Origin of the sequence: Pandoraea horticolens (genome assembly GCF_902459555.1) — a bacterium.
Taxonomy (GTDB): domain Bacteria; phylum Pseudomonadota; class Gammaproteobacteria; order Burkholderiales; family Burkholderiaceae; genus Pandoraea; species Pandoraea horticolens.
Genome location: NZ_CABPSM010000002.1, coordinates 1 through 108,148, shown reverse-complemented (window position 1 = coordinate 108,148; position 108,148 = coordinate 1). Strand labels below are relative to the sequence as shown.

General features: G+C 60.9%; 132 protein-coding genes, 2 tRNA genes and 1 other RNA gene (1 of these 135 cut by a window edge). 61 read left to right on the top strand and 74 right to left on the bottom strand.

Translation table 11 applies throughout. From position 1 onward, the window contains the following. From ubiG to PHO31112_RS04290, 5 genes are all read left to right on the top strand, one after another. Positions 1-32 carry the 3' end of a bifunctional 2-polyprenyl-6-hydroxyphenol methylase/3-demethylubiquinol 3-O-methyltransferase UbiG gene (ubiG, locus tag PHO31112_RS04310; RefSeq protein ID WP_150619387.1) on the top strand. Its footprint begins 667 nt before the window's first position, so the window shows 32 of its 699 coding nt (coding positions 668-699); the start codon falls outside the window, past its left edge; the stop codon is at positions 30-32. A 1-nt stretch (position 33) separates the two neighbouring features. Continuing rightward, the gene (locus PHO31112_RS04305) at positions 34-759 is read left to right on the top strand and encodes an HAD-IA family hydrolase (protein ID WP_150619386.1); all 726 of its coding nucleotides are present in this window, start codon (positions 34-36) and stop codon (positions 757-759) included. Between the two features lie 117 nt (positions 760-876). Beyond that, entirely contained in the window at positions 877-4,860 is a 3,984-nt protein-coding gene (locus PHO31112_RS04300) for a DUF748 domain-containing protein (protein ID WP_150619385.1), read from the top strand. A gap of 29 nt (positions 4,861-4,889) precedes the next feature. Then, positions 4,890-5,248: a transfer-messenger RNA gene (gene ssrA / locus PHO31112_RS04295) on the top strand. A 414-nt stretch (positions 5,249-5,662) separates the two neighbouring features. Continuing rightward, the gene (locus PHO31112_RS04290; protein WP_150619384.1) at positions 5,663-7,036 is read left to right on the top strand and encodes a hypothetical protein; all 1,374 of its coding nucleotides are present in this window, start codon (positions 5,663-5,665) and stop codon (positions 7,034-7,036) included. A 283-nt stretch (positions 7,037-7,319) separates the two neighbouring features. On the opposite strand, the gene PHO31112_RS04285 is transcribed toward PHO31112_RS04290, so the two are convergent. After that, a complete protein-coding gene (locus PHO31112_RS04285) occupies positions 7,320-8,390 on the bottom strand; it encodes a linear amide C-N hydrolase (RefSeq protein WP_174995561.1) in 1,071 nt (356 codons plus the stop codon). A 130-nt stretch (positions 8,391-8,520) separates the two neighbouring features. Continuing rightward, positions 8,521-9,120 carry a LysE family translocator gene (locus PHO31112_RS04280; protein ID WP_150619382.1) on the bottom strand — a complete coding sequence of 200 codons (600 nt, stop codon included), beginning with the start codon at positions 9,118-9,120 and terminating at the stop codon, positions 8,521-8,523. Positions 9,121-9,416: 296 nt separating this feature from the next. Here PHO31112_RS04280 and PHO31112_RS04275 point away from each other — a divergent pair, with 296 nt between their 5' ends. Next, positions 9,417-10,310, top strand: coding sequence for a LysR substrate-binding domain-containing protein (locus PHO31112_RS04275; RefSeq protein ID WP_150619381.1), 894 nt, complete (start codon positions 9,417-9,419; stop codon positions 10,308-10,310). Between the two features lie 83 nt (positions 10,311-10,393). Next, positions 10,394-11,668 (top strand): MFS transporter, encoded by a 1,275-nt coding sequence (locus tag PHO31112_RS04270; protein ID WP_246177742.1) that lies wholly within the window; start codon positions 10,394-10,396, stop codon positions 11,666-11,668. Between the two features lie 20 nt (positions 11,669-11,688). Here the strand turns inward: PHO31112_RS04270 and PHO31112_RS04265 are convergent, their stop codons facing one another. From PHO31112_RS04265 to PHO31112_RS04240, 6 genes are all read right to left on the bottom strand, one after another. Further along, positions 11,689-11,982, bottom strand: coding sequence for a hypothetical protein (locus PHO31112_RS04265; protein ID WP_150619380.1), 294 nt, complete (start codon positions 11,980-11,982; stop codon positions 11,689-11,691). Beyond that, positions 11,954-13,336 carry a c-type cytochrome gene (locus PHO31112_RS04260; RefSeq protein WP_174995559.1) on the bottom strand — a complete coding sequence of 461 codons (1,383 nt, stop codon included), beginning with the start codon at positions 13,334-13,336 and terminating at the stop codon, positions 11,954-11,956. Before PHO31112_RS04260 ends, PHO31112_RS04265 begins: the two co-directional genes overlap by 29 nt. Positions 13,337-13,365: 29 nt before the next feature. Then, positions 13,366-15,141, bottom strand: a complete 1,776-nt coding sequence (locus PHO31112_RS04255; protein ID WP_010806861.1) for a GMC family oxidoreductase — start codon at positions 15,139-15,141, stop codon at positions 13,366-13,368. Positions 15,142-15,144: 3 nt separating this feature from the next. After that, positions 15,145-15,867: a gluconate 2-dehydrogenase subunit 3 family protein gene (locus PHO31112_RS04250; protein ID WP_150619379.1), complete on the bottom strand. Its 723-nt coding sequence runs from the start codon at positions 15,865-15,867 to the stop codon at positions 15,145-15,147. A gap of 356 nt (positions 15,868-16,223) precedes the next feature. Continuing rightward, positions 16,224-17,780, bottom strand: coding sequence for a hypothetical protein (locus PHO31112_RS04245; RefSeq protein WP_150619378.1), 1,557 nt, complete (start codon positions 17,778-17,780; stop codon positions 16,224-16,226). A 130-nt stretch (positions 17,781-17,910) separates the two neighbouring features. After that, complete coding sequence (locus tag PHO31112_RS04240; protein ID WP_150619377.1) at positions 17,911-18,825, bottom strand: helix-turn-helix domain-containing protein; 915 nt, start codon at positions 18,823-18,825, stop codon at positions 17,911-17,913. 343 nt (positions 18,826-19,168) lie between these two features. Between PHO31112_RS04240 and PHO31112_RS04235 the strand changes: the two genes are divergently transcribed. The 6 genes from PHO31112_RS04235 to PHO31112_RS04210 all read left to right on the top strand — a co-directional run bounded on the left by PHO31112_RS04235 (position 19,169) and on the right by PHO31112_RS04210 (position 25,396). Beyond that, entirely contained in the window at positions 19,169-20,221 is a 1,053-nt protein-coding gene (locus tag PHO31112_RS04235; RefSeq protein ID WP_010806857.1) for a porin, read from the top strand. A 168-nt stretch (positions 20,222-20,389) separates the two neighbouring features. Next, complete coding sequence (locus PHO31112_RS04230; RefSeq protein WP_246177738.1) at positions 20,390-20,716, top strand: hypothetical protein; 327 nt, start codon at positions 20,390-20,392, stop codon at positions 20,714-20,716. A gap of 132 nt (positions 20,717-20,848) precedes the next feature. Continuing rightward, positions 20,849-22,111 carry an MFS transporter gene (locus PHO31112_RS04225; RefSeq protein WP_150619376.1) on the top strand — a complete coding sequence of 421 codons (1,263 nt, stop codon included), beginning with the start codon at positions 20,849-20,851 and terminating at the stop codon, positions 22,109-22,111. Between the two features lie 77 nt (positions 22,112-22,188). Continuing rightward, entirely contained in the window at positions 22,189-23,121 is a 933-nt protein-coding gene (locus tag PHO31112_RS04220; protein ID WP_150619375.1) for a dihydroorotate dehydrogenase electron transfer subunit, read from the top strand. Further along, positions 23,114-24,064 (top strand): dihydroorotate dehydrogenase, encoded by a 951-nt coding sequence (locus tag PHO31112_RS04215; RefSeq protein WP_150619374.1) that lies wholly within the window; start codon positions 23,114-23,116, stop codon positions 24,062-24,064. The genes PHO31112_RS04220 and PHO31112_RS04215 overlap by 8 nt, the downstream gene beginning before the upstream one ends. 60 nt (positions 24,065-24,124) lie before the next feature. Further along, positions 24,125-25,396 (top strand): hydantoinase/carbamoylase family amidase, encoded by a 1,272-nt coding sequence (locus PHO31112_RS04210; protein ID WP_150619373.1) that lies wholly within the window; start codon positions 24,125-24,127, stop codon positions 25,394-25,396. A 111-nt stretch (positions 25,397-25,507) separates the two neighbouring features. Here the strand turns inward: PHO31112_RS04210 and PHO31112_RS04205 are convergent, their stop codons facing one another. The 10 genes from PHO31112_RS04205 to PHO31112_RS04170 all read right to left on the bottom strand — a co-directional run bounded on the left by PHO31112_RS04205 (position 25,508) and on the right by PHO31112_RS04170 (position 34,168). Continuing rightward, positions 25,508-26,968 carry a M20 family metallopeptidase gene (locus tag PHO31112_RS04205; protein ID WP_150619372.1) on the bottom strand — a complete coding sequence of 487 codons (1,461 nt, stop codon included), beginning with the start codon at positions 26,966-26,968 and terminating at the stop codon, positions 25,508-25,510. Positions 26,969-27,223: 255 nt separating this feature from the next. Beyond that, on the bottom strand, positions 27,224-27,541 hold the full coding sequence (locus PHO31112_RS04200; RefSeq protein ID WP_150619371.1) for a hypothetical protein: 318 nt from the start codon (positions 27,539-27,541) through the stop codon (positions 27,224-27,226). Between the two features lie 38 nt (positions 27,542-27,579). After that, positions 27,580-27,747, bottom strand: coding sequence for a hypothetical protein (locus tag PHO31112_RS27085; RefSeq protein ID WP_158453307.1), 168 nt, complete (start codon positions 27,745-27,747; stop codon positions 27,580-27,582). A gap of 1,225 nt (positions 27,748-28,972) precedes the next feature. Then, complete coding sequence (locus PHO31112_RS04195) at positions 28,973-29,254, bottom strand: hypothetical protein (protein WP_150619370.1); 282 nt, start codon at positions 29,252-29,254, stop codon at positions 28,973-28,975. Positions 29,255-29,351: 97 nt separating this feature from the next. Continuing rightward, on the bottom strand, positions 29,352-30,284 hold the full coding sequence (locus PHO31112_RS04190; protein WP_246177736.1) for a DNA/RNA non-specific endonuclease: 933 nt from the start codon (positions 30,282-30,284) through the stop codon (positions 29,352-29,354). A gap of 51 nt (positions 30,285-30,335) precedes the next feature. After that, positions 30,336-30,494 (bottom strand): hypothetical protein, encoded by a 159-nt coding sequence (locus PHO31112_RS27080; RefSeq protein ID WP_174995537.1) that lies wholly within the window; start codon positions 30,492-30,494, stop codon positions 30,336-30,338. A gap of 126 nt (positions 30,495-30,620) precedes the next feature. Beyond that, a complete protein-coding gene (locus tag PHO31112_RS04185; protein WP_150619369.1) occupies positions 30,621-31,265 on the bottom strand; it encodes an FMN-binding negative transcriptional regulator in 645 nt (214 codons plus the stop codon). Between the two features lie 170 nt (positions 31,266-31,435). Further along, entirely contained in the window at positions 31,436-31,945 is a 510-nt protein-coding gene (locus PHO31112_RS04180; RefSeq protein ID WP_150619368.1) for a YjjA family protein, read from the bottom strand. Positions 31,946-32,041: 96 nt separating this feature from the next. Beyond that, positions 32,042-33,664, bottom strand: a complete 1,623-nt coding sequence (locus PHO31112_RS04175) for a restriction endonuclease (protein ID WP_150619367.1) — start codon at positions 33,662-33,664, stop codon at positions 32,042-32,044. Positions 33,665-33,772: 108 nt separating this feature from the next. Beyond that, on the bottom strand, positions 33,773-34,168 hold the full coding sequence (locus PHO31112_RS04170; protein ID WP_150619366.1) for a GFA family protein: 396 nt from the start codon (positions 34,166-34,168) through the stop codon (positions 33,773-33,775). Positions 34,169-34,530: 362 nt separating this feature from the next. Here PHO31112_RS04170 and PHO31112_RS04165 point away from each other — a divergent pair, with 362 nt between their 5' ends. The 5 genes from PHO31112_RS04165 (at position 34,531) to PHO31112_RS04145 (ending at position 38,264) form a co-directional block, all read left to right on the top strand. Next, a complete protein-coding gene (locus PHO31112_RS04165; protein ID WP_174995535.1) occupies positions 34,531-35,238 on the top strand; it encodes a phosphatase PAP2 family protein in 708 nt (235 codons plus the stop codon). Positions 35,239-35,442: 204 nt separating this feature from the next. After that, positions 35,443-36,195, top strand: coding sequence for a sulfite exporter TauE/SafE family protein (locus tag PHO31112_RS04160; protein ID WP_150619364.1), 753 nt, complete (start codon positions 35,443-35,445; stop codon positions 36,193-36,195). A 125-nt stretch (positions 36,196-36,320) separates the two neighbouring features. Continuing rightward, entirely contained in the window at positions 36,321-36,983 is a 663-nt protein-coding gene (locus PHO31112_RS04155) for a phosphoribosyltransferase (RefSeq protein ID WP_150619363.1), read from the top strand. 152 nt (positions 36,984-37,135) lie between these two features. Further along, positions 37,136-37,666 carry a glycine cleavage system transcriptional repressor gene (locus PHO31112_RS04150; RefSeq protein ID WP_150619362.1) on the top strand — a complete coding sequence of 177 codons (531 nt, stop codon included), beginning with the start codon at positions 37,136-37,138 and terminating at the stop codon, positions 37,664-37,666. Beyond that, positions 37,635-38,264, top strand: coding sequence for an SRPBCC family protein (locus PHO31112_RS04145; protein ID WP_150619361.1), 630 nt, complete (start codon positions 37,635-37,637; stop codon positions 38,262-38,264). The genes PHO31112_RS04150 and PHO31112_RS04145 overlap by 32 nt, the downstream gene beginning before the upstream one ends. A gap of 63 nt (positions 38,265-38,327) precedes the next feature. Here the strand turns inward: PHO31112_RS04145 and PHO31112_RS04140 are convergent, their stop codons facing one another. Both PHO31112_RS04140 and PHO31112_RS04135 read right to left on the bottom strand, forming a co-directional pair. After that, a complete protein-coding gene (locus tag PHO31112_RS04140) occupies positions 38,328-39,086 on the bottom strand; it encodes an IclR family transcriptional regulator (protein WP_150619360.1) in 759 nt (252 codons plus the stop codon). A gap of 304 nt (positions 39,087-39,390) precedes the next feature. Further along, positions 39,391-40,302: an NAD(P)-dependent oxidoreductase gene (locus PHO31112_RS04135; RefSeq protein ID WP_150619359.1), complete on the bottom strand. Its 912-nt coding sequence runs from the start codon at positions 40,300-40,302 to the stop codon at positions 39,391-39,393. Positions 40,303-40,592: 290 nt separating this feature from the next. Here PHO31112_RS04135 and ybgC point away from each other — a divergent pair, with 290 nt between their 5' ends. From ybgC to PHO31112_RS04090, 9 genes are all read left to right on the top strand, one after another. Then, positions 40,593-41,075 (top strand): tol-pal system-associated acyl-CoA thioesterase, encoded by a 483-nt coding sequence (ybgC, locus tag PHO31112_RS04130; protein ID WP_174995533.1) that lies wholly within the window; start codon positions 40,593-40,595, stop codon positions 41,073-41,075. Between the two features lie 39 nt (positions 41,076-41,114). Next, positions 41,115-41,789 (top strand): protein TolQ, encoded by a 675-nt coding sequence (gene tolQ, locus PHO31112_RS04125; RefSeq protein ID WP_150586409.1) that lies wholly within the window; start codon positions 41,115-41,117, stop codon positions 41,787-41,789. Between the two features lie 21 nt (positions 41,790-41,810). Further along, positions 41,811-42,245 carry a protein TolR gene (gene tolR, locus PHO31112_RS04120; protein WP_023873635.1) on the top strand — a complete coding sequence of 145 codons (435 nt, stop codon included), beginning with the start codon at positions 41,811-41,813 and terminating at the stop codon, positions 42,243-42,245. Next, entirely contained in the window at positions 42,242-43,267 is a 1,026-nt protein-coding gene (gene tolA / locus PHO31112_RS04115) for a cell envelope integrity protein TolA (protein ID WP_150619357.1), read from the top strand. The genes tolR and tolA overlap by 4 nt, the downstream gene beginning before the upstream one ends. Positions 43,268-43,369: 102 nt before the next feature. Next, positions 43,370-44,662, top strand: a complete 1,293-nt coding sequence (gene tolB, locus PHO31112_RS04110; protein ID WP_150619356.1) for a Tol-Pal system beta propeller repeat protein TolB — start codon at positions 43,370-43,372, stop codon at positions 44,660-44,662. A 30-nt stretch (positions 44,663-44,692) separates the two neighbouring features. Continuing rightward, positions 44,693-45,193: an OmpA family protein gene (locus PHO31112_RS04105; protein ID WP_150619355.1), complete on the top strand. Its 501-nt coding sequence runs from the start codon at positions 44,693-44,695 to the stop codon at positions 45,191-45,193. 10 nt (positions 45,194-45,203) lie between these two features. Next, entirely contained in the window at positions 45,204-45,947 is a 744-nt protein-coding gene (gene ybgF / locus PHO31112_RS04100) for a tol-pal system protein YbgF (protein WP_425495156.1), read from the top strand. Positions 45,948-46,277: 330 nt separating this feature from the next. Further along, positions 46,278-47,393, top strand: coding sequence for a YeeE/YedE family protein (locus PHO31112_RS04095; RefSeq protein ID WP_150619354.1), 1,116 nt, complete (start codon positions 46,278-46,280; stop codon positions 47,391-47,393). Between the two features lie 106 nt (positions 47,394-47,499). Next, a tRNA-Lys gene (locus tag PHO31112_RS04090) sits at positions 47,500-47,575 on the top strand. 84 nt (positions 47,576-47,659) lie between these two features. On the opposite strand, the gene PHO31112_RS04085 is transcribed toward PHO31112_RS04090, so the two are convergent. Beyond that, positions 47,660-48,286 (bottom strand): SOS response-associated peptidase, encoded by a 627-nt coding sequence (locus PHO31112_RS04085; protein WP_150619353.1) that lies wholly within the window; start codon positions 48,284-48,286, stop codon positions 47,660-47,662. Positions 48,287-48,402: 116 nt separating this feature from the next. On the opposite strand from PHO31112_RS04085, the gene PHO31112_RS04080 reads away from it, so the two are divergent. The 3 genes from PHO31112_RS04080 to PHO31112_RS04070 all read left to right on the top strand — a co-directional run bounded on the left by PHO31112_RS04080 (position 48,403) and on the right by PHO31112_RS04070 (position 49,302). Beyond that, complete coding sequence (locus PHO31112_RS04080; RefSeq protein ID WP_150619352.1) at positions 48,403-48,663, top strand: hypothetical protein; 261 nt, start codon at positions 48,403-48,405, stop codon at positions 48,661-48,663. 68 nt (positions 48,664-48,731) lie between these two features. Next, on the top strand, positions 48,732-48,989 hold the full coding sequence (locus PHO31112_RS04075) for a hypothetical protein (RefSeq protein WP_150619351.1): 258 nt from the start codon (positions 48,732-48,734) through the stop codon (positions 48,987-48,989). 13 nt (positions 48,990-49,002) lie between these two features. Continuing rightward, on the top strand, positions 49,003-49,302 hold the full coding sequence (locus PHO31112_RS04070) for a hypothetical protein (protein ID WP_150619350.1): 300 nt from the start codon (positions 49,003-49,005) through the stop codon (positions 49,300-49,302). Between the two features lie 114 nt (positions 49,303-49,416). Here the strand turns inward: PHO31112_RS04070 and PHO31112_RS04065 are convergent, their stop codons facing one another. From PHO31112_RS04065 to PHO31112_RS04000, 14 genes are all read right to left on the bottom strand, one after another. Then, positions 49,417-49,779: a DUF1353 domain-containing protein gene (locus tag PHO31112_RS04065; RefSeq protein ID WP_150619349.1), complete on the bottom strand. Its 363-nt coding sequence runs from the start codon at positions 49,777-49,779 to the stop codon at positions 49,417-49,419. Next, positions 49,776-50,201 (bottom strand): hypothetical protein, encoded by a 426-nt coding sequence (locus PHO31112_RS04060; protein WP_150619348.1) that lies wholly within the window; start codon positions 50,199-50,201, stop codon positions 49,776-49,778. The genes PHO31112_RS04065 and PHO31112_RS04060 overlap by 4 nt, the downstream gene beginning before the upstream one ends. A gap of 10 nt (positions 50,202-50,211) precedes the next feature. Then, positions 50,212-50,526, bottom strand: a complete 315-nt coding sequence (locus tag PHO31112_RS04055; RefSeq protein WP_150619347.1) for a hypothetical protein — start codon at positions 50,524-50,526, stop codon at positions 50,212-50,214. Further along, on the bottom strand, positions 50,523-50,819 hold the full coding sequence (locus tag PHO31112_RS04050) for a hypothetical protein (RefSeq protein ID WP_010808785.1): 297 nt from the start codon (positions 50,817-50,819) through the stop codon (positions 50,523-50,525). The genes PHO31112_RS04055 and PHO31112_RS04050 overlap by 4 nt, the downstream gene beginning before the upstream one ends. After that, positions 50,816-51,328 (bottom strand): hypothetical protein, encoded by a 513-nt coding sequence (locus PHO31112_RS04045; RefSeq protein ID WP_150619346.1) that lies wholly within the window; start codon positions 51,326-51,328, stop codon positions 50,816-50,818. Before PHO31112_RS04045 ends, PHO31112_RS04050 begins: the two co-directional genes overlap by 4 nt. Positions 51,329-51,332: 4 nt before the next feature. Beyond that, the gene (locus PHO31112_RS04040) at positions 51,333-51,629 is read right to left on the bottom strand and encodes a phage holin family protein (RefSeq protein ID WP_150619345.1); all 297 of its coding nucleotides are present in this window, start codon (positions 51,627-51,629) and stop codon (positions 51,333-51,335) included. Between the two features lie 14 nt (positions 51,630-51,643). After that, positions 51,644-52,174, bottom strand: a complete 531-nt coding sequence (locus PHO31112_RS04035) for a glycoside hydrolase family 24 protein (protein ID WP_150619344.1) — start codon at positions 52,172-52,174, stop codon at positions 51,644-51,646. Between the two features lie 72 nt (positions 52,175-52,246). Next, complete coding sequence (locus PHO31112_RS04030; RefSeq protein WP_150619343.1) at positions 52,247-54,268, bottom strand: acyltransferase family protein; 2,022 nt, start codon at positions 54,266-54,268, stop codon at positions 52,247-52,249. A 382-nt stretch (positions 54,269-54,650) separates the two neighbouring features. Then, entirely contained in the window at positions 54,651-55,985 is a 1,335-nt protein-coding gene (locus PHO31112_RS04025) for a hypothetical protein (protein WP_150619342.1), read from the bottom strand. Positions 55,986-55,995: 10 nt separating this feature from the next. Continuing rightward, positions 55,996-56,592 carry a YmfQ family protein gene (locus tag PHO31112_RS04020; protein WP_150619341.1) on the bottom strand — a complete coding sequence of 199 codons (597 nt, stop codon included), beginning with the start codon at positions 56,590-56,592 and terminating at the stop codon, positions 55,996-55,998. 8 nt (positions 56,593-56,600) lie between these two features. After that, the gene (locus PHO31112_RS04015) at positions 56,601-57,713 is read right to left on the bottom strand and encodes a baseplate J/gp47 family protein (RefSeq protein WP_150619340.1); all 1,113 of its coding nucleotides are present in this window, start codon (positions 57,711-57,713) and stop codon (positions 56,601-56,603) included. Then, entirely contained in the window at positions 57,713-58,156 is a 444-nt protein-coding gene (locus tag PHO31112_RS04010) for a phage GP46 family protein (RefSeq protein WP_150619339.1), read from the bottom strand. The genes PHO31112_RS04015 and PHO31112_RS04010 overlap by 1 nt, the downstream gene beginning before the upstream one ends. A gap of 57 nt (positions 58,157-58,213) precedes the next feature. Continuing rightward, entirely contained in the window at positions 58,214-58,843 is a 630-nt protein-coding gene (locus PHO31112_RS04005) for a phage baseplate assembly protein V (protein WP_150619338.1), read from the bottom strand. Beyond that, positions 58,840-59,931 (bottom strand): phage baseplate assembly protein, encoded by a 1,092-nt coding sequence (locus PHO31112_RS04000; RefSeq protein ID WP_150619337.1) that lies wholly within the window; start codon positions 59,929-59,931, stop codon positions 58,840-58,842. Before PHO31112_RS04000 ends, PHO31112_RS04005 begins: the two co-directional genes overlap by 4 nt. A gap of 17 nt (positions 59,932-59,948) precedes the next feature. Here PHO31112_RS04000 and PHO31112_RS03995 point away from each other — a divergent pair, with 17 nt between their 5' ends. Continuing rightward, positions 59,949-60,452: a hypothetical protein gene (locus PHO31112_RS03995; RefSeq protein WP_150619336.1), complete on the top strand. Its 504-nt coding sequence runs from the start codon at positions 59,949-59,951 to the stop codon at positions 60,450-60,452. A gap of 53 nt (positions 60,453-60,505) precedes the next feature. Here PHO31112_RS03995 and PHO31112_RS03990 read toward each other — a convergent pair whose 3' ends face one another. From PHO31112_RS03990 to PHO31112_RS03935, 11 genes are all read right to left on the bottom strand, one after another. Continuing rightward, the gene (locus PHO31112_RS03990; protein WP_150619755.1) at positions 60,506-61,891 is read right to left on the bottom strand and encodes a DNA circularization protein; all 1,386 of its coding nucleotides are present in this window, start codon (positions 61,889-61,891) and stop codon (positions 60,506-60,508) included. A gap of 86 nt (positions 61,892-61,977) precedes the next feature. Continuing rightward, positions 61,978-63,915: a phage tail tape measure protein gene (locus PHO31112_RS03985; RefSeq protein WP_150619335.1), complete on the bottom strand. Its 1,938-nt coding sequence runs from the start codon at positions 63,913-63,915 to the stop codon at positions 61,978-61,980. A gap of 163 nt (positions 63,916-64,078) precedes the next feature. Next, positions 64,079-64,381 (bottom strand): phage tail assembly protein, encoded by a 303-nt coding sequence (locus PHO31112_RS03975; RefSeq protein ID WP_150619334.1) that lies wholly within the window; start codon positions 64,379-64,381, stop codon positions 64,079-64,081. 3 nt (positions 64,382-64,384) lie between these two features. After that, the gene (locus tag PHO31112_RS03970) at positions 64,385-64,759 is read right to left on the bottom strand and encodes a phage tail tube protein (protein WP_010804693.1); all 375 of its coding nucleotides are present in this window, start codon (positions 64,757-64,759) and stop codon (positions 64,385-64,387) included. A gap of 54 nt (positions 64,760-64,813) precedes the next feature. Then, on the bottom strand, positions 64,814-66,307 hold the full coding sequence (locus PHO31112_RS03965; RefSeq protein ID WP_150619333.1) for a phage tail sheath subtilisin-like domain-containing protein: 1,494 nt from the start codon (positions 66,305-66,307) through the stop codon (positions 64,814-64,816). Between the two features lie 62 nt (positions 66,308-66,369). Continuing rightward, a complete protein-coding gene (locus PHO31112_RS03960) occupies positions 66,370-66,558 on the bottom strand; it encodes a DUF2635 domain-containing protein (protein WP_150619332.1) in 189 nt (62 codons plus the stop codon). 9 nt (positions 66,559-66,567) lie between these two features. Further along, entirely contained in the window at positions 66,568-67,131 is a 564-nt protein-coding gene (locus PHO31112_RS03955; RefSeq protein WP_010804690.1) for a hypothetical protein, read from the bottom strand. Next, on the bottom strand, positions 67,128-67,460 hold the full coding sequence (locus PHO31112_RS03950) for a head-tail joining protein (RefSeq protein WP_150619331.1): 333 nt from the start codon (positions 67,458-67,460) through the stop codon (positions 67,128-67,130). The genes PHO31112_RS03955 and PHO31112_RS03950 overlap by 4 nt, the downstream gene beginning before the upstream one ends. Then, entirely contained in the window at positions 67,460-68,524 is a 1,065-nt protein-coding gene (locus tag PHO31112_RS03945) for a major capsid protein (protein WP_150619330.1), read from the bottom strand. Before PHO31112_RS03945 ends, PHO31112_RS03950 begins: the two co-directional genes overlap by 1 nt. Before the next feature lie 95 nt (positions 68,525-68,619). After that, entirely contained in the window at positions 68,620-69,549 is a 930-nt protein-coding gene (locus tag PHO31112_RS03940; protein ID WP_150619329.1) for a head decoration protein, read from the bottom strand. A gap of 32 nt (positions 69,550-69,581) precedes the next feature. Beyond that, the gene (locus PHO31112_RS03935; protein WP_150619328.1) at positions 69,582-69,830 is read right to left on the bottom strand and encodes a hypothetical protein; all 249 of its coding nucleotides are present in this window, start codon (positions 69,828-69,830) and stop codon (positions 69,582-69,584) included. An 18-nt stretch (positions 69,831-69,848) separates the two neighbouring features. On the opposite strand from PHO31112_RS03935, the gene PHO31112_RS03930 reads away from it, so the two are divergent. Continuing rightward, the gene (locus PHO31112_RS03930) at positions 69,849-70,247 is read left to right on the top strand and encodes a hypothetical protein (RefSeq protein ID WP_150619327.1); all 399 of its coding nucleotides are present in this window, start codon (positions 69,849-69,851) and stop codon (positions 70,245-70,247) included. 21 nt (positions 70,248-70,268) lie between these two features. Here the strand turns inward: PHO31112_RS03930 and PHO31112_RS03925 are convergent, their stop codons facing one another. From PHO31112_RS03925 to PHO31112_RS03845, 18 genes are all read right to left on the bottom strand, one after another. Beyond that, positions 70,269-71,135 carry a S49 family peptidase gene (locus PHO31112_RS03925; protein WP_150619326.1) on the bottom strand — a complete coding sequence of 289 codons (867 nt, stop codon included), beginning with the start codon at positions 71,133-71,135 and terminating at the stop codon, positions 70,269-70,271. Beyond that, positions 71,132-72,814 (bottom strand): phage portal protein, encoded by a 1,683-nt coding sequence (locus PHO31112_RS03920; RefSeq protein ID WP_150619325.1) that lies wholly within the window; start codon positions 72,812-72,814, stop codon positions 71,132-71,134. The genes PHO31112_RS03925 and PHO31112_RS03920 overlap by 4 nt, the downstream gene beginning before the upstream one ends. Beyond that, entirely contained in the window at positions 72,815-73,060 is a 246-nt protein-coding gene (gene gpW / locus PHO31112_RS03915; RefSeq protein WP_150619324.1) for a gpW family head-tail joining protein, read from the bottom strand. A 7-nt stretch (positions 73,061-73,067) separates the two neighbouring features. Continuing rightward, positions 73,068-75,221, bottom strand: a complete 2,154-nt coding sequence (locus PHO31112_RS03910) for a phage terminase large subunit family protein (protein ID WP_246177734.1) — start codon at positions 75,219-75,221, stop codon at positions 73,068-73,070. Then, positions 75,157-75,750 (bottom strand): hypothetical protein, encoded by a 594-nt coding sequence (locus tag PHO31112_RS03905; RefSeq protein WP_150619323.1) that lies wholly within the window; start codon positions 75,748-75,750, stop codon positions 75,157-75,159. The genes PHO31112_RS03910 and PHO31112_RS03905 overlap by 65 nt, the downstream gene beginning before the upstream one ends. A 135-nt stretch (positions 75,751-75,885) precedes the next feature. Continuing rightward, a complete protein-coding gene (locus tag PHO31112_RS03900) occupies positions 75,886-76,467 on the bottom strand; it encodes a phage tail protein (RefSeq protein WP_150619322.1) in 582 nt (193 codons plus the stop codon). Positions 76,468-76,474: 7 nt separating this feature from the next. Then, entirely contained in the window at positions 76,475-76,750 is a 276-nt protein-coding gene (locus tag PHO31112_RS27385; protein WP_150619321.1) for a hypothetical protein, read from the bottom strand. 272 nt (positions 76,751-77,022) lie between these two features. Continuing rightward, the gene (locus PHO31112_RS03890) at positions 77,023-77,496 is read right to left on the bottom strand and encodes a sigma-70 RNA polymerase sigma factor region 4 domain-containing protein (protein WP_150619320.1); all 474 of its coding nucleotides are present in this window, start codon (positions 77,494-77,496) and stop codon (positions 77,023-77,025) included. A gap of 67 nt (positions 77,497-77,563) precedes the next feature. Then, positions 77,564-77,986: a nuclease domain-containing protein gene (locus PHO31112_RS03885; RefSeq protein ID WP_246177732.1), complete on the bottom strand. Its 423-nt coding sequence runs from the start codon at positions 77,984-77,986 to the stop codon at positions 77,564-77,566. Further along, the gene (locus PHO31112_RS03880) at positions 77,986-78,204 is read right to left on the bottom strand and encodes a hypothetical protein (RefSeq protein WP_150619319.1); all 219 of its coding nucleotides are present in this window, start codon (positions 78,202-78,204) and stop codon (positions 77,986-77,988) included. The genes PHO31112_RS03885 and PHO31112_RS03880 overlap by 1 nt, the downstream gene beginning before the upstream one ends. A 95-nt stretch (positions 78,205-78,299) precedes the next feature. Then, positions 78,300-78,782 carry a DUF1064 domain-containing protein gene (locus PHO31112_RS03875; RefSeq protein ID WP_246177730.1) on the bottom strand — a complete coding sequence of 161 codons (483 nt, stop codon included), beginning with the start codon at positions 78,780-78,782 and terminating at the stop codon, positions 78,300-78,302. 175 nt (positions 78,783-78,957) lie between these two features. Beyond that, a complete protein-coding gene (dnaB, locus tag PHO31112_RS03870; RefSeq protein ID WP_150619750.1) occupies positions 78,958-80,331 on the bottom strand; it encodes a replicative DNA helicase in 1,374 nt (457 codons plus the stop codon). Continuing rightward, entirely contained in the window at positions 80,328-81,371 is a 1,044-nt protein-coding gene (locus PHO31112_RS03865) for a replication protein (protein ID WP_150619318.1), read from the bottom strand. Before PHO31112_RS03865 ends, dnaB begins: the two co-directional genes overlap by 4 nt. Positions 81,372-81,373: 2 nt before the next feature. Beyond that, positions 81,374-81,646 (bottom strand): helix-turn-helix domain-containing protein, encoded by a 273-nt coding sequence (locus PHO31112_RS03860; RefSeq protein WP_150619317.1) that lies wholly within the window; start codon positions 81,644-81,646, stop codon positions 81,374-81,376. Then, complete coding sequence (locus tag PHO31112_RS27070; protein ID WP_174995529.1) at positions 81,643-81,792, bottom strand: hypothetical protein; 150 nt, start codon at positions 81,790-81,792, stop codon at positions 81,643-81,645. Before PHO31112_RS27070 ends, PHO31112_RS03860 begins: the two co-directional genes overlap by 4 nt. 9 nt (positions 81,793-81,801) lie before the next feature. After that, positions 81,802-81,990, bottom strand: a complete 189-nt coding sequence (locus tag PHO31112_RS03855; protein WP_150619316.1) for a hypothetical protein — start codon at positions 81,988-81,990, stop codon at positions 81,802-81,804. Between the two features lie 83 nt (positions 81,991-82,073). Beyond that, entirely contained in the window at positions 82,074-82,265 is a 192-nt protein-coding gene (locus PHO31112_RS03850) for a hypothetical protein (protein WP_150619315.1), read from the bottom strand. Further along, complete coding sequence (locus PHO31112_RS03845; RefSeq protein ID WP_150619314.1) at positions 82,262-82,657, bottom strand: XRE family transcriptional regulator; 396 nt, start codon at positions 82,655-82,657, stop codon at positions 82,262-82,264. The genes PHO31112_RS03850 and PHO31112_RS03845 overlap by 4 nt, the downstream gene beginning before the upstream one ends. 170 nt (positions 82,658-82,827) lie before the next feature. Here PHO31112_RS03845 and PHO31112_RS03840 point away from each other — a divergent pair, with 170 nt between their 5' ends. After that, complete coding sequence (locus PHO31112_RS03840; protein ID WP_150619313.1) at positions 82,828-83,091, top strand: hypothetical protein; 264 nt, start codon at positions 82,828-82,830, stop codon at positions 83,089-83,091. A 108-nt stretch (positions 83,092-83,199) separates the two neighbouring features. Here PHO31112_RS03840 and PHO31112_RS27490 read toward each other — a convergent pair whose 3' ends face one another. Continuing rightward, positions 83,200-83,583: a hypothetical protein gene (locus PHO31112_RS27490; protein ID WP_246177728.1), complete on the bottom strand. Its 384-nt coding sequence runs from the start codon at positions 83,581-83,583 to the stop codon at positions 83,200-83,202. Between PHO31112_RS27490 and PHO31112_RS03830 the strand changes: the two genes are divergently transcribed. Both PHO31112_RS03830 and PHO31112_RS27485 read left to right on the top strand, forming a co-directional pair. Beyond that, positions 83,578-84,255 (top strand): LexA family protein, encoded by a 678-nt coding sequence (locus PHO31112_RS03830; protein ID WP_174995527.1) that lies wholly within the window; start codon positions 83,578-83,580, stop codon positions 84,253-84,255. The two genes, PHO31112_RS27490 and PHO31112_RS03830, sit on opposite strands and share 6 nt — an antisense overlap. An 8-nt stretch (positions 84,256-84,263) precedes the next feature. Continuing rightward, positions 84,264-85,238, top strand: coding sequence for a LexA family protein (locus PHO31112_RS27485; protein WP_246177726.1), 975 nt, complete (start codon positions 84,264-84,266; stop codon positions 85,236-85,238). A 524-nt stretch (positions 85,239-85,762) separates the two neighbouring features. Here the strand turns inward: PHO31112_RS27485 and PHO31112_RS03820 are convergent. Continuing rightward, positions 85,763-85,945: a hypothetical protein gene (locus tag PHO31112_RS03820; protein ID WP_150619311.1), complete on the bottom strand. Its 183-nt coding sequence runs from the start codon at positions 85,943-85,945 to the stop codon at positions 85,763-85,765. Positions 85,946-86,161: 216 nt separating this feature from the next. Then, positions 86,162-86,551 (bottom strand): surface-adhesin E family protein, encoded by a 390-nt coding sequence (locus PHO31112_RS03815; protein WP_150619310.1) that lies wholly within the window; start codon positions 86,549-86,551, stop codon positions 86,162-86,164. Positions 86,552-86,600: 49 nt separating this feature from the next. Here PHO31112_RS03815 and PHO31112_RS03810 point away from each other — a divergent pair. The 23 genes from PHO31112_RS03810 to PHO31112_RS03705 all read left to right on the top strand — a co-directional run bounded on the left by PHO31112_RS03810 (position 86,601) and on the right by PHO31112_RS03705 (position 98,213). After that, a tRNA-Gly gene (locus PHO31112_RS03810) sits at positions 86,601-86,674 on the top strand. A 49-nt stretch (positions 86,675-86,723) separates the two neighbouring features. Next, positions 86,724-87,005, top strand: coding sequence for a hypothetical protein (locus PHO31112_RS03805; protein WP_150619309.1), 282 nt, complete (start codon positions 86,724-86,726; stop codon positions 87,003-87,005). 121 nt (positions 87,006-87,126) lie between these two features. Next, positions 87,127-87,375 carry a hypothetical protein gene (locus PHO31112_RS03800; RefSeq protein ID WP_150619308.1) on the top strand — a complete coding sequence of 83 codons (249 nt, stop codon included), beginning with the start codon at positions 87,127-87,129 and terminating at the stop codon, positions 87,373-87,375. Positions 87,376-87,509: 134 nt separating this feature from the next. Next, the gene (locus PHO31112_RS27885) at positions 87,510-87,644 is read left to right on the top strand and encodes a hypothetical protein (RefSeq protein WP_281355079.1); all 135 of its coding nucleotides are present in this window, start codon (positions 87,510-87,512) and stop codon (positions 87,642-87,644) included. After that, on the top strand, positions 87,641-87,865 hold the full coding sequence (locus PHO31112_RS03795) for a hypothetical protein (protein ID WP_150619307.1): 225 nt from the start codon (positions 87,641-87,643) through the stop codon (positions 87,863-87,865). The genes PHO31112_RS27885 and PHO31112_RS03795 overlap by 4 nt, the downstream gene beginning before the upstream one ends. 34 nt (positions 87,866-87,899) lie before the next feature. Next, positions 87,900-88,811 (top strand): recombination-associated protein RdgC, encoded by a 912-nt coding sequence (locus tag PHO31112_RS03790; protein ID WP_150619306.1) that lies wholly within the window; start codon positions 87,900-87,902, stop codon positions 88,809-88,811. 5 nt (positions 88,812-88,816) lie between these two features. Beyond that, positions 88,817-89,812: a hypothetical protein gene (locus PHO31112_RS03785; protein WP_174995525.1), complete on the top strand. Its 996-nt coding sequence runs from the start codon at positions 88,817-88,819 to the stop codon at positions 89,810-89,812. Next, the gene (locus PHO31112_RS03780) at positions 89,781-90,320 is read left to right on the top strand and encodes a hypothetical protein (RefSeq protein ID WP_150619305.1); all 540 of its coding nucleotides are present in this window, start codon (positions 89,781-89,783) and stop codon (positions 90,318-90,320) included. Before PHO31112_RS03785 ends, PHO31112_RS03780 begins: the two co-directional genes overlap by 32 nt. Positions 90,321-90,414: 94 nt before the next feature. Continuing rightward, the gene (locus PHO31112_RS03775; protein ID WP_150619304.1) at positions 90,415-90,855 is read left to right on the top strand and encodes a hypothetical protein; all 441 of its coding nucleotides are present in this window, start codon (positions 90,415-90,417) and stop codon (positions 90,853-90,855) included. A gap of 41 nt (positions 90,856-90,896) precedes the next feature. After that, positions 90,897-91,376, top strand: coding sequence for an Lcl C-terminal domain-containing protein (locus tag PHO31112_RS03770; RefSeq protein ID WP_150619303.1), 480 nt, complete (start codon positions 90,897-90,899; stop codon positions 91,374-91,376). Positions 91,377-91,417: 41 nt separating this feature from the next. Then, positions 91,418-91,882 (top strand): DUF1566 domain-containing protein, encoded by a 465-nt coding sequence (locus PHO31112_RS03765; RefSeq protein WP_150619302.1) that lies wholly within the window; start codon positions 91,418-91,420, stop codon positions 91,880-91,882. A 37-nt stretch (positions 91,883-91,919) separates the two neighbouring features. Further along, positions 91,920-92,282 (top strand): four helix bundle protein, encoded by a 363-nt coding sequence (locus PHO31112_RS03760; RefSeq protein ID WP_425495155.1) that lies wholly within the window; start codon positions 91,920-91,922, stop codon positions 92,280-92,282. A 269-nt stretch (positions 92,283-92,551) separates the two neighbouring features. Beyond that, positions 92,552-93,634 carry an RNA-directed DNA polymerase gene (locus PHO31112_RS03755; RefSeq protein ID WP_150619300.1) on the top strand — a complete coding sequence of 361 codons (1,083 nt, stop codon included), beginning with the start codon at positions 92,552-92,554 and terminating at the stop codon, positions 93,632-93,634. Beyond that, positions 93,631-94,014, top strand: coding sequence for a beta-sandwich lipoprotein (locus PHO31112_RS03750; RefSeq protein ID WP_150619299.1), 384 nt, complete (start codon positions 93,631-93,633; stop codon positions 94,012-94,014). Before PHO31112_RS03755 ends, PHO31112_RS03750 begins: the two co-directional genes overlap by 4 nt. After that, positions 94,011-94,379, top strand: coding sequence for a hypothetical protein (locus PHO31112_RS03745; RefSeq protein ID WP_150619298.1), 369 nt, complete (start codon positions 94,011-94,013; stop codon positions 94,377-94,379). The genes PHO31112_RS03750 and PHO31112_RS03745 overlap by 4 nt, the downstream gene beginning before the upstream one ends. After that, on the top strand, positions 94,376-94,666 hold the full coding sequence (locus tag PHO31112_RS03740) for a hypothetical protein (RefSeq protein ID WP_150619297.1): 291 nt from the start codon (positions 94,376-94,378) through the stop codon (positions 94,664-94,666). Before PHO31112_RS03745 ends, PHO31112_RS03740 begins: the two co-directional genes overlap by 4 nt. Beyond that, positions 94,659-95,387: a hypothetical protein gene (locus PHO31112_RS03735; RefSeq protein WP_150619296.1), complete on the top strand. Its 729-nt coding sequence runs from the start codon at positions 94,659-94,661 to the stop codon at positions 95,385-95,387. The genes PHO31112_RS03740 and PHO31112_RS03735 overlap by 8 nt, the downstream gene beginning before the upstream one ends. Then, positions 95,387-96,181, top strand: coding sequence for a hypothetical protein (locus PHO31112_RS03730; RefSeq protein ID WP_150619295.1), 795 nt, complete (start codon positions 95,387-95,389; stop codon positions 96,179-96,181). Before PHO31112_RS03735 ends, PHO31112_RS03730 begins: the two co-directional genes overlap by 1 nt. Then, entirely contained in the window at positions 96,178-96,393 is a 216-nt protein-coding gene (locus PHO31112_RS03725) for a hypothetical protein (RefSeq protein ID WP_150619294.1), read from the top strand. Before PHO31112_RS03730 ends, PHO31112_RS03725 begins: the two co-directional genes overlap by 4 nt. Then, a complete protein-coding gene (locus PHO31112_RS03720) occupies positions 96,390-96,773 on the top strand; it encodes a hypothetical protein (protein WP_150619293.1) in 384 nt (127 codons plus the stop codon). The genes PHO31112_RS03725 and PHO31112_RS03720 overlap by 4 nt, the downstream gene beginning before the upstream one ends. Next, on the top strand, positions 96,770-97,492 hold the full coding sequence (locus PHO31112_RS03715) for an ASCH domain-containing protein (protein WP_150619292.1): 723 nt from the start codon (positions 96,770-96,772) through the stop codon (positions 97,490-97,492). Before PHO31112_RS03720 ends, PHO31112_RS03715 begins: the two co-directional genes overlap by 4 nt. Next, positions 97,489-97,728 (top strand): hypothetical protein, encoded by a 240-nt coding sequence (locus tag PHO31112_RS03710; RefSeq protein WP_150619291.1) that lies wholly within the window; start codon positions 97,489-97,491, stop codon positions 97,726-97,728. The genes PHO31112_RS03715 and PHO31112_RS03710 overlap by 4 nt, the downstream gene beginning before the upstream one ends. 35 nt (positions 97,729-97,763) lie before the next feature. After that, entirely contained in the window at positions 97,764-98,213 is a 450-nt protein-coding gene (locus PHO31112_RS03705; protein ID WP_217427013.1) for a class I SAM-dependent methyltransferase, read from the top strand. A gap of 2 nt (positions 98,214-98,215) precedes the next feature. Here the strand turns inward: PHO31112_RS03705 and PHO31112_RS03700 are convergent, their stop codons facing one another. Then, positions 98,216-98,503 (bottom strand): hypothetical protein, encoded by a 288-nt coding sequence (locus tag PHO31112_RS03700; RefSeq protein ID WP_150619289.1) that lies wholly within the window; start codon positions 98,501-98,503, stop codon positions 98,216-98,218. Between the two features lie 38 nt (positions 98,504-98,541). Between PHO31112_RS03700 and PHO31112_RS03695 the strand changes: the two genes are divergently transcribed. Continuing rightward, entirely contained in the window at positions 98,542-99,954 is a 1,413-nt protein-coding gene (locus tag PHO31112_RS03695) for a DNA cytosine methyltransferase (protein WP_150619288.1), read from the top strand. A gap of 593 nt (positions 99,955-100,547) precedes the next feature. Continuing rightward, positions 100,548-101,537, top strand: coding sequence for a tyrosine-type recombinase/integrase (locus PHO31112_RS03690; protein ID WP_150619287.1), 990 nt, complete (start codon positions 100,548-100,550; stop codon positions 101,535-101,537). A 246-nt stretch (positions 101,538-101,783) separates the two neighbouring features. On the opposite strand, the gene PHO31112_RS03685 is transcribed toward PHO31112_RS03690, so the two are convergent. The 5 genes from PHO31112_RS03685 to PHO31112_RS03665 form a co-directional block, all read right to left on the bottom strand. Then, positions 101,784-102,068 (bottom strand): tyrosine-type recombinase/integrase, encoded by a 285-nt coding sequence (locus PHO31112_RS03685; protein WP_425495154.1) that lies wholly within the window; start codon positions 102,066-102,068, stop codon positions 101,784-101,786. 284 nt (positions 102,069-102,352) lie between these two features. After that, positions 102,353-102,661 (bottom strand): hypothetical protein, encoded by a 309-nt coding sequence (locus tag PHO31112_RS03680; RefSeq protein WP_150619285.1) that lies wholly within the window; start codon positions 102,659-102,661, stop codon positions 102,353-102,355. A 243-nt stretch (positions 102,662-102,904) separates the two neighbouring features. After that, positions 102,905-103,255: a type II toxin-antitoxin system ChpB family toxin gene (locus PHO31112_RS03675; RefSeq protein ID WP_150619284.1), complete on the bottom strand. Its 351-nt coding sequence runs from the start codon at positions 103,253-103,255 to the stop codon at positions 102,905-102,907. Next, a complete protein-coding gene (locus PHO31112_RS03670) occupies positions 103,249-103,500 on the bottom strand; it encodes an AbrB/MazE/SpoVT family DNA-binding domain-containing protein (RefSeq protein ID WP_150619283.1) in 252 nt (83 codons plus the stop codon). Before PHO31112_RS03670 ends, PHO31112_RS03675 begins: the two co-directional genes overlap by 7 nt. Positions 103,501-104,232: 732 nt before the next feature. After that, positions 104,233-104,655 carry a hypothetical protein gene (locus PHO31112_RS03665; RefSeq protein WP_150619282.1) on the bottom strand — a complete coding sequence of 141 codons (423 nt, stop codon included), beginning with the start codon at positions 104,653-104,655 and terminating at the stop codon, positions 104,233-104,235. 1,116 nt (positions 104,656-105,771) lie between these two features. Here PHO31112_RS03665 and PHO31112_RS03660 point away from each other — a divergent pair. Beyond that, a complete protein-coding gene (locus PHO31112_RS03660; RefSeq protein ID WP_150619281.1) occupies positions 105,772-106,518 on the top strand; it encodes a hypothetical protein in 747 nt (248 codons plus the stop codon). A 572-nt stretch (positions 106,519-107,090) separates the two neighbouring features. Here the strand turns inward: PHO31112_RS03660 and PHO31112_RS27065 are convergent. Continuing rightward, positions 107,091-108,148 (bottom strand): hypothetical protein (locus PHO31112_RS27065; protein WP_174995523.1); only part of this gene is annotated, 1,058 nt, incomplete at its 5' end.

The following is a 108,148-nucleotide window of genomic DNA, read 5'->3' as shown; positions in this document are numbered from 1 at the left end:
ATTACATGATCGCGTGCACGCGCGATGCCTGATATGTTCGAGCCCCCCTCCCGAGTGCCCACCGACTCCCCCGGTACTGCGCTGCGTCTGCTCAACGGCAACGTGCGCGCGGTTCTGTTCGATCTGGACGGCACGCTGGCCGACACGGCGCCCGATCTCGTTGCAGCGGTCAACAAGGTGCGCACCGACCGTGGCCTGCCACCGGGCGCCTACGAGACATTGCGTTTGCAGGCCTCGCACGGCGCTCGCGGGCTGATCGGCAGCGCGTTCGGCGTTGGCCCCGACGACGCCGCGTTCCCTTCGCTGCGCGATGCGTTTCTCGCCAATTACGAAGCTGCCTTGTGCGTAGAGAGCCAACTTTTCGATGGGATTCCCGCGCTGCTTGCCGCCTTGGCTGAGCGCGCCGTCCTGTGGGGCATCGTCACCAACAAGGCCGCGCGTCTGACGAATCCGCTCGTCCGGCTGCTCGGACTCGCCGACGGTGCCGCGTGCGTGGTGTCTGGTGACACAACACCGCATAGCAAGCCACACCCTGCCCCGTTGCTGTATGCGGCCGAGCGCATCGGTGTCGCACCGGCTCAGATTGTGTATGTCGGCGACGACCTGCGCGACATTCAGGCGGGCAAAGCGGCGGGGATGGCCACCGTCGCAGCCGCTTACGGCTATTGCGGCGACTCGCTGGCGCCTGCCCAATGGCAGGCCGACGCCGTCGTCGAACGCGCGGGTGCGATCGCCCCGCTGGTGATGCCGCCGGCCTGAACGGCCGCGTCATTACCTGCCGGGACAGGGCCGCCGCAGTAGCGGCCGGTCCCGGGTCTGTCCCGCCGCGCAACAGTGGCGCGGCGCGTGCTTCACTGGCGACTTACGGGAGACCGCATGGCCGAGCAAGCGAACGATCGCAAACCCTCTTCTGAATCATCCGCAGGCGGCGCCCGCCTGCAACAAGGCCTTGTGCACGCACGCACGCTTGGACGCAACCCTGACGTGCGCCGGCGTGCGCGCAAGACCGGCCTGTGGGCTGCCGGCGTCATCGCCGTGTTCGGTGTGGTTGGCTATTTCACGGTGCCGGCCGTCCTCAAGCATTACGCCGTCGACAAGCTCTCGACCTATCTGGAACGGCCGGTGAGCGTGGGTGATGTCAGCTTCAATCCCTACACGCTGCGCCTCGATCTGCATCAGGTGCATATCGGCGACAAGACACCGGGGCAGCCGTTCGTGGATGTCGGCATGTTGCGTGTGAACGCCTCGTGGGGGTCGCTGTTCCGCTTCGCGCCGATCGTCGACGAGCTTTACGTCGACACACCGGTCGTCAACGTCGTGCGCACCGCGCCGCAACGCTTCAACTTCTCGGACATCGTCGATCGTGCGACGTCCGGGCCGCCCTCGCCCGAGCCGTCCAAACCCGCGCGCTTTGCGCTGAGCAACGTCCAGATCAAGAACGGCACGATCCGCTTCGACGATACCGTGCAGAACGAGAAGCACGTCATCGACAATTTGCAAGTCGGTGTGCCGTTCATCGCGAATCTGCCGGCCGACACCAATATCTTCGTGCAGCCTCTGCTGCAAGCGTCCGTCGACGGCTCGCCGCTGCATATTTCGGGACAGACCAAGCCGTTCGCCAATTCGATGGAATCGACGGTCGATATCAAGCTCGACCGGCTCGACGTGCCGAAGTACCTCGGTTATTCGCCGGTCAGCGTACCCGCTCAGATCAAGAGCGGCGCCGTCAGCACCGATCTCACGCTGCGCTTTGCGCGTGACAAGGATGGCAATCACGTTCTGCTCACGGGCACGGTAGGCCTCTCCGACGCCAAGGTCGTCGAGCCGGACGGCTCGCCGCTCATCGCGGTCAAACAGGTTGATGTGAAGCTGGGCAAGGTGGAACCGCTCAACAACGTCTATCACTTCGACAGCGTTCGGATCGACGGCCTCGATCAGCAGGTCACGATGGAAAAAGGCGGGTCGATCAACGTCGAGAAAGCGTTGCTGCCACAGCGGACTGTCATCAAAGCGGTAGGCAGGGCGGTCAATCAGGCTGCGGCGTCTCCGAAGGGCAGCGAGGCGGCCAAGAGCGCACCGCAGGTTCCGGCTCAGGAGACCGCACGACCCGCAACGCCTGCCTCGGCAGCCGAAGCCGCGCAAACGAAAGCGCAGGCCGCCGCTCAGCCCGCACCGCTCGATTTGCTCATCGGCGACATCTCGCTCGTGGACAGCAAGCTGCGCTTCACCAATGAACGTGGGGCAAAGCCGGCCAGCGTGTCGCTGGAGAACATCCGGATCGACGTGAAGCAATTCTCGACGCTCGGCAAGGACCCCGCGACGTATGACGCCTCGCTCGGCATCCAGAGCGGCGGCTCGGTCAAGGCGCACGGCCAGTTCAGTCTGAATGCGTACAACGCGAGCGGTGAATTCGACGCGCAGTCGATCGCCCTCGCACCGTTGCTGCCCTTGGCGCAAGGCGCGCTCGCCGGAAATCTGAAGAGCGGCACGGTTGGCGCACAGGCCAAGTTCAATGCGGCCTTTGCTCCCGACAAGCAGCCGAACGTACAGATCTCGCCGGCCACGGCCAAGCTGGAGAAGGTCGAGTGGCTCACCGGCCAAAAGGGCGATGCACCGCTCAAGCTCGCCAAAGCGGAAGCGAAACTCTCGCGCTTCGATCTGGGCGCGCGGCAAGCCGTCGTCGACGAGGTGACCGTCACCGGACTGGACGTGTCGGCACGACGCGAAAAGGACGGCAAGATCAACCTGCTCGCGCTGACCGGGGACGGTCAACCGAAGGCCACCGCTGGTAACAGCCAGGGCGCGAACGCGCGTGTCGGCACGGAGCGCGGCCGCCGGACGGCCGCCGGCGCCTCGGGGTCGCAGGCGAGCGCCGGTGGTTGGCAGTGGAAGGTCGGGAAGGTGGCGCTCGAGAACGCGAGCATCGGGTTCGAAGACCGCGACGTCAAAGGCCGTCCGATCAATGCGAAATTCGCGCCGCTGAACGTGAAGGTGCAAGGCGCATCGCAGGACATGAGCAAACCATTGCAACTCGAAGTCAACGGCACGCTCAACAAGAAGGGTTCGCTGAACGCCTCCGGCAACATCACACCGCAGCCGCTCTCAGGCGATCTCCAGATCAAGACGCAGCAACTCGATCTGGCAGCGTTCGACTCCTATATGAGCGATCAACTGAACGCGAGCATTGCCAGCGCCCTGCTCTCCAGCAACGGACGCGCCACCTTCGCCATGAAGGGTGACACTCCGCAGGCAACGTATCGCGGCGATGCAACGCTCGGCAACGTCCGCTTGCTCGACAAGTTGACGGCGGACGACTTCATGCGCTGGAACGCGTTGTCGGTGCAGCAGATCAATCTGGCGGTAGGCAGCGGTAAGCCCAACGTGCAGTTGGGCAGCATTGCGTTGTCGCGCTTCTACGCGCGTTTGATCATCAACGCCAATGGGCGCCTGAACCTGGCCGACGTGGTCGGCAACAAAGAGACCGCGCCTCGTTCGCTCACGCGCGCCAACGAAGGCGTTCCGCTGGGCGGCACGTCGGCCAAGCCGCCTCTCGATGCGGCCGCTTCCTCGGTGGAAGCGGGGCAACCGACGGAACCCGAGAGGAAGGAGCAGAAGCCGGGCGAGACAACGGTGCGGCGCGGGCCCGGCTACGGTGCCGGCAAGGCGCTGCCTGCGGATGTCCGCATAGGACGTATCACGCTGCAAGGCGGGAACATCAACTTCACCGACAACTTCGTCAAGCCGAACTACACGGCCAACCTGACGGATATTGGCGGGCACATCGGCGCGTTCGGCACCGCGACGACCGAACCTGCAGAGGTGGTGCTGCAAGGCAAGGTCAATCGCAATGCACCGATCGCCATCAACGGCAAGATCAATCCGCTTGCGCCGATCGCGTTCGTGGATCTGGGGGCCAAGGCCGACGGCATCGAACTGACCAATCTCACGCCGTATTCCACGAAGTACGCGGGCTACCCCATCGAAAAGGGCAAGCTCACGGTCGACGTGCACTATTTGCTCGATCAGGCGAAGCTCACGGCGAACAACCACATCTTCATTGACCAACTGACGTTCGGTGATCGGGTGGAAAGTCCGACGGCCACGAATTTGCCGGTGCGGCTGGCGGTTTCGCTGCTGAAGAATTCGCGAGGCGAAATCGACGTGGACATCCCGATTTCCGGCTCGCTCGACGATCCGCAGTTCAGCCTTGGCGGCGTGATTTTCCGGGCGTTCGTGAACCTGATCGTCAAGGCGGTGACGGCGCCGTTCAGTTTGCTGGCGTCGGCATTTGGCGGCGGCGATCAGGAATTGGGGTACGTTGAGTTCGCGCCGGGCAGCGCACGTTTGACACCGGACGAGGAGAAGCGACTCGAGACGCTAGTGAAGGCGCTGACGGATCGTACCGCGCTCAAACTGGATATCGTGGGCCGTGTCGATCCGGCGAAGGACACCGACGGTCTGCGCAGCGTGGCGGTGGAGCGCGCGATCAAGGCACAGAAGGTCAAGTCGATGGTCGGCAAGGGCGAGAGTATCGACGTCGAAAGCGTGACGGTGAGCCCGGAGGAGCGCAGCAAGTATTTGACGGCAGCGTACAAGGCGGCCGACTTTGCCAAGCCGCGCAACATGATCGGGTTTGCCAAATCGTTACCGGACGACGAGATGGAAAAGCTGCTGGAGACGAACGTCAAGGTGAACGACGACGATCTGCGGGCGTTGGCGGAACGGCGGGCACAGCGGGTGAGGTCGTGGCTGGACGGCAAGATTGCGTCGGACCGCATGTTTGTGGTGGCGCCGAAGCTCAATGCCGACGGCATCAAGGATAAGGGAGCGACCACGCGGGTGGACTTCGCACTGAAGTGAGCCATTTGTGTCATAATTGGCCCACCACTGGGGCCGACATGGTTTCGACGTGGGTAGCGAAGCGAATCAGGGCATACCGAGGACCCGTCACCTCGTTAATCAATGGGAAATTAAGTAACCGCTAACAACGACCGTTACGAACTGGCTGCCTAAGGGCGCCTGCCTCGCACTAGCTCGCTGATGGGCTAGGGTAGCAATACCACGCGAGGTTATTTACATCAGCTAATCTCCGGTGGTGCCATGGCGCCGGGGCCGAAAATCAAGTGGATCGCTGTTGCGTAGCGTGTTCGTCCGCGACAAAACGGTTAAATCAAATGACTGAACTAAGTATGTAGAACTGATCGTAGAGTGCTTGCGGACGCGGGTTCGATCCCCGCCGGCTCCACCACCATTCTGACCGTCGACGACAACGAAAGACGGTCAAACCCCTAGTAAAAACGGGCCTTCGGGCCCGTTTTTCATTTCTGCTTCCTTATCGTTGGTTGTCGTTGGTTGTCGGAGAAATGGCACGTAAACGGCACGCGGCGTTCACATGGAAGCAAAGAACCTAAGGCCTCCAGAAGGCTGAGGGGGCGTCAGCCCATGACGGAGGGAACCTTTTTACGGCCCCCTCAAGTTTGCATTCGAGGTGGGGCGCTTCATCATTGAAATGATCGCCATTTCTTTTCCCGATCTGCTAGGCGCCGGAGTGCCGAGGCAGCGACTATCAAGATTTTCCTGGTCTTGTCGATAAAGAAACGAATGAGCGACCGGCATGCAAAGGCATGGTCCGGTGCCCCTTCCTTTTCTCGCCAACGCACCAATGAGACTTAACATCGCAACTGCTGTTCTGGTTCTCTCACTTTCCTCCGGCGTGTCATTCGGCAACGACAGTCCGGCGCAATCCAAATTGTCGACAGAGTCCGGAAAAACGCTCTCATCCAACAAGCTATCTTCCGCCCAGCCCAAGATATCGACGGAGATGGTTCGCCAGATCATTCGAAACAAGAATATCGATCCGGACAGCCCTCAGGGACTGAGGCTGGCAACGTTCCTAGTGCGATTTTTCAACGACCCGCAGGCGCTCGCGGGCAAGACCGGCTTGAGTGGGCCAACCATTGCGCCCGAAGCCCGGCTGCGCATCCTTCGACTTATGTCCAAAGTCATGTCCTTCGGGCAAGAAGCGTGCGGCCTGAGCAGGCGCACGCCTGACGTGGCCGAGTTGACCAGAACGCTGTCCCCGGAGGAATTCAATGCGAACATCGCGCTCGTCGAAGCCATGACACTGAATGTCCCGACGTCACCGGATGAACACTATCCGCTCGCTGACAGAGTGAGCGCGAATGCCACCGTGAACGAGGCGGCACTGGACGCGGTTGGCAGGTCCAATCTCGAGAAGATGCCGACACAAGCCCAGTTGTGCAGCGCCATGACCGAAGTCTTCGCCAAACTCGACAAGATGCCCGAGCCGGAACAGCGACGCCTGACGTTCGAAATCTTCCAGTTGCTTCAAGGAAGACCTGGAGCACCCGAACTGGTGATGGCCGATCCGGAGGCATACCTGAATCTGGTGTTCGACGAGCGGCAATTGTCGCCGCGAATTCTCAGCCGCCTGCCCAAAGACGGCAGCCGGCCTCTGCCCTTCAAGCGAATTGTGATCGAAGGGGCATGGGTCAGCGAAATCGAAGGGGAATCCGGTCCCGTTCGCGAGACCTTTGTTAACCGGAGAAACAACGGCGTGGTCGCCGAATGGCTCGAATCCTCTGGCGAGCAAGCCGACAACGCCAGCATCACCTTCGCACTGACCTACGGCATCGAAAACCTGAGAGGTCAGACCATTCTGAAAGGCGGCGCCTATCGTCTGGCCAACCTGCGCACGCCGCCGCTGGATCTCACGAATATTTCGGCAATTCCGGGTAAGACGTTCCGGTATGCCCTTTCCGAACCGGAATTGAACAGCGACTACCTGCCGGAACACCAGTGCGAAATCGTCGGCAGTCATCCTGCCTCGGAGATTTCCTCGTCGCTGGAAGGCAATGCCATCGAACTGCTGTGCGTAGTCCCAAGGCGCAACAAAGGCCTCCCAGCCACCAACCGGAGCGTCTTGCTTCAGCACTACGGAATCGCCCTTAACCTGGGCTGGACGGTTGACGACAAATCAGGAAAGTACGTCATCACCAAAGCAGCCGTCGAATAGCCCACACGGATCCGGCATGGACATCTTCTGCCCGCTCACGTGCGCCTCCGTCCCGCCACGACTATATTGACGCCAGTCGAAAAGGCAGACTTGGTGTGGTCCAGCCAAGTCCTTGCGCTCGCAGAAGCGCTGTCCATGCCTCGCGCAGGAGTCCCGCGACGAACCTCGACGCCATTGCGGCGGCGTCCGTTCGTCCGCGTGGTTCTCAAGACATCGAACGACTCTGCATCAGGCGCGTCGCCCAGGCGGGCCCTTCCCCGGCATCCTCCTTCTCCCGCAAACTCTACTGCGCCTTGCCCGTATTCAGCCCCAGAAACGGAAACGGCGGCGAGACCTTGAACTCGCCCGACACCTCGCCGTTGAACGTATTGCGTTGATCCTTACCAAGATCGAGCCGTTTCACCGGTGCCCCTGCCGCAAAATCCACCTTCTTCAGGTCCACCCAGAACGTATTCGGCGTGAGCGCCGACTCGAAGAAATAGAGCATGCGCTTGTGATCGACCACCGTGCGCCAGCGCGTCGACGAGATATTCGGCTCGCCCGGCGTCGTGATCCCGTACGGCACCGACGCATTGCGAATCACGCTGAACACGCTCGCCAGCGCCTCGACCGGGTCTTCATTCTTCGGAATCGCATTGATGTAGAACGACGCCCGCGCAAAGCGATCCGACGAACGATTCGTCCCCGGCAGGAACGTCGTGCCCCCGATCTGTTTCCAGTACGTGTTCAGTGCGAGTTGCTCGTCGAACGTCGGCGAATTCGTCATCACCTGATACTGACGGCCGTGGTGAATCACCTGCCGGCCATTGATGTACTCGACGATGGCGCTGTCACCCGATTTGTCCGACATCGACAGGTGCAGGGTCGCGAGCCGGTTCTCCCCCGGCACGTTGTCCGTCACGATCGTGAACGGCTCCTTCTCGAGCGCGGTCACCGCTTCGGCAACGGTCGCAAAGTTGTCCAGGACGTATTGCGCCCAGGCCGCGATCGTCAACCCCGGTTTCGCGCCCCCGTCTAACTTCGGATATTGCGACTCCACCAGCCAAAGCAACTGCGCAGACAACCCCTTCTCGTTGACACCGTCCGTCGTCGATACGTCATAACCCGTGGCGACCACACTGCCGTATTTTGCCGTCCAGCGAAGAGAATTCGGCCCCGATTCTCCCGAGCGCGCAATGCCCCGCGGCAACACGTAGAGATTGGTGGCGACGTCGAGCTTCCAGTCCATCGAACGCGCCGTGACGACATCGTCGTTTGCGCCGAGATAGACCACCCGGGTGCAGGCCAACGACGAGAGTGGAGAAAAAGCGAGTGTCGCGGCAGCGACGAGACAAGGCAGTGTCTTGACGAACATGCGGGGCATAGCGATACCTCACGTCGGGAGGAAGAGAGTCGTAAAAACCGTCAGTATAACGATGGAATCTCCTCGCCCCTGCGCAGCACTTCCCCACACTTCCCTGCACGTCGTCAGACGCTTCGCGTCATCACTCGACCAGAATCGGATACAGCGACGCCACCAGCAATGCCGCGGCAAAACCGTTAAAGAGCCGTACCGAGCGCGCATCGGTGAGCACCCGTCGCATCGCAACGCCGAATCCCGCCCACAAACCAATGCACGGCGCACAGAGCACGCCATAGATCAGTGCGAGCACCATCACGTCGGGCACATGCGACGCATTAGGAAGATAGGTGCTGATCGCGCCCACAGCCATCACCCACGCCTTCGGATTCACCCACTGGAACGCTGCCGCGCCAAGAAACCCCATGGGACGCTCGCGCTCACGACGCTCACCGTCAATCGGCCCCGAGCGCGCCAAATGCCACGCAAGCCACAGCAAATAAGCCGCCCCGGCGTACTTCAGCACCGTGTGAATCACGGGGAAGCGTACGAAGATCGAATGCAGGCCCGTGCCCGTCAGAAACACCATCAGGGCGAAACCGAAGGCAATGCCGGCCAGATGCGGCAAGGTGCGCGCGAAGCCGTAGTTCAGCCCCGAAGCGAGGATCATCATGTTGTTCGGGCCCGGCGTCACCAGCGTGATGACAGCGAAAGCACAGAAGGCCAGCAATTGTTCAGTCGTCATGTTCGAAAGTCAGAAGCCCCCACGCCAGCGCTGCCTCATGCAGTCGCCTTGGAACTCGCGGAGCCACAGGATAGGCACGCACGCTGCCTGAATCCCGGTACAGTTCGCCAAATCCGGACAGGCCTGTACCGGCCGCCAACCGTGACAGTCGCCCCCCCGCCGCCCCGCCCCCCGGTCCCAGCGACGCACCACCGCCACACAACGCCCGGCGTCGTGCGAAAATCGACGCCATCCGAACGAAGCCATCGATACCGGCGCGCCTGCCCCCGCTCACCGACCGCTCGACACCTCACCCGATGCCGCCCCGCTTGCCACCGCTATCCGCCCTGCGCCTGTTCGAAGCCGCCGGGCGTCACCAGAGCTTCAAACGCGCCGCCGCCGAACTGCATCTCACGCCGAGCGCCGTCAGCCACGGCATCGTGGGGCTGGAGCAGACGCTTGGCGTCGCCCTGTTTACCCGCTCGCCGCAAGGCCTCTCGCTCACTCCGGAAGGCGTCGACTATCTCGCCTACGTGACCGAAGCCTTCTCGCTGCTGCTCACCGGCACGCGACGTCTGCCCACGCCGGACGCCTCGCGCGCCATCGCCATTACCTGCGCCCCAACTCTCGCCTCGCGCTGGCTCCTGCCGCGCCTGGACACGTTCTTGCAACGTATGCCGAACATCGACATCACAATGGACACGTCTCAGCGACAGGTGGGCTTCCCGGCCGACGGCTTCGACTTCGCCATCCGCCTGTCGCGCGCACCGGTCGCGAGCGACGCCTGGCACCGGCTGTTCGGCGAACGATTCGTTCCCGTCTGTAGTCCCGAGTATCGTGCGAGCCATGCCGATGGCAACGGCAAGCTCGACCTGCGCGCCGTCACACGAATTCACGTGACCAGCGCCAGTGAAGACTGGCAAGGCTGGATCGAAGGCGCAGGCATCGATGACTTCGACGCCCAGGGCGGGCTGAGTTTCGACAACATTCAAATGGCCTTCGACGCGGCGATGACCGGCCTTGGGGTGGTCATCGGACGCCGCCCGCTGGTCGACGGCTATCTCGCGAGCGGTGCCCTCGTGCCGGCGCACGACATCACCACGCCAGCACAGGGGGCCTACTGGCTGATCTGCGCGCACGACATCGAACCGCACCCCGAGTGCGTGGCGTTCCGCGACTGGGTCATCGAACAGGCTCACCCCTTCGGGTGAATAAAATTCACTCGCCGTAACGCACAACTCCTTTGCCAGCGGGGCATTTCGTTGCGAGACTTCCGTGAGGAGGACTCACCATCATGCAAGAACCCATGGCTTCGGCAGTGCCCTCGCTGCAAAACCGCATCACCCTGATCATCATTGCCGGGGCACTCGTCCTGAGTGCCGCAATGGGCACCCGGCAGACGTTCGGTCTGTTCATCAATCCGTTCTCGTACGATCGCGGCGTGCCCGTCACCCTCGTGGCCTTCGCCATCGCGCTGCACAACCTCGTATGGGGATTCGCACAGCCGTTTGCCGGTGCGATGGCCGACCGTCACGGCCCGGCCCCCGCCGTCGCTTTCGGCGCGTTTGCGTTCGCCGGGGGGCTGGCCATGGCGGCACTGGCGCCCTCCGGAATGTGGCTTGTCATCGGTCTCGGCGTGCTGGTCGGACTCGGCATCAGTTGCACGACGTTCGGTGTGGTGCTGCCCGCCGTCAGCCGCGCCGTCACGCCGGAGAAGCGCACGATGGCGATGGGGCTCGTGAGCGCCGGCGGCTCGCTCGGACAGGTCGCGCTGGTGCCTATCGCACAAGGCCTGCGTCAGACTTACGGCGTGTCGACGTCGCTCTTCGCCCTCGCGCTGATCCTGTGCTGTGCCGCCCCGCTCGGCCTCTTCATGACGTTGCGCCGGCGCGGCAATGCGGCCGGCAAGGCCGCCGCCCCCACTTCAGGCAACGACGGCGAACACGTCTCGCTACGCGAAGTGCTCCGTCAGGCGCGCAGCCATCGCGGCTATCAGTTGCTGACGCTCGGCTTCTTCACCTGCGGCTTTCAACTGGCGTTCATCGCCACCCACCTGCCCGGCTATCTGCTGATGTGTCACATGCCCGTCGGCCTGGGCGCCACCGCGCTGGCGCTGATCGGTCTGTTCAATATGGTGGGAAGCTGGGCTTGCGGCTGGCTTGGCGGACGGTATCGTCAGCATCACGTCCTTGGCTGGCTGTACTTGATTCGCGGGGCGGCCATCGCACTCTTCTTCCTGCTGCCGAAATCCGACACGAGCGTGGTGATCTTCGCCGCCGTCATGGGGTTGACGTGGCTCGGCACCGTGCCGCTCACCAGCGGTCTGGTGGCGAAAGTCTTCGGCACACAGCATCTGGGAACGCTCTTCGGCCTGTGCTTCATGAGCCATCAGGTCGGCTCGTTTCTCGGTGCGTGGCTGGGTGGCTACGTACTCGACGTTACTGGCTCCTACAACCTGATCTGGGCCGCGACGGCGATTCTGGGTGCCGTGGCGGCAGCCCTGCACTTCCCGATCAATGACGAGCGCGCAGCGCCGCCGGTCCGGCAGCCGCGGCCCGCCAGTGCATGAGTGTCTGGGGGCCTGCCAAGTTATAGACGGTGCGCGTTCGCCAGACGGAAGATCTTCGTCCAGCGTTGCGCCAGCGACCGGCCGGGCATCGGCACGCGCCAATTCGCCTGCACGTTGTGGGCGAGTTCCAACACGAGCCACCAACGCCCGCCCTCGCTGACCGGATGCGCCGACAGATCGCGGACATTGAAAAGCCCCGCCGGCAGAACTGCCCGGCGGGGCTTCGTTTCACCACAGGCGAAGCGCTCGCGCCGGTCGGCCCGGTCGCGCGCAACGCCACGGCGGTTAGCGCAGCGGCTGCGGGGCCGCGCCAACGGCCTTGCGCACCTTGGCCACCTGTGCACTTGTCACCGCCGGCGCCTTGTTGCCCCAGCTCGAGCGCACGAACGTCAACACGTCGGCCACATCCTGATCGGTCAGACGATCGTCGAAGCCCGGCATCGCGTAATGCGTCGGCGCCGCCTTCGTCCACGGCATTTCCGCGCCGCGCAACACGATATGGATGAGCGAGGTCGGATCTGCCGTGTTCACCGTCGAGCTGAGCGCAAGCGTCGGGAACGTTTGCGTGTAGCCCTTGCCCGTGCTGCGGTGGCATGCCGCACAGTTGTCGAGGAACGTGAGCGCACCGTTGCTCTTGTCGGAGCCCGTACGCAACGCCTTGGCCACGGTGTCGTCGTAGGCGAGCGCCTTGGCGTTCGGATCGACCGGCTTCAGTGTCTTCAAGTACTTGGCGACGTCGGTGAGATCGTCGTCGTTCATGTACTGGGTGCTGTGTTGCACCACGTCCGACATACCGCCGAAGGCTGCAGAATGATCGTTACGCCCGCCCTTCAGGAACGCCGTGATATCGCCTTCGCTCCAGTTGCCCAGACCGTCGGTGACATCGCCGCGCAAGTTCTTCGCGAGGAAGTTGTCGACCACGCCGCCCGAGAGGAACGCCGTGCTATCGTCCGTCAGCGCCTTCTCCTGCAAGGCGACGCCGCGCGGCGTGTGGCATGCGCTGCAATGGCCCAGCCCTTCGACCAGATAGCGACCGCGCGAGATCGGGTCGTTATCGGTCGACGCAACGTCGGCCACGACCGCCGGCGCGAACATCTTGCGCCAGATCGACAACGGCCAGCGCATCGACATCGGCCACGGAATGTCGGTCGACTTGTTCGCTTGCGCAACCGGCTGCACGCCGTTCATGAAATAGGCATACAACGCCTTCACGTCGGCCGGACGCACCTTCGCGTACGACGTGTACGGCATGGCCGGGTACAGCGTCGAGCCATTCTTGGCGACGCCGTGACGCACCGCCTTGTCGAAGTCTTCGAGGCTGTAACTGCCGATGCCGGTGTCCTTGTCCGGCGTGATATTCGTCGAGTAGATCGTGCCGATGGGCGAGGCAATCGGCAGACCGCCGGCAAACGGTTTGCCCTTGGGCGCCGTGTGACACGCAGCGCAATCGGCGGCGCGGGCGAGGTACTCGCCCTGCTTCACGAGCTGCGCTTGCGGATCGTTCGCGGCGGGTGTCTGAGCGCCACCTTGCACCGTCACGGCGGGCACTGCGGGCGTAGGCACCGGCGAGACGGCTGCCCCGGAGGGCGCCGTCGCAGTCTGCGCCCACACGGCAACGGCCACGAGTGCCAGGGCACCGGCTGTGAGCGCACCAACGGAGCGTTTCATCATCGTTTTGCGGATCATGGTTTCGCTCCTCAGGCCTGCACCAGCGGGCCGGCGTTCTTGAGGTACTGTTCGCGAATCGCCTTCGCAGACCAGTACGCCAGCGCCGCCACCACGCCCGTGGGGTTGTAACCCATGTTCTGCGGGAACGCCGATGCGCCCATCACGAACACGTTGGACACGTCCCAGCTCTGCAGATACTTGTTGACCACGCTGTTCGACGGATTGGTGCCCATGATGGCGCCCCCGGTCGTATGCGTGCTCTGGTAGATCCGCGTGTCGTAATGGGTGCCCTTCTTGCGAATCGCACGGAACACCTTCTCCGGATTCATCGCGCGGCCAACCTCTTCCATCCGGTCGCCCATGTAGCCCAGCATCGCGTATTCGTTGTCATGCCAGTCGAACGTCATGCGCAGCAGCGGCACGCCATAGGCGTCCTTGTACGTCGGATCGAGATCGAGGCACGCGTCGCGATACGACATGACCGAGCCGGAAATGCCGATGGTCATGTAACGTTGATACGCGTCGGTAATGCCCGCCTTCCATTTGCTGCCCCACGACGGCGTGCCCGGCACGGTCGGGGTCATCTTGATCGGACGTCCGCCATAGCGCACGTGACGAATGCTCGCGCCACCGATGAAGCCCAGCGGTCCGTGGTCGAACTGGTCGCCGTTCAGGTCGTCCATCGACACACCGCCTGCCCCCGTACCGACGAACGGGTTCAACTGCGTGCCCTTGGGCAGCAGCACGTTTACCGCGCCGTTCATCTGGTAAGCGTAGTTCTTGCCGACGACACCCTCACCCGTCTTCGGATCGTACGGTTTGCCAATGCCCGAGAGCAGCAGCAAGCGCACGTTGTGCATCTGGTACGCGGCCATGATGACGAGGTCGGCGGGTTGCTCGACTTCGCGGCCTTGCGCGTCGATGTACGTCACCCCCGTCGCCTTCTTGCCGTCGCTGTCGAGATTGACCTTCACGACATACGCATTCGTGCGCAGCTCGAAATTGGTCTTCTTGAGCAACACCGGCAGGATGGTCGTCTGCGGCGATGCCTTCGAATACATGTAGCAGCCGTAGTTCTCGCAAAAGCCGCAGAAGTTGCACGGTCCGAGACGCACCCCGTACGGATTCGTATACGGCTCGGACGTGTTCGCGGCAGGTGCCGGATACGGATTGAAGCCCACTTCGCGGGCGGCCTTTTCGAAAAGTGTCGCGCCGTAGGTATTCGGCAACGCCGGCGTGGGGAACTCGCTCGAGCGCGCGCCCTCACGCGGATTGCCGCCCGGCACGATCTTGCCGTTCAGGTTGCCCGCCTTGCCCGACGTGCCAAACACTTTCTCGGCGAAATCGAAGTGCGGCTCCAGTTCTTCGTAGCTCACGCCGAAGTCCTGAATCGTCATGCCCTCGGGGATGAACTTCTTGCCATAGCGTTCTTCGTAATGGCTGCGCAGCTTCAGTTCTTCCGGAAGAATGCGATAGTGCATGCCGTTCCAGTGGAACCCCGCACCGCCCACGCCATTGCCCAGCAAGAACGAACCGTTCTGGCGATAAGGCACTGCGAGGTCGTCCGGCGTGTGCCGAATCGTGACGGTCTCGCGCGCCAGCTCCTGAAAAAGCTTGCCGCGCACCGAGTATTCGAGTTCGTCGATGACCTTGGGGTACTGGGCGTCGGTCGGCGTGTCGCGCATGGCGCCGCGCTCGAGCGCCACAACGTTGAGCCCTGCATCGGTGAGTTCCTGGCCGAGGATTGCCCCGGTCCAGCCGAAGCCCACGATGACGGCGTCGACCTTATCTTTCTTGATTGCCATGAATTAGCCCCGCTTTCCGGAAATCGATACGGGCCCGTACGGGTATTTGACGTTGGGCTGGTCCACCCAGTCCATGAAGTCGGCACGAGCGCCGGGAAAGCCCACCAGCTTCCAACCGACCATGTCCTTGTTGCCGCCGTGGATGGGGTCCGAGAGGAAACCTTCCTTCGTGTTGGCCAGCAAATAGGAGAAGAACGTGCGCGCGGGCACGCTATCGAATTCGATCTTCGCTTTCTCCAGATCGCCCAGCACGGTTTCCTGCGTGGCGTGATCGAGGTCGGCGAATACCTTGTTGTACTGCTTCTTGCAGTACGCATCGCAAGCCGCGATGCCGTGACGATAGATATCGCGCGGCACGAGGCTCAACTGGTACCCCATCTCGGGCGGCTGATCGGTATGAAACGGCCCTTGCATGTACCAGAGCTTGCCGTGCCCGAAGGGCGTTTCCATCTGACGGTCGATGAACTGCGGCACATCGGCTTGCAGCGCGCCCGGGCCGAGATCGTCGGCAGGAATCAGACGGTCGACGGCAGCATTCACGAAACGCCATTCGTCGGCAGTGAAGTACTTGGGCTCGTAAGGGGTGGTCGAAGCAGCGGGGGTAGCAGACTTGTCGCTGCTACAGGCGGACTGCGTAAGCGTCGCACCGGTGGCAAGCGTCGTAGCAGGCACGATCGCCAGCACCTGGCGCAGAAAGCGTCGGCGCGGTTCCTTGTCCTGTGACATGGAGTTCTCCGTTTTTGTGTGGGGGACGGGACGAATCACGCATGACAGTCAAGCGGCAGTGGCTCGCCATGCGCGAAGAAAACCTGACAGGCCATTCACCTCGCGTAGCGCAATTTAACGCGGCAATTCTACTTACAAGTTACCTACATGGCAAAGCAAGGGGTCGTTGCAAAAATCTCGCAACATATTGATTGGAAAGACTTGCAAATATTTAAAATATTTACTAGCACGCGCGCACGAAGCGTTTCGGTGAGCGAAATTTCTGAGCCGCTTAGGCAAATCCGCCTTCAAGCACGAAAAAGGCCGCTCCGTATTCCGGCGGCGGCCTTGGTGCTTAATGCAGTGATTGCGGTGAATTACTCAGGGATGGGCGGCAGCGACAACGGCAGGTGCGGCGGCGATGACGGCGGCGCCGGCAAGCGCCGCGACAGTGGGGGCGCCAGTTCCTCCGAAGCCCACGGGTCAAGCGAACGCGCCACGTTGAGCATCTGCGCAAAACGCGCCGCGCCAGACGTCAGCGACCGTCTCTTGCTCCCTAGCGACGTTTCAGCCTGCCTCACGAGTGCGTATTCGCTACCGTCCGGGCCGGCGAAATGCGGCACGCTGTCGTAATCCTCGTCAAGCAGTGTGTCGTCGTGCGCGGGCACGGGTGTATTGCCAAGCGCGCTTCGCGCACCTGCATGCCGATGAAGTCCCTCGTTGTGATTCTCGCCATGCACTGGCGTGGGCGTATGGCCAGGTTCCTGGCGCTCGCCAGTGCGCAGAGGTAGCACCGCGTAGTGATGCTCGTCGAATAGGCCGTCACCGGACAGGCCGGGATCGGACAGACTGTCGTCGGACTCCGGCAACGACGCGACGCTAAGTCTGCGGCTCTCGTGGGGGCGCATGGCGTCGTCCATCACGGTGCCGCCTTCGGTCTTCCACGCATCGATATCCAACGCCCTAGCCGCGAGCCACGAAGGCGTGGCCCCGCGCCCCCCTTCCCTGGCGTGATTGAGCACCGACGAATACTCCCGCACCCCGAACCCTCGGTCCCGAATCATCTTGAGCGAGACTGGCTGATCTGCCGGATAGCCAAGCAGCAATGCCAGCCGTGCCGCGTCGTTGGCGGCACGCGTCTTGTTCCTGGCGAACCAGGACGTCGAGGCCGCAGGTTTGAGCACCCAGTTGCCATCGCGCACGGATAGTCGCAATGGCACGTCGGCACCGCCGTTGGTCATTTCTCTCTCGGCTTCACGCGCCATGTCGTTAAGCGCGATCAGCACTCTGATTTCCGCCTTGAGTTCATCGCGCTTGCGTTCATGCGCCCCCAGGGTCAGGTCCAGCATGGCATCCCGGAGCGAAGCGAGGTCGACGAGATTTCCCCGCGCGATCCGCTTCACGTCTCCCTCCGGCAACGATTGCACCGTCGTATTCAACTGACGGATCTCATTGTTCAGCAACGCGATCTCCTCGAGCTGGGCGCGCACTGGCGCCGCGTCGAATGTGCGAACAAACGGCTTGGCGACAGGCGGAACGCCGTGGCGCGCAGATTGCATGGAAGACGAGCGATCGCGCTCGAAGCTCACGTCCTTGCCAATGCTGTCGAGATAGGTGGAACGCCAGCGCTCAAGTGTTTCACCGACGAACCTGGGCATCAGCGGGTGGGCTTGCAGACGCTTGGCGCAAAGCACATCCCGATCGCGCTCACCGCACCAACTGCCAAGCGGAATGCCACACTTCTCCAGATCACTTCTCTGTCGTGCGGGATACGTTTGCCAGGCTTTGCCGGTGGGCGCAAGCGCGGAGGTTGCAACCGACCCCAGTCGCTGAAAGTCGGAGCCGAAGCTGTTCTCGTCTTCAGGCAGCTTCGACCAGCTGGCGGAAAGGATTTGCACCGGCGAATGGCTCGATGCTGCGGAAATTGTTCCCATGATCGTCTCCAGGTAAACAGACCGGATGGTCTTCAGGCGCGTGGAGACTAAATGGATTCGCCGTGCAGGGATGTCGATAATGTCGAATGGCTTCGCTTTGTGGCACCAGCGCATCCGTTTCCCAGCGCAATCAGAAACGCGCGAGCAGTTGTCCCAATAGGGCCGCGCCTTCCTTACCCTTGGCCGAATCGGCCCACAGGCGATCGATCATGGCGCGATACATGCCCACCCCGTCAGGCGAAGTCGTGATCGTGGCAATACCCGTGCGCAAGTTGGGTAGCTCGCCCAGACGGAACGGCGAGACAGCGACATAGGCTTCGCCCTGCGCCTCGAAGATCTGGAACGTCTCGTTCGGCATGTTGTCGCTCACGATGCCGATCTGCACGCCCGTCGTGTCGGCCTCGAGAAACTCGACAATGCGCGCGACCTCGCGACGTGCCGCCATCTTCCGCTCGAGCTGCACGCCCGGCGGCAGTCCCAGCCGCCCGACGAGTCCGTGATGCAGGAACTGCTCGATCTGACGCAGCCCGATGAGGCTGGTGACCGCCAGCCGCTGACGCGAGAAGCTCGACTTGCGATCCTGCAGGATGCCCAGCACGCGATCGATCGTGTTCGCCCAATGGCGGTCGGCGAGCGTGGGGGGAATGCTCTCGTCGAGCATGTGACGCAGCCACACGTCATAGTCTTCCGAGGTCAGCAGAAACGAAATCGGGTCGAAGTGCGCGACGATACGCTCCGAGCGGCTCTCCAACTGGCGCATCCGCTCGAAATAGCTCACCGCCGAGTCGTGATATTCGACTTCCACGCCCAGCAAATTGGCGAGCGACACCCCCAGCAGTGCCGCGAGCCGCTCAAGCGTATCGATCTTGACGATCTCGCCGCGCTCGAGCTTATAGATGGCCGCGCGTGAGATATCGAGCTGTTCCGCCACATCCTCACTACGTAATTCCGCCGCCAGCCGGTAGGCGCGCAAGCGCTCGCCAATGGCTCGGAAATTGAAACGCGCGCCCCTCGGCGCCCGGGATGTCGTTGCAGCTCGATTCAAATCGCCCCCTGTCGGATGCCAATGCCCGGCCCGGCCAATCGCGCCGCACCCGCATTGCAGTGCGGGGATTATACCGGTCGCCCGCACGTCCCGATGCCGCGCCATCACAGGCTTCACTCAACCCGGTACGTTCGCAGCACTGTCGCAAACACCCCACATTCGCCCGGCGAATATTTTTCCGATTGTCTATTTTTTTAGACATCTGCACGATCCCGAACACGGATACCCCATTGCGTGGGAATGCCCTGCACCGAGAACAGGCTTGCCTCGGTTTGGGAGGTGACCGCACGCGCCGGCAGTGATAGCCTGCGCGCCGTCCAGAAATTTATACAACAAAGAGGGAATGATGAAGACCTGGCACAAGGTGGCTGGCGCCGCCGCACTGAGCGCCGCAACGCTCGCAACCACGGCTCACGCGCAATCGAGTGTGAGCTTCTACGGCCTGGCAGACGCTTATGTCGGCTCGGTGAAGAACCCGGGCGGCAACGCTGCTGTCGTGCAGCAAGGCGGCGGCATGACCACGTCGTATTGGGGTCTGGCCGGCACCGAAGACCTGGGTGGCGGCAACAGCGCGCTGTTCGTGCTCGAGAGCTACTTCCAGCCGAACAACGGAACCTACGGCCGCTTTGCCGGCGACAGCTTCTTCTCGCGCAACGCATATGTCGGCCTGTCAAACGGCCTCGGCACCTTGCGCCTGGGCCGCATCACGACCCCGCTTTATCTGGCGACGATCCAGTTCAACCCGTTCAATAACTCGTACACCTTCTCGCCGATGATCTTCCACACCTACAAGGGTCTGGGGACGCAGGGTGTGGTGGGTGACTCGGCGTGGAATAACGCCGTGGCGTACACGTCGCCGACTTACGCCGGGCTGGCGGGCACGTTGCTCTACGCCACCGGCAACAGCGCGACCGACCATAGCGCGAAGAAATGGGCGGCGTCCGTCACTTACGCCAATGGCCCGTTCGCCGCTGCCGCGAACTATCAGTACGTGAATTTCAGCGCGACGCCGGGGGACTTTGGCACGCAGTTGCCGGGCGTCGCCGGACTGACCAACCAGAACACGGCGCAACTCGGCCTCTCGTATGACTTCGCCGTGGTGAAGGTCTTCGCCCAGTACATGCTCGTGGCAAGTCAGGCCGCGAGCGGCAACTTCCACGCCAATACGGGTCAGTTGGGCGCTTCGGTCCCGCTCGGCCGCGGCAGCGTGCTCGCATCGGTGGCCTACACCGGTTCGAACGGTTCGGGCGACAATCAGCGCCGCACCACGTGGGCCCTCGGCTACGACTACCCGCTGTCCAAGCGCACGGACATCTACGCCGCATACAAGTACGACCACATGAGCGACATGTCGACCGGACAGACCTACGGCGCCGGCCTGCGCATGAAGTTCTGAGTGAGGGCTGGCGATACCGCCAGCGTTCCCGAGGCACGCGACGGCACGCAATGCTCATCGGCAGTGGCAGCCGTCGCGTGGCTTCGATATCAGGGTTTGACCCGATTATTTTCGTCTTGCCTGCCCCGCCGGGTTCGTTTAGTCTAAATATTTAGACAGATGGAGAGCATGATGGATCTGCAGCTTGCATGCGTCTGGTTACAACGCGACACGGTCGGTCTGTCCGACATCGAGGATTTCGCTGCGCGCTGTCTCGATGCGTCGCGCACGGCCACGCGAGAATCCGCTGCGTTACTGTTGCTCGCGCAGGCCGCGCAAACGTTCGCGGAACGGCAGTCGGGCATTGCCGCCAACGGCGAGACGTTTCAGGCATTTCTCGCCCGCAGCAAGGCCCATGCCACGATGTTGCGCGATGCAGCAGCCACCTCGGATGCCACCTTCCTCGCCACACTGAACAGCTTCGCCGCACAGTTGACGACCGAGGTCTATGCATGACGATGGACGACGCTTGGCGCGCATCTCCCCGGCGGTATTTTTTTCACTTGATCGTCTAAAAATTTAGACAATTTGACGAAAACAGCACGGCATTTACCGCTGCGCCGATTCGCCGCCCCACAGGAACCGATCATGGAAGCCAACCTGAACACACCGAGTGCGCAACGCCCGGGCGCCACGTCCGACGGCATCGTTACCCCCTACGCATGGAAAGCGCTTGCGGGCTCTGCCATCGGCTATGCGATGGACGGTTTCGATCTGCTGATTCTCGGCTTCATGCTCCCGGCCATTACGGCCGGGCTGCAACTCTCGCCGGGACAGGCCGGCGCACTCGTGACGTGGACACTGATCGGTGCCGTCGCGGGCGGCATTCTGTTTGGCGCGCTCTCGGATCGCTACGGCCGTGTGCGCATGCTCACGTGGACGATTCTGCTGTTCGCCGTCTTCACCGGGCTGTGCGCATTTGCGCAGGGGTTCTGGGACTTGCTTGTGTATCGCGCGATTGCGGGCATCGGACTCGGCGGCGAATTCGGCATCGGCATGGCGCTGGCCGCCGAAGCGTGGCCTGCGGCAAAACGTGCACGCGTCTCGTCGTATGTCGCGCTCGGCTGGCAGACGGGCGTACTCGCCGCTGCACTGCTCACACCGCTGCTGCTGATGCATATCGGCTGGCGCGGCATGTTCCTCGTGGGGGTGCTGCCGGCACTCGTCGCGTGGGTGCTGCGTAACAAGCTGCACGAGCCCGAAGTCTTCGTGCGGCGCACCGGCAAGCCCGCGAAGTCCGGTCAGGGCAGCAACGCCTTCCGTCTGCTCGTGAAGGACGCCCGCACCACCCGGGTGAGCCTGGGCATCGTGATTCTTTGCTCGGTCCAGAACTTCGGCTACTACGGCATCATGATCTGGCTGCCGACGTTCCTCTCGCAAAAGCTCGGCTTCTCGCTCACGAAGTCCGGCATTTGGACTGCGGTCACCGTGATCGGCATGATGATCGGTGTCTGGGCTTTCGGGCAACTGGCCGACCGTATCGGACGCCGCCCCACGTTCCTGCTGTATCAGGCGGGGGCCGTGGTCATGGTGCTCGTCTACGCCCGGTTGACCGACCCGACGGTCATGCTCTTCGCAGGCGCCTTGATGGGCATGTTCGTCAACGGCATGGTCGGCGGCTACGGCACGCTCATGTCCGAGGCCTACCCCACCGCTGCACGCGCCACCGCGCAGAACGTGCTGTGGAACATCGGACGCGCCATCGGCGGGCTGGGGCCTGTCGTCGTCGGCGCACTCGCTGCCCGCTACTCGTTCCAGATCGCCATCGCGCTGCTCGCGAGCCTGTACGTGCTCGACATGCTCGCGACGCGTTTCCTGATCCCCGAACTCAAAGGCGTTGAACTCGAGTAACGAGAGACGCGACGCGTGCGACGTTACGACGTCGGCGCGTCGCCTCACAATGCCCGTCCCCACTATTCGGAGCCCCCATGTCAGTTGCCACTCTGACGTGTGCCAACGTCACCCGCCCATGGGCGCCGGTGCCCCCGGACACACACGCCGCGCAAGAGGCGGCGTGCCGCACACCCACGGTTGCGACGCATCGCTGCCGCGTGCTCGCGCATCGCGCCGTCAATGCGCGTTACCGCTATCTGCGTCTGCAGGCCGATGCCCCCGTCGCCCTCACGACGCAGCCCGGCCAGTTCTACCAATTGAAGTGCCCGGTCACGGACAGCGACGCCCCCTTCCTGCTGCGCCCCATGAGCGTGTACGGCACCGGCCCCGAGCCGGACACCATCGAATTTCTCTACAACGTGACGGGCGTGGGCACGCGTGCGCTGGCTACCCTGCCGGAAGGGGCAACGCTCGATATCGTCGGGCCGCTGGGCAACACCTTCACGCTCAATACGCAGTCTGAGCAGTGGCAGCGCGTGATGCTGGTGGCGCGCGGCGTGGGGCTCGCGACGATGGCGCCGCTCGTGCAGCGCGCGGCGGCGGCCGGGCTGAAGCTGACGGTCGTCATGTCGGCCCGCAGCGAGGCCGATCTGATGCGCGACGAGTTTCTGCGCTCGCCGCAGGCCCGCGCGCTGGCCGACGTGCATTGCGTGTTCGACACCGACGGCTCGTCGGCCGTCGAGGCATTGGAGCCGCGCATACGCACCCTGCTCGAGGCCACACCGCACGACGCCGTCTACACCTGCGGCTCGCACCGTCTGTTGATGCTGCTCCAGCGTGTGCTGCACGCACACCCGCACATCACGGCCGAGGTGGCGATGGAGCAACGCATGGCGTGCGGCATGGGCGTTTGTCTGTCCTGCGTGCGCCTGTTTGATCGCGATGGCGACAAGCAATTCCTGCGCGTGTGCCGCGAAGGCCCTGTGTTTCCGATTCGAGACGTCGTCGGGGAGGTGGACTTTGGCTGATCTTTCCGTACGCATCGGAGCGCTCACCTTGCGCAATCCGGTCATGCCGGCCTCCGGCTGCTTCGCGGTCGAATATGCCGAAGCGCTGGATCTGACCCGGCTCGGTGCGCTCGTCGTCAAAAGCGTCTCGCCTGCCACGCGCGCGGGCAACCCGACGCCGCGCGTGGCCGAGACCGCCAGCGGCATGCTCAACTCCATCGGTATTCCGAGCAAGGGCCTCGACGCCTACCGGCGCGATGTTCTGCCCGCCTATACACGTTTCGATACGCCCGTGGTGGTGTCGGTGTCTGCCGATACGGCGGAGTCTTTCGGGCAAGCCTGCGAGACGCTCTCGCTGCCGGAGGTCGCGGCCATTGAAGCGAACATCTCCTGCCCGAACCTCGAAGCGGACGGCATGGCCTTCGCCATGCTGCCCGAGACGACGTACAAGGCCGTGAGCGCCATTCGCCGGCGCACCTCGCACCCGCTGTGGGTCAAGCTCACGCCCAACGCCGGTCAGATCGCGCTGATTGCCAAAGCAGCGGAAGACGCCGGTGCCGACGCCATCGTCATGGGCAACACCGTACTCGGCATGGCTATCGACGTGCGCACGCGCAAGCCCAAGCTCGGCAACGTGATGGGCGGACTGTCGGGACCGGCGATCAAGCCACTCGCCGTTCGGCTCGTGCATCAGTGCCATCGTGCTGTGCGCATTCCGATCATCGGCTGCGGCGGTATCGAAACGGCAGACGACGCCGTGGAATTCATGCTCGCGGGCGCGTCGGCCGTGCAGGTCGGCACGGCGTCGTTCCGCGATCCGGCCGTGATGGGACACATCATCGACGGACTGGCGGCGTACTGCGAAGCACAAGCCGTCGATCACATCGCGACGCTCACCGGCGCCGTCGCCCTCGACGCCCAACTGACCGACCGTTGGCTGCGCTTTGCACAGCAATCCGGCTGAGCACGTCGTCACACGTTACACGCAACCCTCGCAAAGCCTCACGCGAAAAGAAGCACACTCATGGAACTGAACGCGCTGGCCCCGCTGGCCGAGCAACTCTTCACCGACCTGCGCCGTCTTGGCGACGACGGCGTCGGCATTACCCGCGACAGCTATGGCGAAGGTGAAAATGCCGCGGCCTCGTATCTGACGGAATGGGCCGGACATCAGGGACTGGCCGTCACGCGCGACCGCGCCGCCAACCTGATCTTCACACTGCCCGACGATATCGGTGACGCTAGTGACGCCGGTGACGCCCCCGCCACATGGATCGGCTCACATCTCGACTCCGTACCGCAAGGCGGCAACTACGACGGTCTCGCCGGTATCGTGGCCGGTCTGCTGTGTCTGGTCGAACAGCGGCGCAGCCAACGGCATCCTGCCACGCCGGTACGCGTGCTCGCACTGCGTGGCGAAGAAAGCGCGTGGTTCGGCCGCGCATACATGGGATCGAGCGCGCTGTTTGGCAAACTGAACGACGCCGATCTGGCCATGCCCCATCGCACGCATGGCCGCTCGCTCGCGACCTGCATGGCCCAGGCCGGTGCCGACGTCGACGCGATTCGCAACGGCGCTACGCTGTTCGACGCCTCGCGAGCCAAAGCCTGGCTGGAACTGCATATCGAACAGGGCCCGGTGATGATCGCGCGCAACATGCCCGTGGCCATCGTGCCCGGCATTCGCGGCAATGTTCGCCACAATCGCGTGTCGTGTGTGGGCGAAGCGGGTCACTCGGGGGCAGTGCCGCGCTGGTTGCGTCACGACGCCATGTTCGCGGTGGCCGATCTCATCACGCGTCTCGACGAGCATTGGCGCGCCCTGCTCGAGCGTGGCATCGATCTGGTGGTGACCACCGGCATCGTCGGCACCGATCCCGCCGAGCATGCCATCTCGCGCATTCCGGGCAAGGTGGATTTCAGTCTGGAAGTGCGCAGCCAGAGCACCGATACGCTCGACGTGTTCTACGAGTTGATGCGCACGGAGTGCCGCGCCATCGAACGCGATCGCGGCGTTCAGTTCGTGTTCGACCGGCGACTCGCGTCGCCCCCGGCAATCATGGATGCGCACGTGTCGTCGTTGCTGGTCGACGCCTGCCGCGCGCTCGATCTTCCTCAGGAACGGGTGCCGAGTGGCGCCGGACACGACGCCGCCATCTTCGCCAACGCAGGCATTCCAAGCGGCATGGTATTCGTACGCAATGCCAATGGCTCGCACAATCCGCTGGAAAGCATGGATCTCGACGACTTCATGCGCGGCGTGCAGGTTCTGGACGCCGCCACGCATTGGCTCTGACCCCACCCATCCCTCGCAGCCAAAACAAATCGGGCCGCACTCAGGCGGCCCGATCAGTCTTTCGTCGCGACGGCGCCTTTCGCGCCCATCGCCCCTATCGCCTTACTTCGCTCAAGGCGCCAACGCGATAACCTCGGCCACCGCAGCGGTCAGCTTCTTCGCGTAGGGCACATGCAGAAACTCGTTCGGGCCGTGAGCGTTCGACTTCGGACCGAGTACGCCGCACACCATGAACTGCGCCGTCGGGAAACCGGCTTGCAGCGTGTTCATCAACGGGATCGTACCGCCCTGCCCGATGTACGCGACATCCTCGCCGTAGTGCCGTTGCGATGCCGTATTCAGTGCTGACGTGAGCCAGGGTGCAACGTCGGGAGCGTTCCAGCCCGAGGCCACGCCGGCGTCGGACTTGAAGGTCACCTTCGCGTTGTACGGCGGATCGAGTTCGAGCAACGACTTGAGTTCGGCCACGGCCCTGGCGGCGTCGACGAGCGGCGGCAGACGCAGCGACAGCTTGAACGCCGTGCGCGGTCGCAGCACGTTGCCCGCATCCGCCAGCGCGGGCAGACCGGCAGCCCCCGTCACCGACAGCGACGGACGCCACGTCGAATTGAGCAGCGCCTCCTTCGGATCGGTCGTGGTCGGCAACACCGACAGGCCGTCCTGACCGCAGGCCCACGGCACCTTCTTCCAGACGTCGTCGCCAAGGATGTGTGCGGTGGCTTCCGCCTCTTTCAGACGCTGTAACGGAATCGGCGTATGGAAGCCCTGCGGCAGCACGTTGCCGGTGCCGGCGTCCTCAAGACGCTCGAACAGCTGACGCATGATGCGAAAGCTCGACGGCGCAATCCCGCCATACCCGCCCGAGTGAATACCTTCGTCGAGCACCTGGACTTCGAGGCTGCCCGAGATCAGGCCGCGCAGCGATGTCGTCAGCCACAATTGGTCATAGTTGCCCGCCCCCGAATCGAGGCAGACGACCAGACCGACACGGCCCAGACGCTCACGCAGTGCGTCGACATACGGCAGCAGATCGTAACTGCCCGACTCTTCGCACGTCTCGATGAGACCCACGCAACGCGGGCGCTCTACCCCTTGCGCATCGAGGGCGGCGAGCGCCGTCACGCTTGAGTAGATCGCGTAGCCGTCGTCCGCGCCGCCACGGCCATAGAGCTTGCCGTCTTCGAACTTGGGCGTCCACGGGCCGAGGTCCTTACGCCATCCGTCGAACTCGGGCTGCTTGTCGAGGTGACCGTAGAGCACGATCGTCTCGGTGCTGCCCGAACGCGTGGCCGGGGCTTCGAAAAAGATTACCGGTGTGCGGCCTTCCAGACGGATCACTTCGAGCCGCAGTCCCTTGACCGGTTGACGTTCCGCCCATTGGGCCGCGTCGCGCACTACGCGATCGATGTAGCCGTTGCGTGCCCAATCGGCATCGAAGCCGGGGCTTTTGGCGGGTACCGCGATGTAGTCGGTCAGCGCATGCAGAATTTCGTCATTCCATTTGCGTTCGACGAATTCACGCAATGCCGCAGTGTCGAGCGACGGCTGGGTCGGGGTGACGGTGTCGGTCATGGGGGAGTCCTTGGGGGGGTTCTGGTTGACGTGATGGATCGTGATGGATCGGGCCGCAGCGTTCGCGGCAGGTCCGTCACGGGCACCGCCGGAGATGCCCGCAGGCCATATAGCGTCATGATAGCCATTCCCGCCGGCGGTGGCGACCGGCCAGCCGGATGCAGCACATCTACCCGGCGTGGTCAGCCGGGGAAACGGCGGTGCAGGCCATGCGCCATGAAAGGGGGTGTCGAAACGAGGATAGCGAACCGGCGTTCAGTTGCCCGTGCCCGGCGGATCGAAGCGGAATACGATCTCGCCGGCCGCAGCCGTCGCCTTCGCGCATGTAGCGGACTGCGTCGCTTTGCCGGCAACTTCCAGAGAATGCTCTGTGTCGGTGGCACTGCAACGCCAGAAAAACACGACGGGGCGTTCGCACCGGTTCGCCACTTCATAGCGATAGTGCGTAACGTCAGCCGGCAGTGCACGCAGCGCCCCGCACGGCTTTCCCGCCATGTCGAGCGGCTCCACCGGCATCGGCGGTGCCTGAGCGCGAACCGGCGCACTCGCCGCGACGGCAAGCAGTACCAGCATTCCTGTGATCCTCGAGCGTCGCTTTGCAGTAATGAACATCAGATCCAGCGCCATGCGATGGCGATGGCTCCGATGGCGACGCCAACGGAGATGACCACGCCAAACCATGCCAACTGCGCACGCCGTGCCCGACGGCGGCTCGATTCCGAAGTGTCGTAAAAACGACCCAATCCGCCCGAGTACAACTTTTCCCAGCGAATTTCCATGGCGCACCTCACAAATCAATCAAACCAGCCCGCACTATTGTTGTTCTGTTCTTTTCTTCTTTATCAAGAGTTTTGAGGCGCAAGACAATTCGGATAAATCCGGGCAAATTCCGACGGAGGATTACCCAAAATTCCGACGCGACGCCTTCGTCCCAAGATCGCACTATTCTTTGATAAACGCAACAGCGTGAACCTGCAGAATGCAGCCATAGCACCATGGAAGACCACGTTATCCACGATGGATATCAACGCACATTGCGCGCTTTATCGTATCTCTCGACAGATCTTTAACGGGAAATTGCAGAGAATTGCGGGAATTTGAGCGTGCCAGCTTTTTGAAATGCAGCATTTTTGTAACAAGACGCTTCAAAACAGCATGGACGTTCGTTCAAAGCAGGTGATTGGGAATGGCGGGAGGAAAGCGCCACAGCCCCCGGCACCATCAGGACGGGAGCGGGTTTTTCGCTTGAAAATCGAGAAATGCGTCGGCCAAAGCAACGCGGCGCGGCAGTCCGCCGAAGGCGGTGCCGCGCACGAAAAGGAAGATCTGTGACTTTAGCGTCCCAGGAAGGCCGCACCTACGGACAAAAGCACGAAACCGCCGACGCTACAGGCGATCGCGATTGCCAACAGGCGTTGAAAGAGTTGCTCGCGCTCAGTGGCGCTGCGATGGGAACGGGGTGCATCGTGATGAATCGTTCCCCAACCACTCGAATACACTTTTTTCCAACGGATGTGCATAAGTTACCTCGCGTTGTTTAGTGTTCGTAGCCTTGCCGGTCATCGATTCACGCTATCGGAATCGACGAGACGCAGGGCTAGTATGCGCTTTGTCTGGCAGCCGTAAACCCCTCGTCCGTGCTGCGTCGCCACAAGCCAAGCACCTGATTCGGATGGATTTCGAGACCGAATAACGCGACCGGGAAAACCGTCACCATGACGCGATTGGAGATTTGTGGCGAGGCGTGTCAATGCGACAGAATGTCGCAGGTGCGACAAGTTGTCGCGCAACCCGCATGAACCGTGGAATTGGGTAATTTCCGGGGTGCGGCGTGTGCCGCCGGGCGGCAGGGGTGATGTCGGCGGCAGGCCAGGCTACCAGGACAGAGATGGCATGAGAGGAGCGGGACGCCTACGCCATTGTGCGGCGCAACATCGATTCTTCGAATAAGCTACAAAGCTGGGGTAAATCCGGGGGGGAGTGGTGCCCCCTGCCCCATCAATATCACGACTCAAACGGATTTTTCACCTGTCGTGCGGTCGTGCCCCCCGGCGTTTCCGTAGTCGCAGGCAGGTCTGCGCTGGAGAGCGCTGCGACCACAGCGTCGAGCACCGCTTTGAGCGCTTGCGCCTGACGCAGCCCTTCGGCGTCGCGACGAATCTCCAGGTTACCAAAGATGGCAACGTGATCCGTATGGTTTTCGACGTTCAGCTCACCGAGCGTGAGTGCATCGGCGTCGTTGGCAAACGGGGGAAACTTGGCGCCGGCAGAAGACGAGGCGGACATCGGGGGCTCCTGAATCGAGAGGAAATCGGTCAGTTGAGATCGGTCGATGAGGCCATGCCTTCATCGACCAGGCAACGCCAAACGCGTTGTGCCGTGCTTAGCGGATGATCGTACGCAAGAAGTCGAGCACCGTCTGCACCTCGCGATACGACGGCACCTCGGGATCGCGTTTGCGCTTGCCGCCCGCCGCCTTGGGTGCGGGCAGACGCATCGCCGTGCGCTTCACATCCGCCGGCATGCCGGGGAAAAAGTCGATACCGGCCAGCGTCTCGAGTTCTGCCAGGCTCACGACCGAATAGTCGCCCGTGGCTTCGTTCGCGACAAGATAGGCGCCCGCCTGCTTGCGCTTGGGGTCGTAGACCACCTTGTAGAGCTGCGTAGGCACCATCACTCGATTACCGACCTGCGTAATCGTCTTGCCCTTGAAAAGAGGGCCGGTGAGAACGAACAACTCCCCGCGATCCTGCGCAAGCTTACGCACGCTCGACTCGATGCCCGCCCATAGATAGCGGTTGTTCTCGCTGTTCTGCGGCACCATGTTCGCCAGCGAAAAGCTCTCCGATTGCGCTTGCGCGTCCGGCATATCGGCCGACGGCGCCATATGCCCCCGGTCGTACCCGGAGCGCACATAGTCGCGCAGCTCGGCCCGCTCGCCCGGAGGAAGCCGCGACTCGGCGTGGAAATTGTTGACGCGCGAGATCTGACGCGCATCGCTCAAGCCAGCGCGTGTGAGACGCTCTGCCGACCATAGCGGCGTGCGCGTCACTCCCGAGTGCATGACGCCGAACGCACCGAAGCACACCTCGCGCGCATCGCGCGTCATCGCGGCATTGGTAATGTCGGGCGCAGTTCCGGCCCAGTAATGATCGCCGCACGCCGTGGCAGCTGCGAACGCATCGCCCGGCAATGCCGAGAAGGCAACCGCGGAAGAAAGGGACATCAGGGAGGCAAAGGACACTGCCAACTGCCCGGCCATCGCGCGCAAGCGGCTTGCGCGCACTGCGGTGACCGTCCATCGAGACTGCTTCATCGCACTGCTTAGGGTATGACTTCAGGGGGTGCGATTGTAGCGGATGATCGCCTATTCGGGGAGAACGTTCGCCGCGCCATAGGCGGCGCATTGCAGGGTCTGGGCGGGGCCGAGGTTACCGCACTCGTCCGCTTGCGCAGCCGGCAACCACGCCTGCTCGAGAAAAAGCAGGCAAATTACCAGCGCGAGCATGAGGAACAGCGTCTTCATTGCGGCATCCGAGTTGGGTTGCCGCATTGTATGCGGGGACACCACGGTACAACCTGTCCCCGACCTGCTGAATTGTTTCGATTCGTTACGGCAGCCAGCGATAGCCGCCCTCGGAAGACTCAGGCCTCAGGCGCCGGGCACATCGCCCCGCTGAGCGATGAGCGCGGCCAGCGGCTCGTTCATCGGCCCTTCGGCACGCAGTCCTTCCACCACGCCGACACGGTCGGGCATCGGGCGATTCTGCGACATCTTGAATTTGCCTTCGATGCAGCGAATCGGAATTTCCACTCCAACGACGGCCCGCAGCAGGCCCTCGACGAAGTCGGCGGGCGCGTCTTCGACCGCCCACGGCGCGGTACGCGCCTGCTCCTGCGATTGTGTGAGATCGCCCACGAAACGTAGCAACCATGCCGCATCGTCGATCACGCGCGGCTTGCCCCATGCATGCACGGCGGCGTAGTTCCACGTCGGCGCCACCTTGCCGTGCTCCGCCTTGGCGGCATACCAGGACGGCGTGATATACCCCTGCGGTCCCGTGAACGCGATCAGGCAATCGTCGACACCTTGCAGCGCCCGACCATGTGGATTGGCTCGCGCCAGATGCGCCCGCAACGTGCCGAATTCGCCCTCGCCGGGATACACCAGAAAGGGAATCGAGTCGGCGATCAGCCCCTGTGCACCGGTGCTCACGAGCAGACCGAGCGGATGCATGCGAATGAGATCATGCAGAACATCCAGACGAGACTCGGCAAAGGGGGCGGGCTGATACATCGATGGCTCCAAACAAAAAGCGGCGGGGATTGAATAGCGTATCCCCGCGCGTGGCCCTTGGCAAAGACCCAACGCACGGAATTTTTTTGGTGCCATCCAGATGCCGGGCAGCGTCCCGCCTTGAGCACTGGCAGACAACGTAGCCCGCCGATGCGCCCTGGGAGCCAGTGTCAGAGGAAGGACTTGGCCTGATCGAGAATCTTGTCGCAGACCTGGCGCGTCAACTGTTCCTTGAGTCCACCGCCGTTCAGGTCGACCGTCTTGCCATCCGGCGAGGACAGCAGCCCTTTGGCCCCGTCGAGATAGCCGGGGCTGGCGGCCGGCGCCCCCGATTGGGCGCCGATCTTGTCGAGAAGTTTGTCTTTGAGGTTGGTCGCCGAGTTCAGATTCGTGGCGCTGAGATAGTTGTTCTTGATGCAGAATTGCAACACGCCCGTCGCATTACCCACGCTGCCGGATGTCAGCGAGCCGATCGGGCCAAGCCCGCCGAGGCTGCCTGCCAGCCCCCCAGTGTTGCCCCCGCCCGAGCTTCCGCCCACGGCGTTCCTGAGCAGGTCGAGTTGCGCCTGCGCCTGCATCGGTGTGCCCAAAGCCAGTGTCAGTGCAACGCTTGCGCCCACCACTCCGACTCTGGACAGCTTCCAACCTGCGCCAACCGAACTTGCCGTGCGTCGTGCCATACGATCCTCCGTAATGCAAATGACGTGGGTCAGGTCAACTCACTATAGCAGGACGCGCACACCGCAGGGCGACGAATCGCCCTCGGCGTGAAAACGTCAGAACAACGTTGCGGCGGGATCGAGCACCTCCGGCACCGCCACGCTCGCATCCACGCCAGCGTTCTCCTTGAGCAGGAAGACCAGATGATGCCCGGCGAGCAGTTCGATGCGACGATCGCGTGCGAACTCCTCGACCCCGTCTTCGAACTCCCCCGTGGTGATCAACATGCCGCGCGCCGCGCCAATCTGCTGCATCTCCGTGAGCATGGTGCGAGCGGCAGCCATTTCGAGACGCGCGCAACGGTCCATCTCGCGGTAGATGTGCACGACAACGTCACCGCCGAAAATCGGATGCGGGTCCCAGGCGCGGCACATCAGCATGCCCGGCGCCTCACCCGGCAGCAGCGGCGGCCCTTCGAAACCGTGCGCGCGCAGCAAGTGGAACATCACCTGCGTGAAGTCCTTGTCGGAGAGCGTCATCAGATTGAAACGGCGGTCAACGGCAACATCGGCGTCCGTGACGACCTGCGTCATGTCGACACCCGCTACCGGCGCCACCGCCTCCAACATCTCGGGACGCGCGGAAATACGAGCCCCCAACGCCGCCAGATGCGTCGCCGGATCGCCCTCCGCGAGGGCTAGCGCCGCGAAGTCGGCGCGCGCCACATGCACGCTCGCCAGGCACACGCGCGCGTCGCCATTGCTGGCGTAGACGTTGAATACGATGGCATTCACGTGACGCAGCGGGTCGGCGGAGAACAGTTCGTGCAGCGAACGAAGCACGATCTGGCGCAGCGCGTCGGCGTAGACGCGCGCACGCAGCGCCTGCTCCGCAGGCACACCTTGCACGAGATTTTCCGCAGCGTTGTAGTGGTATTCGAGCGCGACGGGCACGGCGGCGTCGAGCGTCGGCACGTCGTAACCGATGGCCAGCAGCTTGTGGTTTTCAACGTAATGCGCCGCGAGCGTCTGCATAAACGCTTCCGGGTACGGGCTGCGGCTGAGCACGATGCGCGCATAGCCGGTGACGGCCGCCGCTTCGCCGCGCAACAGCGCCCCTTCGAATTCAGCCACGGCTGCGTTGTGACGGGCGCTGTCGGCGCGCGCGGCTTCCGTTGCCTTCTGCTGCGCGATCTGGAGAATCATCGAGCCTTGCGTGCGACGGATTTTCGACGCCTCGTACTCGCGCTCCGCATGTACGAATTCACTGCGCGCCTTCGCGACGGCCTGCTCGTAACGTCCCGACGCGCCCGGCACGGCCAGCCCAAGCCGGCCCGGCTTTTCGGGCGCGAAGGTTTCCCATTCGGGTTTGGCCAAAATCTTCGGGAGATGCTGAGTATCGAGCACGGGTGGTGTGTTGCGTGCGCGCAGATCCGCCGGCGGGATGCGCAGATCGCGCGTGAGGCCTTCGGCGAGCAGACGTTCGAGCCGCCCGACTTCCAGCTTGGCCCTGGCGCCTTGTGCCGCCGCTTCGGCCTGCCGCCACGCCAGTTGCAGGCGTTCCCGAGCGGCGGCGTCGGCCGCTGGCGCATCTTCCAATGCGCGCTGCGCCTGATCTACGGCACGGACTTCCGCCAGCGAGCGTGCCTGCATTTGGGCGTGCTGCTGCTCGCGCGCGTGCGCGGCGCGCCAGAACTCACGCGCCAGACGATCGATGATGCTTTCGAATCCCCGAGTCACTACTGCCCCCGCATGTGATATTGATTTTGTTTTACCAAGCGAACTACACCATCCGAAACTGCGGTGACGCTGTTCGACGTCTGTGTTCACGGATATCCCGCTGCCGGCTCAACGGCCCGGCTGCCACGCCTCGAAGCGCGGCACGTCGCGATAGTCAAGCCAAGGCACTTCATGCGATGTCCAGATATGGAATTGCGCCCGGAGCCCTGGGTCGTCATCGAGCGACGCGACACGCACGATCACGTTGGGCTGACCGTCGCGCATAGCGACCAGATGAGTGCCACACGACGGGCAGAAGTAGCGCGCCTTATCTGGCGACGAGCGAAACGACGCCACATGATCCGCCCCTCGCGTGAAGCGGAAATGCGCATGCTGCGCTGCCGCAGTCGTGGTGAACGCCGCGCCGTGCGCTTTGCGGCAAGTGACGCAGGAGCAATGGGCGATAGGGCCGGAGAACTGATCCACTTCGTAGGTGACTGCACCGCACAAACAACTGCCTTTCATAAACCGCTCTCCCCCGAGCCGCCCGCCGCGAGCGGCGAAGCACGACATTCACGTAGGGGACGATTGTAGGACGTTGCCCCCTCACATCGCAAAGAATCTTTCGCTTCCTTGCCGCACAAGCATGTCATGAGCGCAACGTGTGCGCCCTGACCGTCATCAAATCGCCATGACGGCGGCGCAGTGTCGAACGTTATGCCTTACCTGCCTGTGTTGGCGGATGCCCACGCCTTCATCGCTACGTCTGGCAACATTCAATGCGGCATGCAGTCCGAAATGGGGCGTTGGAGGCTGCGCCGCCGATAGCCACTACCATGTGGCGGTTGCTTCGCGCGTCGATGCTCATTTTTTGCTCAACCCACGTTATGAACGAACCGACTTCTAACGCCCGTCCGGCGTTGTCACCGGCCTCGGGCGCTGCCCTCACTTCGCGTGCTTGCCTGCGCACCGCATGGCTGAGCGCTGCGGGTTGTCTCCTGCTGGCGCTGGCCGCCATCGTGTGGATCGACCGGCCGGTGGTGGACTTCGCGCATGTCCACACGCAGGGCACGCGCTGGATTCAGCATGTCGCGGAGTTGCCCTCGCCGCTGTTCGCTCTCGCCTGGCCGACGTTCACGATCGTTGGCGCGGTGTTCGTCTGGCGCCGGCAATTGCCCGCATGGGCCGTCACGCTGTGGCTCGCGGCAGGCGCGGTGGGGGTGAGCAGTGTGCTCAAGCAGGGCTTGAAGTTCGCGTTCGGGCGCACATGGCCGGCCACGTGGATTCACGAGAATCCGTCGTATTTGCGCGACGGCGTTTTCGAGTTTCGTCTCTTCGGCGGCGACGGCGCGGCGTACGCGTCGTTCCCGTCGGGCCACCTGAGCGTTATGCTCGCGTTCGCCACGGTGCTCTCACTGAGGCACCGTGCGCTGCGCTGGCCGTGCGCCCTCGCTGTTGCCCTGACGAGCTTCGGCCAGATCGCCGCCGCCTATCACTGGACGAGTGACGCGCTCGCGGGCGCAGCGCTCGGCATCGCAGTCGGCACGGCGTTCGTTACCGCCTGGCAACGCTGGGGCATCCGTTCGAGGGCATGAAGGGGGGTAAGGGAGCCTAGGGTTGTGCGAGGCAGTGCAGGCCGGTACCAGCCATTTCGTGAATCGGCGAGATCACAGCATAATGGCCACTGGTAACGATAAACCCGAGACTGTCCTCAACGGCTAACGGTGAGCGCCGCCGTAAGTCCACCGTGCATCTGCACGGCGGCGTCCGATGCGCTAGCGCGCCACGCCACCCGATTCATGACTGCCGATCCGTTGCTTCCCCTCATTGCCGGCGCCTGCGTCGCCGGCTTCGTGCAAGGCTTGTCCGGCTTTGCATTCAGTCTGGTCGCACTGTCCTTCTGGGCATGGTCGCTGCCGCCCACGCTGGCTGGCCCGCTCGCCGCATTTTGTTCTCTCATCGGCCAACTGCTGGGGTTGCGCGCCGCCCGCCGGGCCGTGCCGCTCGATCGCCTCGCCCCATTCGTACTGTGCGGACTGATCGGTGTGCCGGTCGGGGTGTGGATGCTTCACTATCTCGATCCGGTATGGTTCCGGGCAGGCATCGGCACGGTACTCGTGATCTATTGCTCGATCCTGCTACTCGCCGCGCACCTGCCTCGTATCCGGCACGGCGGACGTATGGCGGACGGCCTGGTCGGTTTCATCGGCGGCGTGATGGGCGGCATCGGCGGACTCGTCGGCGTAGCGCCGACCCTATGGTGCACGCTGCGCGGCTGGGACAAAGACATGCAGCGCGCCGTCATGCAGATCTTCTTCATCGTCATGCACACGCTCACCATCACCCTCTACGCGGTGCATGGTGTCATTACGGTCCAGACGTTGCACATGTTCGCGATTGCCGTGCCGTCGATGATCCTGCCGACGCTCGCTGGCGCATGGGCCTACCGGTTCCTCTCCGATCACACCTTCCGGCGCATGGTGCTCGCACTGCTCGCGTGCTCCGGTGTGACGCTGCTCGTCGGCACCATGCCCGAATTGCTTGCCCGTTGAACCGCTGCACGCGACTAACGCGACTAACACGACGAACGCGTGGATTAACGCAAACGGGCATCGGGGCCCGGCGTTAGGATGGCGGTACCGATGTCCTCCACCGGGTTCGCCCCCGCCTTCGCACCATGCCCGCCGTTGCCTCGTTTCTCGATCGTGCCGCCGCAGGTAACGCGCTGGCCGAAGTGCTCGCCTCACACGAACTGATCGCACGCTGCGCGCCGCCGCTGGTGCTGGCCATTCCACGCGGCGGCGTACCGGTCGCACTGCCCATCGCCCGCCAACTGAACGGCACGCTCGACGTGCTGCTCGCCCACAAATTGCGTGCGCCGCATCATGCGGAACTGGCCGTGGGCGCAGTCGACGAGTTCGGCGGCATCTTCCTCGCCGATCACGCGCTGTCGATCGGCGCCACCGGCACGTACCTCTCGCATGAAACGGCACGTCAGCGAGCACTTATCCAGCAACGGCGTCAGGCGTATACGCCGGGACGCGGTGCGCCGCATGTGCAGGACCGGCCGGTCGTGGTGGTCGACGACGGCATTGCGACCGGCGCAACGATGATCGCGGCATTGCGAGCGATGCGCCGCCTCGGCGCGACGCCGCTCATCGCCTGCGCGCCGGTCGGTGCTCGCGACGCTATTGCCCGGCTCTCCGCATTGGCCGACGCTGTCGTCTGTCTGGAAACGCCGCAGCCCTTCTACGCAGTAAGCGTGGCGTACAGCGATTTCGTGCAAACCGACGACGCCACCGTGATCGCGCTGCTCGCCATGGCGGCGGACCGTCCGTAGGCCGGCACCGAAATCTGCATCGTCGCAAAAGCGCGCCGTAGCGGCCCCCCCTGCGATTGCACTACACTTGAGCCTGCTGCGCGCAACGGCCCCGCCGGAGCAAGCGCGCGGCCTGCGCCGCCTCTTGCCCCTCAGTTTCGATGGAGCCTGTGATGACGACGTCCCTGATTCTCAACGTGATCGGCCCGGATCGTCCGGGGCTGGTCAATGCAATCGCCGATCGCGCAAGCGCCTCCGGTGCCAACTGGCTGGAGAGCCGCCTCGCCAATCTTGCCGGCCAGTTCGCCGGCATCATTCATTTGCAAGTCCCCGACGAGAACGCCGACGCGCTCACGCAAACCCTGCACGCGCTGGAAACGCACGGGCTGCGCATTACCGTCACGCGCGCGCAAAGTGCTGCCGCCGATCCGGCCGCCCGTACGCTTCAGCTCGATCTGGTCGGGCAGGATCATCCCGGCATCGTCAAGGAAATCTCGCACGTACTTTTCTCGCGAGGCATCAGCATTGACGAACTTGCGACGGAATGCGTCGAGGGGTCGATGTCGGGCGGCACGCTGTTTCGCGCGACAGCCCGCCTTCATGTGCCGGCGAGTGTCAGTACGGAATCGCTGCGCGAGACGCTGGAAAGCCTTGCCGACGACCTGATGGTCGATGTCGAACTCGATTCGCCTGCCGGTGCCTGAGCGCGCGCCGATGAAGCGAGCCTTCCTGATCGTCCTCGGGGCAGTGGCCTTGCTCGCCCTGCTCTCGCTGCTTCCCCTCCCCTTCGAGCGCCAGACACATGTGGTGAACACCGTCACGCTGAGCGCGCCGCCGCAGGTCGTCTACGACTACGCCACCACGCCGGGCAATTGGCCCAAGTGGCATCCGGCGTCGATTACCGTGCAAGGGACGACCGACCATCCGCTCAAGGTGGGAGAGGAAGTGGCCGAAGAATTCCGGCTCGCAGGCCGGCACGGCATCGTTCACTGGAAAGTCGTCGACGCTAATCCGCCGCTCGAATGGCGCATCGAAGGCGAGGTCAACCGGCGTCCGTCGGGTGAAGTCCGCTACAGGCTCACGCCGGACGGCACCGGCACTCGCTTCGAGCGTGACTTCATCTATCGCACGCCGAATCTGCTTTTCCTGATTCTCGATCCCATCTTCATAGGGCCGCGCATGCAGGCTGAGTCGGCGCAGGGCGCAAAGCAACTCGAGCAGATCTTCGCCGCGCTCGCCCCGGCCGTTCCTGCCACCGCATCGATGCCAGACGCTGCTGCGAGCGCCGTTCCTGCGCAGTGAGGGGGGTACGACGGCAAGTGAAGTGGCGCAACGATAGTGCGCCTGACTCGCGCTATTCGCGCCTCATTCGTTGAACGTCGCCGCCATCGTCTCGGCCGCGGCCTCGAGGTCGGGCAGGAACGTCATGAGCTTGTCGAGTGTGCAATGCTGCGCACTCGCCTGCACCGCGATAGCGGCACACGCGCGATTGCGGTCGAGCATCACCGGCACGGCCACCGCAATCATGCCCGGCACGTGCTCTTCGTTATTGGTGCCCACGCGGCGCTTGCGCGTTTCCGTCAACTCTTCGCGTAGGTCTTCGAGATCGGTGATGGTGTTCTCCGCACGCGGGCGCAACGGCAGATGTGCGATCAGCTTCTCACGGCGCGCGCGCGGCAAAAACGCCAGCAGCAGCTTGCCGCTCGCCGTGCAGTGCAGCGGCACGCGCGAACCGGGCGAGAGCTTGAGTTGGCGCGACCATTCGGTCTCCACACGATCGAGATAGACGAGGTCGTCGCCCGAGAGCATCGACAGATTGCAGGTCTCGCCCAGCTTGTCGACCAGTTGCTGAAGAATGGCATGACGCGCGGCCGCCGGGCCCACGTGCATGAGCGCATTGATGGCCATCGCCCGCACCCGCGACGACGGCTCGTAATGCCGGCTGCCGGCCTCACGCGTGACCAGCCAGGCAGCTTCGAGTTGTTTGAGAATGCGGTGCACGGTCTGCTTGGGCAGACCAATGGCGGCGACAATCTCCGCCAATGTCATGGGCGTGCCCGAGGCACTGAGAATTTCGAGAATGCGAAATGCGCGGACGGCCGCAGCGTTCGACTGATTGCTCATGTCGGTACCTGGATCTCGGGTTCGAGTTGTGTTCTAGATCGTTATCGCTCGCGGCGGTCTCCCTTCTGCCCAACCTCGGCACGCCACCGCGCAAGCCCGCTCCCAAGCCGCCACGCCGCCGTACCGTCGCGCCGCGACGTCCCGTTTTCCGCATTCTAGTGCCAATCGGCACCCGCTGACGATTGGAGACAAACCCGGAGATATTCCAAATACCTGATACCCGCTGCCTGGTGGTGGACGGCGGCAGCACTGCGTGCCGCCGGGCGTCTCGCCGCCACCGTGACGCTCATGCCGCCAAAGCGACTCAGGCCTTCTTGCCGGACAGCACGCGCAAGCGATGAATCAGGCTGGACGTATCCCAGCGCGAACCACCGAGCGCCTGCACGTCGCCATAAAACTGGTCGATGAGCGCCGTGACCGGCAGCGAGACGCCGTTGCGTTGCCCTTCGGCCAGACACAGCCCCAGGTCTTTGCGCATCCAGTCCACGGCGAAACCGAAATCGAACTTGCCGTCGATCATGGTCTGGCCGCGATTGTCCATTTGCCAGCTCGCGGCTGCGCCCTTGTTGATGACGTCGAGCACGAGTGGCATGTCCAGACCGGCGCGCTCGCCGAAGTTGACCGCCTCGGACAACCCTTGCACGAGTCCGGCAATACAGATCTGATTGACCATCTTGGCCAGTTGCCCGGCGCCAGCCTCGCCGATACGGGTGACGGCGCGACCGTAGGCGCCGAGCGTGGCGGCCACCCGGTCGAACGCTGGGGCGTCGCCCCCGCACATGATCGTGAGCACACCGTTCTTGGCGCCGGCTTCGCCGCCCGACACGGGGGCGTCGACAAAGTGCAGGCCCTTCTCGCCGGCGACCGCGTAAAGTTCGCGAGCCACATCGGCCGACGCCGTCGTATGGTCGACAAAAACAGCGCCCGCCTTCATGCCGGCGAAGGCGCCGTGCTTACCGAGCACGATGCTGCGCAGGTCGTCGTCGTTGCCCACACAGGCAGCAACGATATCGGCGTCGCGCACCGCGTCAGCCGGCGTGGCGGCGGTTGCGCCGCCATATTCCTTCGCCCATTGCTGCGCCTTGGCGGCGGTACGGTTATAAACCGTGACCTGATGACCCGCGCGTTGCAGGTGACCGGCCATGGGATAACCCATCACGCCCAGACCGAGAAACGCGACGCGAAGGGAAGATGCTTGCGATGAGGGGGAAGTCAATTCGAGGGCCTCGCAGGTTGATTCGCTAAGAAAGGGCTCAAACGGGGCGCGATGCCGACGTGCGCATACGATGGCCCTGTCGGAAATTCAGGGGGCTTGCGAGCCATCATTATAGAGACGGGCTGCGCTCAGACGCCAGCGCAATCCCCCGCCACACGGGGCATTCGCGTCATTTCGCCCCAGTTTGGTGCACCACAGCCCATCGCATAATCATCCGTAAACATCACGTCAACGTCCCGGTTTGAAAAATTCTGTTTCCGTAACTCGCGTTGCGGCCCGGTTCCGATACAATGCGCGGCATGGCTGATTTTGATACCAGTTGGTCAATTCGCGTTTACTACGAGGACACGGACGCCGGGGGCGTCGTCTTCTACGCCAACTACTTAAAATTCTTTGAACGGGCCCGTACCGAGTGGCTCCGTTCGCTCGGCATCGAGCAACTCGAACTGGCCCGCAGCACCGGGATGATTTTCATCGTGCGCTCGACGGCCGTCGACTATCTGAGCCCCGCGCGGCTGGACGATCTCCTCACCATCAAAAGCCGTATCGAGCGCATTGGCGGCGCCTCCGTCGATTTCGAACAGCAGGCCTGGCGCGAAGCATCCGACGGCCACAGCGAACTGTTGGCGCGCGGAAGCATCAAAATCGGCTGCGTGGCAGCACACACCCTGCGCCCAGGCAAAATCCCAGCGCAAGTGCGCCTCGTCATGCAATCGGCCGCCAAGTCGGTCAACGCCGCAACGGGGGAGCCTGCCCGTCCGGCAGCCGCCTGAAGCCAACGACAAGAATTCCGGTCAGTCAATAACCACACCATGCCCGATCAAGATCTTTCCATTATTTCGCTGGTCATGCATGCCAGCGTGCTCGCCCAGGCAGTTATGGGCCTGCTGCTGCTGCTCTCCCTGCTCTCGTGGACACACATCTTCCGCAAGATCTTCGCGATTCGCCGCGCCCGCACCCAAACCGAGCGCTTCGAGCGTGATTTCTGGTCGGGCGGCGATCTTCAGGCGCTGTACCAAAGCGCGCTGAACAACCGCCATCAGACGGGTTCGCTCGAACGTATCTTCGAATCGGGTATGCGCGAGTACATCAAAGCCAGCGAAAAGGGGCTGAACGATCCGCACGCCATTCTCGACGGTGCGCGCCGTGCCATGCGTGCTTGCTATCAACGTGAAATGGACTCGCTCGAAGCCAACCTGCCGTTCCTCGCGTCGGTCGGTTCGGTGAGTCCGTATATCGGCCTGTTCGGTACGGTGTGGGGTATCATGAACGCATTCCGCGGCCTGTCGAACGTGCAACAAGCGACGCTCGCCAACGTGGCGCCGGGCATCGCGGAAGCGCTGGTGGCCACGGCCATCGGTCTGTTCGCCGCTATCCCTGCCGTGGTTGCCTATAACCGCTTCGCCACCGACATCGACCGGCTGTCGATCCGCTTCGAAAGCTTCATCGAAGAGTTCTCCAACATCCTGCAACGGCAGATTCACTAAGCACTCCGGGAGCGCCGAGACATGGCAGGTTCTATGCGCAACGCTCGCCGCGGCCGTCGCGCCATGGCGGACATCAACGTCGTACCGTACATCGACGTGATGCTGGTGCTGCTCGTCATTTTCATGGTGGCCGCACCGCTGGTGGCGCCGTCGATCGTCAATTTGCCGAGCGTGGCTAACGCGAGCCCGCAGCAGCAAACGCCGCCGGTGGTCGTCAATATTGAAGCCGATAACCGCATGCTGGTGCGCTACAAGGATGGTGAAAACACCATCGAGCAGCGCATGAGCGGGGGCGATCTGACCGGTTTCCTGCAAGGCCGTCAGGCCGCGAACCCGGATCAGCCGGTTGTCATTGCCGCCGATAAGTCGGTGCGCTATGAAATCGTCATGAACGTGATGTCCGATCTCAAGGCCCAGGGCGTCAAGCGCGTGGGCCTGCTCGTCAAGCAGAAATGAGCCGCACTGTAGCCCGTTCCGACCGTCCCATTGGCCCGCGCAAGGATGAGCGGGGCACGGGGCGGGCATTTCTCCTCGCGCTGTTCATGCATGCGCTGCTGTTCGCGCTGCTCTTCTACGGCATGCGCTGGCAGAACAGCTCGCCGGCCGGCTCTGAAGCCGAACTGTGGACGCCCTCTGAAGTTGCTGAGCCGACGCCACCGGTGGTGACGCCCGCGCCGACGCCCACGCCGCCCGCCATCGCCGCGCCCACGCCGCAGGCAGAAGACGCCGACATCGCTCTCCAGCAGAAGAAGCGCAAGCAGGAACAGCAAGCCGCCGAACAGGCGCGTCTGCTTGAGGCGCAACAGGAAAAGGCGCGTCAGGAAGCCCTCAAGCAGAAGCAACTCGCCGAGCAGCAAGCGGCCGCCGAACTCGCCCGCAAGAAAGCGGCCGCAGAGGACGCAGCACATCAGCAGAAGCTGAACGATCAGAGGAAGGCCGACGAGTTGAAGCGTCAGAAGGAAGAGGATGCTAAGAAGGCCGAACAGTTGAAGCAGCAGCAAGTGGCCGATGCCCAGAAGAAGGCTGCGGAAGACAAGGCGGCCAAGGCCAAGGCCGCGAAGGAAGCGGCCGCGCAAAAGGCGGCCGATGCGGCACGCTCCGAGCGCCTGGCAGCGTTGCGCGGCATGGCCAACGGCACGCCGGGCGCCAACGGCAACGGTCTGGGCACACAGGCCGGCGGCACGGGCGCCGGCGGCGGCGGTACTGGCGCGGCAGGCTATGCCGAACGCGTGCGTGCCAAGGTCATGCCGAATATTGCCTATGCCGGCGATACGACGGGCAACCCGCAGGCCATCGTCGCTGTACGCATTGCACCGGACGGCAGCATCCTGTCGATGCAGTTGACGAAGTCGAGCGGCAATCCCGCGTGGGACGCCGCCGCCATGGCCGCCATCAAAAAATCAGACCCCTTGCCGCGCGGTGTCGACGGCAAGGCCCCGCCCCCGACGCTCGACATTCACCTCCGACCAAAGGGCTGAGGAATGTTGTCAAATGGGAACGAAAACCGAGCAATGCGAGTCCATTTTCATCTGGATGTGGTAAAAATGGCCCTTGCAACGCGCAACTGACCAATCTAACGCATGCGAATTTCCAGTCAATATGCATGGCGTGCGCTGGTAGCCACCTGGCTCACCGCAGCTTGCACGATCGCCCATGCGCAGACCCCGCTCACCGTCGAGATCAATGGCGTCGGTACCAACCGCTACCCGATCGCCGTGTCGAACTTCAAAGGCGTCGCGCCGACGGACATCGTGTCCGTGATCAAGGCCGACCTGAGCAACAGCGGCCGCTTCAACCAGATCGATACGGGCGGCGCCACCGTTGGCGTGGACGATTCGGTCGATCTCGGCACGTGGCGCGCCAAGGGCGCGAACGCGTTCGTCTCCGGCACGATCGCCCCGGCGGGTAACGGCAACTTCCAGGTCAGCTTCCGTCTGTACGACGCCGTGAACGGTCAACCGCTCGGCGGTCTGGCCCTCACCTCTTCTGCGGCAAATCTCCGGCTGACCGCACACAAGATTGCCGACTACATCTATCAGAAGCTGCTGGGCGACCGCGGTGTATTCGCCACGCGTCTGTCGTACGTTCTGCATAGCGGCAGCAACTACCAGTTGCAGATTTCGGATTCTGACGGCCAGGATGCGCGCGTCGCGCTCAATAGCCGCGAGCCGATCATCTCGCCGGCGTGGTCGCCGGACGGCACCAAGGTGGCCTACGTTTCGTTCGAGAAGCGCAAGCCGGTCGTGTACATCCACGATCTGCCGACGGGCCGCCGTGCCGTGCTGGCCAACGAGAAGGGCAACAACTCCGCGCCGTCATGGTCACCGGACGGCAGCAGGCTCGCCGTGGCTCTTTCGCGTGACGGCAATACGCAGATCTATCAGGTCAATGCCAACGGCGGCGGCCTCAAGCGTCTGTCGCGCAGCGGCGCGATCGACACCGAACCGCAGTATTCCCCGGACGGCAAATGGATCTACTTCACGAGCGATCGTGGCGGTGGTCCGCAAATCTACAAGATGCCGGCCGGTGGCGAAGGTGAAGGCGGAGCACAGCGCGTCACCTTCAAGGGGAGTTACAACGTCAGCCCGCGAATTAGTCCCGATGGCAAGTTGCTCGCGTTTATCGCGCGTCAAGGCGGCGGATTCAAGCTGTGCGTGCAGGATATGAGTACTGGCGATGTTACGGCTCTGACCGACACCAGCCACGACGAGTCACCGAGTTTTGCCGCGAACGGCAAGTACATTCTTTATGCAACGCAGTCCGGCGGCCGCAAGGTTCTCGCGGCAGTCTCGGTGGACGGGCAAACCCGGCAGATTCTTCAGGTTCGAGGAGGGGAAGTTCGCGAACCCTCCTGGGGCCCTTTCATGCAATAACATCAACAGCAACATCAATTGGAGGCTCATATGAGTTCCCTGCTTCGTAACATCCTCGCCATCTCTTCGCTGGCCGCTCTGGCCGCTTGCTCGTCGGGCGTGAAGCTCGACGACCAGGCTAACGCCAACAAGGGTCAGACCACGACCGACGCCCGCGCTGTCGCCCCCGTCGACGCATCGGCTGACGAACTGAACAACCCGAACGGCCCCCTCGCCAAGCGTAGCGTGTACTTCGGCTTCGACCAGTACAACGTCGACGCTCAGTACACGCCGATGCTCCAGGCGCACTCCGCCTTCCTGAACAAGTACTCGCAACGTCACGTGCTGGTTCAGGGCAACACCGACCAGCGCGGCACGAGCGAGTACAACCTGGCCCTGGGTCAGAAGCGTGCCGAAGCCGTGGTGAAGGCCATGTCGGCGCTGGGTGCCAACACCAACCAGATGGAAGCCGTTTCGCTGGGTAAGGAAAAGGCAACGGGTACCGACGAAGCCGGTTGGGCCCAGGACCGTCGCGCCGATCTGGCTTATTGATTGAATCGTCATGACGTCTCGTTTGCTTAAAAACATGATCTACGCGGCGATGCTCGGCACTGCGGTGCTGAGTCCGCTCGCGCATGCCGGATTGTTCGACGACGACGAGGCGCGCAAAGCGATCCTCGACATCCGCAGCCGTCTGGATTCGGACAAGCAGCGGATCGAGGGGCTCACGCACAGCGTGCTGGATTTGAATAACCAGATCCAGCAGTTGCAGCGTGATCTGGCCGACCAGCGCGGTCAGAACGAAGATCTGAAAAACCAGCTTGCAAACCTGCAACAAAGTCAAAAGGATTTCTACAACGACCTTGATGGCCGTCTGAAGAAATTCGAACCGCAGCAGATGACCGTCGGCGGCGTGACAGGCACCGTCCAACCGGGCGAGAAAGATGTCTTTGACGCCGCGCTGACGAAATTCCGCAACGGTGACTATAAGGGTGCGCAAACGGATTTCCGGACCTTTTCGGCCAAGTATCCTGGCAGCCCGTATCAACCCGAAGCACAGTTCTGGCTTGGCAATGCGCAGTACGCCAACAAGGATGTGAAGGGTTCGACTGCGACGCTGCAAGGGATCGTGACGAAGTACCCGACGAGCCCGAAGGCTGCCGAGGCCATGCTGGCGATCGCCAGCAACCAGGCAGAATCCGGGCAGATTGCGGCAGCGAAAAAGACGTTGCATGATTTGGTGGCCAAGTACCCGGACAGCGAATCGGCAGCGGAGGCCAAGAAACGTGTGGCCAAGCTGAAGTAAGACGCCCCTCGGGAGGTTGCGCGAACCTGCCTTCCGTGTGAGGACACTCGTCAAGCGCACGACGCCGCCTTTGGGCGGCGTTGTCGTTTTTGGGGTTTGCAAACGCGGGGGCCACCTCAAGTAGAATACGGACTTTCCAAGCGCTCGAGGCGCGGCGTCTCAGGGGATGTGTCCAGGCCGAACACCGCCAGGCTCGCATGACGACCGCACCCGCGACGTGTTCGCGCACGAACTGTGCAGCACGTCTGATAACAACAATGCCGGCCACACCCTGTGGCTCGCGACAATGCATCGAACGGCCGGGCACGGCCGCTATCGTCTTCTCGCCTCATGACCGACGTCGATCTCACCGCCCTGTCCCACACTGTTGTGTGGCTCACCTTTGGCCTGGCCTTCGTGTTTGGTGCCGTGCTCCAGCGCACGCATTTCTGCACGATGGGCGCCCTTTCCGACATCGTGAACATCGGTGACTGGAATCGTATGCGCATGTGGTGGCTTGCCATTGGTGTGGCGACCATCGGTACTGGCATCCTCGCGTCGCAGGGCATCATCGATCCGGTCAAAGCGATTTACACGACGCCGCGCTTCACCTGGTTGTCGTATATCGTCGGCGGATGGTTGTTCGGCTTCGGTATGGTGCTAGCCTCCGGTTGCGGCAGCAAGACGCTGGTACGCATCGGCGGCGGCAATCTGAAGTCGCTGCTCGTCTTCACGATGATCGGCTTGTCGGCTTACATGACGCTCAAGGGCGTGTTCGCGATGCTGCGCGTGGCGGCCATCGACAGCGTGCAGACGACGTTTGCGACGTCGCAGGACTTGCCCACGTTGCTGGGTAGCCTGTTCGGCGCAGACATCCATCGCGCGCAGCTCATTCTCGGGCTGGTGATTGGTGGTGCATTCGTGATTGCGGCGCTCGCACGACGCGAATTCTGGACATTCGACAATCTGCTGGGCGGCCTTGTCGTGGGAGCGATCATCGTGGCGCTGTGGTATGTCTCGGGCAAGGTCGGTTATGTTGCCGAGAATCCGAATACGCTGGAGGAGAGCTTCGTTGCCACGAACTCCGGGAAGATGGAAGCTCTGTCGTTCGTCTCGCCGCTGGCGTTCACGCTGTACTGGCTGATGATGTGGAGCGACACGAGCAATGTCATTACATTGGGCATTGCCAGCGTGCTGGGCGTCATCGCCGGCTCGTTCGTCTACGCGCTGGTGTCGCGTAATTTCCGCTGGGAAGGATTTCAGGGTACGGAAGACACGGCAAACCACATGGTAGGGGGTGTGCTGATGGGCTTCGGGGGTGTGACGGCGTTGGGCTGCACAGTCGGTCAAGGCTTGTCGGGTATGTCGACACTGGCGCTGGGATCGTTCCTCGCGACCATGGCGATTCTCGCGGGCGGCGTCTGCGCATTCAAGTATCAAATGTGGCGCATCGAGCGCAGCGTTTGACGGAAATTCGCACGCGTATGCGGAAAATGCCGGCGATTCGAACCTCTCTGCGCCGTACGGGTATTGACAGTAAAAAGACCGCGACGCTATAATCTTTTTCTTCGTTGGGTCGTTAGCTCAGCTGGTAGAGCAGCGGACTTTTAATCCGTTGGTCGCAGGTTCGAATCCCGCACGGCCTACCAAACGAATTCAAGGGGTTGCGAGAAATCGCAGCCCTTTTTTATTTTGTCTTGTGTGTGTTTTTCTGCCTTAGCGGAAATCTCACCTCACTTCGGCAGTGGTCCCGCCACCATCGATTCAGCATCAGGCAGCGTCACGAACGACCGCGCCTCCTCCATCGATCGAGCGCCGAGCCAGTCGTCGTAATCGACAAGCTTGATGATGACGACTGACCGCTTCTCACTGCCCGGCTTGTGGAAGCGCTTCATCAGCGGATAATGATCCGAGTTGAGCGTGAGCATCGTGAACGACAATCGAGCGCCGCCCTCACCTTCCCACTCCCTCCACAGCCCAGCAATCGCGAATGGGCTACCGTCGGCCATGCCCACCGCCCAACGCACCGACTTCCCCGTCTCGTAATCAGGCTCGAAGAAGACCTGCGTCGGGATCAAGCATAGCTGCTGCCGCTTCCACGCGCCGCTGAAGCTCCGCTTCTCACCCACCGTCTCCGCTCGCGCGTTCATCGTGTCGAAGACATGCACGCCTGGCGGGATCTTCTCGCGCGGCACCATCCCGAACGCCGCAAGGTCAGAGCGCCGCCCCTCGCCGTCCCGGCGAATGATCGGTGCGAAATAGTCCTTGTAGACCTTGTCGCGCCACTCGCTCACCGGCGGCGGTGTGCCGTAGTATTCGCTGAATAGCTGCTTGTCTGGAACGCGGTAGTTCGTGCACATAGCAACCCCAATTGCGACGTTGGCGCCTCACGGTGACTACCAAATATACAATGCACTAGCACAACCGATGTACGACTGACCAAAGGACATGCATGAGCGAAAAGAGATACATCATCATGGAACTCGAAGACGCGAAGCAACTGGCACTGAATGCCTCCGCCGGAATTGACGAACGTGTCGCACGCACCATCGCACGCATCGAGTCTGAGACAGGGGCCGATATCGAGGACATCGTTGCGCAACTGAAAGCGATCGAGCCTTGCGGGGCCTGCGTTATTGAATCTCAGCAGCACAATTGCGTGTGTTGGCACGCGAATAAGCTCGGGCGCCGCCTGCGGCGTCTAATTGAACGGGCGAACATGGAAGGCGAGGAATAGAATACTGTTATTTCATACAGTATTTTGTGCTAGTTTACCTCCCTCAACCGAACCCGAGGGAGGCCACCATGCGAGATCCACACACCACCAGATTTATCGTCGTCCCGTTCCGCAAGGGGGTTGGCGGCGACCTGCTGCCTGTTGAGGTGCGGCCGGCCAGCACGAGCGTCGGCGCCGTGCGCGTCGCACATTCGATGCGCGAGCGGCACGCTGGCGTCGCGGCTTATGAGGTGCTTCTCGACCCCGAGACCGGCGCGTTGGAGTCACCCAAGGTGCTATTCCAGCACGGCCGCATTCCGCTGCTCGACGAGTACGCGGCTGCGTAATGATGGCGCCGTCATGCCTCTCAATCCCCGCCCGTCAGAACTGACAATCGATCAATTACGCGGCTTGTGGCTCACCCACAAAGATCCAGACCTTCGGCGCGCAATCGAAGAGGTGGCCTACCGCCGACTTGAGGCCCAGCACAAAGAAAAAGTGCTCAGAGAGGTGGAGTCGCTGTACGCAATCATCCACCAGGCATGGAAGGAAGAGGTCGGCGACACCCTGATAGCCCTTGAGTGGCTCAGGGCCCTGCTTGCCGATCAGCGACAGCAGCGAGGCGAGCTTCCGGGAATACCGAACGCGCCGCATCGATGAAGCGCTGCGAAGATAATGATACCGATCATTTTTATGCTCTTGCGCACTATGAGTATCATTTTCGATGGCACATCGGAGCTGCGATCGCATGCAAGTCTGGCGATGTGGGCAGAGTCAGCGCCAGTGCGATGCACCACCCAGCCGAACGCCCCAATACATCAGCCACCTGCGCCACGCGGGTACGCAGGTAACAGCAGACGCCTCGCGTAGCACCTTGTCTGCGACCGCTCGCGGCACCGGCTTTTCGGTGTAGAGCCAATCATGCACGACTGCCGCCTCGTTCGACGTGCCCCCGGTTAACCAGTACACGACGGGCAGCCGCGGCACCGAAGCAAGGTCGGTGACGAACCCACGCGGCACGATGAATATCTCGCCGGCTACATCCGACTGATACACGAGCGCCCGCACGAGCCGCCACCGGCCATCGTCGCAACCAGTGGCGTTTTCCATCACCAGCCGGGTCAGGAACCGACTCATTTTGCGCCGGCCGTGGGCGTATCGGCCGGCCACGCGGAAATTGCCGCCGCCAGCAGAATCTGCGCCGTGGTCACGCCCATCACGATTCGATCCTGGTCCTGCGCGGACAAGGGCGACGCTTTCACCACAGTGATGATCGCAGGCAGTCCCGCGCTCGCAAGCGTCTGAAGGTTGACGGCGTCGACCGTCGAGCCTGCGGCACATACCGCGCTCACGACCGGCTGCGCGTCGGCAAGCGCATGCAGCGCAGTGTCGCTCATGCCGCTGACCTGCTGCAGCGACGTGATAGCGACCTCGACCGGCGGGCACACGCGTGCGGCGACCTGTGCCGGCGTGGACACCGACTGGCCGGTCGTCGAGCAAGCCGTGATGGCGAACGAAAGCACGGCCGCGCACGCGGCCAGAATGGCAAAACGCTTCATGGTGATTTCCTTACGGGGTGGTGAATCGAACTGCGGTGGCCGCCGCGCTGGCGACGGCTGCTGAGATGCTGGAAGCGATGCCGCCACCTGCGGTGATCGGCGCACTGGCCGACACGCCGGTTTCGGCGAAGTCGAGGGTGAAACCCTCGGGGGTGTTGATCACGCGCACGGTGACGGCGCCGACGTCCTTGCTGCTCGATACTGACGCCTGGCAGCAGATCAGCCGGCCGGATGAGTCATAGAACGGCCGCACGTCGTAGCGCGCGGTACCGGCACATGCGGCCAGCGCGAGGCCGGCGGCACACGCGAGGGCAGCCCCCTTCACTGCGTTGACGCTGGCGTATCCGGGTGCTGCCCGGTAGCCGCCGCGCCCAGCGTCGCCGTTTGGAATTGAGCTTCCGCAGCAAGTGGCGGCGCATCGCTGACTCCGATCGTTCCGAGCAAACTCACGCCGGTTTGGGGCTGTTTTGCCCCGATGGCATGCGTGGTCGCGAGCGAAGCCAGAGCTGCCCCGATCGCCGCAATGAAGCCTTCCACCGGCGTCTTGCCGAGGAATGCGAATACGCCCCATACCAGCAGCAACCCGCCGTAACACAGCACTTTCATCAAGATGTTCATTTCGTTGTGTCCTTCTCGTGGTGGTGGATGATTTCGTCAGGCGTGAACTGATACCCCGCGACGGCGTATTTCTGGGTGACCCAAAGCGGGAACGGCATCGCGTGAATGCCTGCGTCCTTGCCGATGTGGTGCTTTTTGCAGATCAGCATTCCGTTGACGGTCATGTCGTCGACGAAGCGGTACGGGTCGAACGGCTGGGCGGCCAGGAAGCCGTCCCAATCGAATGCGCGCGCACGCTCGCCCCAGACGCCGGCGCGACAGTCGTCGGCGAAGCGCGGCCAGTCGATCATGTTGGCCGTGCTGCGCTCGATCGGGTGGTGATGGGCCTCGAGCGGATGGCCGCTATCGTGCTCGGTGCCGCCGCAGACGAAGCACCGGCCGCCCTCGCGCTCGACCAACGTCAAACGGCTGTGCGTGAACAGTGGCGTCGTGACGCGCGGATCATGGCCCGGCAGCAGCACGTCGACGGCCAGCGTCTCGCGTTCCTCATGGGTGTCGGTCACTGACATGGCATCACCCCCTGTCGCCGTGCATGAGGCCGCCAGCCCGACGTTTGAGCTGCAGCTCGATGAACTGCGCTCCGACCGTACCCAGCACACTGCCGATCCCGAGCAGCGCCAGAGGCGGAATGTCTGGAATCTGGATCAGCACCACGCCGGCGATCATTGACGCGCCAGCCCCCAGAATCGCGCGGCCGATGATCAGCCGCCACGTCAATACCTCGTCACTGACGAGCAGTTTCCCGAATCCCATAGCAGCCCCCAGCACCAGCAGGCCCAGAATCGTCCAGGCAGTCTTGTGGTCATCCATCGATGGTTCCCCGGTTACGAAGCAATGACGCCGCCCGCGCGCTTGTACGCCGCGAGTAGCACGTCGAGTGTGTTTTCGTGTTGACCGTATCCGGCGCCAGGCAGGCTGGCCCAGATGTTCCGGCATTTGGCGAATGCCACTGCAATGCGCCCTGCGGTGATGTCCGGCATGGCGCCCTGCTCCTTGATTTGCCGCAGCGCAATCAAATCTTGGCTGCGCGGCGAAAAATCGCGTAGGCCGAGCAGCGGACGATAGGCGTCGAAGTAGCGCGCGAGCAGTTGATACCGCCCCGCTGCCGTCGACTGCAACGGCTTACCGTTGATCATCCGAGGTGCGCCGTTCTTATCGCGGATGGTGACCAGGATGCGCGGATGGTCCTGATAGCTCGTGAAGAGCGTGGGGCGCTGTGGCGTGCCGCCGACGATGACGTTGTAGCCATCATCGGAATTGGCAAGCCCCTGTGCCGTGTGCTCACTGACGGCAAGGGCGTCGAGAAAGGCGAGCGCGTTCCTGCCGCCCGCTGTGGCAGCATCGATTCGTGGCATGGCAATTCCAGAAAAGAAAAAAGCCACCCTCTGAAGGTGGCTCGAATTGTTGGCTGTGTAACGTGTTGAGGTTCAGTTCGTGGTAATGCGACCGGCTGTGCTTGCTTGAGGCAACAAGGGCTTGCTCGGGGTACCCGTTCCGCCGAAAACGCGGCGGAGATCCGCGACGGCATGCCTTGCCAAATACTGTCCGCCGTACCAACTCATGTGGCCACCATCAGACCAGAGCAACCGCTGACCGTCCAGCATCTTGCACCGGCCCTCAGCACATAGGGCCGGGAAGGGGTCAAATGTCTCGACGTTCCTTGCAGCCAAATATGGCACAAGCGTCGGACGGTAATTTCCGTCGATGGCCTTGGCTACAGTGACGTCTGGATCGCATATTGAACGGTGGGTCAAAGTGAACGCTCTGACCACACAGGCCCTTGGATCTGCACCGACGGCAGGCGGAAAGAAGACCACGACCTTCTTTCCAAGCGATTGGTAATACTCCACGGTCTTCTTGAACGATCGATCGAACTGTTCTGGCGTTTCTTTTCGCTCGCGTACGCCTTGCCAGTCTTGACCGTTGAAATATAGGGGCCAGTTGGACGCCAGAACAACCGTATGCACCGAAGGCGTTTCCGCGATGTATGTTCTCGCGTACTCCATCATCTGTCGACAGAAGATCGGCCCGTAATCGAGAAGCATCGGGCATTCCCCCCGCCCAAACTGGAAATACGAAAAGCTCGCATCTAGCCTTGAATACTCGGTGAGCGCCGCAGAGTAAGCGTTCGAAACACTGTCCCCAATCACGATCACGCCCGGAGCTGGAACAGGCAGATGATCGGCACTGCAGCGATCGTCATCTGGCTTCATTCCCGTGATGGCCTGACAGGAATGAATATATGGATAGTCGAACTTGTTCACCTGATTGGCGAGCGCTGCCTCGCGGGTTGTGTATCCTCCCTTCAGAAGCGCGCTGGCGCCGAGCCCCATTGCCGCAATCAACCCAACGGCGAGTGCATAAACAACTCGTATCTTGGGCAACCTCCCATATCGAGTGGGTAGCTCGACTAAACGATACGTCAACCAAGCCAAGGCAAAGCTGAGCACGACCGCACCGTCACGAACCGCTCCCGTTGGCGCCTGAGCATCAATGATGTGCGCGAACGACAGGAGCGGCCAATGCCACAGGTAGAGTGGATAGCTGATCAATCCGACGAAGACCATGGGTCGGTTCGAGAGCACAAACCGGTTCACCATCGCCTTCGGACCCGCCGCAATCAACAGAACTGCCCCGAAGACCGGAAACAGTGCGAGCCAGCCCGGAAAGTACTCGCTTCTGACAAGCGACGTTGCGACACCAAGCACAAGCCCGATGCCAAGCACAGACAGACTATCGGCGAGGAAACTGCTATTGCGAATGGCCACCACGCAACGCCAATTGCGCGCATACGCATAGGCGAGCACCGCGCCGCTCATCAGTTCCCATACTCTTGACTGGGGCAAATAGAACGTCGCGCCCGGGTGAGACGCGCCGCCAGCCAGATTAATCGCGAACGAACATAAGCCCAGTGCGACGATGACACCAATGACGTTCGCCCCCATCCGCCAGACGCCCCAAACCAGTAGCGGGTAGAAAATATAGAACTGCTCCTCGATCGACAACGACCATAGGTGCATCAACGGTTTTAGGGCAGTTTCTTTATCGAAATACCCCGCCTCGCCCCAGAGCACGAAATTCTCAACGAAACCAGAACCCGCAGCGATGTGCTTGCCTAGCTGCCTGAATTCGTCTGGCAAAAGAACGTACCAACCGAGCGCAAAGCAAGAGGCAAGCACCACGATGAGCGCAGGCGCGATCCGCTTAACGCGGTGCACATAGAATTCGGAAAACCGGAAGCTTCCCGCAGCCAGTCCGGAAAAGATGATCCTAGAAATCAGGAATCCGGATATCACGAAAAACACGTCAACGCCGACAAAGCCCCCCGGCAGATTCCCCGGGAACGCGTGAAATATCACGACACAAAGTATGGCGACGGCGCGAAGACCGTCAATGTCAGGGCGATACGTTGAACCGGTGCTGGGGCCGCGCAGAATGGGATTTTTCATGCGCGCAATGTTATCCGATTTCCTCTAATATCTCGAAATCCACGCGTCCTGTTTAAGCACGCCTATCAAGGGCCCTAACCCTATGCGACGGGGGGCTTGAATCGGGCCTGATCGACCAACGAAAGGCGGGTGAAGTACGCCGCGTAGGCCTCTTCCGAAAGTGATATCTCCGGATTCGGAAGCGGAGGCTGTACGAACAACGGGCCTTGAGCCCAGTAATAGGCGGCGTACCTTACGTCCGATGTGTCGGTATTCTCGTAATACAAACTGTTCCCCGGATCGTCAGGGTTTGGTGCGAACAGAACCCCATATGCGACATTCTTGTCTTCGCTAAGAAATTGCAGTGTGATTTCCTGTGGCATGATCAGTGTAAGTCCTGTCGTTAGAAGCTATAGGCGCCGATCGATACTGCGAGTAGCGGAGTACCGCCCCCGCCCTTGTAATAGAGCGTTTGCGGTGTGGCTATCGACAGTTCCACAGATGTCGATATTGTGTTCCCAGAGGTCCCCACTGACTGCCCTGAAACCGATACCCTATTGATGCCAGATGATGTTGGTGAGACGTCGTAGCTTTCAGATGCTGCATTTGTCGTGTTGCTTACTTGAAGCAGGACGGATGCGTTAATTGCGTTCAGCGGTACCGCAGAAGCAATCGAAAATGCAGTAAAACTGGCGGGTTGTGACGATGTTGACAGCACCGACACGTTGATGATCGCCACTCGGCGCCCCTGAAGCAGCAATGGACTGATCTGCCCGCTCGCGTTCGTCGGCACCACCGCGACCAAGGCGGAAGCGGTGTATCCGGTGGGCATGTTGGCGCCCCCATAAACCTCACTCACGGCCGACGACGTCGCGTTGGTAGCCAAGAGCGCTGACGTGCCGCTGGTGGGGTTGTAGATCGCGTAGATCCCGACAAATCCCGACGCTGGGGCACTACCGACGTCCATGCCACCAGCCCCCGTCGTTGCAAGATTGATTGACTTGCTGAATGCGGCGAGGCAATAGCGTAGGCCGCCGAGGGACGTTTCAACGATCAGTTCATTCGCCGTGACGGTCGCTGTGGACGATGCTGTCGCGACATTCATCGCGAGGTTGCGCGACGAACCAATAACGCCCGACACCTGCCCCAACTGCACAGCGTGCTGTGGGGCAGTCCCTGGAGAAATCTGCTGCGCGCCGCCCGAGCATTCGATGAGAACCCATGCGCCGTTTCCGCTATTGACGGTTGACGCGACAATGTAAAGCAGCGTTGCGAGGCCCTTAGCAGGCATCTCGCCGCCTTGCAGTGGAGCAAGGCCCATACCGAGAATCGGCTTTGCCGCGAGGCCGTCAGCCGCATAAGTCGAAGCGCCGGTGTTTCCATTTGCGACACTCAGCACCTGAACGAAACCACTGGCTGGAAGTGCCGTCAGCGCCGGTGTATTGGTAGCTGCATAGGCGTTCGCTGCACCGGTATCAGCAAGGACCGTCTTTGACTGCACAAGTCGCCGAATTGCCGTCACGACCTGGGCATTGTTATTGCGATCGGGAGTTATTCCTGCCCCCGCAAGCACAGCAATCAACTCCTCTTGCAGTGCATTCCAAGCGTACGCAGGCAATCGAGTTGCTGGCGTATTGGTGGCCGGATTTCCGCTCGTGGCTTGACCTGGTGTTCCTGTGGCCGGCGCAGTATCGCCGCTACCTACCGGGACCGTGTATTGCGCGATCAGTCGATCCATGTCGATGTGGTCAGTTGTAGTTGAACAGGGGAATGGTGTGAGCCGGCGCGTACGCCGAGATCTCACACTGAAGAACGTTGTTGCTCCACGACGCAAATGGCTCGCCGAAAGATCCCGCGTCGAACGCGAAATATCTAATCGAATATGAAGGCGCGTTGACCTGCCAGGCAAACGCCCAATCCGGCCCGTTTAGCGCAGCGCCGAAAGAAGCCTGGCCTAGAACAAACGGCGTGAACTGGGTGATCGTGATCGAATACCCGAGGTTCTCCGCCAACTGCGTGAAGTACGCGATGGATTGGCCTCCCACCGCTGCTAGGCGAGCCACAACCTGGGCTCGGCGCGCTTCTATCGTCGGCGAAACTCCGGCACAGGGATCCGGCAGCCCTAGCGTTTCTTCCCACTCAGGAAGAAGTTCGAAGGCAGTGCCGGGAAATGCATCGATCAACAGATTGTTGGCCCGCGCGGTATTCTGGGCATAGACCGAATTCAGCCCACGGAACACTTTCGTTTGAAGCGCATCCGGATCCCGTGGCCAAACTGCGCCGCGCGGCATAAGTCCTTGGAACGCATGGAGATAATCGTCGGAAGTGAGTGCTGGTACAGACATCGCGCTCCTTACGGATATGCAATTGTTCCGAGAGTTGGAAGTTGCCCAGTCGTGTTGGTGATGTTGCCAGCTGGACTGGTGATGACGAAACCGCTCGTCCCCGGTATTGATCCGATCGCCGAGTTGATATCGGACATATCGATCGTTCCACCTGGAGCACCATTCGAGCGAAACACCCCGACGATGGCCGCCGAGATTGCAGACCTGGTGGCATCGGATGCCGAGGACAATCCAGTAATCGTGAAATTGATCGCGTTGGGAATAGGCGAACAGACATAAACAAGCGCAGTCACTGGCTGCAAAGGAAAGATTGCATTGGCCACGATGAGCTGATCACCCGACGCCTCGACGCCCCTAGACTGGTCACCAGCTGCCACCCCGTCACTTCCTTGCGGGAACCCGCCATGGGCCGCCTGCGCATCATCAAGCATTACGTACACGACAACTGTGCCGGCACCGAAGCCGTTTCGAACCACCCATGCGCGAGTGATGCCTGGCACGTCGAGGGCCCACGTCGAATAGTCACCGGCGGCACCGCCTTGAGGTGTCGCCTGAAAGGCGCCCATCACGCGCTCGCTGAAGTCGTCCTCTTTCTCAGCATCGGCGCCCCCAGTGAACGCAGACGAGGCAGTCCCGCTGCTTTGCACCCCTGGAATAGCAACACCAAGCGTTATGATGGTTCCGGCACCGCAGTTCCCTACCGCACCGACCTGATCGGCAATGAACGAAACGGTGGCAATTCCATTCGCTTGAACGGTTGCGTCGGTTTGCGAGGTGTAGGTGACTCCGTCTCCCCGCGCGCCGGATGAGCCAGCGAGGATTAAGGTGCCCGGAACTCCCGAGAACGGCACGATTCCTGACGCTGCGGTTGGCGACTTCTGAAATGTATTGCGCAACGCCCCCCATCCCGCCAGATATTCACCCGTAGACGTCCACGGAACCGCCTGTTTGGCGATGTAGTCGATGTATCCGTAGTGGAGGTGTGCAAGGCCCGCTTGAGCACGCCCGGTAACCTTCAGGTTAGCGAACCGTAGCAACGGGTCGGATCCCGGCACGCTGGACGCGATGTCTGACGCGACCTGCTGTTGAAGCTCGGTGAGTGTGGGTCGTTGATACGGCATCAGTCATTCCCCTGCCAAGCCCAAGTGAACGTATTCGGCACAATCGAGCCATCCTGCTTGTACGCCGTGATCTGGGCACCTAACTGCCCCCTTTTGATCCACGACACGTTTATGTCGAACCGGGCCACCACCTTGTCGTCGATCATCCATTGAATGGCCTCAACGATGTAGTCATAAGCCCGCTGCAGCGTTTCTTTGGTCTGCTTCTCTCTGACGATGAGCCACATCCGAGACCCGATCGGGCCTGCAACGACGTCATCGCCCCACCAGCCGCGCGGGTCCGTTGTGCCGTCGGGAATGATGTCGTCCACATCGGCCATACGATCAGTGAAAAGACTGATCAGGAGGGCCGTTGTGACATCGTTTCCCGTCCCGAGCGCGGCGCCATCAAGAACCCAATCGCCTCGGTTTGCTGAAGCGTCCCAAACGGTTGAGGTATCCATGCGTACCAAACAAAAAAGCCTCCGCGAGGGAGGCTTGTATATCGAAACGGGCAGCTTCTACTGCTGTTGGTTTGGCGGATCGCTCGTCACGTCGGACGACCCGATTTGCACGCCCTTAACGAGATGGTCATGCTCGTTCGAGATCTGCCGCATATCCGCAAGGGTGTGTGGGTTGCTCTGGAAGTTGTCTTGCATGTTGCCTGTCGATTTCACCAGCGGAGTATCGAATTCAACACCGCCCGGTGCTATCAATTTGAACTTGCCGGAGCAATTCCAGGTGACGTCTGACGCGTCATTGACCACGACCGGCTGCCCCTTAGCTTCCACGACGATCCCGCCGTCGGCCGTCAGATAGACTGACTTCCCATCTTCGCTGTGAAGGATAGATTCGCCCGGCTTTAGTCCTTTCGGTCTCGACGGTTGGTGACCAGTCCCGATCACAATGCCCTTTGTTCTATCCCCACCTAGAAATGCAACCACACCGTCGGAACCAGCCGGCGGATTCGACGAGAAGCCGAACTCTGCAATACGCGGTGTTCCGTCGCGCACCTCTGTCGAGCTGAGGGCGATTTGGACAACCTGTACCCCACCTGAGTCGTTCACAGCAGATATCAGTGCTCGCGCGAACGCAGTTAGCGCGCGGCGAACCACTCGCTGCACCGGCCCCACATCAAGGTCTCGTGTCATCGCAATGGCACCGTACCGACGAGATCGCCATATTGCGGGTAAAGCAAAATTGGCTTGGGTTCGAATGCCTCCGGGGGCATCAGCGTCAACTGGGCATGCGTTCCAGACTCGTCGAGGCTATAGCTCACCTCGGCAATCATCAGGCGTTGCGGGACAGTGCCCGCTTGATCACCCGACACCTTCAGGCTGGGAATCAACACGTCGATGAGCTTATTCGGCTCCCACAGGTTTCCCTCCACGTCCCGCCAATTGTCGACGGTGACGTGGATCACCTCAGCGCGCCCGCGGCGCCAAGCCACCTCCCACAAGGCCCGCTGCTTGCCAACTTCCCATCCAAGCTCACCAGCCTCGGCGAAGATGACGCGCTCACGGCGACGAGGAACGTTAGGGTCAGTAGCTGTGAAATGAGGGGCAGTGATCGACGTCAGATCCTGCATGTTGTTTGTGCCAGTCAACAACGCCGTTACGTGCGAAAAGCGTTGATCCATCGATCGCTCGGCAGTTGCAGCCTCGATGTTAATGCCCTCCTGCACGCCGCTCGCCATCACCTCGGTGCCTGCGCGCGCAAGCACCATGTTGCCGCTTCGGTCTTCGTAGACCAGCAGCGCACTGTAGCGCGCCGTACGCTCAACAACCTCATATGTGGACTCGCCAGGGATGATGTTGATCTGCGGGATCATCAATAGACCTTCCAAATCACAGATCACATCGATGTCGTAGACGGCGGCGAGTTGTTTGGCCATCGTGTACGCATTGACGTTGCTCATTTGTCCATTCGGCCAAACTGCGGCGCAGTCTAGGAGATCCTGACACTTTCCACGACCGGTCACGCGGATGTCGTGCGACTCGGCTGAAATACTAGGCACGACGCGATCCACATATCCTGTGATGACGCTCTCCCCACCGATCTGCAAAACACATTTGTCGCCAGGCGAAGCCACTACATCTTGTGCTTGCCCCGGAAACAATTCCGTCATCTCAAGTTCAAAGTCTCCTGGAAAGCGCTCAATGCCACGCGTGACGCGCAATCTTGTCCATCCAGATAGCCGAGCCTCGCCAATCGAAAGTGTAATATTGTCGTTCGACATATGCGGAATACTGAATCATGAAAATTCAGATCGGTGCTTTATCCGTCGGCCTAATTGCACTCTGTGCGCACGCCGAACCGGTGTATCAGATCAAGTCCGAGGGCGCTATTGCATGCGAATCGGCTGAGGCCCTGCACACAGCAGTCACGTCTCCGAATGGGCAGCTTCCAAAGTCATGCACCAGACTTGAGGCGGGCTACGCGTTTGAAGCAATCAATAGATCGGATACGTACGTACCTAAATCTGAGGCGGAGCCGATCCTTGGGCTGATTTATGGGCGTCCAATTGCGACTGCCAACGAACGGGGGAGTGCGTCCTACTTCAAGGTGCTTCGATCAGCCGCAGAGCCTGTCTTGGACGACAAGGGCCAAGTCGTCATGGCTAAATGCGACTACCCCCAGACCTTCGTGACGAACTCGCTCCGGTCCGGCCCAGATGGAAAGCTCTATCTGAAGCAAGGCAGGGTGACCATTAAGTGCGTCAATGGGGAAATGCGGCAGATCTACCAGCCGCTAAACTGACTTTCGGCGCAGCCTCAGAGCAGCCCCGCCAGGGGCTTTCGCTTTTCCTCTTCCTACTCGGCAAGCGCCTTGAAACTCGTTGGCAAGAACGCCGGATGCACCGGATTCGCCTGCCTCACCAATTCATCTTCCCGTCCGATGTCGCGGTAGATACGATTCGCCAGCGCTAACGCGGGAATCGTCCCGCTGAACTGAAATGTCGTTACGGCCGCCAGTCCTTGGCCCCGGCTATCAAAGTCGGAGACCACTGCCTGTCTCAGCGTACGCAGCGCCGCATAGACGTCATCCTCACCTTGATCCGCCGCAACCTGAATCTCTGCATCGATCAGCCCAACGACGGTATTCCTGACGTCGACGGCATCGTCAGCAGATGACGGCTGGTATGCCGTCGAACTCGTCGCAACCTGGGCGATCGCAGATCGTCGAAGCAAATCCCCTGCCGCACTGCTCATTACCGCTTGAGCGGCCGCGATTGGTGATCCAGGCGCCACGGATGGGGGTGTGTAGCGCGCCAGCGGCGTAAGCAGCCGAATTGCGTCGGCCGGTGACGCTGCCGTGTTCGCGGCCGCCACCATGAGCGACTGCGCAGCGCCGCTAAACGCGGCTGGATTCGTTCCTGCATTTACGGCGGCGGCTGATAGCGCCGCCCCGGCAGTAGCAACCTTTGCAACGTTCTGCGTGTCCTGCGCAAGCAGACTGGCGACAGTGGCAGCCCTCGGTGCTTTCCCGTTGGCTCCGGAATATCCGGTATTTCCCCCGCCGAAGAGACGCCCGAAATTCCCCGAGAGGGTGGAAATCGAGTTGAAGAATCGACGCACGCTGTGCACCAAGCTGTTCACCGCCTGATAGAACGAGACGGCAATACCGACAGCAGTACGAATGACAGCAATGCCAGCCTTGATCGCGCTGAGCGTTCGGCTGATAAAACTGAGCAGCGACGAGGCAGTCAAGCCCGAAGCCGCACTGCTTACAGCGTCCTTGGTCGCAGACTGCGCGCTCGGATACAACCGATCGCCGCCGAGAATGAACGTCAATCGCAGCTCGACAACGCGGCCGCGATCCCACGACGTGCCGATTTCGGCTTCCGTGCAGTTCGCTTTGATCTCGCCCCAGGTCGGATGCACTAACTTTCCGATCCCCGGCGGCTTCGTATTGTTGACCGATCCGCCTCGAATTACATTCAGCAGATTGATCTTCTGGGTCGTGACGTCACCACCGCCGTAGATCAGGCTGTTCTCCACCAGAAAACCCGTGACTTGCAGGACATTTGTCCTCAGCCCATTGTCTTCAATCCAAGGCCGCGTTTCCTTCTTCGGGTACGAGTGGACGACGACGTTGCGCCCGAAAACGCCGCTCTCAGACAAAACGGCAAACGGCACGCCGTTATAGCTCGCCTTACGGAGCTTGCTCGCATAGTCACCGCTACCGAACAGGCTCATCAAGCTCTGTGCCGACGACGCAATGCCTTTAGCGGCCGAGGCAACACCACCGATGCTTCCCGCAACGTTCACAACGTCAGCTACGCTCACGCCATCTCTCCGATTGCTCGATTACCTACGCTCGCGGTTCCCGTCACGTTGCCTTGAGACCGGACCTTTGCAGTCGCCGGCCGGCCATCCTGATGAATTACAACGTCGACGAGGACGCGACCTCCCTCGGCCGCCCCAGGCGACGGCGACTGCCCCGGCAAGTTCGCGGCAGCTATGCGCGGCGAGTTACTGTAGAGCCCCGTGCCGCCCATCCGGGCCTGCACCTGCTCCACGTAGTTGCGCGTCTCCTTCGGGGCGTTCTCCAGGCCCTTGCGCTGCACGTTGCCCTGCCCCCAGTTGTATCCCGCAAGCGCTTTGCTGAGGTCACCGCCGTTTTGCTTCAGCAGATCGCGATACATTTGTGCAGCCGCTGTGGCCGACTTTGTCAGGTCGTCAGGGTCGTCCAGTCCATATTGCTTTGCCGTCGCATCCATGAATTGGAAATGCCCTTTGGCGCCCGCCGAGGAACGCATGTTCGTCCCGCGACTCGACTCTTGCGCCCAAACGCTGTCAAGCAGCCCCTTTGGCAAGCCATACTGGGACTCGAGCCGCGAAAACAGCGCGTCGGACTCAGACGTCGCGCGGCCAACTCCAGACTGAAGGCGAAGACCGGCCGCGATGTCAGCGTTCGACTTCCCAGTCAGGCGATCCCAGCCGGCACCGAGGAAGCTGGGTGCAGGGAGACTTGCCGATGCGGCCAACCAATTGCCAGCAGCCACATCGCTTGCGCCTTTGGCTACGTTCGTATCTGGCAGTCCAGCGGCCTTCGCAACCTTCAGACCTCCCCATGCAGCCGCGCCAGCCAAACCCAGCGTGCCCAACGCGGCAACGGCCCCAGGAATAGCGACAGACGTGAGCGAGGCCAAGTTGGCGATGATCGATACGAGGCCCGCGATCGGCGCGGCAAAGGTGATTGCAGCCAGGGCTACAGCAACACCTTTCACTCCACCGATTGCGTCGACGAAATTGGAAACCTTCGTTGTTACTCCATCCCAGTCGACCTGTTCGAGCCACTTGGCAAAGCGCTCGACATATTCGGCCACCTTGGTTGCGGCCACCTCACCATACTTGTCGACCAATCGCTGAACGACGGAAATGACGCGCTCGAGCGCGGGCGCCATCGCCTCACCGAACGAATACTTAAGCTTTGTTCCGGACGCCTCGAGCTTGATCATCTGCTCGTTGTACGCGGCAGCTCGCTTCAGTTGCTCGTCGCTCAGGACGAGTCCCATGTCCTTTGCTTTATTGACGAAAGCATCGATGCCTGACTCGCCCTTTTGGAGTATCGGTAGCAATGAACCGACACCGAACACGTCCGCAATCAGCGCCTGCGTCTGGACATTCCCCTTTTGCTTGACAATTGCATTCGCAACGTCCTTGAGCGCGCGGGTGGCATCTACCGCACCATCCTTCGTACGATGCAGGCTGATGCCGAACTTCTGCATCATCACGAACGCATCCTGATTTCGACCGTAGGTCGCATCTTCGATGGTCTTGCCGAGCGTCTTGAGCGAGCCGGTCATTTCGTCGGCAGAGAGGCCAGCAAGCTTGGCCGCGCCACGATACGCTTGAAGATCCGACGTGGACACACCAATTGCGGCAGACGTACGCAGAACCTCCGCTCCCATCTTGCCCCACTCGTTCGTCATCAGGGCTATACCTGCGATCGAGCCGAGCCCCGCGATACCGGCGAGGGGGGCGACGATCCCAAGAAGACTGCGGCCAGCATCCGCTGCGGCGTAACCGATGCGCCGGATACCTCGCGCGACCTTCGTCACGCCAGTTTCGTCGCTAAGCGCCTTGAGCGAACGCCCGACGTCGGCGAAGGGCTTGCGAAGCGTAGAAGCCGCCTCGTTCATCTTCTTCGACGACGCCGTCACACGATCGATCGGCTTCGTGATGCGCTGCATCGAAGCTTCGATGCGCTTTGCCACTGCCGACGCCCTATCGGCAGCCGTGATGGTGATCTGATACGCGTTCCCTGCCATCAGTCCTCCACCTGTGATTGCCGAATGCGCTTAGCTTGGTCTCTCCACCAAGCTAGTTTGGAAAGTGCGAGGCGCTCTGCCTCACACGGGCCCCAACGGAAGAAATACGTTACGTCGGCGATTGCGTCGCCGACTCCGTCTGGCCATCGTCGGTAAAACCCGCGAGATACTCGTTCGCCTCCGTGAAATCACGTTGGCTGAGCTTCTCGATAGCCGACTTCGGAAGACCCGACACCAAGTGGATCAGGACGATGCCAATGCCGATGTTCGAGCCACCGGTGGATGTCGCCTTGTCGAGTTCGCCCGCAGTCGGCTCGCGCAGATCGAGCTTGTCGTAGACAACTTCGCTATCATCGCTGCCGAGCTTCACAGGCTTGCGAAGCTTGAGCGTCTTTTCTTCAGGTTGGCTCATGTCTTAACTCGTTGTTTCCGAAACTTGCGGACCTTCCCACTTCACTTCAATCGTGGCGTCCGTGGATTTGACCGTCTGGTCTTCAACCGTCCACATATTCCGACCAATGATGGTCTTGCCGTTGGCAAGCTGCGCGACGACCGTCACGTTGTCCATTGCATTCAGATCGGCAACTGTGAGGTTCCCGGCGTCACGCAGACTGGCCGAGATAGAACCGGGTCGCTTCTTCTCGCTGAAGCCGTGAACGCCGTCCTGGCCGGAAAGCGTTTCGCGTGTGACCGACGACGGGTTGTATTCGAAGTCCCCGACGAGCAGGTAGTTCGTTCCATCCACGGTGATGCTTGCGGTACCTGCCAAGCGGTTCGGATTTCCTGCCATGAGGAGTCTCCAAAATGAGAAACGGCGCCATGTGGGCGCCGGGAGTCAGGGATGTCAGCTCAAACGGAATTGCATCAGCAGCGCAAATACACGCAATTGAGCAATCAGGACCGCCGGGTAAATCACGTCGACCCGGTTCGGATTGGTGCTGTTCTGCTGGACGATGAGTCCCTCTGCGAACACAGCGCTCTGCTGCACGAAGCCGTCATACTCGAGCTGTTGGTATTGCGCGATCAGGTCTGCCTTGATGATCGCGGGCGTAACGATGGACGAACCAGGCGCAAACCTAGTGCCATCCGCAGCCAGCTTCATTCGCGAGTACTTACTGGTCACCACGGAACGCAAGGCCCGCAATACGTAGGCAAGCGTGAACAGCGTTTCCACCTCCAGATAGCTGTCGTCTGGCTGTCCGAAGCTGTTCTGCTGGTAGGTGGTGATCAGGTTTTCAATGGCGACAGTGTCGTCGCTGGCGACGGTGAACGTCGAAATGCCGTCCCACAGAAGGGTGTTTCGGTCGCTCAAAGCGAAGCGCGATGCCAGCGGCGGTGCAAGGAAACTCGACAACGCCAATGTCTGTACCGGTCGCGCCGCGTCTGCTCGCACCGAAGTCGCCACGGTGCCGGCCAAATCAGCCGCAAGAATCCATGCCGGCGTCGGAGAGTCGTTGAACCCCATGACGGATACGTGCTCGTCATTCCGGCTGGTACCAAACGTGGTAAGTGCGCCAAGGGTTCCCCGATATCCGCTGAACGCGTGGCCGTAAATCTGTTTGCTCCAACTCCATCGCCCAGTCGTCGAACTCAGGAATGCCTTCATGGCATCTAGAGAGTTCGCATCCGTGTACGGGAACGCGATGAAATCGAACTCTTTGTCGAGCAGGTTCGCGAATGCGGTCGTCAGCGCCGGATTGACAGCCCCTCCAGCCATCGGTGTAATCGTCAATGCGAGGCCTGCCGGTAGCGTCTCGCCACTTGCAGCACCCCGGTAGTTGATTCGCATGTCGATGTCGTTGCCGGCCGCGCCCTTGTTCTTGGCAGTCACCGTCACCGTCGACGTGGCTGCGGTCGCGGTCACGGGAAGGTCGGACTGTGCGTTAATCGCGGCCGCAATGGCGTTAGCGATCTGCGCAGTCGTTTGCGTCGACGTAACCGTTACGGTCACCGGCGGTACGCCTTTCACGGCTGCGATGTACAGATAAATCACACCGGTGGCCGTGGCGGGCGAAGAAATTGCAATGCTTCCCGACGCAGCCACTGCGCTGGCATCGTCGGCCAACGGCAAATACCAGACCTCACCGAACGGGTCAGACTTGCGATACGCGGCCGTCATGAGCGCAAGCATCGAACCGGCACCGCCGACTGACTTTGCTTCGGTCGCTCCCTGGGAGATTTGCGGAACGCCCGGCGTCCCAGTCCCGGCGGCTGCAATCTGCCCGATGATCAACGCACGCTGCGTCGATGCACCGCTGTTTGCCTGACTGTTGTCGAGTTCGGCATGGAACAGGGGAACCCGCAGATTCTGCGGAATGGTTTTAAAGGGAACAGTCACTTGGCGTTCTCCAAAACAAAAAACCCGCCGAAGCGGGTTGATTGTTCAATTCGTTGGGATGTTTAAGCGCTCTTTCCCGGCTTTGCGGACGGCGCTTCGGGGATCTCTTCGGAGACCCGGATGGCATCGCCGTCGTTGATGCGGCGTACCCAATACAGGTCAAACTCCCCTACTTCCTGGCCGGATTCGGGGACAAATTGCTTCGTTTCGGGATCGCGCAGTTTGATCCCGGGTGCCGGCTTGATGAACATCGCCGCTCCTCAGAGTTGTGGATGAATGATGATTCCGGGTTGCGGCGTGCCATCCGGAACGGACACGGCGATTTGAACCTCGTCGATCACTGCGGCCGGGATCGGATAAAAGTCTTCCGGGCCTTGGTAGAACTTGACCTCGATATGCATTACCAACTCGGCCATGGGCATCTCGCCGTCGGAAGACGTGGAGATCTCCGAGTCGATCGAAGTGAACTGCTCGATAAGCGCACCGCCCGTCGAATCGTTCCAGATCAACGGATTGTTGATCAGCGCGACCTCGATCTGCGCCTTCAGGCGTTCAGCCGCAGCCAGCGCAACGGCCGATCCCTCGTCACCGATCAGCGCTGGCGAAATCGTCCGCGCAACGACCTGCAGGGTTGTGTAGACGTCATATCCGGGCTGAAATGGTCCTTGGGACTCCTTCCGCTCCTTCGGGGCGCGCACCAGGACACACGGATATGCATCGCCCGATGTCGGCCAATCGAAAGGAGAAAATACAGAGTCACCTGCATCGGTCGAGCCCTTGAGGGCTTCGACAAACTTGGCCCGGATGTCTGCCGAGGTAGTCACGATGCCCCCATCTTGCTCAGGATCAGCTTTGCTCCGCCGTGGCTGTCGACTCGGACGTCTTTCACGACGTAAGCGCCGCCGGTGCGAACGACGGTCAACTGGTCGTTTTGTGCCGGCGGCATAGAAAATTGCGACAACTGAACGCCAAGAACCGCCTGAACGGTTGTCAGCTCGACGGATGCGTCTGAGAAGAGCATCTCCTTCTGGTACGCGTCGTCGAACACTCCATAGATCGTCAAGGGTGCACCGACGCGCGGCCGATATTGCACCGGCTCGCCGAACACGCCCATCAGCGGCCCCAGCACGTCCGTCCCCCAGTTGATAGGCATTACGCTTCCGCGCGGCCGCTCGCGAGGACTTCGGGGCGCGTGCAGAGGTAGAGTGGATACGCGTACGCTTCCATCTTCCACCACATGCGACGATCTCGATCGATGATCGGCAGCACATAGACCGGAGCCCCAGGTTGATTGATGAACTCAGCCGATTCACCGGGGGCCATAACTTCTTGGAAGATGCCGGGCGCGTTGACGGGGAAGAACTTGACCTTGTCGTCAGCGATCTTCACGGACGTGTTGTCATCCGAGCCACGGTAGTTCACCCACGTCACACCGTCGAACTCGAACGACGCGAATGCGTCACCGAACGAGTCATCGCGGATATCTCGAGCGCCTTCCCAGTTCAGGAAGGTGCGAATCACGTCCGGGTGGTTCGAGAACTGATCGTAGAAGGCGTCACCACACAGCCCCATGATCCGGGTCTGGTTCGTGAATGCGCCTTGCGCCTTGCGCGCCATGTAGCGCTTGATCCCGTTGATGATCGGTCGCAGGCTGTTTGCAGTACCGGCCGCCAGATTGAACGGCGTTTCGGGCGCCTGGGCCATCTGAAACTCGTCGAACCAGTTGTACAGCACAGAGCCGTCTTTCGGATCCAGCACGAGTCCCTGCACGGCGGCCAGACGCAGATATTCCTTCGTGTACTCGACACTTGCCAGAAGACCGGTAGGCCCAGCGAGACGACGCGCGACCTCGCGTTCGAGTTGCATCGGGACAGTGACGATCTGGCCCGTGGGGCCTTCGGGAAACTCGCGGATGTTCTGGATTTCGTACGTGTAAATCGTGTCATCGTGCATCAAGCGCGGCACGTCGAAGTAGCGCATCTTGCGCTTCTCCGTCGTGCGTTGCGTCCCTTCCGTGCCCCGCTCGCTGAAACCGATCAACTTCAGCGTGCCGGTGCGCTCTTCAACCGATACGGCCGTAGTGCGAATGGGATTCGGATCGAAGATGTTCAGACGACCCAGCGCGCCGGGCTGGTACGGATTGCGTTGTACACCCTGGGTGAGGGTCAGCGCGCTGAACGCGTCGCTGTTGAAAATGTCGATGATTTCGCCGGCCATGGCTTATTCCTTGAAAAAAAGAAAAGCCGCCAAGCTGGCGGCCTCAGTGCATTCACGAAAGCGCCGCCCGCAGGCGGCGTGGAGTCGGTCGGCGATTAACGCGGGATGATCGTCAGAGCCTTCAGTTGCGCAAGCGCGGCAGCAATGGCCGCTGCGCCCATACCCGTCGGCCACACCAGTTCAGAAGCGTTGACTTCGGCCAGGCGAACGACGACGGCACACGGCTTATCCATGTTCGTGACGTCTTTCGACGCAAACAGAATGGCGCTCGGGATCTGGGAGCCGTCAACGTTGGCGGGATCGAACGGCTTGTACTTGCTCGACCCTGCCGCGATCGTGATCGTGAAGCTGTCACTCGGCACGAATGCTGTCCCGCCTGCGGTGATCGTGAACGAGAGACCACCCGCCTTGAAGACAGCGCCGGTAGTGCCGTGACCAATTTCTGCCCCCGTCGGATCGGAGACAACAAAGTGCGTCGCGTCATCGAACTCGACAGAATAGACACCAGCTTTTGCGGCATACCCTTGGACGCTAAGCGTCCCGATCGTGCCATTGCCGGTGTTCGTGCCAGCAGAGGACGCGATGGTTGGGTTGCCGGGGGTAGCGGTGGTCACAAGCGCAAACGTGTCGCCGGCCACGAATGGCGTAGCACCAGCGGTGATCGTGAAGCCAACTCCCAGACCACTGAACGCACTACCTACGGTGCCGGTCGCGGTTTGACCGTCGGGTGCCGTTACGGAAAAGGCCGATGCGCTCGTGAGAGCAACGCTATACGTGCCGATCATCGTTGCCGGAGCCGCCTGCGGCGTGATCGGACCGAAAGTGCCGTTACCGGTATTGGTCCCGAGAGCGGCGGCTACTGCGGTCAGCGCCGACAGCACGGTGCCAAGCACGGTACCGGCAAGCACTTTGACGCCGCCTGTGAGAGTTCCCTGCTCGATGGATTGATGGCCGTTCGCCTGCGAGACGAGAAAGCCACCGTTATGCCAGTTTTCTTGAAACGGCGTATAGGTCGGGTTACCCATGATGGTTCAGTTCCTTGGAGGCAGATAGTTGATCAGCGACGGGTCGGATTGGCAGCCTGGAGATTCGCATCCCAGCGCGCGGCCAGCGCCTGTTGACGAGAGGGTTTAGCGCCGCCATCACCGCCAAGGCTCGGATTTCGCGCCGCACGATTCGAATGCACCGCCGACGCAGGTGCAGGAGTCCCTTCCAGTGTTTCGATAGCCTCGGCGCGGGTCATGCGGGTTTTGAAGGCCAGGTTCGCTGCAAGGACAGGATTACGCGCCGCCGCCTTCGATCCCATGATTGCGGCGCATCGAGCTTGCTCGCGACGGCGAGCACGGGCGGCCGAACTCTTGCCGCGCATTTCGCCCTCGTCATCCTCGGCGTCGGGGTCACTGTCGTCGTCCTCGGCGCGCTCGTCGTCTTCACGACGGTCATCGTCTTCGGCGCGGCGACCCTTCGTGCCGTTGCCGGCGTCGTCATCGCGATCGTCGTCCGCGTCGGGCGCGTCCTCTTTGCGATCTTCCGCGCGACGGCCCTTCTTGCCCTTCGAATCGCTGTTGTCTCGATCGTCTTGGTCTTCCATTTCGTCGTCCTCGGCGCGCTCTTCGTCTTCACGACGGTCATCGTCTTCGGCTCGTGCAGCGCGGGAGGTAATTCCGGCGAGATGAGCGAACGAAAGCCCGCGCGCCGCAAAGGTGCGAATACTCATATGTGAAACCTCTTGGGGTTGGGAATGTCAGCCCAGCTCGGCGAGCATGGAGCGAAATGCTTCGTCCGGTGCCATCACGGCGTCGGCAAAGCCAATCTCGACGCCTTCGGCGCCAAGGAATGTGGTCGCCTGTGTTCCGCGTACGGCGGCAACAGACAGCTTTCGGTTACGAGCGACGGTCTTCACGAAAAGCTCGCCCATAGCATCAACGTCCGCTTGATACCGTGCGCGGGCTTCGTCCGAAAGCGGATTGAATTCGTTGCCATCGGCCTTGCGCGCACCGTAGTGGATCATCGTGACTGTGATGCCATCCTTGGCAAGTGCCTTCGAAAAATCGACGTGAGCGCAGATCACGCCTACTGAGCCAGTTCCGCCGGTTCTGGGAACGACGATCTTGTCAGCAGCGCTGGCAATCGCGTACGCAGCCGAAAACGCGTTCTCTGAAAGGACGGCCCAAATCGGCTTTTTTCCTCGCGCACCGTAAATGGCGTCGACGAGGTCGAAGCAACCGGCAACTTCGCCACCACTGCTTTCGATGTCAAGCATGACAGCCCGTACGGCAGGATCCTCCAGCGCTATGCTGAGGTTCGCGCGAATTCCGTCGTACCCTGTCATCCCGCAGGTCGGGCGCATATACCCCGACTTATGCACCAGGGTCCCGGAAATCGGGATGATTGCGACCCCCTCCACCACGTCGTAGTAACGATGCTCGGGTTCGTCAGAACCCTCGTCGAATGAAAAATCGCTAACTGCGAGCGCCTGTCCGTTTGCACGGAACAGTTTCGTGATTCCGAAGTGGTCGGCAAGCGCCGCCATTACCATTTCAGCCTTCGACGGCGTGATGGCCAGCGGCGTATTGAAGAGTCGCTGCGCGAGAAAAGGCAGGTTGTTCATTGGGGTTGAGGTTCCTCTTGGGGTTCAGCAGCCTCCTCGGCGCTCTCAATGCCCGACCAACTCGGAGGCTTCATTCCGAGTCGCTTGAATGCTTCCAACTCGATTGCTCGCTGAGCGAGGACTTCTTCCCAATCGAGCCCCTGTTCCGCACACTCTCTCTTGAGCGTCGACAAGCCGGCGTCCATGCCGAGTACGGCACCCTGTTTTTCCTTGACTGGATCAACCCAACCGCGTGCGACTCCGAGCCAATCACAACGCGAATACGCGGTAGCGGCTTCTACAAAGTCCGGGGCCCCGGCCGGCAAGACGTCATCAAGATCGCCGTTCTCCATCGCCTCTTGCAACCACGTCGCAAACAGCGGAGTTGCGGTGCCGACCTTGAATTCCGCACTTCGTCGGCTCAGTGTCTTCCAACTCTCGAGTAGCGCGGCGCGCGCGCTCGAATAGTTGGTTTTGCTCCAATCTTGGGTAATCTGCTCGGCGGAAACTCCCATGGCGGCAGCAATCGAGCGGAGCATTTCATGGGCGAATTCACCGAAGCCACTATGCGGATGTGCAGCATTGACTTGCTTGATCTCTTCACCTGGCGCAAGCGTCGGGACGCGAACACCATTCAGCATCGCCGGACGCTCTTTTGCCCAATCGGCACGAAGCTCTTGGTAGTAGCCAATCTCCTGCTCATCACCATGGGAATCCATGGCAGCTTCGATCATTGCCGGATCGTATGGGCTGGTGACATACGTGCCGAAGATCGTCGCAACGGTGGCGGCCTGCAACTCGACACCGTAGTAGCGCGCGAGCATCTTCGCGTGTGCCAGCACAGGTGTGAATACGCCGATCCCCCGGCTCTGGCCCGCACGATCCCGCTCGAAATCGTGAATCACCCGGCGCCAACCATCCTCATCCTCGCGTGCAACGCGCTCCCACTCCATGGACTCGACCGCGTTGTACCAGTCGTTCTGATGGGCCTTACGGATGTGATACGCCAATGGCACGCCATCGTCATCAATTTCGACACCACCACGCAGGTATTTCGTATCGATCATCTGATACGGGTTCGACAGTCGATCCGGATCGACTACAAGGAACGACGTCGCGTACTGAGCTGCGCCGCGGCCTACTCGCTCCGGCTTCCAGTACGAAACGAGAAGCGCTTCCCCGTCGACCAATTTATGTCGTAGAGCGAGCCTCAACTGCTGCGAAACGGTCAATTGCCGAGACACATCGTTGTAGCGACCGAGATCCTCAGAATACAAGCGCCACAGCGCTTCAACCGCTTGACCATAATCCTTCGCCCAACTCGCATCGAAGCCCTTCGCAAATCGCCGCAGAACACGCCAATCCGGACTCATCGACAACCTCAAGTGCGCGCCGACGGTATTGTCAAGAATGCGTGTAATGCCACCGCTAGCCCAACCATCGTTCCTGGACAGGTCGCGCGAGCGCGCGACCATCTGGTCCCGATAAAGGTTGATTTCCGAATCCGGCGAGCGGATCCATGGATACCAGTTGCCCATCTCAGGCGACGTCAGCGATGCCGCTTCATACGGAAACGAGTTCGCATATGGCGGACGCGCAAAGCCCGGTGCCCCACTCATTCCAGAATCTGCGCGCGCGCGTCCCCCGGCCAGCGCATCCCCGAAGGGCTTGCCAGACGTGTCGACGATAAGAGAGGCCATTTAGAACAGAATCCTGCGTGCGCGGTGATAGCCTGGAACGACTCCAAGAGCCATTTGCAGCATCTGAATGCTGCGCATGATTTGAGCAAGATCGCTTTGCTGATATGTGACTGACTTCGTGCCGTCGCCTTGGCTGTACGTGGCGGTCACGATCTTCGAGCCCGACGATAGGTCGAAGTAAGCAGATTGCAGTGCGGCCAACCTCGACTGCATGTCCGCGTCGCTCATCCCGTCCGTGATTGCCATTTCTTTCCTAAGCAAGTCGTCCCGTGAGATTTCTGCGGGACGTTTGAGTTTCAGCCGGCGTCACCGGCGACTGTGCTGCCGGTTCTGCGACGGCCTGCGGCACTGATTCAGTCTGTTGAGCGCCATGCTCGAGAGGCAGCGCCACAAGATCAGCTCGTCGATTGAGCTTCAAACCAAGATGCATCAGCCCACAGAGCGCCCCATACGCATACACGCGGCAATCGAGAGCCTCGTTCGCGCGGCCAGACGGCAATTCCCACACCCGGTACTTCTGGCCACCCGAGATTTTTACAACGGAGCGTTCTGATGTGAGTTGCTCGAAGTAGCCGATATCCCGATCGCTCGGGAAGTGCATAAAACCAGGCCCAGGCTCTTCAACGTGAAGTCGATTGCGAATCGTGTCCTTGGCAGTGTTCACGCCGAGAATCACTGGACGGAACGACGCTTTCGTTCGCCGGGATGGCTTTTTGACCGGCCAAACCGGGTTGCGCTTGCCACTTACGGCCGACTCACCCTTGATGGCCCATATCTTCCGACCTAGCCGGGCCTTGGAGAATTCGTAGACCTTCTGCGTGTGATGGCCACCAGAGTCCATGCACGTCGCCATCGCCTCAAACGGACGCCCATCCGCCCGATGCCAGACCTGATCTAGATACGCATCGAGCTGTTCCCACGGCCCCGGGGTTTCGAGATCACCTTCGATGACTTCGTAGTCGATCGACCAGCTTTCCTCGTTTCTACCCCAGCCAACAACTTCGATCTCAAATCGATAGTCCTGTACGTCAACACCCACGGTGACAACCGCCACGCCGTCCGGGACTTGGGCTGCCCATCGCTCGCCGCGTGCGACGAGCGCCTCCAAGCGCAAGACCTTGCCCGAGTTCGGGCGATATGGCATGCCGGCCTGCGTATTCCACCATGTCTGCTTCTTTTCTTCGTCGCCTTCGGCCTTCAGCCACTTCGCGGCAATATCGGCTGGCTTGTCCTTCTGCCATGGGCTGTAGAGCTTGCTCGCCTGGAATCCAGCGTGCTCGTTGTCTACCTTCCATTCGCCGCACTCGGGACACTTCGCGCGATAGACGGCGTGACGGTCGCTTTCCCACCAGTCCCACACCTGTCCGATCGCCGCGTCGCCCCCTGTCTCTCGAGCGTCTTCCGGCCCACGCCAAGCGCGCTCGTAGTCGTCCAGCGGTACGTGACGGGCGCCGCAGCATTCGAACGGCTTCGTTTGATGCCAACGAACAGTCTGCAGCGCGCGCAGACGATCACCTTCCGACCATATCTGTCCGCATGACTCGCACGAAATCCGGGCTGTCTTCGGGAAGTGCTCGACCACATTGCCACTGTCATCGCGCCGCTTGTCCCAATCAACGTGCTTGAAGAAGTCAGGAAACATGCGGTGCCCACAGTGGGGGCACGCGATCGATGCGCGACGCTGATCCGACTCCTTGTAGCTCGCCTCGATCCGGCTCTCGTCCTCGACGGTCGGCGAGCATGCGCGAATCGAAAGCCAGTTGACACCGAACGTCGCAGTCCGCTCCTCTGCCAACGCGATCGGCTCGCCTTCGCGGGTCACCGGGTACTTATCGACCTCGTCAGCAAGGATGACGCGCACCGGGCGACGGGCGAGGTTGTCAGGGCTGCCAGCACCTGCGAGCGCCAAGAACCCACCGGGGAACGCCTTGAATAGCAACGTCTCGTCGGCGTTACGAGTTTTGCTCGTTCCCACCAGTTCGCGCAGCGCGGGCGTCACGCGGATCAGTGGGCTGATTCGCTCCTTGCTGAACTGTTCTGCTGCGTCCTCCTTCGGCTGCAGCAGGAGAATTGGGCAAGGGTCGAGATGGGCAAAGTAGCCGAAGACGTTCTCCAGCAACGCCGTCTTAAGGAGCTGGGTACTCACCATCGTCGTGACCACATGCACGCCCGGCTCAGTCACCGCGAGCATCGGTCCTCGAGCGACCTCAACCGTCGACGTCTCCCAGTTTCCAGAGGTGCTCCCCGCCTCCTTCGCGAGCTTGCGGTACTTGTCGGCCCATGCCGGCACGCTAATGCGAGGCGGCGGCGTCCATGCGCGCCGAACAGACGCGCGTAGCCTTTCAGCCTTCCCTTTCGGAGAAATTGGCTTCAGGTTCGCCGAGTTGGGCGATTTGCTTGTGGACATGCGCAGTTAGGGCCTCGACAACTCGGTCGGCCTCGACGCCCAGATCGGCTGCCAATATCGGCCCTACCCTGGTCGGCCAGTTAAGCCACGCATCGCGCTGCGCCCGGAACTCCTCGAAGAGGATTGCTGTTGCGGTATCCAGCTCGACGAGAGAGCCAGACTTTCGTTCGTACTCAAGCTGAGCCATCAACCCGAGATAGTTTTCCTTGAAGCAGCGAGCCTCATCAAAGTCGAGTAGCTCAACGTTGCCTGAGAGGATCCGATTCGCCGCGTCGCCGGCACTCTCGCCGGCTTCAAGTGTTACCTCGGCGGCCGCCTGGGTAACAGTCTTTCGTTTGTTACCCTTTTGGGCTTGGGTAACAGTTTGGGTAACAGCCGGAATCCCATCACGGCGATATCTTTTCAGAAGTGCGTTCGACTGGTCGACGTCGATGTCATCGCCTGCAAACACAAGCCAGCCGCGCTCCTTCCACTTCGTGACCGTCTTTCGACTGACCCCGTGGAGTGCCGCGAACTCGCTTTGATTCATGTATGGATCTGTTACCTGTTACCCAAATTTCAAAACTCAGCGCTGGGCGAATTCCGCGAGTCTTCGCTCCCGCCCTGCACGATCGAGCGGGAAGGACCCTGCTCATTTTTTGAGCATTCGGCCCATCGCTCTGCGTCACCGCCGTCTACTCGCGGCGAATGCCAGCTCGTGCCGAAGAATCTGGGGAAACTTTTGCCGGATCTTTGCCATGACAGCCTTCTCAACGGCATCGTTGGCGAGCGACTGAGGAATCGACGGGCCGAACAGTTCCTTGATAGGAAGTCCTGATCGCATGACCTTGCCATTGCGAACCACCTTCTTATGGCCCTTTCCAGTCCGCTCGAACACGCCTCGGTGCCCGTTGGGCATACTCGCGATGAACGCGTGCCGCAAAACCTTTCGGCCAGACTTAACCTGAACACTTACTCCACCCGCCCCTTGGCGAGCGCCATAGTTGATCAGGCCAATCGGCCGGCCCGTCGCCTTAAGCGTCACCACAAGGTTCCCAGCAGAAGCGCGCTTAATGGCAAACGACTTCTTGATTGCACTGGCCTTGATGTTGTATCCGACCGTGCGGACCTCTTTGGCGGCCTCGGTTCGAGCCTGAATTGCTGTCTTGTTCAGCGCACGAACGACGGCCTTCTTTTCTTCCCCAAGATACCGGCTCAGATCTGCGGTTATGCCACGGACATCCGAGCGAACATTCAGGCTGAGCATCGCGGATTCACCCTCGCTTCAGCCAAGCGGCCGGGAGCACTCCTTCAGCAGGTGCTCGTGCGTAAAGCGGCACATCGATGAGCAAGCGCGACGGCACACCAGGCGGAAATGCCGTAACAGAAACCAAGGCCACCGCGCCCTCGGGCAGCAGTGCAGGATCAGTAGTCGCGGCAGACACAAACGCCGCGATGCGCATTTTTCCGTTTTGCCAGATCGCAGACCGAACGAATGCAATCTCCCCGAGCAACGCGTCGGAATCGATGCTCTTAGAAGGGCGCGCCATGGATACTCGAAAAGAGAAAGCCCTCCGTCGCCGAGCGATGGGGGCAAACGCCGTGAGGCGAGGAGGAAATCACGCATCTCATCCAAGCGGACAACTCGTGATCGTGCAGATCCGCTTAGCCAGCCTCGCCGGCAGTCTTCCGCTTGAATGAAATGGCAACAAAAAAGCCCGCTCGGTCAGACCGTGGCGGGCTTCAGGCGCAGTGATTCAGCCTTTACGAAATGATACGTTTTTTGACGATTTTGTATAGTGCGAAGATGTATAGCGCCAGACTATACACATTCAACCATTCGACAATATGCCCGATAGGCCTGTGCGCGCCCGCTCTCAACACGCTTGTAGAATGCATCGCGCGAAATCCCCAACGCGGAGGCCACGCGCTTGATGTGCGAAACCCGGTGGATGTAGAAAAGATAGAGCGCCTCCTTCTCTGGGCTCTCCGGGAGAGACAAGACGGCCAGATTGAAAAAACTTAGCGCCGACGAACATATGGCGTCCGGCTCGGGGCCGACCTTTCGCGGCTGAATACTGCCAAGCAAACCGACCGGGAGCGGTGGAACAAAGATGCGGCGGGTACGATGCCACGCCGCCCACTCCTCACAAAGCACATTGAGGTCGCGCTTTGTGCTCATTCTTTGGTCTCGTAGAGCTTGCAGCGGCGCATGTTCTTCGCCCCCGGCTTCGTCTGCTCCTTGGCGCAATACTCCAATCCCCATAGCGTCAATTTGTGTAAGCAGCCCTTGCATGTTTTGCTCTCCTCGATTTCAATAACTTTTGCTGGATCCTGATAAAAGTGCGAAGGCAGCGCCGACATCAGTCCACCTCGATTGAGAGCTTTGCAACTCGCGCCGGCTCCCACTCTCGGTATGCGGAACGCCAAACGCTGAATTTCTGGTCGCGCGGCGCGGATCCTTGATCCAGCCACACATGACAGGCCTGACAGCCAGGCACCGTGAACTCGTCTCGCGCCTTGATCCCCATCCCCTTGCCGTGCTGCTGTTCGTTGGAATGGCAGGGCACGACCGTATCGGCCGACGGAAGGCAGACACCGGGCACCCGTAGGTAGCACCGCTCCCCGCGGCAGGCCACCAACATCCGCTTGTCGTGCCCCTCCCGCTTTTTCGGGGCCTTGCGCTTGAACATCGTGCCGTGAAGGACTGCCTTACCACTGAATGCGTTGAGCGCGCTTCCCGCTTTGCGCTTGAAGCTCGTTCGTTTCATCGGCGTACGGCGCATCACCGAACCATCTCCGCGAGTTCCCGGAATGTCGCATTGGCAGAGCCGTAACCCTCGAGTTGAGTCCAGCGCGGACGGTAGGGGCCGGTTGCCGTCGTCGGCACGCAGGTGTAGTCCGGCTGCCGCGACGAGCGTTTCGTTACCGCCAAGCGGAATCTACGCTTCTCGTTGAGAGTCTCCATATCCAGCAAACCCTCGCCTACGAGCAATAGGCACATGTCTCTGGTTTCTCGATGCGCATATCCCGTAAGCGAGGACAGCGTTTCTACGCAGTACCAGACTCCTCTGTCCATGGACTCCAGAATCCCGTGCTTCATTTGATCTCCACGATGCTCAAACCCTTCAATGCCATCAGGTGACGCTTGATCCGGTATTCCGGCGTGATCACCCCTTTCACGTCTTCGATCACGGTTTCCTCACCACGCTCGCATACAAAGTCAGCGACGTAACGAAGTGGAGGGGCCTTCCGTCCATTGATCACGACCCCAGGAGCCAACACATAGACCACCTGCCGCTCCAACGCACAAATCTCCCCTTGCGCCTGCATCCCCACTAGCTGCGACCATCGGCGAGCCTCTGCCCGGCTATCAAACTTGACTCCATCAACTTCGCACTTCTTGTTGCTGTACTTCGAGCGTTTCTCTTCGACCATAGCGAGGATCGGCTGAGCCAGCGGCGCGGGAACGGTCGACACCAGCACAGCAGCGGTGGCACCAATCTGTTCGCGAATCCGCGCCGTGCCAACTCGGCCATTACTCACCGCGCCCTCGGGAAACGTCAGCCCCTTTCTGCTCACTTGCCCTTCCTCCGTAGGTGTTCGATGTACGCCCGCAACTCCTTCTCTTGCTGACCTGCCACTTCATCGCCACAGCGCCGCCGAACGGATGAGACAAACGCCCGTGCGATGTTTCCGTGACCAACTAGCGCCGCCCGTGCCGCTTCCTCAAAGCGCCGCCAGCATTCGGCCCGCGTCAAAACGTTGCCCTACCCTTTGCTTGCTCGCCGTCATCGCGGCGACCAAACGACGCGCCGGCAGATAGTTGGGAGAAGCGTTGGAACTCGCCTTGGAAGCCAAGCGCCACATGGCCCAACGGCCCGTTGCGCTGCTTCCCGATGATCACTTCGCACAATCCACGATCGGGGCTGTCAGGGTGATAAACTTCGTCGCGATACAGGAACAAGATCGTGTCCGCGTCCTGCTCAATCTCGCCCGAATCCCGCAGGTCCGACATAACGGGGCGCTTGTTGGGGCGCTTTTCAAGTTCGCGATTGAGCTGCGCGAGCGCGATGATCGGCACGTCCAACTCTTTCGCGAGCGCTTTCAGACCCCGCGAGTAGCTACCAATCTCCTGCGTGCGGTTGTCTCCCTGCCCACCGGTCATCAGGCCGAGGTAATCGACCACGATCAGGCCAAGGCCATGACGACGCTTGATGCCGCGCGCCTTGCTACGAACATCCAACAGAGACAGGCCCGGCTGATCGTCGAAGTACAGGGATAGGTCGTTGATGCGGCTTACCCCGGCGGGTAACTGTCCCCACTCCATGTCGGTCAGCTTCTTCGGTTCGATCAGATGACCGAAATTCACCCCGGCATGGCGTGCCATCATTCGCGCGTGTAGTTGCTCTGCCGACATTTCCATCGAAAGGAACAGCGTCGGCTTGCTTTCCGCTACGTTGGACGCAACGTTGAGCGAGAACGCCGTTTTCCCCATCGAAGGGCGAGCCGCGACGATGATCAAGTCGCCACCCTTCATGCCACCGGCGATCCGGTCGTCGAGCGCGTCATAACCCGTTCGCGCCGGGTCGATCTCGCCGTCAAAACGACGCTCCATCCCGACCAGAAAGTGCGACAGGCCCTCGGCGGCCAAGATCGGTGCGGTAGCTGCACGCCCCTCTGCAAGGCGCTCTACCTCAGCCTGCGCTCGGTCGACCAGTTCGCCGGCCGTCGCTCCATTCGGGTTGTGCGCCATCTCCTGCATGCGCGATCCGGCGGCAGCGAGCCCACGCTTCTGCGCACGGTCGATGACCATCTCGGCGTAGTGCGCAACATTCGCCGAGCTGGGCAGGCTGGCGACTAGGTCGTTGAGGTAGCCGATTCCGCCGATAGCGTCAGCGCCGCCCTTGGCCGAAATACGACCGAATACCGTGAACGCGTCGGCCGGCTGGTTTGCACTGAGCATGGCGACAACCTCAGCGAAAATCGTCCGATGATCGGCGCGGAAGAAGTGCTCCGCCTTCAGCCCGGCGATACGGTCGATCGCATCGTTATCGAACAGCAGTGCGCCAATAACGGCCTGCTCGGCTTCGATCACTGCGATCGGTCGATTGTTGTCCTGGCCGCTCATCGCTTGTCCGCCTTGTTGTGCTGACCGCCGATCACGTTGGTGAAGCCTTTCGGGCTGATTAGCCAGTCGAAGCCGGCGGTGGGCGGCATCTCGACGTTCGCCTTGACCCATGGAAAGTAATCGCGCCACATCTCCGGGTTCTGGCGCTTCTCGGTGCCCAGAGTGATCAACGCACGGATTGCGCCGGCCCGCTCCTCCACGAACACGGTCTCATCGACTCTGCCGACATGCTCCCCGAGAACTTCGTTGTAACCCCGGATCACGGCCAGTTCGGCATCGGTGTAGGTGGATTGAATCTCGTCCATCCAGCCACCGGCGTTCAACCACGACGCGGCGTGCGGGATGTATTGCGGGTTTGCCCATTGCCCCGATGTCTTGGCCCGCCCTAGACCCGCCATCAGGTCGTCGAAGAGCTGCTCGTCAGGGTTGAGCTTTGCGAACGCCTTCTCGGCGGTCTTCTTGGATTTCCGTTTCGGATACCCCACCCAGAAAATCTCAAAGCGCTTGCGAAGCGAGCGCGAAAGGGTTTCTTTTGAAGTTGTCTTTTGATTCTGTGTTTTGAGGTTGTCTTTTGAGGGGGGGGATTCACCTCCTGCCACAGGGGGATTCCCCCCCTCATTCCGGGGGGAATCCCCTCCTGTAAGGGGGTGATTCCCCTCCTCAAATCCCGGTTTATTCACGAGCTTGCGCGCATCAGGCAGAACCCATGTGCCGTGGCGCTTGTTCACGCTATACGTATGCGCGTAGCGGCCATCCGCACGGGTGATAATGTTCATCTCGACCAATTGCTTGATCGTGCGGCGGACGTCTGACGCATCGATACCAGTTTCGTCCTCAAACTTTGTGCGCGCGATATCGTCAGAGAGCTTGTTGAAACCGTAGGTCTGCGCCATCACAACGTCGAGGATGCAACGCTGGTATGCAGTCAAACGCGCCCATGTAATCGCGCGCCGCAACTCGTTCGCAATCCGCAAGTAGCCGTCCTCAAGTTGAGGGGCCTTTGCCTCCGGGAACTGGATCACCTGTGCCGCTTGCGCCATCGTTATGCCTGGGAACCGTTCTGGGCACCAAGCACCCGAAAGAGCGTCACACCGCGGCGAACGGGAACTGTAGCGATATGCCCCGCTGCTTCCAGCGCCTTGATGGACTCGCGTACCGCAGATTCCGACATGCCGCAGTCACGCGCCAAGCGGCTCACCTTCGGCTGCGACTCGCCCGTCGACATAACGGCGTGGTGGCTCAACGCCAGCAGCACGATCTTTTCGGTGTGGCGAAGCTCGACGCCCCACGCTTGATTGACTCGATGTGAACTCATTGATACCTCCCGTCCAGTTGGAAAGCGGCAGCGAACATAGCGGCGACAAATAACTGCGGGTCGGGGAAACGAATCCCGTTGTGCCAGAGAAAAACTACATACAAGCCCACCAGCATGTTCGATATGGCGAAGCGCTTCAGTTTCACGGTCGCGCCTCAGTGGTCGCACGGCATCTCGCCGGTCGGCTTACGGACAGAGCCGCAACCGATGCACATCGTCGGTTCGGACTCTTCAGCTTGGAGTGTCCCGGCATAGGCCCACCCGGTAACCGTGTATTCAATTCGGTCGTTCACCACATCAACGGGCGCAGTGATCACACCTGACATTTCATTGAGCGTCTTCATTGATCAACCTCGGAAGATCAGAATGGTCGGAACGGCCACAGCGAAGATGGGGACGAGCGGGACAATGATTTCAAGCATGGTGGTCAGTGCCTTGTATTAGTCTCGGACTGGGCAACGGCATAACCGGCAATCACGAACGCCGCCTCAAGCTCGGGATCTCCCAAAACTTGGTCTTCGAGCGCCTTTTGAAATGCCTTCGCATCTTGCGTACCCGCTATGCCGGCCGCCCGCTGAGCAGCTTCTCTAGCTCGCTTGAGAGCTTCTACATATGTCATGCAGCCCTCGCCGCGATCACCTCTTCCATGATCGTCAGCATCGCTTTGCGCATCAGGTATTGCGACACAGCACGATTGCCAACCACGCGCTCGAACTCGTCGATCTTCTCGGCGGGTAAGTCACGCCGACGGTTTCCCTTCGAATCGACGGCGTCCTTCGCCAAGTAATCGGAGACATGCGGCGCGTAAAGCGCGCAGGCAACTCCAAGGAATCGTTGCGTCATCCCCTGGTTCGCGCGCGACTCCCACGCTAAGCGCACGGCGTCGCGGTAGCTCTCACAGGCATCAAGCGCGGCAGTCGGGACGAACGTCTTTGCCGGGCGAGAAAGGTCAAGTTCGATTCGGCCAAGTCCATGACCAGTGCTGGTTTCAAGGTTTTCTTGTTGTTGCATGCGTTGCTCCCTCATAGGGACATTTCATCGGATTACCGGTTGAATTACCGGTTGGCTTCCGTCGAAAATTTTTTTGTCTACTGCCAACTACCTAGGACTAAGAATGAGCACTCACCGTCATGCGAGAATGGTGTTTCCACACAACCAGTTCACTCAATCTAGGAGTGCTCATGACCAAAGAACAACTGAACGTCATCGTCGGCCTGCTTGCTGGCACGCAGACAGCCGTCGTAACCTTGGCCGACTACCTGTCGAAATCCGGCGTGCTTTCAAAGTCGGATTTGGCGCAGCATTTTTCAGCGACTGTCACCGGACTTCCCGAGGAGATGAACAATCGAGCGCTCATTGCGATGGTTCTCCGGCAGATTTCGGATGGGCTGAATGCAGTTCAGGATCAAACTGCCGAGGATCAGATCCGCAAGTTGCTGCACTGATCGCATCTTGCATTTCCTTCTGCCACCGACTGACGAGCGGCGCGGGAATCCGCGTCGCTCCCGCGCACCGCCTCTTTCGAGTCATGGCCATCAGCCATTTCACTAAGATCATTGGCTATCTCCAGAAGCGCCGCCCCCAACACATTCAAGATTTGCGCCCGCGCTGTCTCTTGCAGCGTCGGCGCTCGATCGGTGGCGCCGTCGGACGAGATCACTGAGAAAAATTTCGGGGAACGCGATTTTGACCTCAGCAGGGACACCTCGGTATCGCCAGTTCTGAACTCGTTGTGTTCCGCCGTTCGCCTCATAGCCCAGCAACCGAGCCACTTTGGCCGGTCCGCCGTGACGCACGATTAGCGCCCAATCAGGGTGATCAACTTTGCTGATGTCCATGCCCGCATTAAACATCATGTGTAGCAAAAACGCAAACACGACGTTTATCAACAACATGTTTAGTTGAGCGACCATTAGCGGATGGAAAAAGAGATGCACCAGACCTTTCGGCGGCTGTTCGACGCAGCCAAGCAGGTGCGACCGACAATTTCGTCCGTCGCAGATCTCGCTCGTGCGTTGAATCAAAGTGAGCAGACGATTAATAACTGGGCCTACCGCGGCAATGGCGTATCGAAGCAAGGTCGACTGCTCGCACAGCGGGAGCTAGGCATCAGCGCCACTTGGATCGATGATGGTCAGGGTCAAATGCTCTCAAGCGCCGATCCCGGCAACACCAACATCCGCCCGGCCGATATTGGAATGCGGCGAGTCCCCCTGATAAGCAGCGTCCAGGCAGGCCAGATGACCGAAGCGGTTAACCCGTTTCCGCCCGGCGTTGCGTTCGAGTATTTGTTGACCGACCTTCAACTGTCCGAGCATGCATTCGCACTCGAGATCGAAGGGCAGTCGATGGAGCCAGAATTCAAGGAAGGTGATCGCATCATCGTCGACCCAGGTCTACAAGCCCAGCCGGGCGACTTCGTTGTAGCGAAAAATGGGCGCGAAGAAGCTACGTTCAAGAAGTACCGGCCACGGGGCATCGGAGCGGGCGGCCGCGAGGTGTTTGAGTTGGTCCCGTTGAACACAGACTATCCAACCATCAACAGCGAACATGAGCCGGCTCGGATCATCGGCGTGATGGTTGAGCACCGGCGATATCGCCGCCGGTAGGCTCCGGCATGACCATGAACATCGACAACCGACCCACAGCAACGCGGGCATATGAGGGCCTCGCCCAGCGCATATCAGCCCTTTTGGACGAAGCTGGAATCGCGCCGGAGGCTCTGGAAGAAACCGTTGGTGCGGCGCCAGGCACGACGGCGAAATGGTTTTCTGGCGAACTGCCGGATATCGGCCACGATCAAGCCGCCCGTATTCAAGAAGCGTATGGCTTCAATATGTTTTGGCTTATCACTGGCAAGGGGAATCGGCGCATTCCGTCACTCATTGGGCCTGGGCAAAAGCCGGTCCCGAAGTACCTGAATTCGTACCGCCCGGAGAGCTTTGCAGCCAGGCTGCATTACGCGATGAGCCTGCGCGGTGTTCGGCAGAAGTCCGATATCGCGGAAGCTGGGGGTATCAGTCCGTCGGCCGTTGCCTTGTGGTTCAGTGGCTCTACTGAAGAGGTCGAGGACGAAAAAGTAATCACTCTGGCAAACTTCCTGCGGGTTGAACCCGCATGGCTGCGTGATGGTACCGGCCCTATGGAGCGCCCCATGAATGTGCGCCCCGCAGAAGTCGGTAAGCGGCGCATACCCTTGATCAGTAGCGTGCAGGCTGGACTGATGCATGAGACGGTCACGCCCTTCCCCGCCGGCGACGCGTTCGAGTATCTGCTTACAGATCTGGACCTGTCTGATAGCGCTTTCGCGCTTGAGATCGAGGGCCGTTCGATGGAGCCGGATTTTCGAGAAGGCGACCGGATTCTCGTGGATCCGACGGTCCGCCCGATCGCTGGGGACTTCGTTGTGGCCACCAACGGGCGCGACGAGGCAACATTCAAGACGTATCAGCCGCGGGGCACCAGCACAGAAGGAATTGAGATCTTCGCGCTGGTGCCGCTGAATCCAGACTATCCGACGATTAGCAACGAGCGCGAACCGGTCCGCATTGTTGGGGTCATGGTCGAACACCGACGATATCGGCGAAGGTAGTCGTCGTCATCGCCCAAAGCCCGCCCCGAGCGGGCTTTTTTACGTCCCCCGCCCCCCCGAGCAGCCACCTGCTCATTCTCTGAACTGGCACAACAAAACTAAACGTCACGTTTGACACAAACATAAACATGGTGTTTAATTCATTCCAACGCAGGCACATACCCGCGCCACCGGCCCAGCCGGATCGCTCTGATGACACGCCGCAGTCGGGCCTGCCCTCTCGAACACAATTCATTGGATAAAAGGTGTCACGCGGCCATAGCGCCGCCATGCGCACACATCTCCCACACGCGTGGATGAGTCGGTCTGGAAACGCGGAAATGGTTGGTCGGCTGGCCCGACTAGCTTCCGCAGTTCACCGCGGCGCCCACACATCGTGTCGATGGCGAGGTAATCGACACAAAACGCAGGAGACCCCGGAGCCGGCTAGACCGGGTGTAGCCGGGGCACTGCGTGAGCTGTACATGAGGCGGCTTTCTTCCGAGAGCCGCGCCATATGCACGAGAACAGAGAACTTTCGAGGTCTATTCCTGCGAATACGTCTTCACGAGACTTCGATACAGGGCGTCGATATATGCCCCTGCAGCCTCGCCCGCATCTTTCTGCCCAGCAGCAGTGCCGCCAAAGGCGTTTTTCAGCTCCAGTCGGCCGCCCTGCGCAAGCGCAACTAGTAGCTCATGAGCTTTGTCTTGTGGATTGTGGGCCATGAATAATTCCTTGCAAAACGTGGTTAGTGGATGCCGATCATGCGATCAATTCGGCATGCTTATTATCGCAAGAATTTGTTCGCCTTATTCGTCCAGAACCTTCAAGTGAGCAGATCCGCGTCGGCGCGGCGACGTTAAAGACCCCGTATCCCTCTTCCCCCGATCTGATCAGGATCTCGGGTCTGCTCTCTTGAGGGTGAAATTGGGGCCGCGCGGTTAAGGGCAGACGACTTTCATAACGGTGTCACCGTTCGAGTCCGGCACGACGTCCGAAAACACTGTGGGCGTACCGTCAATCGACCCCAACACGGTTCCATTCGCCCCATAGGCCGTCGCTGCCCCAGTCGCCATTGTCCTTTCGTGACAGTTGATGGTCCATCTCATCATTAGTCGCCGGACGGGTTTCCCACCACTTTTCAGACCACTCTTCGAATCATGAATGTCGCGACGAACCCACACGGCGACATAGCCGTTGTTGGTGGAAATGCTCTCGACATCAAGACTGAGATCCTCAGCCTTTGTCTTATAGACATTTAGCCAGTCGGCTCCCCAAGCCATTGACGTCGAAAGTGCGATCGCCACTGCAAGAAGTAGTTGCTTTTTCATTGTTACTTCCCCGAGTTGTGTTTTGGCAATTTTACATCGCAGGTACCTCGCGGGCTTGGCCGAGTAGTCAGGCACCTGCCTTCCAAGCTGAATACACCGGGTCGATCCCGGTAGCCCGCTCCATCCCCTGCGCGCCACGTTCGTCTCGCGCGCCCATCTATCGGATAGCAAAATGGCAGCGACCAAGAAGGCGCTAGAGATCCAGCTCGCCAAAACGAAAGTTGTGGATGAGATTAAAACCGTCCGTGAACAGATTCGTCAGGCCTGCGGGCGCGTACCCGGATGGATTGCCAGAGCAGATGCGACGGAGTCTGCCGCGTGGCGAGACTGTGCCGAATCCGAACTCGTGCGCGTGTCCAACTTCCCTATCGTGAGTGGGGGGGGGGGCAACAGCTTGAACAAACTTCGCGAGATTCTCGCGCGAGATCAAACCACGCTCGGCCTCTTACTTTGATCGGCCGAGTGTTGCTGTGGAGCGAGCCTGACCGCTCACAGGCCCATGGCGGACATGGTTAAGCCGCATCGCCCCGGTGTCCTGCTGTGGGCTCCCTTCACACTCCAAATGAGGTTTCCCCATGAGGCTCGTCGCACTCGCGGCTCTGCTCGCCCTTCTCTCTGCCTGCACCGATTCCGATACGGCGCGACGGGCTCTTGTGGGCGCCGGATACACGGACGTGCACATCGACGGCTACAGCTTCTACGGCTGCGGCGATAACGATGACTATTCGACCGCATTCACCGCCAGGGGCCCTACCGGCGTATTGGTCTCCGGCGCTGTCTGCTCAAGCTTCCTGACCAAGGCCGCAACCATTCGACTCAACTGAGGAGGACAGCATGTTCGCAACTGAGATTCGTCAGTACCAGACTGGCTGGCACGATGCCATGCTCGGCCGCCCCTGCCGCTCCACCGCGCTCGCATATCGCTCCGGGTACCGCGACGCATGTAAGTGAGGCGCCAATGTTCGATCGCATCCTGATTTGGACCGTCAACGGCGCCGACAAGTGGATTCGCACTCATCAGACAGTCGCCTGGACGATCTGGGGCGTTCTCGTCGTCGCCTGCCTCTATGTGAGGTGGGAAGCCGGTGTATGACGACTGCCGCAAAGCGGGCGGCAGCGCAGCGCGCTTGGAAGGCTCTGCGCCCGCTCATGAATCACCAGCCGTCGCGGCTTCCTCCCCGTCCCGGATCACCGCGCATCCGTGAGGAGTTCGAAGCCAAGCAGGCACGCCGGGACGCCCTCGAAAAGCATGCACCCATCCTGATCGCCGCGCTCGCTTTCTACATCAAGACCATCACTCAAAGCGACGAGTGAGCGCCGTCACATCACCAACGCAAGGAAACTGCCCATGTGGTTCCGCAACCTCCAGATTTACCGAATCTCCGATTGGACTCTCAGCCCTGCAAGCCTTATTGAACGCCTCGGCAAGCAGGCTTTCCGAAAGCCAACTTCGATGGAGATGCACACGGCCGGTTGGGCCTCACCACGCGAAGACGGCGAAATCGCCCACATCGTGAATCGCCAGATACTGATGACCCTGCGTGCAGAGAAAAAGCTGCTGCCGGCCTCTGTCATCAATCAGGTAACACGCGCCAAGGCAGCAGCACTTGAAGAACAGCAAGGCTTCAAGCCAGGGCGCAAGCAGATGCGCGAACTCAAGGAACAGGTCACCGACGAATTGCTGCCGAAAGCGTTCGATATTCGGCGTGACACACGCCTCTGGATTGACCCGGTGAATCGATGGCTCGTGATCGACGCAGCGGCCACCGCGAAGGCACACGACGTCATCGCCCTGCTGCTGAAAACGATCGACATCGGCATCGCGCAGGTGCAACTGAACGAAGCGCCGGTTGCCGTCATGACGTCGTGGCTCGCAGGCAATGACGCACCGGCGGGATTCACTGTCGACCAAGACGTCGAGTTGCGCTCGAACTCCGATGAGAAGGCAGCTGTGCGCTACGTGCGCCTTCCGCTCGACGGCGACGATATCCGCCGCCACATCCAATCGGGCAAGCGCTCCACGCGCCTCGCGATGACGTGGCATGACCGCATCTCGTTCGTGCTGACCGACGCGTTCGTGATCAAGCGCGTGACGCCGCTCGACATCATCAAGGACGCTGCCGACCCGACGGCCGAAGGCGAAGCTGAAAAGTTCGACGCGGACTTTGTGCTGATGGCCGGCGAACTGTCTCGCCTGATCGCTGACCTGATCGAGGCCGTCGGCGGCGAACGTCCGGACGACCGGCCGTTGCTAGGCTGACGGTCGTGTCGACACGCACCTTGGCGGCCATGCTCGCCCTCACCGCGACGATCACGGCCGTATGCCTTTCAGTTCTGTCGGGAATGCAACGTGGCGGCCTGCCTGCCGAGCGGGCACTGTGGGTTGCTGTCGGGGTTGTCCTGGTCATAGCTGCACATCTGCTGCCCGCCCTATGCCGACCGCATGCCCGGGCCGTCCGGGCGGCTGGCGCCGTGATTTGGTTCGGGTGCGTCGCGGCCACCTGCTACGGGCACGCCGTGTTCTTCCTGACCTCCGCGCGGCATGCCGGCGAACTACGCGCGGCAGCGGTACCGGTCGTAACTCCGCAGGGGCGCGACTTGACCGCGATTGCACGTGACCGGGCGGACGCGGTAGCGCGACTGGCCCGAGCGAACGCCCGACGGTGCGCCGAGCCCTGCCCCAGCCTTACGGCGGAACGCACGGCACTGGCTGCCAAGCTGGACGCGATCGGCGTAGAGCAGGCCGAAGCCGCTCGGCACCGGTCGCAGCAAGACCGCGCAGTAGCCGCCCGCGACGTCGCTCAGGCTGATCCGGTTACCGGGCCGTTGGCCGCCATAGGATGGTCAACCAGTCGCGCCGACCTGCTCGCCGGACTCGCTTTCGCGCTGGTACTGGAGGCAGTCGCGTGCTTTGCGTGGTTGCTCGCGCTCCGCCCTGCCGTCGTGACCGATGCGGCCGAAACACCCGCCCACCAAGGGAGTAACGGGGTAACGGTCGTGCCAGTAACGCCAGTCACGCCGCCGAGTCACGACAAGATGCAAGCCGCGACCACCTCGCCAGAACCCATGACGGTGCCCACGGAAGTGGGCCGAGTCCTTGAGGCAGTCGCCGCCGGCGAACTGCGACCGACCGTCACCGAAATCCGCAAATACCTGGGCTGCTCCCAGACCCGCGCGACGATCGTGAGGCGATCAGTCGAGGCGGCCATGGATCTAAAGGAGAGTATCCGTGCGAATCCCCCTTCCGGCATTCATTGTTGACGCCATCGTCCGGCGCGCTCAGCGCACGCCCTACTTCGATCTCACGGGTTACATGGACCGGTGGTGGCTCAAGAAGCCTCGCGGTCACGATGCCACCGCTGCCGAGGACGGCCGACGCGACACCAGTTGGGGCGCACGAGTTCATCGCACGATCCGCAGCGACGCCGGTCGCGATCTGCACGACCACCCTTGGTGGAATGTCTCGATCGTCCTGCGCGGCGGGTACTGGGAAATCGTACCGACCGAGCAAAGTCAGCCGGCGCGGCTCGACTCTCAGCCCGAAACCTCACTGCTTCGCGGATACCGACGGGTGTGGCGAGGCCCCGGTGCGATCGTATTCCGCCGCGCAACTGACCGGCATCGTCTCGAAATCCCCGAAGGCAAGGAAGCATGGTCCCTTTTCATCATGGGGCCGTGGCAGCGCAACTGGGGCTTCCATACGCCAAGACGCTGGATCGAATGGCGTGAGTACACCAAGCAGCCAAACGGCGAGCGGCACCCTGCATAGATTCCCCGTACTTTGGGCCGCTAACACAGGGCCCGGCTTTTCTTCCGGCTATCGGCTGCCATCCAAATGCCGAATTCACTTTGAGGAGCAACAAATGACCGATCACGCAGCCGCTGCCGCGATCCCCGAGACCATTTCCTTAGCTACCGTGCCCCCGCTGCGCGCTGAGCTGGCCGGCGGTACGTTCCTCGGCGTGACAACCCGAAAGGATGGCACTCATTGCGCCGTCATCCTACTGCCGAATAAGGCGACCGAGCAACGTAACTGGCAGGCATGCGTCGATTGGGCCCGTGAGGCCGGCGGTGAACTGCCTACGCGCTCGGTGTTCCACCTTTTGCGCTTGAGCGCGACGAAGGAAGAACTCGCCGAGGGCGGCTGGTATTACACGGCGGATCTGCTCAGCGATGACACCGGCGACGAGGATGACGCTGCCTACGCTTGGCTTTGCTACCCCGGCTACGGCCACACGGACAACCTCCACAAGAGCTACGAGGGCCTAGCCGTTGCCGTCCGCTTGATTCCCCTCACGGCTTAATCCTTCAATCCTTTCAACGCACTGCACTGGAGCCACAAGCAATGACCCAAGTCACGCTGGAAGCCGTCTACGCCAAGCAAACCGAGCTGGCAAAACTGACCGCATCACTACTCGCAGCGGTCGCCACGCCGAAGACGACGCGAATTGAAATCCCCGCCGCCGTCGTCGAATTGCGCCCCGGCGAGCACTACGCCGGCGAAGTTCTCAACGAGGACGGCACGCTAAAGCACCGTCTGGCCCTTGTCGCCGTATCCCCCGAGGCAGCGCACTCGTGGGAAGGCTCTGCTGAATTCGCGAAGAACCTCGGCTATAGCCGACCGACACGCGACGAAGCTCGCCTGTTGCTCGCGAACTGCAGGCCGCACCTACCCAAAGAAGGCTGGTTCTGGACCGATGACGCGTACGAACAGAACGCTGCCTACGCTTGGAGTTGCCACCTCGGCTGCGGCTACACGTTCATCAACCCCAAGAGCTACGAGGGCCTAGCCGTTGCCGTCCGCTTGATTCCCCTCACGGCTTAATCCTTCAATCCTTTCAACGCACTGCACTGGAGCCACAAGCAATGACCCAAGTCACGCTGGAAGCCGTCTACGCCAAGCAAACCGAGCTGGCAAAACTGACCGCATCACTACTCGCAGCGGTCGCCACGCCGAAGACGACGCGAATTGAAATCCCCGCCGCCGTCGTCGAATTGCGCCCCGGCGAGCACTACGCCGGCGAAGTTCTCAACGAGGACGGCACGCTAAAGCACCGTCTGGCCCTTGTCGCCGTATCCCCCGAGGCAGCGCACTCGTGGGAAGGCTCTGCTGAATTCGCGAAGAACCTCGGCTATAGCCGACCGACACGCGACGAAGCTCGCCTGTTGCTCGCGAACTGCAGGCCGCACCTACCCAAAGAAGGCTGGTTCTGGACCGATGACGCGTACGAACAGAACGCTGCCTACGCTTGGCTTTGCGACCTCTTCGGCTACACGGACTCCGACCTCAAGAGCTACGAGGGCCTAGCCGTTGCCGTCCGCAGATTCTGATTTAGTCCTTTAATCCTTTCGAACTGAGCCCCGCCAAATGGCCCTGCACTCATCACTGCCCATTCACCGCAAAGGCGTTCAACTGTTGTCGCTTGCCTTGAAGGTGCAAGAGCAAATGCCACGCAGCATGAAGCGCATTTTGGGCGAGAAGATTACCCAACATTGCGTGGACATGCTCGACCTGATGGCGCTCGCAAACGCCTCGAAACGTGAGGCACGCGCCGAGTACATCGAAAGGTTGCTGACCATACAGCGCACCGTAACGGTATTGCTACACGTCGGGCACGATGCTCGATATCTCTCGCCAAAGCTGTGGGCCGAGTCTATCGAGTTGTTGGGCAGCATTGGCAAGCAGGCTGGTGGGTGGCTCAAGTCCGCGAACAAGGCGCCTGCAGCATGACAGTTAAGGCTCTCATGCCCGCGCGCCGGAATCTGGTCGCGCCGCTGGGTCACAAGCCCACCGACAGGCACACAACGGATACCGCCGCCTCAGTGCGGGCCGAGTCCGGTGCAGCTTCCGCCCTGATCGGCGAAAACCTTCGGGGTGTCAGCTTACATAGCGCGACAGGCACGCTGCCTACGCTTGGAATTGCAACCTCAACAACGGCAACACGAACAACAACCACAAGAGCTACGAGGGCCTAGCCGTTGCCGTCCGCAGAATCCAACTTGTTCGCCCCGCTCGTACAAGCGTACCTCGATTGCCGCCGCAACAAGCGCACCAGCGCCAGTGCACAGGCTTTCGAGGAGCATGTAGAGCGGAATCTGTTCGATTTGCACGAGGAACTGGCAAGCGGCGAGTATCGCCCAGGTCGGTCCATCTGTTTCGTTATCACGCGGCCAAAGCCGCGCGAGGTGTGGGCGGCCGGCTTTCGCGATCGCGTCGTCCATCACCTCCTCTACAACCACATCGCACCCCGCTTCCACGCAAGGTTCGTCGCCGATTCGTGCGCTTGCATTCCCAGACGAGGCACGTTGTACGCAGCACGGCGTCTAGAGCATCAGGTGCGCAGCAGCACCCGGAACTGGAGCCGGCCGTCGAATTACCTGAAATGTGACTTGGCGAACTTCTTCGTCAGCATCAACAAGACGGTGTTGCTCGAGCAATTGCGTCGCCGAGTCTTTGAGCCGTGGTGGATGGCTCTGGCCGAGACGATCTTGATGCACGACCCGCGCCTCGATGTCGAGGTGCGTGGAAGCCAACGCGAACTGGCTCGCGTGCCCGCGCACAAGAGCCTGTTCAACGCTCTGGCTACGCACGGGCTGCCGATCGGAAATCTGTCGAGCCAGTTCTTTGCCAACGTGCTGCTTGATGACCTCGACCAGCACGTCAAGCACCGGATTCGAGCGCCGCACTACATCCGCTATGTCGATGACTTTGTGCTGCTTCACGAGGATGCTGCATGGCTCAACAGGGCGCGAGAGAGCATCGAGAACAAGCTGTCCGGTCTGGATCTACGCCTGAACCCGAGCAAGACCATCCTTCAGCCGATTTCACGAGGCATCGATTTCGTTGGTCACCTCATCAAGCCGTGGCGCCGAACGACGCGGCAGCGAACGATGACTGCGGCACTTCAGCGCGTGGCAGAGGCAGCCCCGGAGGACGTTCACCAGACCGCCAATAGCTACTTTGGCTTGCTTCGGCAGGCCACTCACAGCCACAACGATCGTGCGGCACTCGCCAACGTCGTTAGGCAGCGCGGCCATGCTGTCAACGCCGCCCTCACGAAAGCCTACAGGAGCAAGGCATGAAGAAACTTCTTTCCGTCCTCTGCGCAGCGCTGCTCGCGATCACCTTGTCCGGTTGCAACGATGCATCTGTCGCCTCGAAGAACCTCTCCAAGGCCGCCGACAATTTCGAGATCAACCGCCGCATCGTCTTCTACAACGGCATCACTGGCGAGTACATGCTGACCATCGAAGGTCTCTGCTCACGAGACAACGACAGCACATCGACGAAGCTCGCCATCGTCTGCAAGGTCGGGGCGAACGAGTACAAGAAGCACTTCCTCGGTCTGTCCGACAACGTCACCTACTTCATCGAGCAACTCGAACCGGCAAAGGCCAGCGTCTATCACTATCGCGTGACTTTCAAGCCGTCGGTCATCGTCCCGGACATCGAGATCAAGTGAGCGCCGCCATGAGCCCCTACGACCCCCGCCCGGAAGGGCTGAATACCGATCCTGCGCCGCCTTCAGTGGTGGAGGCGCTCCGGCGGCACACCGAGGCGGAATACCTCACGCATGACCTGTTCATGGGCGAGGACGCCGATATCAAGTGCCGCACCGTGAAGCTGGTCACCGCACGCAAGCCCCATTCGTGCTGGCTCGGTCAGGCGCGCGGCGCAAAGCCTCACGAAATCGCAGTCGGAGAGCTGCACCGCTATGAAAAGGCGCTCGTGGATGGCGACTACTGGGGCAGCTATCGCTGTTGCCTTAACTGCATGGACAACGAAATCGGTGATTTCGACGGCAGTGACGACGGAGACGAAGAATGATCGCTCTCACGCCGATTCAACTCGCAATCGCTGCCGGTCAAGTGGAGGCGCACTCGCCGTCTGAGTTTTCCGGATGGTGGCAAGACGGCTACTGGATTCACGTCGCCCAAGACGAGGACTACACCAACGACTGGTACATCACCGTCAAGCATCCGGACGGCGGCTTTCTGTACGACGGCTGGTGGACAGATAGCGGGCACAGAACCGTCGACGAGGCGGTCGCTGGAGCATTTCGCGGCGCCGAACTGCTGGACGACGACGCAAAACAGGAGAGCCAGAATGTCTGACCTCAATACCGTGACGTTTGATGCGACAACGCATCAGCTTGTGCCGAAAGAACCAACTGACCTAATGATCAAGGTGGGGCAATCGCATATGTGGCCGGGCGACAGCTACGCCGCCATGCTCGCCGCCGCCCCCACGCCAGCCGCACAGAGCGCAGACCATTCCGGCGCCCCCACCGAAAAGGTATCGAACCATGTTGCGGACGTGCGCAATATGGTAGCCGCACAGAGCGCAGGGCAGGAAGCGATCTATCAGGCTCGTGTCTATGGCGGCTGGGACGATGTGAGCCATGCCGAATTTGAACGGATTAAAGACCGCCCGAAACGCATTGTCTACGCCGCGCCCGTGAACGCCTCTAAGCCGGTGGCAATTCGATACCCAGATGAGTGCATCCCACAAAAGGACGATTCGTCATTTGAATTTGCATTCGGTTGGAACTCTGCCATCGTTCGCTTCAAGGCAATGAACGCCGCGCCCGTGAATGGCGGCGAGCGCGTGCAATGGTGGCTTGCTGACATCGACATGCACGGAAACCCCACGCTATCCGATGGGGCGCACAGCGACCGCGCAGGCGCTGACAAGGCAGCTTATCTGCATGCCGCGCTTGGTTTGAAACACGACCGTAAATTTGCCGTCGCCCGCGTTGAGTTGTTCGAGCCAAAGCCGAGCGCCAATGCGCTCAAACTCGCCGCCCTCACGTCTCCCGAGAAGGAGCAAAAATAATGGATAGCAATCACGACATCTTTAAGCCACGCGATGACGATCCGACAAGCGATGATCTTCGCCGCATCGCCAACGAAGTCCGCAACTATGCCGGGACGCCTAGCGATGAGCCTCACCCTGTCAACTACGTGCTCGGCGGCTGGCGTGCTGCATGCGCAGCCCTCACGTCTCCCGCGAAGGTGGGCGGGGATGAGCGGCGGCATGTAGATCGCCAAACCATCATCGAATGGCTGGACGCGTTGGATATCGAAGTGACGGATAAACAACTTGATGGCCTGTTTACCGCCGCCCGTGCCGTGCCGCCGCCGGTAAAGGTGGGCCGGGATGTACGGGAATTGTTGACTGACATCGCAACCCACCATGACAACATCGTCGCTGTATTTGCGGCGCAGCGGAAAGAAGCATTAGACGCGAACGATACCGCCAGCGTGGCGTACTGGAACCACGAAATAAATGTTGTGAACCGAATGGAAGCCCAGGCCCGTGCCGCGCTGTCGGCGGATGGCGGGGAGGACAACATCATTGATGACGCCACAGGTGTTTGGACCGCCCGAAAACACACCGACAGGTGGCGGAAATCGTTCGCTGCACAAACTACGAACGGTTGGGACGCAATCGTGTACGCGTATAAGGCGCTTCTCGAAGAACAAGGCGCATACGACGATCCAATCGATCATGTTGTGAAAGCCGTCGCCGGTATGGAGTTCGCATTTCCCGATCTTAGGAAGGCTATCGCCGGGGCAGCATGGCCCGCTGAACCTCCTATGGCACCAAAACAGGAGGACGTGCAATGAATCGAGACGACATCATGAATATCGTACACGCCCACTCTGACTTAAATATATTCGGTGCAATCGTAGGCGTCTTGGAGAACGGCACAATTCACCGCAATGACTCATACAGCGCCGCGCAGCGGATCATCGCCATCTGCAACAAGGAAATGCAGCGCTTGGTGAAGATTTACGACGTCACCATTGCTGCCAATCAGGCGAAGGGGGATGCGTGACTGATCGAGAACTGTTGGAAATGGCCGCGAATGCTGCCGGGCTTCAGATCAATGCGAAAGAACAGGCTGCGCATAGCGATACTCACAGCGCATGGCTGGCATGGCAAGCCCGCGCCGCGCTGTCGGCGGATGGCGGGGAGCCTCACCGAGAGGCCAAAGTCGGCCCTCTTATCTATGAGGCATGTGGGAGTCTCCCGGAAGGCTGGCGGGTCCGCATCGAATTCGAGAATGGCTATGGAGGCGTGGTACTGGTCGACCCGTACGACGAGGAGCGCGACATGCGCGCCGATAGGGATGCTCCCACCATCGCCGAACAGTTGCGCGAAGCCATCGACGCCGCCATTGCCGCCAATCAGGCAGCGGAGGAGCGGAAATCGTGAAAGAGCGCCCTATCCTCTTCAGCGCGCCGATGGTGCGCGCAATCCTCGACGGCTCGAAAACGCAAACGCGGAGAGTGATGACGCCGCAGCCGCAGTGGCGTCCAAACTACGGCCGCGCCGTTGGGATGCAGGGTGCGTGGGTGATCGGTTCACCTGCGGCCATTGGCCTAAAAGAGCGTGGCGACCACTGGATAGCCGTTTTTGACGAGGACACCCAACGCCGTTTTTGCACGCAGGAGGCATACGGCTGGGGCGCCAGCGCCGGAAGTCCATACGGCGTTGTCGGCGACCACCTGTGGGTGCGTGAGACGACTTACAACGTCGAACGCAACGGCTACGTCGGACCTGTCTTCGTTGAATCCGAGGAAGGTCGCAACGCGGCGGCATGGGGCTACGGCGAATCTGACGATCCTGACTTCATAGAGCCACACGAGCTACGCAAGCGCCCCGCGATCCACATGCCTCGTTCGATGTGCCGTCTCGTACTGGAAATCACTGGCGTGCGCATTGAACGACTGATGAGCATCAGCGATGAGGATGCGATCGCGGAGGGTGCTCGTCTCAGTTACGGCGAACCGTTCGACACCGCCAACACAATCAGCGCTCGCCGCTGCTTCGAGTTGCTTTGGACGGACATCAACGGCCCCGGATCGTGGGACGCCAACCCTTGGGTGTGGGTTATCGAGTTCCAGCGCTCTGCGGGGGAACGTAAATCGTGATCACGATCAAAGACAAGCCGGGGTGCATCACCGTCGAGGAAATGCGCCACTACTTCGAGAAGTCGATCAAGGAAACGGCTCTACTGGCAGCTAACACCCCACTCGGTGCCATGGTGATAAACGGCAAGTTTTCACACTACGTGACGCCGGACACCGACACCATGTGGATCGGGTTCGCACTCGGCATGCGGGCCGCTGAACGTGTCGCATCACAGACATCGGGGGATGCATCGTGACCCAAACCATCCTCGATCCATGCTGCGGCAGTCGCATGTTCTGGTTCGATCCGAAGAATCAAGGCGTCCTGTTCGGAGACATCCGCGACGAGGAACACATGCTGTGCGATGGGCGCGCACTGAACATCAAGCCCGACGTGCAGATGGACTTTCGCGATATGCCGTTTGAGGACGGCAGCTTCCGGCTCGTCGTGTTCGACCCGCCACACCTGCGCCGGGCTGGGCTCGTGAGCTGGCTGCGCGCCAAATACGGAATTCTCTCGGACGACTGGCAGGACGACATTCGGCGCGGCTTCGCCGAGTGCTTCCGCGTCCTCGACCACGAGGGCATTCTGATCTTCAAGTGGAACGAAGTGCAGATCAAGGTCAGCGAGATCCTGGCGCTTACGCCGCACGAACCACTGTTTGGCCACAAGTCAGGCAAGCGCGCCGACACGCATTGGATTTGCTTTATGAAGCGCGTCGATGGCGCTGAGGGGGCGTGATGCTAACCGTTGCCCACTACATAACCGCCAACCAGATTGTCGACGGTCACCAGGAACATAGCACCAGACAATGGTTCCTTCTGACACCAAAGCTCCTGTGCTCGCAGGGAATAGTCCGAACGCTTTGCCTCAAACGTTGTGAGTGGGGCAGACGTCGCATTGATCAAGAGCAACGCGTCATGTGTAGCAAATCCATCAAACGTCCAAGTTTTCTCGCCGTTGGTGATTCTCACTTTGAACGTGACTCGATCTTCGCCATCGAGAACAGAGTTGATATTTCCCGTCACCATCTTTTGCTTCCTCTGAACATAGTCGGAGGAATCCTAGCATGAGACAGAACGAGACCATTCTGGGCGACTGCCGACCGCTGCGCTATCTGTCCGTCTGCTCGGGCATCGAAGCCGCGACGTGCGCATGGCATCCGCTCGGCTGGCAGCCGTGGGCATTCTCCGAGATCGAGCGCTTCCCGTCGGCCGTACTCGCCCACCATTACCCCAACGTGCCCAACCTGGGCGACATGACCAAGTTCAAGGACTGGCCCGATGCAACTATCGATCTTCTCGTCGGCGGAACCCCTTGCCAGTCCTTCAGCGTCGCGGGACTCCGAAAGGGACTGGCAGATCCGCGTGGCAACCTCATGCTCACCTATCTTGCCATTGCTCGCCGCTATGCTCCCCGCTGGTTGGTCTGGGAAAACGTCCCCGGTGTACTGTCATCGAACAAGGGCCGGGATTTTGGCACCTTCCTCGGGGGCTTGGCAGAACTCGGGTATGGGTTCGCCTACCGCGTTCTTGACGCTCAGTACGTCCGAGTGGAATCACACGCTCGCGCCGTCCCTCAGCGACGTCGGCGTGTGTTCGTTGTCGGATATCTTGGAGACTGGCGACGTCCCGCAGCGGTACTTTTTGAGCGCGAAAGCATGCTCGGGCATCCTGCGCCGCGCCGCGAAGCGGGGCAAAGAGTTGCCGGAACCCTTACGCGCAGCGCTCTCGACGGTAGCGGAGCGTGCGGAGGCGATGGCCGAGACGGGCTGATGATCCCGACGATTGCTCGCGCACTCACGACGAGCAATCAGAGAATCGATGCGGAGACGGAGACGGAGACGTTGCTCGTTGCTCATTCGCTGCGCGCCGAAGGTTTCGATGCCAGCGAAGACGGTACCGGCCGAGGAACGCCTCTCGTGCCCGTTCAACCTTACACACTCGCGATTCGTGGCCGTGACGGTGAGCACCAGCTCGAATACCGCCAGGACGGTACAGCGAATGCCGTGCTTACGCCGAACGGTGGCCGTGCTGGTATCGGAGTCGGTGCTATCGCATTCGACACCACCCAGATCACGAGCCCAGAGAACGGCAGCAATCCGCAAGCCGGTGGTCCGTGTCACCCGCTCTCTGCGTCTGCGCACGCGCCAGCCATCGCATTCGACTGCAAAGCCAGCGGGCGCAACGGGTTCGCCGTCGGCGACATCGCCGCGACGCAGCGGTCGATGGGCCACGCCAATAGCCATACCAACGGCGGTGGCCATCAAGCCGTCATGCACGGATCGGCGGTGCGACGCCTTATCCCGCGCGAGTGCGAGCGTCTCCAAGGCTTCGAGGACGATTACACGCTATTGCCAGGCTTGAAGGCTCCGGACGGCCCGCGATACAAGGCACTCGGCAACAGCATGGCCGTGCCCGTGATGCGGTGGATCGGCGATCGAATCCAGAGCGTCGAGAACTTGGAAATCGAAACAGCATGACCACCCACCCGAATGAATGCATCGTATGTGGCGGCCATGCGGAATGGCTCTGCGACTTCCATCTTGGCTGGCCTATCGCTGGGCGCGCAAAGAATGGACAGCCTTTCACCGGACGGATAGACGGTTCATACCCGTCGCCTTACACCTGTGATGCCCCACTGTGCAATGCCTGCAAGCGATACCAACACACAAACCGGTTCTTCGGCGGATCTGGTGGATGGTCTGAGTCCGTGGATTACTGCCCAGCTCATCACATGCAAACGAGACCACCAATCGAACCAATTACGGCCGTGGAGGCAGACCGTCGTCGGCGAGACGTTTGGGCACAGTACCGGCGAGCAAGGATTTTCGAGGCATGACCACCCACCCGTCCACGGCCGAAGCACTGAAAGAGATTCTGCGGGTTACTGCGAGAGATTGGAGGATTGGAACATGGGAAAACTCGTTCCTGTGGCCGAAGCAGCGGCAATCCTAGGGGTGCCGGTGGGGTTTGTCTGCCGGCTCGACACCGAAGGCCGCACCATTCAGCGGTTCAAATTGACCCGCAAGACGCACGTCTACGACATCGACTCACTGTATAGATACCTCGAATCATGCCGATCGAAACCATTGCAAAATCCGGTAAAAAGCGTTTCCGCTGGACGTTCGAGCGCGTCATCGAGGGCGAGCGTATCCGGAAAACAAAACTCCTCCCTGCTGGAGTTACTGCGGCCGAAGCGGACAAAATAGCTCGTGAGTGGGAAGCAGAGATCTACGCGATAGCCACCGGCGCTCGTAAGCCGGTGGTGACGATCGGCGAATGTGTGCGAAAGCACATCACCGACAAGCAAGACGAGTGGAAGGATGCCGAGGCTCGAGTGCGGATTCTGGAAAAGTGGCGTGCCGAGTACGACGACGACCCGGCCGATGACCTGCACGACTGGTCGGTGAAGTTCATCGGCTACCTTCGCGCGAGTCGTGACCATGACGGAGACCCGAAGCGGCCACTGACTGACGCGTCGATCCGCAATATCCTCGCCTACATTCGTGCCGCAGTGAAATACATGCACAAGATCGGGAAGATCGAGCACGATAATACAAAGCGCATGGTCTTCCCCGCCGTCAACAATGAGCGCCACGCTTACCCGCAGCGGGCAGAAATGCTGCGCATAGCGCGTGTCTGTAAAAGCCGGGAGGTTCGCGCCGCCATTCTCATTGCCTTCTACTCAGGAATGAGACGCTCGGAAATACTGCGCGCGAAGGTTACGAAGAAGGGCTTCTCCCTGGCAGACACGAAGAACGGCACGCCTCGAATTGTTCCCATTCATCGCAAGGTCGCCGTATGGGCTCGCCGCGTAAAGTTCACGATTAGCGACGTGCATTTCTCCGATGTCTGGGATCGCGCGCGCATAGCAGCCGGCCTGCCGAATGTCCGATTTCATGATCTTCGGCACGGCGCCGCGTCGGAGATGATTAACGCGGGGGTTGACCTGTACACAGTGGGCGCCGTTCTTGGTCACAAGTCGATGGTCTCCACGAAGCGCTACAGCCACCTCGTGACCGATCGTCTGAGCGCCGCCGTGGACAAGATCGGCAAGCGGTGAAAAGGTGTGGGTTTTTTTGCCTTCCGAGACGCTTTACTGTTCGTATGCACAGTATTTCATGCTTCGCTAAGTCATTGATTTTACGTAAATGCATGAAAATTAACTGTGTTTACGTACAAGCGTAGGTGACTTTTAATCCGTTGGTCGCAGGTTCGAATCCCGCACGGCCTACCACGAATTCAGGGGCTTGCAGAGATGCAGGCCCCTTCTCATTTGCTCCGCAAATTCCCTCTTGCTCCGCAAAACTCATTTTGTCGGGGCAACACGGTCGCCCTTTCTCTCCCGCACGCAGTGCTCAGTCATCAGCAAAGACTTGTGACCGAGTTGTAGCTGCGCTGCACGAATGCCCCCTGCACTATCGGCTTTGTCGGTTCCCGCTTTCGCGCGGAGATCACGGAATTGGAATTGGTTCTTTTCCACTCCCGCTTTTTCCCGCGCCTTGTCGAAACGCGACCTGAGCGAATCAGACGTCATTCGCTCGCCGCGCTGGTTGACGATCAGTGCAGTACTTACGACATACTTCCTTCGCACCAGGCACGTACCCCACACGAAAAGTCAGATTCCAGAATTCTTGTGAGGGCATGGGGGAACGCCTCCGATTGAAACGTTCGCAGTGATGAGAAGTTATTAGGGAGGCAAGATGGGAGAAGCGAATCGTCGCGGTAGCAAGGAGCAACGGACGGCGAAAGCCGACGAGTTCTGTCCTGACTCGCAGCGTATTGAACGATATCGAGCAACGTTCCGTGCCGTATTGAAAACCTGATCCGCTCTAAAACGGCCCATCATGTGATGGGCCATCCCTGCGGTTACCGAAGTTACCGGATTAACCTCGGTTTCTCGCCTCGCTTCGACGCATGCAGAATGACATGAGACCCCATCAACTCATCCGTCGCCACCATCGCTTCCGCGAACGTCTCGAAGTAAATCGCGTGCTCAGGATCGGACACATGCGCTCGCCTGATTTCTCCCGCTGCCTCGTCCCAAGCGTAACCGAGGTACTTCTTGTATTCGTGGAACCAGACAACGTGTCCTTCACGCGTCAACGACTTGGGGAGATCGAGTCCGTCATCGCCTTGACCGTCGTTTCCTCGGTCCTTTCCGTCGCTTTTGGTTGAATCGTTCATCCAAGTCTCCTGAAATGTGAGTGGATTGAGCCGACCTAACGGCTAAATTCATCATCGCAGGAGTGCCGAGCCTTGCGTTTCAGCAACTTCCGAATATCCCAGCCTATGCGTCGACACTCGAAACGTTTCGACACACAGCGAAAACGTTCGTGACGTATAGTGGGCAAAAGGAACGTGGGCTGCCCCGATTCATCCGCCTTACAAACGAATTTCGGCGCACCAATCCATCAACCCATCGACCCATCAATCCAGAATGGTCTGAAGGCGCGCGAGTGCGTCCTCAACAACCTCGACGGGTGCTCGCCCAATCTTCTTCGCCCCACGCGCCTCAAGGTCGAGCGTGCGCACCATATTCACCAACGCAACGCCCTGCGTCTGCGTGCCCGCGCCAGACAACGGCACCGCAAAACCGGCAAAACGAGCGAATTCTCCACCTTGGGTGATCGGTGCGACCAAGACTACGCCCAGCGCATTAAGAGACGCCGGCGACAAAACAAGAACAGGGCGGAAATCGCCCTGCTGTTCGTGCCCAATCGTCGGGTTCAAGCTCACGCGCACAATGTCGCCACGGTCGAAGCGTGCGCGTCTCACCATGCCTCACGCGCCACAGGCTTGACCTCACCCCACCCTGTCAGATCTGCGGGTTGTGGCGCTTTCGGGTCGCACTGTGCAACGAGTTCGTCCAACGAATACTTGTGACGGGCGGGGGACAGAAAGACACCATCCGAGCGAACGACGGCAGTCAACGAACTGCCCACTCCCACGTGAATTTGTTCGAGCAACACGCTCGGCAATCGCACCGCAGCACTGTTGCCCCATTTTTGAATCTTGAGTTCCATATTCGCCTCCAAATGTAGATCCATTGTGGAAACATTGAGCACAAAATTCAAGCATTTATGTATCTACAATGGATATACACAACAATCGTACAGCAGGCAGATTTGGGTAAGTACTGTCAGAGACACGTACCCCGCATACGTCATGGCGGGTGCTGCGTCGTCGCAGTCGGCATGAGCGAGGAAAAATTTGAGGGCCTTGGCTTGATGTGCCCCCTCCCCTGTTCCGCAAACCGCCTCACAGGTGTTTCCCGAACCTTCACACAGGAACTCCGACCTTTCGCGAGAAGCCGAAAATTCGAAGCATCTGGAAGCAGCTCATTCCCACCGCTCTTGAGCTTCGATATGATTGTTACGTCCGCACGAGTGTTTTGCTTTCCGAAGACCTCAAACTCGTCAATCCCCGGGTCAAGCACCACCTTCACCCTCTCCGTCCGCCCATCAATCTGGCCAGCCCATCCGCTTTTCTTGCTATCAAGATCCGAGGCACGAATTTGAACTGTCACCGAATGAACATCCTCGATTTTTTGGTTTTTGGGGATGGTGACCTTAGTGGGGCCTCAGAGATAGCCGCCGGTGTGATAACTACACTTTGCGCCCCATCCCCGCCAATGGAAATTGACGACGTGGGATCGCTCCGTGCCGGCGCAAGAAACTTGACCGCATCCTTCGCGTTTTGCTTTTTATCGGACACGGCAGACTCGATAATTGATTGAAACTGCTCCGGGCTCATTTTCACTTCGCCGGCGCCAATATTGATGATTGTGTTGTTGTTTGCCGTAATGTTTGGGCCGCTGCTTTTGTTGCCGAGAAAATAGACATCAGTCCATAAGTAACTATTCCACCGAGCGCGACCGCAATGAGAGTGTTGCGAAGCATACCGTGCTCCCGAATCTTGCCGATAAATTCATCGAGGCCCGCCTCGTCTTTGAAGAACAGCTTGACTGGAACATCTTCAATCAGGCTTCCCGACTCTACGCGCTCAACGAAGAATTCAGACTTCAGTACGTCTGCACCTGTGATCCCCTCAAGGACTGCGGGCACGTCTTTCAAGAGCCCTTGCAGAGCCTCCAGCGAACTGATGACATCAGCGAGAGGTACCGGCTCCTTCGTGTTGTAGTGAATTTTGTGAACGGCGGTATATACGAACTCGGTCATGTACTCCCCGTAACATTTTCTTGTGTTGCGGGCATTGCACGTAACTTCACAATGCTGCCAGACATGGTTCCGTTGCCCCGCTCAAGCGCTCGACCAAGCTAGCTGAGCTAGTTCCGTTACGGAGAGGAGGCTGGCGAGTGGTGGGACAAGCCACGCGATGACCTTCGGCAGCGAAGAAGATAATCACTGCAAGCTTTTTTGTATTTTTTGATCGCTCTAGTTAGCTCTTTGCGCCAGCGCGTCGTAGCTGCGCTCGCAGGCAAGGCCAGCGATGTGGGCAGCGTCAGCAAATCGAGCGATTTATGCAAGCGTAAATGGCGCAGTCCCTGTGACAATAAAAATACACGCGGTGCGTCACCGACAATGACGAGCACGCCACGAACGAGAGAGTTTCCACGAGAAAAATACATGTATCCCGTTTCCGGCGCTAGGGCCCCACGCTCCCAACTTCCCGTGACGACCTCTACATCGGCGCAGCCTGCTCCGTCAACCTCAACTTCAGCGCAGTCATCTACCCTTAGCACAGAAGTGCGCGAAGTGCGTCAGGCGGATGGATGGTCCCGTGTGCCGTCGGGTTTGGGCCACCGCCTACCTCCCCTCAGAACGCCGGCAGCCGCAGGGCCGGCTTCGGGAGGACCGGGCCAGTCAACGCCGACATCAACGCAGCCGACTACTGTTGGTATTAATGTGTGCCTGATGCACCAGGCAGTTCAGTCTGATGGGCGATCGGAACCGCGTATCCGTGCCGGCGTAGTGGGCGCCTTGCTGAACTTCGCCCGAAAATCGCCGTCCCCTGGAACATTGGAACTATTGGGCAGGTTTGAGGCTATTCAAGAGAGCTTCGAGCGACGCGTCAATGTCCAAGCGTTGACCGGCATACCCTCGTGCTCCACTCAATCCCCCCCCTCCCCCGAAACACCGAACCTACTCGCCCGGTCTCTGTCCGCGCCGACGGCGCATGCCAATACAGAGGCGTTGGCCGACAGGCCATCGGGTTCAGTCCGACAACCGCTCCTCCCTGGAACGCGCCCAAGGAAAAAGCGTGTAGCGCCCTCGGGCTCAAACAGCGGGCGCGCCACCGAGTTCCCCCCTCCCTCCGCCAAAAAAACCGGCAAAGTGGTCACCGACGAAATACTGCTGCGTATCCAGGGGGCCGCCGAGGCAGCACGTGCCGCCGATCAACCACTTGACAGTGCGGAGCTTGCGCGAGAACTTGGCGTGGGCTACAACACGTTAAGGTGGTATGTATTCAACAATGAGCTAACAGCGGTGGCATGGAACAGATTGGCTCGGATTACCGGGAAAAGTACTAGCAGCAAGGCAACGATAAAAGACGATGTCGTTCTGGCGCTGGAGGCCGAGGTGAACAGCGGCCGCCCGTTTATCGCGGCAGAATTTGCACGACAGCACAACATAACGTGGGCGGGATTACGCCGTTATGTAGATATCGTATCCCCTCAAACACATAGGGCGGAATTAACGCCATGGGGAAAGTCAAAGGTGGCCGAGATCAAGGGGGAAGCTTCGAGGACCAACGTACGACTGAAGACTGACTACTGGCCAGCGCTGAAGTCCGAGGTGGACAGTGGCCAGCTTAATGCGAAAGCGTTTGCCGACAGGTATGGAGTGCTTCCCGAGAATGTATTGTTCGATGCCAAAAAACTCCAGAGGAACGCGCCTATGAGAAGGATAGTGAAACCGGGGGACTTGCGAGCGCTGCGTGACGAGCGGGCCCGCGGCGGCCCATTCGACCTGACAGAGTGGGCACAAAAGCTTGGTGTGAGTGTCGATACAGTACGCAAATATGTAACGCCGGAAGGCGAGCTAACCGCAAAGGGACTGAACCGACTGAATGACGGATGAGATCAAACCGACTCGCAAGATGTGTGATAGCGTTTTCTTAAAATGAGGCTATTCCATATCATCTTTTGACCTCAACGCGTCGTAGCTGCGCCCGTAGGCGACACCGACTGAATCATTGCCTGGTGGCGACTCCGGCACTTGCCACCCTGCCGCTGTAGATCCAACGCGAACTGTCGAAGATCGGCGAGTGTCTGTCCCGATGGTCCCTCCAATACCGGCGGGCACGGCTGCGCCATTGGCAATGGCCGCGTTGTCACGATAGATGCGCATTCAGTCGTCACCAGTGCGGCAATCAGCAATATCAGGTGTCGCGTTCTTACCTGATGCAACGATACAACTGGCTACGCCCGCATCAATTTGACGACGGCTTAGCCCCTGCGGTAGCGGAAGAAAAACTTAACGCAGTCTCCGGAATACGTTGACCACTACACTGCAGTACGAGCCGTCTTCGGGCGGCCTTTTTGCAGCGTCGTGCCCCTGGAGACGATGCATCATCGTCTCCAGGGGCCTTCGCCAGCCGGTTTTCGACCAATCCCGCTGGCCGGCCGGACAGTCCGCAGACAACCTGCGGTTCACATCGGCCCCGCGCCATCCTTCCGAAGCCGGCCCTCGGCGAGCTCCGTCAGCGTGCCGTCTGCTCGAAGGTAGTTTTTCAGCGCGCCAGACGCGACGCCGTACTGCCTGGCCACGCCGTCAAGCCCGCCCGCCTTGTCAATCCCCTGCTTGCCGAAGCGCTGCCACTCCCGCACCATCTCAAGGGTCACTTCCGAGTCCGGCGGATTGAGCCGGTCCTCGGCGCGCTTCGTCAGCGTGCCGTCTGCACGCAGGTGAATTTTCAGCGCGCCAGACGCGACGCCGTACTGCCTGGCCACGCCGTCAAGCCCGCCCGCCTTGTCAATCCCCTGCTTGCCGAGGCGCTGCCACTCCCGCACCATCTCAAGGGTGACTTCCGTGCCCGGCGGGTTGAGCCGGTCCTCAGCGCGCTTCGTCAGCGTGCCGTCCGCGCGCAGGTAAATTTTCAGTGCGGAAGACGCGACGCCGTACTGCCTGGCCACGCCGTCAAGCCCCCCCACCTTGCCAATCCCCTGCTTGCCGAGGTACTGCCACTCCTGCACCATCTCGAGGGTGATGCCCGTGCCCGGCGGGTTAAGCCGGTCCTCGGCGAGCTTCGTCAGCGTGCCGTCTGCGCGCAGGTAGATTTTCAGCGCACCAGACGCGATGCCGTACTGTCTGGCCACGCCGTCAAGCCCGCCCGCCTTGTCAATCCCCTGCTTGCCGAGGCGCTGCCACTCCCGCAACATCTCAAGGGTGACTTCCGTGCCCGGCGGGTTGAGCCGGTCCTCGGCGAGCTTCGTCAGCGTGCCGTCTGCTCGAAGGTAGTTTTTCAGCGCGGTAGACGCGACGCCGTACTGCCTGGCCACGCCGTCAAGCCCGCCCGCCTTGCCAATCCCCTGCTTGCCGAGGTACTGCCACTCCCGCAACATCTCGAGGGTGATGCCCGTGCCCGGCGGGTTGAGCCGGTCCTCGGCGAGCTTCGTCAGCGTGCCGTCTGTGCGCAGGTAGATTTTCAGCGCACCAGACGCGATGCCGTACTGTCTGGCCACGCCGTCAAGCCCGCCCGCCTTGTCAA

What these genes read in the sequence shown, in the direction of transcription:
- PHO31112_RS04165 (WP_174995535.1), top strand. Translation starts at nt 34,531, where the DNA reads ATGAACGAACCGACTTCTAACGCCCGTCCGGCGTTGTCACCGGCCTCG.
- PHO31112_RS03935 (WP_150619328.1), bottom strand. Translation starts at nt 69,830, where the DNA reads ATGGGATCGAAGGCGGCGGCGCGTAATCCTGTCCTTGCAGCGAACCTG.
- PHO31112_RS27485 (WP_246177726.1), top strand. Translation starts at nt 84,264, where the DNA reads ATGACCATGAACATCGACAACCGACCCACAGCAACGCGGGCATATGAG.
- PHO31112_RS03805 (WP_150619309.1), top strand. Translation starts at nt 86,724, where the DNA reads ATGGCAGCGACCAAGAAGGCGCTAGAGATCCAGCTCGCCAAAACGAAA.
- PHO31112_RS03925 (WP_150619326.1), bottom strand. Translation starts at nt 71,135, where the DNA reads ATGAACAACCTGCCTTTTCTCGCGCAGCGACTCTTCAATACGCCGCTG.
- PHO31112_RS03790 (WP_150619306.1), top strand. Translation starts at nt 87,900, where the DNA reads ATGTGGTTCCGCAACCTCCAGATTTACCGAATCTCCGATTGGACTCTC.
- PHO31112_RS03800 (WP_150619308.1), top strand. Translation starts at nt 87,127, where the DNA reads ATGAGGCTCGTCGCACTCGCGGCTCTGCTCGCCCTTCTCTCTGCCTGC.
- PHO31112_RS03820 (WP_150619311.1), bottom strand. Translation starts at nt 85,945, where the DNA reads ATGGCCCACAATCCACAAGACAAAGCTCATGAGCTACTAGTTGCGCTT.
- PHO31112_RS04300 (WP_150619385.1), top strand. Translation starts at nt 877, where the DNA reads ATGGCCGAGCAAGCGAACGATCGCAAACCCTCTTCTGAATCATCCGCA.
- PHO31112_RS04030 (WP_150619343.1), bottom strand. Translation starts at nt 54,268, where the DNA reads ATGAAAAATCCCATTCTGCGCGGCCCCAGCACCGGTTCAACGTATCGC.
- PHO31112_RS03850 (WP_150619315.1), bottom strand. Translation starts at nt 82,265, where the DNA reads ATGACATATGTAGAAGCTCTCAAGCGAGCTAGAGAAGCTGCTCAGCGG.
- PHO31112_RS03920 (WP_150619325.1), bottom strand. Translation starts at nt 72,814, where the DNA reads ATGGCCTCTCTTATCGTCGACACGTCTGGCAAGCCCTTCGGGGATGCG.
- PHO31112_RS04270 (WP_246177742.1), top strand. Translation starts at nt 10,394, where the DNA reads ATGCAAGAACCCATGGCTTCGGCAGTGCCCTCGCTGCAAAACCGCATC.
- tolB (WP_150619356.1), top strand. Translation starts at nt 43,370, where the DNA reads ATGCGAATTTCCAGTCAATATGCATGGCGTGCGCTGGTAGCCACCTGG.
- PHO31112_RS27385 (WP_150619321.1), bottom strand. Translation starts at nt 76,750, where the DNA reads ATGGCGCGCCCTTCTAAGAGCATCGATTCCGACGCGTTGCTCGGGGAG.
- PHO31112_RS03960 (WP_150619332.1), bottom strand. Translation starts at nt 66,558, where the DNA reads ATGTTCATCAAGCCGGCACCCGGGATCAAACTGCGCGATCCCGAAACG.
- PHO31112_RS04260 (WP_174995559.1), bottom strand. Translation starts at nt 13,336, where the DNA reads ATGAAACGCTCCGTTGGTGCGCTCACAGCCGGTGCCCTGGCACTCGTG.
- ybgF (WP_425495156.1), top strand. Translation starts at nt 45,204, where the DNA reads ATGACGTCTCGTTTGCTTAAAAACATGATCTACGCGGCGATGCTCGGC.
- PHO31112_RS04035 (WP_150619344.1), bottom strand. Translation starts at nt 52,174, where the DNA reads ATGCCACGAATCGATGCTGCCACAGCGGGCGGCAGGAACGCGCTCGCC.
- PHO31112_RS03730 (WP_150619295.1), top strand. Translation starts at nt 95,387, where the DNA reads ATGGATAGCAATCACGACATCTTTAAGCCACGCGATGACGATCCGACA.
- PHO31112_RS03705 (WP_217427013.1), top strand. Translation starts at nt 97,764, where the DNA reads ATGTTCTGGTTCGATCCGAAGAATCAAGGCGTCCTGTTCGGAGACATC.
- PHO31112_RS04145 (WP_150619361.1), top strand. Translation starts at nt 37,635, where the DNA reads ATGTCGAACTCGATTCGCCTGCCGGTGCCTGAGCGCGCGCCGATGAAG.
- PHO31112_RS03670 (WP_150619283.1), bottom strand. Translation starts at nt 103,500, where the DNA reads ATGGAACTCAAGATTCAAAAATGGGGCAACAGTGCTGCGGTGCGATTG.
- PHO31112_RS03950 (WP_150619331.1), bottom strand. Translation starts at nt 67,460, where the DNA reads ATGCCTATCAACTGGGGGACGGACGTGCTGGGGCCGCTGATGGGCGTG.
- PHO31112_RS04070 (WP_150619350.1), top strand. Translation starts at nt 49,003, where the DNA reads ATGCCTCTCAATCCCCGCCCGTCAGAACTGACAATCGATCAATTACGC.
- PHO31112_RS03855 (WP_150619316.1), bottom strand. Translation starts at nt 81,990, where the DNA reads ATGAAGACGCTCAATGAAATGTCAGGTGTGATCACTGCGCCCGTTGAT.
- PHO31112_RS04235 (WP_010806857.1), top strand. Translation starts at nt 19,169, where the DNA reads ATGATGAAGACCTGGCACAAGGTGGCTGGCGCCGCCGCACTGAGCGCC.
- PHO31112_RS04015 (WP_150619340.1), bottom strand. Translation starts at nt 57,713, where the DNA reads ATGCCGTATCAACGACCCACACTCACCGAGCTTCAACAGCAGGTCGCG.
- dnaB (WP_150619750.1), bottom strand. Translation starts at nt 80,331, where the DNA reads ATGAGCGGCCAGGACAACAATCGACCGATCGCAGTGATCGAAGCCGAG.
- gpW (WP_150619324.1), bottom strand. Translation starts at nt 73,060, where the DNA reads ATGGCAATCACGGACGGGATGAGCGACGCGGACATGCAGTCGAGGTTG.
- PHO31112_RS03695 (WP_150619288.1), top strand. Translation starts at nt 98,542, where the DNA reads ATGAGACAGAACGAGACCATTCTGGGCGACTGCCGACCGCTGCGCTAT.
- PHO31112_RS03975 (WP_150619334.1), bottom strand. Translation starts at nt 64,381, where the DNA reads ATGAGCCAACCTGAAGAAAAGACGCTCAAGCTTCGCAAGCCTGTGAAG.
- PHO31112_RS04220 (WP_150619375.1), top strand. Translation starts at nt 22,189, where the DNA reads ATGTCAGTTGCCACTCTGACGTGTGCCAACGTCACCCGCCCATGGGCG.
- PHO31112_RS04075 (WP_150619351.1), top strand. Translation starts at nt 48,732, where the DNA reads ATGCGAGATCCACACACCACCAGATTTATCGTCGTCCCGTTCCGCAAG.
- PHO31112_RS03990 (WP_150619755.1), bottom strand. Translation starts at nt 61,891, where the DNA reads ATGAGCCTGTTCGGTAGCGGTGACTATGCGAGCAAGCTCCGTAAGGCG.
- PHO31112_RS03760 (WP_425495155.1), top strand. Translation starts at nt 91,920, where the DNA reads ATGGCCCTGCACTCATCACTGCCCATTCACCGCAAAGGCGTTCAACTG.
- PHO31112_RS03890 (WP_150619320.1), bottom strand. Translation starts at nt 77,496, where the DNA reads ATGCAAGGGCTGCTTACACAAATTGACGCTATGGGGATTGGAGTATTG.
- tolQ (WP_150586409.1), top strand. Translation starts at nt 41,115, where the DNA reads ATGCCCGATCAAGATCTTTCCATTATTTCGCTGGTCATGCATGCCAGC.
- PHO31112_RS03905 (WP_150619323.1), bottom strand. Translation starts at nt 75,750, where the DNA reads ATGAATCAAAGCGAGTTCGCGGCACTCCACGGGGTCAGTCGAAAGACG.
- PHO31112_RS03860 (WP_150619317.1), bottom strand. Translation starts at nt 81,646, where the DNA reads ATGAGTTCACATCGAGTCAATCAAGCGTGGGGCGTCGAGCTTCGCCAC.
- PHO31112_RS04185 (WP_150619369.1), bottom strand. Translation starts at nt 31,265, where the DNA reads ATGTATCAGCCCGCCCCCTTTGCCGAGTCTCGTCTGGATGTTCTGCAT.
- PHO31112_RS04000 (WP_150619337.1), bottom strand. Translation starts at nt 59,931, where the DNA reads ATGTCGAACGACAATATTACACTTTCGATTGGCGAGGCTCGGCTATCT.
- PHO31112_RS27085 (WP_158453307.1), bottom strand. Translation starts at nt 27,747, where the DNA reads ATGGAAATTCGCTGGGAAAAGTTGTACTCGGGCGGATTGGGTCGTTTT.
- PHO31112_RS04255 (WP_010806861.1), bottom strand. Translation starts at nt 15,141, where the DNA reads ATGGCAATCAAGAAAGATAAGGTCGACGCCGTCATCGTGGGCTTCGGC.
- PHO31112_RS04085 (WP_150619353.1), bottom strand. Translation starts at nt 48,286, where the DNA reads ATGTGCACGAACTACCGCGTTCCAGACAAGCAGCTATTCAGCGAATAC.
- PHO31112_RS03735 (WP_150619296.1), top strand. Translation starts at nt 94,659, where the DNA reads ATGTCTGACCTCAATACCGTGACGTTTGATGCGACAACGCATCAGCTT.
- PHO31112_RS03940 (WP_150619329.1), bottom strand. Translation starts at nt 69,549, where the DNA reads ATGGGTAACCCGACCTATACGCCGTTTCAAGAAAACTGGCATAACGGT.
- PHO31112_RS04180 (WP_150619368.1), bottom strand. Translation starts at nt 31,945, where the DNA reads ATGGCACGACGCACGGCAAGTTCGGTTGGCGCAGGTTGGAAGCTGTCC.
- PHO31112_RS04045 (WP_150619346.1), bottom strand. Translation starts at nt 51,328, where the DNA reads ATGTCAGTGACCGACACCCATGAGGAACGCGAGACGCTGGCCGTCGAC.
- PHO31112_RS04065 (WP_150619349.1), bottom strand. Translation starts at nt 49,779, where the DNA reads ATGAGTCGGTTCCTGACCCGGCTGGTGATGGAAAACGCCACTGGTTGC.
- PHO31112_RS03995 (WP_150619336.1), top strand. Translation starts at nt 59,949, where the DNA reads ATGAAAATTCAGATCGGTGCTTTATCCGTCGGCCTAATTGCACTCTGT.
- PHO31112_RS04140 (WP_150619360.1), bottom strand. Translation starts at nt 39,086, where the DNA reads ATGAGCAATCAGTCGAACGCTGCGGCCGTCCGCGCATTTCGCATTCTC.
- PHO31112_RS04190 (WP_246177736.1), bottom strand. Translation starts at nt 30,284, where the DNA reads ATGAAGCAGTCTCGATGGACGGTCACCGCAGTGCGCGCAAGCCGCTTG.
- PHO31112_RS03725 (WP_150619294.1), top strand. Translation starts at nt 96,178, where the DNA reads ATGAATCGAGACGACATCATGAATATCGTACACGCCCACTCTGACTTA.
- PHO31112_RS04005 (WP_150619338.1), bottom strand. Translation starts at nt 58,843, where the DNA reads ATGACACGAGACCTTGATGTGGGGCCGGTGCAGCGAGTGGTTCGCCGC.
- PHO31112_RS04060 (WP_150619348.1), bottom strand. Translation starts at nt 50,201, where the DNA reads ATGAAGCGTTTTGCCATTCTGGCCGCGTGCGCGGCCGTGCTTTCGTTC.
- PHO31112_RS04225 (WP_150619376.1), top strand. Translation starts at nt 20,849, where the DNA reads ATGGAAGCCAACCTGAACACACCGAGTGCGCAACGCCCGGGCGCCACG.
- PHO31112_RS03690 (WP_150619287.1), top strand. Translation starts at nt 100,548, where the DNA reads ATGCCGATCGAAACCATTGCAAAATCCGGTAAAAAGCGTTTCCGCTGG.
- PHO31112_RS03865 (WP_150619318.1), bottom strand. Translation starts at nt 81,371, where the DNA reads ATGGCGCAAGCGGCACAGGTGATCCAGTTCCCGGAGGCAAAGGCCCCT.
- PHO31112_RS03845 (WP_150619314.1), bottom strand. Translation starts at nt 82,657, where the DNA reads ATGCAACAACAAGAAAACCTTGAAACCAGCACTGGTCATGGACTTGGC.
- ybgC (WP_174995533.1), top strand. Translation starts at nt 40,593, where the DNA reads ATGCGCGGCATGGCTGATTTTGATACCAGTTGGTCAATTCGCGTTTAC.
- PHO31112_RS03765 (WP_150619302.1), top strand. Translation starts at nt 91,418, where the DNA reads ATGACCCAAGTCACGCTGGAAGCCGTCTACGCCAAGCAAACCGAGCTG.
- PHO31112_RS04095 (WP_150619354.1), top strand. Translation starts at nt 46,278, where the DNA reads ATGACCGACGTCGATCTCACCGCCCTGTCCCACACTGTTGTGTGGCTC.
- PHO31112_RS04285 (WP_174995561.1), bottom strand. Translation starts at nt 8,390, where the DNA reads ATGTTCGTCAAGACACTGCCTTGTCTCGTCGCTGCCGCGACACTCGCT.
- PHO31112_RS04025 (WP_150619342.1), bottom strand. Translation starts at nt 55,985, where the DNA reads ATGGATCGACTGATCGCGCAATACACGGTCCCGGTAGGTAGCGGCGAT.
- PHO31112_RS03840 (WP_150619313.1), top strand. Translation starts at nt 82,828, where the DNA reads ATGACCAAAGAACAACTGAACGTCATCGTCGGCCTGCTTGCTGGCACG.
- PHO31112_RS03945 (WP_150619330.1), bottom strand. Translation starts at nt 68,524, where the DNA reads ATGGCCGGCGAAATCATCGACATTTTCAACAGCGACGCGTTCAGCGCG.
- PHO31112_RS04280 (WP_150619382.1), bottom strand. Translation starts at nt 9,120, where the DNA reads ATGACGACTGAACAATTGCTGGCCTTCTGTGCTTTCGCTGTCATCACG.
- PHO31112_RS04050 (WP_010808785.1), bottom strand. Translation starts at nt 50,819, where the DNA reads ATGAACATCTTGATGAAAGTGCTGTGTTACGGCGGGTTGCTGCTGGTA.
- tolR (WP_023873635.1), top strand. Translation starts at nt 41,811, where the DNA reads ATGGCAGGTTCTATGCGCAACGCTCGCCGCGGCCGTCGCGCCATGGCG.
- PHO31112_RS27885 (WP_281355079.1), top strand. Translation starts at nt 87,510, where the DNA reads ATGTTCGATCGCATCCTGATTTGGACCGTCAACGGCGCCGACAAGTGG.
- PHO31112_RS03675 (WP_150619284.1), bottom strand. Translation starts at nt 103,255, where the DNA reads ATGGTGAGACGCGCACGCTTCGACCGTGGCGACATTGTGCGCGTGAGC.
- PHO31112_RS04150 (WP_150619362.1), top strand. Translation starts at nt 37,136, where the DNA reads ATGACGACGTCCCTGATTCTCAACGTGATCGGCCCGGATCGTCCGGGG.
- PHO31112_RS04210 (WP_150619373.1), top strand. Translation starts at nt 24,125, where the DNA reads ATGGAACTGAACGCGCTGGCCCCGCTGGCCGAGCAACTCTTCACCGAC.
- PHO31112_RS04205 (WP_150619372.1), bottom strand. Translation starts at nt 26,968, where the DNA reads ATGACCGACACCGTCACCCCGACCCAGCCGTCGCTCGACACTGCGGCA.
- PHO31112_RS03885 (WP_246177732.1), bottom strand. Translation starts at nt 77,986, where the DNA reads ATGCGCCGTACGCCGATGAAACGAACGAGCTTCAAGCGCAAAGCGGGA.
- PHO31112_RS04040 (WP_150619345.1), bottom strand. Translation starts at nt 51,629, where the DNA reads ATGGATGACCACAAGACTGCCTGGACGATTCTGGGCCTGCTGGTGCTG.
- PHO31112_RS03795 (WP_150619307.1), top strand. Translation starts at nt 87,641, where the DNA reads ATGACGACTGCCGCAAAGCGGGCGGCAGCGCAGCGCGCTTGGAAGGCT.
- PHO31112_RS04080 (WP_150619352.1), top strand. Translation starts at nt 48,403, where the DNA reads ATGGAACTCGAAGACGCGAAGCAACTGGCACTGAATGCCTCCGCCGGA.
- PHO31112_RS03815 (WP_150619310.1), bottom strand. Translation starts at nt 86,551, where the DNA reads ATGAAAAAGCAACTACTTCTTGCAGTGGCGATCGCACTTTCGACGTCA.
- PHO31112_RS04245 (WP_150619378.1), bottom strand. Translation starts at nt 17,780, where the DNA reads ATGGGAACAATTTCCGCAGCATCGAGCCATTCGCCGGTGCAAATCCTT.
- PHO31112_RS03830 (WP_174995527.1), top strand. Translation starts at nt 83,578, where the DNA reads ATGCACCAGACCTTTCGGCGGCTGTTCGACGCAGCCAAGCAGGTGCGA.
- PHO31112_RS03775 (WP_150619304.1), top strand. Translation starts at nt 90,415, where the DNA reads ATGACCGATCACGCAGCCGCTGCCGCGATCCCCGAGACCATTTCCTTA.
- PHO31112_RS04170 (WP_150619366.1), bottom strand. Translation starts at nt 34,168, where the DNA reads ATGAAAGGCAGTTGTTTGTGCGGTGCAGTCACCTACGAAGTGGATCAG.
- PHO31112_RS04195 (WP_150619370.1), bottom strand. Translation starts at nt 29,254, where the DNA reads ATGTCCGCCTCGTCTTCTGCCGGCGCCAAGTTTCCCCCGTTTGCCAAC.
- PHO31112_RS04275 (WP_150619381.1), top strand. Translation starts at nt 9,417, where the DNA reads ATGCCGCCCCGCTTGCCACCGCTATCCGCCCTGCGCCTGTTCGAAGCC.
- PHO31112_RS27080 (WP_174995537.1), bottom strand. Translation starts at nt 30,494, where the DNA reads ATGAAGACGCTGTTCCTCATGCTCGCGCTGGTAATTTGCCTGCTTTTT.
- PHO31112_RS03770 (WP_150619303.1), top strand. Translation starts at nt 90,897, where the DNA reads ATGACCCAAGTCACGCTGGAAGCCGTCTACGCCAAGCAAACCGAGCTG.
- PHO31112_RS03665 (WP_150619282.1), bottom strand. Translation starts at nt 104,655, where the DNA reads ATGACCGAGTTCGTATATACCGCCGTTCACAAAATTCACTACAACACG.
- PHO31112_RS04230 (WP_246177738.1), top strand. Translation starts at nt 20,390, where the DNA reads ATGATGGATCTGCAGCTTGCATGCGTCTGGTTACAACGCGACACGGTC.
- tolA (WP_150619357.1), top strand. Translation starts at nt 42,242, where the DNA reads ATGAGCCGCACTGTAGCCCGTTCCGACCGTCCCATTGGCCCGCGCAAG.
- PHO31112_RS03900 (WP_150619322.1), bottom strand. Translation starts at nt 76,467, where the DNA reads ATGCTCAGCCTGAATGTTCGCTCGGATGTCCGTGGCATAACCGCAGAT.
- PHO31112_RS04010 (WP_150619339.1), bottom strand. Translation starts at nt 58,156, where the DNA reads ATGGATACCTCAACCGTTTGGGACGCTTCAGCAAACCGAGGCGATTGG.
- PHO31112_RS04155 (WP_150619363.1), top strand. Translation starts at nt 36,321, where the DNA reads ATGCCCGCCGTTGCCTCGTTTCTCGATCGTGCCGCCGCAGGTAACGCG.
- PHO31112_RS04250 (WP_150619379.1), bottom strand. Translation starts at nt 15,867, where the DNA reads ATGTCACAGGACAAGGAACCGCGCCGACGCTTTCTGCGCCAGGTGCTG.
- PHO31112_RS03750 (WP_150619299.1), top strand. Translation starts at nt 93,631, where the DNA reads ATGAAGAAACTTCTTTCCGTCCTCTGCGCAGCGCTGCTCGCGATCACC.
- PHO31112_RS03700 (WP_150619289.1), bottom strand. Translation starts at nt 98,503, where the DNA reads ATGGTGACGGGAAATATCAACTCTGTTCTCGATGGCGAAGATCGAGTC.
- PHO31112_RS04160 (WP_150619364.1), top strand. Translation starts at nt 35,443, where the DNA reads ATGACTGCCGATCCGTTGCTTCCCCTCATTGCCGGCGCCTGCGTCGCC.
- PHO31112_RS04105 (WP_150619355.1), top strand. Translation starts at nt 44,693, where the DNA reads ATGAGTTCCCTGCTTCGTAACATCCTCGCCATCTCTTCGCTGGCCGCT.
- PHO31112_RS03880 (WP_150619319.1), bottom strand. Translation starts at nt 78,204, where the DNA reads ATGTGCCTATTGCTCGTAGGCGAGGGTTTGCTGGATATGGAGACTCTC.
- PHO31112_RS04200 (WP_150619371.1), bottom strand. Translation starts at nt 27,541, where the DNA reads ATGCTGGTACTGCTTGCCGTCGCGGCGAGTGCGCCGGTTCGCGCTCAG.
- PHO31112_RS04290 (WP_150619384.1), top strand. Translation starts at nt 5,663, where the DNA reads ATGAGACTTAACATCGCAACTGCTGTTCTGGTTCTCTCACTTTCCTCC.
- PHO31112_RS03740 (WP_150619297.1), top strand. Translation starts at nt 94,376, where the DNA reads ATGATCGCTCTCACGCCGATTCAACTCGCAATCGCTGCCGGTCAAGTG.
- PHO31112_RS04305 (WP_150619386.1), top strand. Translation starts at nt 34, where the DNA reads ATGTTCGAGCCCCCCTCCCGAGTGCCCACCGACTCCCCCGGTACTGCG.
- PHO31112_RS04020 (WP_150619341.1), bottom strand. Translation starts at nt 56,592, where the DNA reads ATGTCTGTACCAGCACTCACTTCCGACGATTATCTCCATGCGTTCCAA.
- PHO31112_RS03970 (WP_010804693.1), bottom strand. Translation starts at nt 64,759, where the DNA reads ATGGCAGGAAATCCGAACCGCTTGGCAGGTACCGCAAGCATCACCGTG.
- PHO31112_RS03680 (WP_150619285.1), bottom strand. Translation starts at nt 102,661, where the DNA reads ATGAACGATTCAACCAAAAGCGACGGAAAGGACCGAGGAAACGACGGT.
- PHO31112_RS03910 (WP_246177734.1), bottom strand. Translation starts at nt 75,221, where the DNA reads ATGTCCACAAGCAAATCGCCCAACTCGGCGAACCTGAAGCCAATTTCT.